Origin of the sequence: Brevundimonas intermedia, from assembly GCF_004614235.1 — a bacterium.
Lineage (GTDB): Bacteria > Pseudomonadota > Alphaproteobacteria > Caulobacterales > Caulobacteraceae > Brevundimonas > Brevundimonas intermedia_A.
Genome location: NZ_SPVH01000002.1, coordinates 609,159 through 719,404, shown reverse-complemented (window position 1 = coordinate 719,404; position 110,246 = coordinate 609,159). Strand labels below are relative to the sequence as shown.

The 110,246-nt window shown below is 67.3% G+C and carries 116 protein-coding genes, 1 tRNA gene and 1 riboswitch (2 of these 118 cut by a window edge); of the genes, 62 read left to right on the top strand and 55 right to left on the bottom strand.

What is annotated here, in order from left to right:
* Nucleotides 1-193, top strand: the 3' portion of a protein-coding gene (locus tag EGY25_RS05395) for an alpha/beta fold hydrolase (protein ID WP_135194007.1). 842 nt of this gene lie to the left of the window's left edge; only the last 193 of its 1,035 coding nucleotides appear in the window; the start codon falls outside the window, past its left edge; the stop codon is at nt 191-193.
* 4 nt (nt 194-197) lie between these two features.
* Here the strand turns inward: EGY25_RS05395 and EGY25_RS05390 are convergent, their stop codons facing one another.
* The 3 genes from EGY25_RS05390 to EGY25_RS05380 all read right to left on the bottom strand — a co-directional run bounded on the left by EGY25_RS05390 (nt 198) and on the right by EGY25_RS05380 (nt 2,060).
* Nucleotides 198-650 carry a hypothetical protein gene (locus EGY25_RS05390; RefSeq protein ID WP_245159352.1) on the bottom strand — a complete coding sequence of 151 codons (453 nt, stop codon included), beginning with the start codon at nt 648-650 and terminating at the stop codon, nt 198-200.
* A 190-nt stretch (nt 651-840) separates the two neighbouring features.
* Nucleotides 841-1,626 carry a histidinol-phosphatase gene (hisN, locus tag EGY25_RS05385; protein ID WP_135194005.1) on the bottom strand — a complete coding sequence of 262 codons (786 nt, stop codon included), beginning with the start codon at nt 1,624-1,626 and terminating at the stop codon, nt 841-843.
* 47 nt (nt 1,627-1,673) lie between these two features.
* Nucleotides 1,674-2,060: a helix-turn-helix domain-containing protein gene (locus tag EGY25_RS05380; RefSeq protein ID WP_135194125.1), complete on the bottom strand. Its 387-nt coding sequence runs from the start codon at nt 2,058-2,060 to the stop codon at nt 1,674-1,676.
* Between the two features lie 179 nt (nt 2,061-2,239).
* On the opposite strand from EGY25_RS05380, the gene EGY25_RS05375 reads away from it, so the two are divergent.
* Entirely contained in the window at nt 2,240-2,494 is a 255-nt protein-coding gene (locus EGY25_RS05375; protein WP_055754335.1) for a GlsB/YeaQ/YmgE family stress response membrane protein, read from the top strand.
* A 142-nt stretch (nt 2,495-2,636) separates the two neighbouring features.
* Here the strand turns inward: EGY25_RS05375 and EGY25_RS05370 are convergent, their stop codons facing one another.
* Nucleotides 2,637-3,134: a hypothetical protein gene (locus EGY25_RS05370; RefSeq protein WP_135194004.1), complete on the bottom strand. Its 498-nt coding sequence runs from the start codon at nt 3,132-3,134 to the stop codon at nt 2,637-2,639.
* A gap of 185 nt (nt 3,135-3,319) precedes the next feature.
* Between EGY25_RS05370 and EGY25_RS05365 the strand changes: the two genes are divergently transcribed.
* Nucleotides 3,320-4,945, top strand: coding sequence for a GNAT family N-acetyltransferase (locus EGY25_RS05365; protein ID WP_245159351.1), 1,626 nt, complete (start codon nt 3,320-3,322; stop codon nt 4,943-4,945).
* Here EGY25_RS05365 and hemW read toward each other — a convergent pair.
* A complete protein-coding gene (gene hemW / locus EGY25_RS05360; protein ID WP_135194002.1) occupies nt 4,942-6,102 on the bottom strand; it encodes a radical SAM family heme chaperone HemW in 1,161 nt (386 codons plus the stop codon). The genes EGY25_RS05365 and hemW overlap by 4 nt on opposite strands.
* Nucleotides 6,095-6,697 carry an RdgB/HAM1 family non-canonical purine NTP pyrophosphatase gene (gene rdgB / locus EGY25_RS05355; protein ID WP_135194001.1) on the bottom strand — a complete coding sequence of 201 codons (603 nt, stop codon included), beginning with the start codon at nt 6,695-6,697 and terminating at the stop codon, nt 6,095-6,097. Before rdgB ends, hemW begins: the two co-directional genes overlap by 8 nt.
* A 582-nt stretch (nt 6,698-7,279) precedes the next feature.
* Here rdgB and EGY25_RS05350 point away from each other — a divergent pair.
* From EGY25_RS05350 to EGY25_RS05340, 3 genes are read left to right on the top strand one after another with little or no spacing between them, the layout of a single operon-like run.
* Complete coding sequence (locus tag EGY25_RS05350) at nt 7,280-7,789, top strand: DUF2975 domain-containing protein (RefSeq protein ID WP_245159350.1); 510 nt, start codon at nt 7,280-7,282, stop codon at nt 7,787-7,789.
* Nucleotides 7,790-7,813: 24 nt separating this feature from the next.
* Nucleotides 7,814-8,053 carry a helix-turn-helix domain-containing protein gene (locus tag EGY25_RS05345; RefSeq protein ID WP_135193999.1) on the top strand — a complete coding sequence of 80 codons (240 nt, stop codon included), beginning with the start codon at nt 7,814-7,816 and terminating at the stop codon, nt 8,051-8,053.
* On the top strand, nt 8,050-8,631 hold the full coding sequence (locus tag EGY25_RS05340; protein ID WP_135193998.1) for a Smr/MutS family protein: 582 nt from the start codon (nt 8,050-8,052) through the stop codon (nt 8,629-8,631). The genes EGY25_RS05345 and EGY25_RS05340 overlap by 4 nt, the downstream gene beginning before the upstream one ends.
* Before the next feature lie 65 nt (nt 8,632-8,696).
* Here EGY25_RS05340 and EGY25_RS05335 read toward each other — a convergent pair whose 3' ends face one another.
* Together EGY25_RS05335 and EGY25_RS05330 are read right to left on the bottom strand one after the other, a co-directional pair.
* Nucleotides 8,697-9,338, bottom strand: coding sequence for a TetR/AcrR family transcriptional regulator (locus tag EGY25_RS05335; RefSeq protein ID WP_135193997.1), 642 nt, complete (start codon nt 9,336-9,338; stop codon nt 8,697-8,699).
* A 192-nt stretch (nt 9,339-9,530) separates the two neighbouring features.
* Nucleotides 9,531-11,369, bottom strand: coding sequence for a cation:proton antiporter (locus tag EGY25_RS05330; RefSeq protein WP_135193996.1), 1,839 nt, complete (start codon nt 11,367-11,369; stop codon nt 9,531-9,533).
* A gap of 156 nt (nt 11,370-11,525) precedes the next feature.
* On the opposite strand from EGY25_RS05330, the gene EGY25_RS05325 reads away from it, so the two are divergent.
* A complete protein-coding gene (locus EGY25_RS05325; protein WP_135193995.1) occupies nt 11,526-13,649 on the top strand; it encodes a M13 family metallopeptidase in 2,124 nt (707 codons plus the stop codon).
* Nucleotides 13,650-14,016: 367 nt separating this feature from the next.
* Here EGY25_RS05325 and hisS read toward each other — a convergent pair whose 3' ends face one another.
* A complete protein-coding gene (hisS, locus tag EGY25_RS05320; RefSeq protein ID WP_135193994.1) occupies nt 14,017-15,507 on the bottom strand; it encodes a histidine--tRNA ligase in 1,491 nt (496 codons plus the stop codon).
* A gap of 162 nt (nt 15,508-15,669) precedes the next feature.
* Here hisS and EGY25_RS05315 point away from each other — a divergent pair, with 162 nt between their 5' ends.
* Both EGY25_RS05315 and EGY25_RS05310 read left to right on the top strand, forming a co-directional pair.
* Nucleotides 15,670-15,876, top strand: coding sequence for a hypothetical protein (locus tag EGY25_RS05315; RefSeq protein ID WP_135193993.1), 207 nt, complete (start codon nt 15,670-15,672; stop codon nt 15,874-15,876).
* Complete coding sequence (locus tag EGY25_RS05310) at nt 15,876-16,457, top strand: ClpP family protease (RefSeq protein ID WP_135193992.1); 582 nt, start codon at nt 15,876-15,878, stop codon at nt 16,455-16,457. Before EGY25_RS05315 ends, EGY25_RS05310 begins: the two co-directional genes overlap by 1 nt.
* Nucleotides 16,458-16,470: 13 nt before the next feature.
* Here the strand turns inward: EGY25_RS05310 and hslV are convergent, their stop codons facing one another.
* Entirely contained in the window at nt 16,471-17,085 is a 615-nt protein-coding gene (gene hslV / locus EGY25_RS05305; protein ID WP_432417367.1) for an ATP-dependent protease subunit HslV, read from the bottom strand.
* Nucleotides 17,086-17,164: 79 nt separating this feature from the next.
* Here hslV and EGY25_RS05300 point away from each other — a divergent pair, with 79 nt between their 5' ends.
* The 3 genes from EGY25_RS05300 to EGY25_RS05290 all read left to right on the top strand — a co-directional run bounded on the left by EGY25_RS05300 (nt 17,165) and on the right by EGY25_RS05290 (nt 18,859).
* The gene (locus EGY25_RS05300) at nt 17,165-17,566 is read left to right on the top strand and encodes a BLUF domain-containing protein (RefSeq protein ID WP_135193990.1); all 402 of its coding nucleotides are present in this window, start codon (nt 17,165-17,167) and stop codon (nt 17,564-17,566) included.
* 99 nt (nt 17,567-17,665) lie between these two features.
* Nucleotides 17,666-18,076 (top strand): BLUF domain-containing protein, encoded by a 411-nt coding sequence (locus tag EGY25_RS05295; protein WP_135193989.1) that lies wholly within the window; start codon nt 17,666-17,668, stop codon nt 18,074-18,076.
* A 45-nt stretch (nt 18,077-18,121) separates the two neighbouring features.
* The gene (locus EGY25_RS05290) at nt 18,122-18,859 is read left to right on the top strand and encodes a HesA/MoeB/ThiF family protein (RefSeq protein WP_135193988.1); all 738 of its coding nucleotides are present in this window, start codon (nt 18,122-18,124) and stop codon (nt 18,857-18,859) included.
* Nucleotides 18,860-18,862: 3 nt separating this feature from the next.
* Here the strand turns inward: EGY25_RS05290 and EGY25_RS05285 are convergent, their stop codons facing one another.
* Nucleotides 18,863-19,114, bottom strand: a complete 252-nt coding sequence (locus EGY25_RS05285; protein ID WP_135193987.1) for a hypothetical protein — start codon at nt 19,112-19,114, stop codon at nt 18,863-18,865.
* Nucleotides 19,115-19,235: 121 nt separating this feature from the next.
* Here EGY25_RS05285 and EGY25_RS05280 point away from each other — a divergent pair, with 121 nt between their 5' ends.
* Nucleotides 19,236-20,444, top strand: a complete 1,209-nt coding sequence (locus EGY25_RS05280; RefSeq protein ID WP_135193986.1) for a DUF6880 family protein — start codon at nt 19,236-19,238, stop codon at nt 20,442-20,444.
* On the opposite strand, the gene EGY25_RS05275 is transcribed toward EGY25_RS05280, so the two are convergent.
* On the bottom strand, nt 20,441-21,427 hold the full coding sequence (locus tag EGY25_RS05275; protein WP_135193985.1) for a 2-hydroxyacid dehydrogenase: 987 nt from the start codon (nt 21,425-21,427) through the stop codon (nt 20,441-20,443). The genes EGY25_RS05280 and EGY25_RS05275 overlap by 4 nt on opposite strands.
* Before the next feature lie 68 nt (nt 21,428-21,495).
* Between EGY25_RS05275 and EGY25_RS05270 the strand changes: the two genes are divergently transcribed.
* From EGY25_RS05270 to EGY25_RS05255, 4 genes are all read left to right on the top strand, one after another.
* A complete protein-coding gene (locus tag EGY25_RS05270; protein WP_245159349.1) occupies nt 21,496-22,068 on the top strand; it encodes an SH3 domain-containing protein in 573 nt (190 codons plus the stop codon).
* Nucleotides 22,069-22,137: 69 nt separating this feature from the next.
* A complete protein-coding gene (gene fabA, locus EGY25_RS05265; RefSeq protein WP_135193984.1) occupies nt 22,138-22,671 on the top strand; it encodes a 3-hydroxyacyl-[acyl-carrier-protein] dehydratase FabA in 534 nt (177 codons plus the stop codon).
* A 64-nt stretch (nt 22,672-22,735) separates the two neighbouring features.
* Nucleotides 22,736-23,953 carry a beta-ketoacyl-ACP synthase I gene (gene fabB / locus EGY25_RS05260; protein ID WP_135193983.1) on the top strand — a complete coding sequence of 406 codons (1,218 nt, stop codon included), beginning with the start codon at nt 22,736-22,738 and terminating at the stop codon, nt 23,951-23,953.
* Between the two features lie 392 nt (nt 23,954-24,345).
* Nucleotides 24,346-25,389: an aspartate-semialdehyde dehydrogenase gene (locus EGY25_RS05255; RefSeq protein WP_135193982.1), complete on the top strand. Its 1,044-nt coding sequence runs from the start codon at nt 24,346-24,348 to the stop codon at nt 25,387-25,389.
* Nucleotides 25,390-25,407: 18 nt separating this feature from the next.
* Here EGY25_RS05255 and truA read toward each other — a convergent pair whose 3' ends face one another.
* Genes truA through EGY25_RS05210 form a run of 9 tightly spaced genes read right to left on the bottom strand, consistent with a single transcriptional unit; the run spans nt 25,408 to nt 32,462 of the window.
* Nucleotides 25,408-26,151, bottom strand: a complete 744-nt coding sequence (gene truA / locus EGY25_RS05250; RefSeq protein WP_135193981.1) for a tRNA pseudouridine(38-40) synthase TruA — start codon at nt 26,149-26,151, stop codon at nt 25,408-25,410.
* Nucleotides 26,151-27,074: a methionyl-tRNA formyltransferase gene (fmt, locus tag EGY25_RS05245; RefSeq protein ID WP_135193980.1), complete on the bottom strand. Its 924-nt coding sequence runs from the start codon at nt 27,072-27,074 to the stop codon at nt 26,151-26,153. The genes truA and fmt overlap by 1 nt, the downstream gene beginning before the upstream one ends.
* Nucleotides 27,075-27,092: 18 nt before the next feature.
* Nucleotides 27,093-27,371: a hypothetical protein gene (locus EGY25_RS05240; protein ID WP_245159348.1), complete on the bottom strand. Its 279-nt coding sequence runs from the start codon at nt 27,369-27,371 to the stop codon at nt 27,093-27,095.
* Entirely contained in the window at nt 27,371-27,949 is a 579-nt protein-coding gene (gene def / locus EGY25_RS05235) for a peptide deformylase (protein WP_135193979.1), read from the bottom strand. Before def ends, EGY25_RS05240 begins: the two co-directional genes overlap by 1 nt.
* A 60-nt stretch (nt 27,950-28,009) precedes the next feature.
* The gene (locus tag EGY25_RS05230; protein ID WP_135193978.1) at nt 28,010-28,411 is read right to left on the bottom strand and encodes an acyl-CoA thioesterase; all 402 of its coding nucleotides are present in this window, start codon (nt 28,409-28,411) and stop codon (nt 28,010-28,012) included.
* 32 nt (nt 28,412-28,443) lie between these two features.
* The gene (locus tag EGY25_RS05225; protein WP_135193977.1) at nt 28,444-29,016 is read right to left on the bottom strand and encodes a hypothetical protein; all 573 of its coding nucleotides are present in this window, start codon (nt 29,014-29,016) and stop codon (nt 28,444-28,446) included.
* Nucleotides 29,017-29,020: 4 nt separating this feature from the next.
* Nucleotides 29,021-30,154, bottom strand: coding sequence for a polysaccharide biosynthesis/export family protein (locus EGY25_RS05220; protein WP_135193976.1), 1,134 nt, complete (start codon nt 30,152-30,154; stop codon nt 29,021-29,023).
* A 30-nt stretch (nt 30,155-30,184) separates the two neighbouring features.
* A complete protein-coding gene (locus EGY25_RS05215; protein WP_135193975.1) occupies nt 30,185-31,468 on the bottom strand; it encodes a glycosyltransferase family 4 protein in 1,284 nt (427 codons plus the stop codon).
* 1 nt (nt 31,469) lies between these two features.
* Nucleotides 31,470-32,462, bottom strand: a complete 993-nt coding sequence (locus EGY25_RS05210; RefSeq protein WP_135193974.1) for a KpsF/GutQ family sugar-phosphate isomerase — start codon at nt 32,460-32,462, stop codon at nt 31,470-31,472.
* Nucleotides 32,463-32,661: 199 nt separating this feature from the next.
* Between EGY25_RS05210 and otsB the strand changes: the two genes are divergently transcribed.
* From otsB to EGY25_RS05195, 3 genes are read left to right on the top strand one after another with little or no spacing between them, the layout of a single operon-like run.
* A complete protein-coding gene (otsB, locus tag EGY25_RS05205; protein WP_135193973.1) occupies nt 32,662-33,390 on the top strand; it encodes a trehalose-phosphatase in 729 nt (242 codons plus the stop codon).
* Nucleotides 33,391-33,394: 4 nt separating this feature from the next.
* Entirely contained in the window at nt 33,395-35,179 is a 1,785-nt protein-coding gene (locus EGY25_RS05200) for a glycoside hydrolase family 15 protein (protein WP_135193972.1), read from the top strand.
* A 42-nt stretch (nt 35,180-35,221) separates the two neighbouring features.
* Nucleotides 35,222-36,634 carry an alpha,alpha-trehalose-phosphate synthase (UDP-forming) gene (locus EGY25_RS05195; RefSeq protein WP_135193971.1) on the top strand — a complete coding sequence of 471 codons (1,413 nt, stop codon included), beginning with the start codon at nt 35,222-35,224 and terminating at the stop codon, nt 36,632-36,634.
* A 3-nt stretch (nt 36,635-36,637) separates the two neighbouring features.
* Here the strand turns inward: EGY25_RS05195 and EGY25_RS05190 are convergent, their stop codons facing one another.
* The 6 genes from EGY25_RS05190 to EGY25_RS05165 form a co-directional block, all read right to left on the bottom strand.
* Nucleotides 36,638-37,612, bottom strand: coding sequence for an esterase-like activity of phytase family protein (locus EGY25_RS05190; RefSeq protein WP_135193970.1), 975 nt, complete (start codon nt 37,610-37,612; stop codon nt 36,638-36,640).
* Entirely contained in the window at nt 37,609-39,492 is a 1,884-nt protein-coding gene (gene cobT / locus EGY25_RS05185; RefSeq protein WP_135193969.1) for a cobaltochelatase subunit CobT, read from the bottom strand. The genes EGY25_RS05190 and cobT overlap by 4 nt, the downstream gene beginning before the upstream one ends.
* Nucleotides 39,493-39,533: 41 nt before the next feature.
* Nucleotides 39,534-40,793, bottom strand: coding sequence for a DUF418 domain-containing protein (locus tag EGY25_RS05180; RefSeq protein WP_135193968.1), 1,260 nt, complete (start codon nt 40,791-40,793; stop codon nt 39,534-39,536).
* Between the two features lie 46 nt (nt 40,794-40,839).
* Nucleotides 40,840-41,397: a phthalate transporter gene (locus tag EGY25_RS05175; protein WP_135193967.1), complete on the bottom strand. Its 558-nt coding sequence runs from the start codon at nt 41,395-41,397 to the stop codon at nt 40,840-40,842.
* On the bottom strand, nt 41,394-42,275 hold the full coding sequence (locus EGY25_RS05170) for a 3-hydroxybutyryl-CoA dehydrogenase (protein WP_135193966.1): 882 nt from the start codon (nt 42,273-42,275) through the stop codon (nt 41,394-41,396). The genes EGY25_RS05175 and EGY25_RS05170 overlap by 4 nt, the downstream gene beginning before the upstream one ends.
* Before the next feature lie 104 nt (nt 42,276-42,379).
* The gene (locus EGY25_RS05165) at nt 42,380-42,685 is read right to left on the bottom strand and encodes a YggT family protein (protein WP_135193965.1); all 306 of its coding nucleotides are present in this window, start codon (nt 42,683-42,685) and stop codon (nt 42,380-42,382) included.
* A 162-nt stretch (nt 42,686-42,847) separates the two neighbouring features.
* Here EGY25_RS05165 and EGY25_RS05160 point away from each other — a divergent pair.
* Nucleotides 42,848-42,923 (top strand) — tRNA-Ala (locus tag EGY25_RS05160).
* An 18-nt stretch (nt 42,924-42,941) separates the two neighbouring features.
* Here the strand turns inward: EGY25_RS05160 and uraH are convergent.
* The 3 genes from uraH to EGY25_RS05145 all read right to left on the bottom strand — a co-directional run bounded on the left by uraH (nt 42,942) and on the right by EGY25_RS05145 (nt 44,387).
* Nucleotides 42,942-43,340, bottom strand: a complete 399-nt coding sequence (gene uraH, locus EGY25_RS05155; RefSeq protein WP_135193964.1) for a hydroxyisourate hydrolase — start codon at nt 43,338-43,340, stop codon at nt 42,942-42,944.
* A gap of 61 nt (nt 43,341-43,401) precedes the next feature.
* Nucleotides 43,402-44,013, bottom strand: coding sequence for a lipocalin family protein (locus tag EGY25_RS05150; RefSeq protein ID WP_432417363.1), 612 nt, complete (start codon nt 44,011-44,013; stop codon nt 43,402-43,404).
* On the bottom strand, nt 44,010-44,387 hold the full coding sequence (locus EGY25_RS05145) for a hypothetical protein (protein WP_135193963.1): 378 nt from the start codon (nt 44,385-44,387) through the stop codon (nt 44,010-44,012). Before EGY25_RS05145 ends, EGY25_RS05150 begins: the two co-directional genes overlap by 4 nt.
* Before the next feature lie 140 nt (nt 44,388-44,527).
* On the opposite strand from EGY25_RS05145, the gene EGY25_RS05140 reads away from it, so the two are divergent.
* Entirely contained in the window at nt 44,528-45,319 is a 792-nt protein-coding gene (locus EGY25_RS05140; RefSeq protein ID WP_135193962.1) for an SDR family oxidoreductase, read from the top strand.
* Nucleotides 45,320-45,368: 49 nt separating this feature from the next.
* Nucleotides 45,369-45,719, top strand: coding sequence for a hypothetical protein (locus EGY25_RS05135; RefSeq protein WP_135193961.1), 351 nt, complete (start codon nt 45,369-45,371; stop codon nt 45,717-45,719).
* 1 nt (nt 45,720) lies between these two features.
* Here EGY25_RS05135 and EGY25_RS05130 read toward each other — a convergent pair whose 3' ends face one another.
* From EGY25_RS05130 to fsa, 4 genes are read right to left on the bottom strand one after another with little or no spacing between them, the layout of a single operon-like run.
* A complete protein-coding gene (locus EGY25_RS05130; protein WP_135193960.1) occupies nt 45,721-46,668 on the bottom strand; it encodes an NAD(P)-dependent oxidoreductase in 948 nt (315 codons plus the stop codon).
* Between the two features lie 9 nt (nt 46,669-46,677).
* Nucleotides 46,678-47,607 (bottom strand): tyrosine recombinase XerC, encoded by a 930-nt coding sequence (locus tag EGY25_RS05125; protein ID WP_135193959.1) that lies wholly within the window; start codon nt 47,605-47,607, stop codon nt 46,678-46,680.
* Nucleotides 47,589-48,302, bottom strand: coding sequence for a DUF484 family protein (locus EGY25_RS05120; protein ID WP_135193958.1), 714 nt, complete (start codon nt 48,300-48,302; stop codon nt 47,589-47,591). The genes EGY25_RS05125 and EGY25_RS05120 overlap by 19 nt, the downstream gene beginning before the upstream one ends.
* 37 nt (nt 48,303-48,339) lie before the next feature.
* A complete protein-coding gene (fsa, locus tag EGY25_RS05115; protein ID WP_135193957.1) occupies nt 48,340-48,993 on the bottom strand; it encodes a fructose-6-phosphate aldolase in 654 nt (217 codons plus the stop codon).
* 180 nt (nt 48,994-49,173) lie between these two features.
* Between fsa and EGY25_RS05110 the strand changes: the two genes are divergently transcribed.
* Entirely contained in the window at nt 49,174-51,354 is a 2,181-nt protein-coding gene (locus tag EGY25_RS05110) for a primosomal protein N' (RefSeq protein ID WP_245159347.1), read from the top strand.
* Nucleotides 51,355-51,358: 4 nt separating this feature from the next.
* Here the strand turns inward: EGY25_RS05110 and EGY25_RS05105 are convergent, their stop codons facing one another.
* Nucleotides 51,359-51,757, bottom strand: coding sequence for a Tat pathway signal protein (locus tag EGY25_RS05105; RefSeq protein WP_135193955.1), 399 nt, complete (start codon nt 51,755-51,757; stop codon nt 51,359-51,361).
* Between the two features lie 35 nt (nt 51,758-51,792).
* The gene (locus EGY25_RS05100) at nt 51,793-53,277 is read right to left on the bottom strand and encodes a methyl-accepting chemotaxis protein (RefSeq protein WP_135193954.1); all 1,485 of its coding nucleotides are present in this window, start codon (nt 53,275-53,277) and stop codon (nt 51,793-51,795) included.
* Between the two features lie 188 nt (nt 53,278-53,465).
* On the opposite strand from EGY25_RS05100, the gene ahcY reads away from it, so the two are divergent.
* The 3 genes from ahcY to EGY25_RS05085 all read left to right on the top strand — a co-directional run bounded on the left by ahcY (nt 53,466) and on the right by EGY25_RS05085 (nt 56,936).
* The gene (gene ahcY, locus EGY25_RS05095) at nt 53,466-54,857 is read left to right on the top strand and encodes an adenosylhomocysteinase (RefSeq protein ID WP_135193953.1); all 1,392 of its coding nucleotides are present in this window, start codon (nt 53,466-53,468) and stop codon (nt 54,855-54,857) included.
* Between the two features lie 24 nt (nt 54,858-54,881).
* Nucleotides 54,882-56,090: an NAD(P)/FAD-dependent oxidoreductase gene (locus tag EGY25_RS05090; RefSeq protein WP_135193952.1), complete on the top strand. Its 1,209-nt coding sequence runs from the start codon at nt 54,882-54,884 to the stop codon at nt 56,088-56,090.
* A 465-nt stretch (nt 56,091-56,555) separates the two neighbouring features.
* Nucleotides 56,556-56,936: a zf-TFIIB domain-containing protein gene (locus tag EGY25_RS05085; RefSeq protein ID WP_135193951.1), complete on the top strand. Its 381-nt coding sequence runs from the start codon at nt 56,556-56,558 to the stop codon at nt 56,934-56,936.
* Between the two features lie 15 nt (nt 56,937-56,951).
* Here the strand turns inward: EGY25_RS05085 and EGY25_RS05080 are convergent, their stop codons facing one another.
* Nucleotides 56,952-58,670, bottom strand: coding sequence for a hypothetical protein (locus EGY25_RS05080; protein WP_135193950.1), 1,719 nt, complete (start codon nt 58,668-58,670; stop codon nt 56,952-56,954).
* A gap of 230 nt (nt 58,671-58,900) precedes the next feature.
* Between EGY25_RS05080 and EGY25_RS05075 the strand changes: the two genes are divergently transcribed.
* The 5 genes from EGY25_RS05075 (at nt 58,901) to EGY25_RS05055 (ending at nt 62,404) form a co-directional block, all read left to right on the top strand.
* Nucleotides 58,901-59,605, top strand: coding sequence for a response regulator transcription factor (locus EGY25_RS05075; RefSeq protein ID WP_135193949.1), 705 nt, complete (start codon nt 58,901-58,903; stop codon nt 59,603-59,605).
* On the top strand, nt 59,574-61,187 hold the full coding sequence (locus EGY25_RS05070) for an ATP-binding protein (RefSeq protein WP_135193948.1): 1,614 nt from the start codon (nt 59,574-59,576) through the stop codon (nt 61,185-61,187). The genes EGY25_RS05075 and EGY25_RS05070 overlap by 32 nt, the downstream gene beginning before the upstream one ends.
* A gap of 2 nt (nt 61,188-61,189) precedes the next feature.
* A complete protein-coding gene (locus EGY25_RS05065) occupies nt 61,190-61,633 on the top strand; it encodes an HPr kinase/phosphorylase (RefSeq protein ID WP_348521830.1) in 444 nt (147 codons plus the stop codon).
* A 97-nt stretch (nt 61,634-61,730) separates the two neighbouring features.
* Nucleotides 61,731-62,135: a PTS sugar transporter subunit IIA gene (locus EGY25_RS05060; protein ID WP_135193946.1), complete on the top strand. Its 405-nt coding sequence runs from the start codon at nt 61,731-61,733 to the stop codon at nt 62,133-62,135.
* Entirely contained in the window at nt 62,132-62,404 is a 273-nt protein-coding gene (locus tag EGY25_RS05055) for an HPr family phosphocarrier protein (RefSeq protein WP_017506134.1), read from the top strand. Before EGY25_RS05060 ends, EGY25_RS05055 begins: the two co-directional genes overlap by 4 nt.
* Nucleotides 62,405-62,484: 80 nt before the next feature.
* Here EGY25_RS05055 and EGY25_RS05050 read toward each other — a convergent pair whose 3' ends face one another.
* Nucleotides 62,485-63,936, bottom strand: coding sequence for a hypothetical protein (locus EGY25_RS05050; protein WP_209307976.1), 1,452 nt, complete (start codon nt 63,934-63,936; stop codon nt 62,485-62,487).
* A gap of 233 nt (nt 63,937-64,169) precedes the next feature.
* The gene (locus EGY25_RS05045) at nt 64,170-65,279 is read right to left on the bottom strand and encodes a phytase (RefSeq protein ID WP_135193945.1); all 1,110 of its coding nucleotides are present in this window, start codon (nt 65,277-65,279) and stop codon (nt 64,170-64,172) included.
* A 261-nt stretch (nt 65,280-65,540) separates the two neighbouring features.
* Between EGY25_RS05045 and EGY25_RS05040 the strand changes: the two genes are divergently transcribed.
* A complete protein-coding gene (locus tag EGY25_RS05040; protein ID WP_135193944.1) occupies nt 65,541-67,793 on the top strand; it encodes a TonB-dependent receptor plug domain-containing protein in 2,253 nt (750 codons plus the stop codon).
* A gap of 195 nt (nt 67,794-67,988) precedes the next feature.
* On the top strand, nt 67,989-69,389 hold the full coding sequence (lpdA, locus tag EGY25_RS05035) for a dihydrolipoyl dehydrogenase (RefSeq protein WP_135193943.1): 1,401 nt from the start codon (nt 67,989-67,991) through the stop codon (nt 69,387-69,389).
* A 92-nt stretch (nt 69,390-69,481) separates the two neighbouring features.
* Here the strand turns inward: lpdA and EGY25_RS05030 are convergent, their stop codons facing one another.
* Nucleotides 69,482-71,302 carry a methyl-accepting chemotaxis protein gene (locus EGY25_RS05030; protein WP_135193942.1) on the bottom strand — a complete coding sequence of 607 codons (1,821 nt, stop codon included), beginning with the start codon at nt 71,300-71,302 and terminating at the stop codon, nt 69,482-69,484.
* A gap of 97 nt (nt 71,303-71,399) precedes the next feature.
* On the bottom strand, nt 71,400-74,081 hold the full coding sequence (mutS, locus tag EGY25_RS05025) for a DNA mismatch repair protein MutS (protein WP_135193941.1): 2,682 nt from the start codon (nt 74,079-74,081) through the stop codon (nt 71,400-71,402).
* Nucleotides 74,082-74,156: 75 nt separating this feature from the next.
* Nucleotides 74,157-74,342, top strand: a riboswitch (cobalamin riboswitch).
* 147 nt (nt 74,343-74,489) lie between these two features.
* On the opposite strand from mutS, the gene EGY25_RS05020 reads away from it, so the two are divergent.
* Entirely contained in the window at nt 74,490-76,316 is a 1,827-nt protein-coding gene (locus tag EGY25_RS05020) for a TonB-dependent receptor plug domain-containing protein (RefSeq protein WP_135193940.1), read from the top strand.
* On the opposite strand, the gene EGY25_RS05015 is transcribed toward EGY25_RS05020, so the two are convergent.
* From EGY25_RS05015 to EGY25_RS05005, 3 genes are all read right to left on the bottom strand, one after another.
* Entirely contained in the window at nt 76,300-77,220 is a 921-nt protein-coding gene (locus EGY25_RS05015) for an aldo/keto reductase (protein WP_209307975.1), read from the bottom strand. The two genes, EGY25_RS05020 and EGY25_RS05015, sit on opposite strands and share 17 nt — an antisense overlap.
* Before the next feature lie 94 nt (nt 77,221-77,314).
* Nucleotides 77,315-77,950, bottom strand: coding sequence for a maleylacetoacetate isomerase (gene maiA / locus EGY25_RS05010; protein WP_135193938.1), 636 nt, complete (start codon nt 77,948-77,950; stop codon nt 77,315-77,317).
* Entirely contained in the window at nt 77,947-78,615 is a 669-nt protein-coding gene (locus EGY25_RS05005; protein ID WP_135193937.1) for a fumarylacetoacetate hydrolase family protein, read from the bottom strand. Before EGY25_RS05005 ends, maiA begins: the two co-directional genes overlap by 4 nt.
* Before the next feature lie 136 nt (nt 78,616-78,751).
* On the opposite strand from EGY25_RS05005, the gene EGY25_RS05000 reads away from it, so the two are divergent.
* The 7 genes from EGY25_RS05000 (at nt 78,752) to EGY25_RS04970 (ending at nt 82,965) form a co-directional block, all read left to right on the top strand.
* Nucleotides 78,752-79,096 carry a DUF883 family protein gene (locus tag EGY25_RS05000; protein ID WP_135193936.1) on the top strand — a complete coding sequence of 115 codons (345 nt, stop codon included), beginning with the start codon at nt 78,752-78,754 and terminating at the stop codon, nt 79,094-79,096.
* The gene (locus EGY25_RS04995; protein ID WP_135193935.1) at nt 79,096-79,506 is read left to right on the top strand and encodes a hypothetical protein; all 411 of its coding nucleotides are present in this window, start codon (nt 79,096-79,098) and stop codon (nt 79,504-79,506) included. The genes EGY25_RS05000 and EGY25_RS04995 overlap by 1 nt, the downstream gene beginning before the upstream one ends.
* 106 nt (nt 79,507-79,612) lie before the next feature.
* The gene (locus EGY25_RS04990; protein WP_087121113.1) at nt 79,613-79,795 is read left to right on the top strand and encodes a DUF1328 domain-containing protein; all 183 of its coding nucleotides are present in this window, start codon (nt 79,613-79,615) and stop codon (nt 79,793-79,795) included.
* A 136-nt stretch (nt 79,796-79,931) separates the two neighbouring features.
* Nucleotides 79,932-80,555 (top strand): hypothetical protein, encoded by a 624-nt coding sequence (locus EGY25_RS04985; RefSeq protein WP_209307974.1) that lies wholly within the window; start codon nt 79,932-79,934, stop codon nt 80,553-80,555.
* 2 nt (nt 80,556-80,557) lie between these two features.
* Entirely contained in the window at nt 80,558-80,860 is a 303-nt protein-coding gene (locus tag EGY25_RS04980) for a winged helix-turn-helix domain-containing protein (RefSeq protein WP_135193933.1), read from the top strand.
* 21 nt (nt 80,861-80,881) lie between these two features.
* Nucleotides 80,882-81,661: a tyrosine-protein phosphatase gene (locus tag EGY25_RS04975; protein ID WP_135193932.1), complete on the top strand. Its 780-nt coding sequence runs from the start codon at nt 80,882-80,884 to the stop codon at nt 81,659-81,661.
* Nucleotides 81,658-82,965, top strand: a complete 1,308-nt coding sequence (locus EGY25_RS04970) for an anthranilate synthase component I family protein (protein ID WP_135193931.1) — start codon at nt 81,658-81,660, stop codon at nt 82,963-82,965. Before EGY25_RS04975 ends, EGY25_RS04970 begins: the two co-directional genes overlap by 4 nt.
* A 2-nt stretch (nt 82,966-82,967) precedes the next feature.
* On the opposite strand, the gene EGY25_RS04965 is transcribed toward EGY25_RS04970, so the two are convergent.
* Genes EGY25_RS04965 through EGY25_RS04955 form a run of 3 tightly spaced genes read right to left on the bottom strand, consistent with a single transcriptional unit; the run spans nt 82,968 to nt 84,467 of the window.
* Entirely contained in the window at nt 82,968-83,513 is a 546-nt protein-coding gene (locus EGY25_RS04965; protein WP_209307973.1) for a TadE/TadG family type IV pilus assembly protein, read from the bottom strand.
* Nucleotides 83,514-83,520: 7 nt separating this feature from the next.
* The gene (locus EGY25_RS04960) at nt 83,521-84,027 is read right to left on the bottom strand and encodes a TadE/TadG family type IV pilus assembly protein (RefSeq protein ID WP_245159346.1); all 507 of its coding nucleotides are present in this window, start codon (nt 84,025-84,027) and stop codon (nt 83,521-83,523) included.
* 38 nt (nt 84,028-84,065) lie between these two features.
* Nucleotides 84,066-84,467, bottom strand: coding sequence for a pilus assembly protein N-terminal domain-containing protein (locus EGY25_RS04955; protein ID WP_135193928.1), 402 nt, complete (start codon nt 84,465-84,467; stop codon nt 84,066-84,068).
* A 237-nt stretch (nt 84,468-84,704) separates the two neighbouring features.
* Between EGY25_RS04955 and EGY25_RS04950 the strand changes: the two genes are divergently transcribed.
* The 9 genes from EGY25_RS04950 to EGY25_RS04910 all read left to right on the top strand — a co-directional run bounded on the left by EGY25_RS04950 (nt 84,705) and on the right by EGY25_RS04910 (nt 94,058).
* Nucleotides 84,705-84,872 (top strand): Flp family type IVb pilin, encoded by a 168-nt coding sequence (locus EGY25_RS04950; RefSeq protein ID WP_135193927.1) that lies wholly within the window; start codon nt 84,705-84,707, stop codon nt 84,870-84,872.
* 106 nt (nt 84,873-84,978) lie between these two features.
* Nucleotides 84,979-85,497, top strand: coding sequence for an A24 family peptidase (locus tag EGY25_RS04945; RefSeq protein WP_135193926.1), 519 nt, complete (start codon nt 84,979-84,981; stop codon nt 85,495-85,497).
* Nucleotides 85,498-85,615: 118 nt separating this feature from the next.
* A complete protein-coding gene (gene cpaB / locus EGY25_RS04940) occupies nt 85,616-86,536 on the top strand; it encodes a Flp pilus assembly protein CpaB (RefSeq protein WP_135193925.1) in 921 nt (306 codons plus the stop codon).
* A gap of 11 nt (nt 86,537-86,547) precedes the next feature.
* Entirely contained in the window at nt 86,548-88,185 is a 1,638-nt protein-coding gene (locus EGY25_RS04935; protein WP_135193924.1) for a type II and III secretion system protein family protein, read from the top strand.
* A gap of 5 nt (nt 88,186-88,190) precedes the next feature.
* The gene (locus EGY25_RS04930; protein WP_135193923.1) at nt 88,191-88,868 is read left to right on the top strand and encodes a CpaD family pilus assembly protein; all 678 of its coding nucleotides are present in this window, start codon (nt 88,191-88,193) and stop codon (nt 88,866-88,868) included.
* 4 nt (nt 88,869-88,872) lie between these two features.
* Complete coding sequence (locus tag EGY25_RS04925) at nt 88,873-90,426, top strand: AAA family ATPase (protein ID WP_135193922.1); 1,554 nt, start codon at nt 88,873-88,875, stop codon at nt 90,424-90,426.
* Nucleotides 90,427-90,429: 3 nt separating this feature from the next.
* Complete coding sequence (locus EGY25_RS04920; RefSeq protein WP_245159345.1) at nt 90,430-92,085, top strand: CpaF family protein; 1,656 nt, start codon at nt 90,430-90,432, stop codon at nt 92,083-92,085.
* Between the two features lie 4 nt (nt 92,086-92,089).
* The gene (locus tag EGY25_RS04915; RefSeq protein ID WP_135193921.1) at nt 92,090-93,067 is read left to right on the top strand and encodes a type II secretion system F family protein; all 978 of its coding nucleotides are present in this window, start codon (nt 92,090-92,092) and stop codon (nt 93,065-93,067) included.
* Nucleotides 93,068-93,077: 10 nt separating this feature from the next.
* A complete protein-coding gene (locus EGY25_RS04910; protein ID WP_135193920.1) occupies nt 93,078-94,058 on the top strand; it encodes a type II secretion system F family protein in 981 nt (326 codons plus the stop codon).
* Here the strand turns inward: EGY25_RS04910 and EGY25_RS04905 are convergent.
* Together EGY25_RS04905 and EGY25_RS04900 are read right to left on the bottom strand one after the other, a co-directional pair.
* The gene (locus tag EGY25_RS04905; protein ID WP_135193919.1) at nt 94,055-94,489 is read right to left on the bottom strand and encodes an SRPBCC domain-containing protein; all 435 of its coding nucleotides are present in this window, start codon (nt 94,487-94,489) and stop codon (nt 94,055-94,057) included. The two genes, EGY25_RS04910 and EGY25_RS04905, sit on opposite strands and share 4 nt — an antisense overlap.
* A gap of 64 nt (nt 94,490-94,553) precedes the next feature.
* On the bottom strand, nt 94,554-94,907 hold the full coding sequence (locus EGY25_RS04900; protein ID WP_135193918.1) for a hypothetical protein: 354 nt from the start codon (nt 94,905-94,907) through the stop codon (nt 94,554-94,556).
* Between the two features lie 90 nt (nt 94,908-94,997).
* Here EGY25_RS04900 and EGY25_RS04895 point away from each other — a divergent pair, with 90 nt between their 5' ends.
* Together EGY25_RS04895 and EGY25_RS16645 are read left to right on the top strand one after the other, a co-directional pair.
* Nucleotides 94,998-96,299 carry an amidohydrolase gene (locus EGY25_RS04895; RefSeq protein WP_135193917.1) on the top strand — a complete coding sequence of 434 codons (1,302 nt, stop codon included), beginning with the start codon at nt 94,998-95,000 and terminating at the stop codon, nt 96,297-96,299.
* A 106-nt stretch (nt 96,300-96,405) separates the two neighbouring features.
* Nucleotides 96,406-97,014, top strand: a complete 609-nt coding sequence (locus EGY25_RS16645; RefSeq protein WP_209307972.1) for a hypothetical protein — start codon at nt 96,406-96,408, stop codon at nt 97,012-97,014.
* A gap of 97 nt (nt 97,015-97,111) precedes the next feature.
* Here the strand turns inward: EGY25_RS16645 and dapE are convergent, their stop codons facing one another.
* Nucleotides 97,112-98,299: a succinyl-diaminopimelate desuccinylase gene (gene dapE / locus EGY25_RS04890; RefSeq protein ID WP_135193916.1), complete on the bottom strand. Its 1,188-nt coding sequence runs from the start codon at nt 98,297-98,299 to the stop codon at nt 97,112-97,114.
* A 42-nt stretch (nt 98,300-98,341) separates the two neighbouring features.
* Here dapE and EGY25_RS04885 point away from each other — a divergent pair, with 42 nt between their 5' ends.
* Together EGY25_RS04885 and EGY25_RS04880 are read left to right on the top strand one after the other, a co-directional pair.
* On the top strand, nt 98,342-98,818 hold the full coding sequence (locus tag EGY25_RS04885; RefSeq protein ID WP_135193915.1) for a cupin domain-containing protein: 477 nt from the start codon (nt 98,342-98,344) through the stop codon (nt 98,816-98,818).
* A complete protein-coding gene (locus EGY25_RS04880) occupies nt 98,815-100,107 on the top strand; it encodes an MFS transporter (RefSeq protein WP_245159344.1) in 1,293 nt (430 codons plus the stop codon). Before EGY25_RS04885 ends, EGY25_RS04880 begins: the two co-directional genes overlap by 4 nt.
* 80 nt (nt 100,108-100,187) lie before the next feature.
* Here the strand turns inward: EGY25_RS04880 and EGY25_RS04875 are convergent, their stop codons facing one another.
* Nucleotides 100,188-101,213, bottom strand: coding sequence for a 2'-deoxycytidine 5'-triphosphate deaminase (locus EGY25_RS04875; protein WP_135193914.1), 1,026 nt, complete (start codon nt 101,211-101,213; stop codon nt 100,188-100,190).
* 81 nt (nt 101,214-101,294) lie between these two features.
* On the opposite strand from EGY25_RS04875, the gene apaG reads away from it, so the two are divergent.
* Nucleotides 101,295-101,702, top strand: a complete 408-nt coding sequence (gene apaG, locus EGY25_RS04870) for a Co2+/Mg2+ efflux protein ApaG (RefSeq protein ID WP_135193913.1) — start codon at nt 101,295-101,297, stop codon at nt 101,700-101,702.
* Nucleotides 101,703-102,117: 415 nt separating this feature from the next.
* Here the strand turns inward: apaG and gcrA are convergent, their stop codons facing one another.
* Nucleotides 102,118-102,651 carry a cell cycle sigma 70 cofactor GcrA gene (gene gcrA / locus EGY25_RS04865; RefSeq protein ID WP_135193912.1) on the bottom strand — a complete coding sequence of 178 codons (534 nt, stop codon included), beginning with the start codon at nt 102,649-102,651 and terminating at the stop codon, nt 102,118-102,120.
* Between the two features lie 339 nt (nt 102,652-102,990).
* Between gcrA and EGY25_RS04860 the strand changes: the two genes are divergently transcribed.
* From EGY25_RS04860 to argF, 5 genes are all read left to right on the top strand, one after another.
* Nucleotides 102,991-103,821 carry an ABC transporter permease gene (locus tag EGY25_RS04860; RefSeq protein WP_135193911.1) on the top strand — a complete coding sequence of 277 codons (831 nt, stop codon included), beginning with the start codon at nt 102,991-102,993 and terminating at the stop codon, nt 103,819-103,821.
* A gap of 40 nt (nt 103,822-103,861) precedes the next feature.
* On the top strand, nt 103,862-104,854 hold the full coding sequence (locus EGY25_RS04855) for a M28 family metallopeptidase (RefSeq protein WP_135193910.1): 993 nt from the start codon (nt 103,862-103,864) through the stop codon (nt 104,852-104,854).
* The gene (locus EGY25_RS04850) at nt 104,854-105,375 is read left to right on the top strand and encodes a YcxB family protein (protein WP_135193909.1); all 522 of its coding nucleotides are present in this window, start codon (nt 104,854-104,856) and stop codon (nt 105,373-105,375) included. The genes EGY25_RS04855 and EGY25_RS04850 overlap by 1 nt, the downstream gene beginning before the upstream one ends.
* 90 nt (nt 105,376-105,465) lie before the next feature.
* Entirely contained in the window at nt 105,466-106,659 is a 1,194-nt protein-coding gene (locus tag EGY25_RS04845; protein WP_280643907.1) for an aspartate aminotransferase family protein, read from the top strand.
* 152 nt (nt 106,660-106,811) lie between these two features.
* Entirely contained in the window at nt 106,812-107,726 is a 915-nt protein-coding gene (gene argF, locus EGY25_RS04840; protein ID WP_135193908.1) for an ornithine carbamoyltransferase, read from the top strand.
* 7 nt (nt 107,727-107,733) lie between these two features.
* Here the strand turns inward: argF and EGY25_RS04835 are convergent, their stop codons facing one another.
* The 3 genes from EGY25_RS04835 to EGY25_RS04825 form a co-directional block, all read right to left on the bottom strand.
* Complete coding sequence (locus EGY25_RS04835; RefSeq protein ID WP_135193907.1) at nt 107,734-108,525, bottom strand: hypothetical protein; 792 nt, start codon at nt 108,523-108,525, stop codon at nt 107,734-107,736.
* A 200-nt stretch (nt 108,526-108,725) separates the two neighbouring features.
* Nucleotides 108,726-109,223: a pyridoxamine 5'-phosphate oxidase family protein gene (locus EGY25_RS04830; RefSeq protein ID WP_135193906.1), complete on the bottom strand. Its 498-nt coding sequence runs from the start codon at nt 109,221-109,223 to the stop codon at nt 108,726-108,728.
* A gap of 60 nt (nt 109,224-109,283) precedes the next feature.
* On the bottom strand, nt 109,284-109,502 hold the full coding sequence (locus tag EGY25_RS04825) for a hypothetical protein (protein ID WP_135193905.1): 219 nt from the start codon (nt 109,500-109,502) through the stop codon (nt 109,284-109,286).
* 216 nt (nt 109,503-109,718) lie between these two features.
* Between EGY25_RS04825 and EGY25_RS04820 the strand changes: the two genes are divergently transcribed.
* Nucleotides 109,719-110,246, top strand: the start of a protein-coding gene (locus EGY25_RS04820) for a hypothetical protein (protein WP_245159343.1). 2,322 nt of this gene lie beyond the right edge of the window; the window shows 528 of its 2,850 coding nt (coding positions 1-528); it begins with the start codon at nt 109,719-109,721; the stop codon falls past the right edge of the window.

Sequence of the window (110,246 nt, the reverse complement as noted above, 5' to 3'; positions counted from 1 at the left end):
CTGGGCCGCCAAACGCATCCCGCGCGGCCGCTACGTCGAGGTGACGGGCGCCAAGCACGAGGTCATCATGGAGGCCGACGACCTGCGCGCCGTCTTCCTGAACGAGTTCGACGCCATGGCCGACATGGTCGCCCCGACGGCGGATGCGGTCGTTGATCCGTCGGCCAGGACGGTGGATGTGACGGCGAGCTAACGTCTCAGGCCGTGGTTTCGGTGCGCCAGCGCCGATCGATCGTCTGGGTTATGCCGCACAACTGAAGAAAGGCCACCGCAACGCCATCGCCTGTCTCGGACTTCACCAGCAGTGGCAGGACCAGCCATTCGCGCGGGAAGCGCATCACCATCACGTCGTCGCTGGCGCGCAGATGGGGGCAGTATTTCATCGAGCGATCGACGCAGCGGCGATGCAGGGGCGCGATAGAGCCGGCGTCGATCATCACCCGGTCGTCGGCGATGTCGGCGCGAACCTGACCGCCGCGCGCCCTGAGCTGGCCGGCGCATCGCCGCGCAGCGATCTGGGTCCAGCGATCGTTCTCTTTGGTCGGTTCGCCGCACATCGGGCACAGCATGCGCGCGATCGTGAGACGCTGTCGGACGAGGTGGTTCTTCGAATACTGCGGCTTACCGCTGCCGGGATCGCTGGCCTGCATCAGGGCAAGGCGTCCGCCGACTGTCCGGCATGGCGCAGCGCCTATGATCGCTTCGCCGCTCCAGCTCATGACCCAGGGCACGTCGACGCCGACAACCAGTTTCGATGGCCCAGGCATCAAAATCGTTCCCTAACTGAGAGCACCCTGACGCCGTCTCGCGACCTGCGTCAATATGCGCCAGTCGAGGTGCTCAGACCGCTGCGCGTCTCAGGGTCACCAGGGCCTGATCGATCAGGCGGGCGTCGCCGACGGCGAGGATCTGGCCGTTGTCGTCCGGCGCCGCGCCGCGCCAGTTGACGACCTTGCCGCCGGCGGCCTCAATGACGGGGACCAGGGCGGACCAGTCCCAAGTTTTCAGGCTGGTCTCGGCGACCAGGTCCATCTTGCCGGCCGCCACCATCGCATAGGCATAGGCGTCGCAGCCCAGGCGGGCCAGGCGGGCGGTGGCGCGGACCTGGGTCCAGGCGCCCAGTTCGGCGCCGTTGAAGATGTCGGGGTCGGTGGTCGAGATGACGGCGTCGGTCAGTTTCTCGCAGGCCCGCACCGCCAGCGGCGTCTCGGTCTCGCCGCGCAACAGCCGCGCGCCTGACGGGCCGCCGATGAAGATCTCGTCCAGATAGGGCTGGGCGATGACGCCGACCGTGGGGCGCGCCTCCTGGCGTAGGGCGATCAGGGTGGTCCACAGCGGCAGGCCCGAGATGAAGGCGCGGGTGCCGTCGATGGGGTCCAGCACCCAGACGTGTTCGGCGTCGGGTCGGTCCTGACCGTATTCCTCGCCGATGACGCCATGGTCGGGATAACGGGCGGCGATCAGGCGGCGGATGGCGGCCTCGGCCTGTTTGTCGGCCTCGGTGACCGGATCGAAACCGGCGGCGCCGCCCTTGTCCTCATGCCCGATGTCCGAGCGAAAGAAGGGCAGGGTGACGCGCGCGGCTTCGTGCGCCAGTTCGATGGCGAAGGCTTCATATTCGGTCATGAGGCTCCCTTACCGTGCTTTCGCCGGCTTGGGCGCCCCTGCTCGTCTTAGGCTGGGGCTACATCCGTGTGGAGGGACTTGGCTAGGTCCAGCAGGCGACGGCGGGGCCGTTCGTCCAGTTGATAATAGGCCTGGATCAGGTCCAGGGTCTCCTTGCGCGAGAAGACCTCGCCGCCCTTGGGCGGTGCCGCGTCGTTCTCCATCGCTTCGGCGAGACCGTCGTAGAAATAGGCGACGGGCGTTTCCAGAGCCTCGGACAACTGCCACAGGCGGGCGGCCGAGATGCGGTTGGCGCCGCATTCGTATTTCTGGATCTGCTGAAAGCGGATGCCGACCTGGACGGCCAGCTGCTGCTGGGTCAAGCCCATCAAACGCCGGCGCCGACGCAGGCGGCGGCCCAAATGCAGGTCGATGTCGGCGGCCATGGCCGTTATCCTCGTCTCAACGTCTGTCCCGATGCGGGACGACACACGTCGATGGGGGCAATCGTCGTGCCGGATCGCGTCCAAGGCGAGTTCGGCGATATTGCGGCGAACGTGAAGAGACGACGCAACCGTATGGCCCGAGCTGCATTTACTGGTGCAGCTTGGCTTTTAAAGGAAGGAACCACAGCATGGGTTTGGGAATCATTGGTTGGCTCGTCATCGGCATCGTCGCCGGCTGGTTGGCTGAAAAGGTCATGGGTCGTAATCACGGCCTGCTGACGAATCTGATCGTCGGCGTCATCGGCGCTCTGCTCGGTGGCTTCATCTCCAACAACATCTTCGGCACGCCGGTCGGCGGCTTCAACTTCGTCACCCTGATCGTGGCGTTCCTTGGCGCCTGCCTGCTGCTGTTCCTGCTGGGACTGGTCAAGCGTCGCGCTTGATCCGGCAATAGGCTGAAGACGAAGAGGGCGGTTCGAAAGAACCGCCCTTTTTGCTGCGCGATGTCGTTGATCGATTGCAGGCAAACGAAAGGGCGGTCGGGAAACCCGACCGCCCTTCATCATTCAACCTTGAAGGGCTGTTTTACTGCGGCTCGGTCGGAGCCGGGGTCGCCGCATCCGGAGCGGGGGTCGCCGGCTCGGTCATCGCCGGGTCGGTCGGTTCCGTGGTCGGCGCGGCCATCGGGTCCGAAGTCGGAGCCGGTGCCGGGGTGGCGGCCGGAGCAGGCGGTGCGCCGGCGATCGGAGCGGCGGCGTCAAACTCGGCCTTGGTGTAGGCGACGACCACGCCGGTGCCTTCCTGGCGAATGCCGCTCAGCGGCACGGCGCGAAGCTGGCCGTCTGCGCCGCGAACGGTGAGCTCTTGCTTGCCTTCGGCATTGGACTGAACGCCTTCCAGCTTGCCCAGTTCGCCGTCAGGACCTGCGACGCTCGAACCGGGGTTGAGCGAGAGCGATTGCTGCGAGGACGCAGCGGCGGCAGGCGCAGCAGCCGGAGCGGGCGTGGTTTCTTGCGCCATAGCCGGCGCGGCGGTCATGAAGGCGGCGGCAGCGCCGGCCAGAAGAACAGTCTTGATGGTCATGGGAGAACGTCCCCGGTTACGCGAGCCCGACGCCCGCACCGCAATATACTCCCCACGTTACGGATTGTTTCACCTGCCCAGAAATGACCTTGGGAGCGCCCCGGTTGGACGATTCTTGGTCTATGTTCGGGCAATCACGATTCGAAAGGCCACGCTTGTCCAGCCGACCCAAGCACGCTTCAGGTTTGATCCGCCGTCTTCTGGGCCTGGCCTATGAGCTGACGCCGCAGATCTTCGCCATCGTGGCGTTCGTGGCCGGGGCCTTGATGCTGGTGACGGCGGTGACGCCCGAGTTCGACGACCGGCTGCGTCGGCTGACCGGGGTCGTGTCTCCGATTCTGATCGACCTGTCCCACTTCGTCGCCAGCATCGCCGGCTTCCTGTTGCTGTTGTTGTCAGCGGGGCTGTGGCGGCGTCGGCGCGGCGCCTATTGGGCGGCTCTGCTGGTGCTGGGGATGGGGGCGGTGTTCTCCATACTGAAGGGGCTGGATTGGCAGCAGGCGATCAATCTCGTGATGGTCGCGGCCCTGCTGGCGCCCTGCCGGTCGGCCTTCAATCGTCGGTCGAGGTTGAGCGAGCCGCTGCGGCCCAGCTGGCTGCTGCTGCTGACGGCGGTGGTGGCGGCCATGCTGTGGCTGGGCTTCTTCGCTTATCGCGACGTGGCCTATAATGACGAACTGTGGTGGCGTTTCCTCAGCGATCGCCAGGCATCGGGCTTCCTGCGCGCGGGGCTGGTGCTGGCGATCCTGACGCTGGTCGTGGCCGGGCGCTCCTTGCTGAGTTCGCCGGGCGCACACAATCACGGCCCGGCCAGCGCCGCCGACATCGAACGCGCGACGGCGGCGCTCAAGGCGGCGGATTCGGCCACGCCCGAGGCCTGGCTGGCCATGCTGGGCGACAAGGCCCTGATGTTCAGCCCGTCGGGGGCGAGCTTTTTGGCCTATCGCGTGCGCGGGCGACGCTGGATCACCATGGGCGAACCGGCAGGCCTGAAGAGCGAGCGTCGTGAACTGCTGTGGTCGTTCGCCGAGATGGCCGACAGCTATGGCGGCGCTGCGGTCTTCTATTCCGTCAGCGAGGATATTCTGGGTGATCTGGCGACGATGGGGCTGGCGGTGCGCAAGGTCGGCGAGACGGCGGTGATCGAGGCCGACAAATTCTCCATCGAGGGCAAGGGCAAGCAGAACCTGCGCACGGCCGTCAATCGCGCCGAACGCGAAGGGTCGTCGTTCGAGGTGCTGCCGCCCGGCTCGGCCGGATCCATCGCCGACGAGCTGCGCGAGATTTCGGACGCCTGGCTGGCCATGCACGAGGGGTCTGAAAAGTCTTTCTCCATGGGTCGGTTCGATGCCGCCTATCTGGACCTGACGCCGCTGGCCGTGGTGCGAGAGGGCGGGCGGATCGTGGCCTTCGCCAATCTTTTGACCTCGCCGGATGAGGCGGCGGTCGATCTGATGCGCCACAGGCCTGACGCGCCGCACGGGGTGATGGACTATCTGTTCATCCGCTGCGCCCAGTGGGCCAAGGCGGAAGGCCTGGCCAGTTTCGACCTGGGGATGGCGCCGCTGGCGGGCCTGGAGGATCGCCGTATCGCCCCTGTCTTCGCGCGTGTCGGCGCCCTGGTATTCGAGGAAGGCGGGGCGCTTTACGGCTTCCAGGGCTTGCGCAGTTACAAGGGCAAGTTCGGGCCGGACTGGCGTTCACGCTTCATCGCCGCCCCCGTGTCCACGCCCCTGCCGCTGGCGCTTCTGGACGTGGCGCTTCTGACCAGCGGTGGCTGGCTGGGGATGCTGGGTCTGAGGAAGGGCTAGGTCAGCAGCGCCTTCAGAACCCCGTCCAGCACCGGACGGCCGCGTGCGGTGGCGATCAGCCGGTCGTCTTGCAGCATCAGGAAGCCGTCGGCGATCAGGTCCGCGACCGGCGCGCGATCCGGCGACAGCTCCAGAGCCGAGAGCAGGCCCACGGGCGCGCCCTCTGTGGTGCGAAGGGCCAGCAGGAACCGTTCCTCGGCCGCATCGGCTGGGCTCTGGGCGTCGCGGTCGGACCAGGGCGTGCCGGCCGATACCCCCACGACATAGTCGGCGATGCGGCGATGGGCGACGGTCGCGGTCCTGACGCCGTCCAGCGTCAGGCGGCCGTGGGCACCGGGGCCGAGACCCAGATAATCGCCGCCGCGCCAGACATGCAGGTTGTGCGATGACCGGGCGGCTGGGCCGCGCGCATGGTTGGACACCTCATAGGCGTCGAAGCCGGCGGCCGAGAGCACGGCCTGGGTGGTTTCATAAAGAGAGGCGGCGCGGTCCTCGTCCGGGGGCGTCAGGGTTCCGCGTGCGAAGGCCCGGCCGAAGGCGGTCGTTGGCTCTATGGTCAGCTGATAGGGCGAGACGTGTTCGAACCCGAGCGCCAGCGACGCCGTCAGTTCTCCGGCCCAGTCTTTGGGCGTCTGGTCCGGGCGGGCGTAGATCAGGTCGATAGACAGGCGGTCGAAGGCCCGACGGGCCAGATCGACCGCGCGCAGAGCCTCGGCCGCAGAATGGTCGCGACCGAGAAAGCGCAGGGCGGCGTCGTCCAGCGCTTGCACCCCCATCGACAGGCGATTGATCCCGGCGTCGGCCAGGGCGGCGAACCGGCCGGCCTCGGCGTCGGTGGGATTGGCCTCCAGCGTGATCTCGATCTCACCGGCGGGCGGGAACAGGTCGCGCGCCGCCGCCACGATGCGGGCGACGGCCTGGGGCGCCATCAGCGACGGCGTGCCCCCGCCGAAGAAGATCGACGCCAGTCGTCGCGGGCCGGTCAGAACCCTCTGGGCGCGCAGATCGGCCAGGATCGCCTCGACCAGCCCGGCCTGTTCCTCGCCTCGCCCCCGGTCGCGCACGACGTTGAAGTCGCAATAGGGGCAGATACGCGCGCAATACGGCCAGTGGACGTAGAGGCCGATGTCGGTCCCTGGATCGAGCGGATCAGTCAATCAGGGCGGCCTTCAACTTGGCGAAGGCGCGGGTGCGGTGGCTGATGGCGTCCTTGGCCTGCGGCTCCATCTCGCCGAAGGTCAGGTCGACGCCGTGGGGAATGAAGAGAGGGTCGTAGCCGAAGCCCCGGTCGCCGCGCGGCGGGAAGGTCAGCTGGCCGTGGACCTCGCCCTCGACCACCACGCAGGGGCCGTCCGGCCAGGCGACGGCCAAGGCGGAGGTGAACCAGGCGGTGCGGTCGGTCGCGCCGATCTCTTCCAGCCGGTCCTCGACCTTCTTCATGGCGACGGCGAAATCCTTGCCCGGTCCGGCCCAGCGCGCGGAGAAGATGCCCGGCGCCCCGTCCAGGGCCGCGACCGACAGGCCGGAGTCGTCGGCCAGCGAAACCTCGCCCGACAGCTGGGCCGCATGGCGGGCCTTCAGCATGGCGTTGCCGGCGAAAGTGGTCTCGGTCTCGTCCGGCTCGGGCAGATTCAACTGGCCTGCGGTGACGATCTCGTAATTTCCGCCCAGCAGCGCCGAGATTTCCGGGACCTTGCCGGGGTTATGAGTCGCGACGACGAGCCGCATCCCCTTGATAAGCTTGAGATTCATCGACGATCACGCCCCTGAAACAGTCTATTGCCAAAGTTTAATATCGTTAAACGATATGTAACGTGCCTTTTCCGTCCGCACGGCCTATCTATTGATCGTCAGGAACGAGGTCGCAACGTTCATGCCTTCCGCGAAAACGGAAACGATCATGCGATTAAAAAATGCAAAGGGCGATAATCGCCCAAACAGGAAAGACGGAGAAATACCATGCACACGATGAACGTCTCGATGTGGCTCGACAAGGTCGGCGCTGCTTTTGTCAGCACCGTTCTGATCGCCGCCCTGCCGACCGCCCTGGTCGTCATTCTGTTCCAAGGCTTCTGATCTAGCCTTTTTCGATCAAGAGAGCTTTGACGACCTGTATGAAGACCGCGATGTATAGAGCCGCGCGCGGGTTCGCCGGACCCCGCGTGGCCATCGCCCCGCCTTCCCCGGCCTGAGATCAGAAAGACCATGCGCCTGCCGACGCCGCCAAATCCGCTGAAGCGAGGCGAGGCAAGCGCCCTGAAGGGGCTGAACGCCCTGCGCATTCCTTTCAAAGTCCCATTCAGGGCCCCGTTCAAAGCGATGGGACCAGGTTCGGTGTCCAGCGTGCTGAAGGTGGTGCTGGACGTCGCCTATATCCTGCTGTGGCTGATCACCGGCTTTCTGCTGCTGCTGGTCATCGCCGCGATCTTCATTCCCCTGGACAATGTGAACATCACCGTGAGCGGGGATTCCGGCGGCAAGCAACTGCCGCTGACGCGCACCCTGCTGCTGTTCGGCCTGGGCGCTGCGACGGCCTATTTCGGCGGCTTCATGCTGATCCTGCGCAGCCTGCGCCGCATCATCCGCACCCTGACCATGGGCGATCCGTTCCAGCCCGACAATGTGCGCCGTCTGCGCCAGATCGGTCTGACGCTGGCGGTCGTGACCGGCGGCGTCTGGGTGGCGCAAGGCTTCGTCGCCAAGCGACTGGCGCCCGGCGTCATGGACCCACAAGGTTTCGGCGAACTGCTGACCCCGATCTTTTCCGTGCTCATCGTCTTCGTGCTGGCGGAGGTGTTCCGCGAGGGCGCGCGCCTGCGCCGCGAATCCGAACTGACGATCTGAGCCGTTTCGAATAGGACTTTCCGCATGGCCATCCGCGTCCAGCTCGACCGCGTCCTAGTGGAACGCCGCATGTCGTTGACCGAACTCGCCGACCGGGTCGGGGTGACGGTGGCGAACCTGTCGATCCTGAAGACGGGCAAGGCGCGCGCGGTGCGGTTCTCGACGCTGGACGCCCTGTGCCGCGAACTGGACTGCCAGCCCGGCGACCTCTTGGCCCATGAACCGGGTCCGGGCGATGTCATTGAGGATGACGGCGAGGCATGAGGCGAAAGGGTCCAAGCCGCGACGAAAACGGACTGACGCCCGAAGACCGTCGCATCTGGACCCGCGTCGCCGGATCGGTGGCGACGCCCAAGACGCGCAAGGCCGCCCGCGTCACCCCCGGCGCCGAAACCCCGCCCGAGATCGTCGTCACACCGGTGGAGCGCGCGCGTCCGCTGGCCAAGTCGTCGCCGAAACGCGTCGCCGCCGCGCCCCCGGTCGAAAAACGCCCTTCGCCCCCACGCCCCAAGCCTGCGCCCGAGGATCTGGAGCCGCGTCGCAAGCAGCGGCTGTCGCGCGAACGCGACCCCATCGAGGCGCGCATCGACCTGCACGGCTTCGGCCGGTTCGAGGCCGAGGATCAGCTTCGCGGCTTTTTGACCTCATGCCAGGCGCGCGGGATGCGGGCGGTGCTGGTCATCACCGGCCAGGGCCGGATGGGCGGCGGGGTCATCCGCTCGGCCTTCGGGGAATGGATGCAATCGCCCGCGCTGCGCGGCGTGGTGTCGGGCTTCACCGTCGCCCACCAGCGGCACGGCGGAAACGGGGCCTTCTACGTCACCCTGAAACGTCGGACCTGACGCAAAGAAAAAGGCCGGACCCGCGCTGGCGGACCCGGCTTTTTCGAAAGCGATTTGTCGTCGGCCTATTTGGCGGTGATGGCGCCGGCCAGGATCACGTCGATCTGCTTGCCCATGTGGTCCGACAGGGCCTGCGCGTCCCATTCGTCATAGGCGGCGCGGCGATAGTTCGACAGATAGGCGTCCCAGATCAGCTCGACCAACAGGCGGCTGTCGGCGTCCTTGGACAGTTCGCCCTTGGCCACGGCCTCCTGCAGGATGCCGCCGATGGCGAGCAGCAGGTTCTTGGTCGCGGCGCGGGCGCGCATCTCGGCGGCCAGCGGCTGGAACCACGACCGGGCGACGATGGCCTGGAACAGGGGCAGTTGATCCAGCGACGAGTGGTAGCCGGCGCTGAGGGCGGTGACGAGACGCTGGCGGACGGGCTCGCCCTTGGGGGCGGCGGCCTCGACCACTTCGGCCAGACGCGTCATGTCCTCGGTCAGGACGGCCTCGAACAGTTCGGCCTTGTCCTGGAAGTTGGCGAAGACGGCGCCGGTGGACATGCCTGCGCCCTTGGCGATGTCGCGGATGGTGGCGGGCTCGTAGCCGCGCTCTGCAAACAGAGAACGGGCGGCGTCGAGAACCTTTTGTCGCGTGCGGATCTTGGCGGCCTGGCGCCGGTTCAGGCGGGGTTCGACGGCGAGTGTTGCGACAGTATCAGTCATAAATCAGGCTTTTACTCTACTTTAAGTCGTGGATGCGGGGGAGCATCCGCCATCGACTTCAGGTGAATATCTCGGCCCGAGGGCGGGACGGATGGGCGCTGCTGCTCCGAAGATGCAGGGATACGGAAGCCGCGCTTGCATCATGGAACCATGACGAAAATGGGTCCGCTTGGCGACCGTAGGTATGAGTCCCTAGTCTTGGCTGGGGGCAGTTTTGGCCGGACGGACCGTGCGACGCAGCGCCCGGCTGGGGCGATTGCGGCGCTCGATCGGGGTCGCCGCCTGGAAGGCCTTGCGGAACTGGTCTCGCCGTTCGTGGATGGAGGCGAGCACCAGACCCATGGGCACACCCAGATCGACCAGGGTGTTTTCGGCCAGCTGCAGGCTGGCCTCGGTCGTCTCCGGCACGGCGTCGGTGACGCCCAGTCCATACAGTCGCATGGCGTGCTGGTCGTCGCGGGCGCGGGCGATCAGGATCAGATCCTCGCGCATGGATCGCGCGGCCGTGACCACCTCGTCCACCTTGGTCGGGGCGTCCATGGTCACGATCAGGGCGCGGGTGGATTGCACGCCGCAGTGCTGGAGCATCTCGCGCCGCCCGGCGTCGCCATAGAAGACGTCGAAGCCGTCGCGCCGGCCGGCCGAGACGATGCCGGGATCGGTGTCCAGGGCGATGAAGGCCTGGTCGTGCTCCTTCAGCATCTCGCCGATCAGCCGCCCGACGCGGCCGAAGCCGACGATGATCACGGCCCCGTCCATCGCCTCGGGCGGAGGAAGGTCGGGCAGGCGCTCGCCATCCGGCGCCGTCTTGCGCGCCAGCCGCTGACCCAGCAGGGCCAGCAGGGGGATGGAGAAGATGCTGACCGTCGCCGACAGGGCCACGGTATTGGTCAGTTGCGGCGGGGCCAGGCCTTCGACCAGGCCGGTGGCGAAGACGACGAAGGCGAACTCGCCCGCCGGGGCCAGGACCAGGGCCGTCTCCAGCGCGGGTCGCGCGCCCAGGCCCCAGAATCGCGCCAGGCTGAAGATGACGCCCGTCTTCACGACCGTCAGCGCCAGGGCCAGGCCGAAGACGCCGACGGGATCGGCGGCGATGGCGTCCAGGTCCAGCCCCAGGCCGACGCCGACGAAGAAGACGCCGAGCAACAGGCCCTTGAACGGTTCGATGGAGACCTCGACCTCGCGCCTGAACTCGGTCTCGGCCAGCAGAACCCCGGCCAGCAGGGCGCCGATGCTCATCGACAGGCCGCTGGCCTGGGCGGCGAGGCCGGCGCCGACCACCACCAGCAGAGAGGCTGCGACGAACAGTTCGCCGCCCTGGTCGACCTTGCGGGCCTTGGCCACCGACCGGAACATCGGCCGCAGCACGACACGGCCCAGCAGGACCATCAGCCCCAGGCCGAGCGCCGCCGGCACCAGGGTGAACAGGGCGCGCCCCAGGACGGCGGTGTCCAGCGCGCCGCCCTGTTGGGCCAGGGCCGCCAGGACGGTGACGGTGATCAGGATGGGGGCGACGGACAGATCCTGGGCCAGCAGGATGGCGAAGGTGGAGCGACCGACGGTCCCCTTCAGCCGGCCGCGCTCGGCCAGGACCGGCATGACCACGGCGGTCGAGGACAGGGCCAGGCCCATGCCCAGCACCACGGCGCTGGCCAGCGTCTGGCCCATCAGCAGGAAACCACAGGCCAGAACGGCGGTGCAGACCACGACCTGCATCAGGCCCAGGCCGAACACCAGCCGGCGCATGGCGCGCAGCCGTTCCCACGACAGCTCCAGCCCGATCATGAACAGAAGAAAGGCGACGCCCAGTTCGGACAGTTGGGCCAACTGACCGGGATCGCTGATGGTCAGCCACGACAGCCAGGGCAGGCTCTGCGCGAACCGGCCCAGCCCGTCCGGCCCCAGAAGCACGCCTGCCGCCAGGAAACCCAGGACGGGGCTGACCTTGAGCCGGTTGACCAAGGGCACGATGACGCCGGCGGCGGCCAGAAAGACCACCAAATCCTTATAGTCCCCGCCCTGACCGTGCATCCGCCCTCCCTTGTATCCGCGTATGTGACCTTGATCCCCAGCCGTGGCGAGAGGCCGCACGGCTTTCATGAACTTTTTTTAAGGCGACACCCCACCGCCCGGGTCTAGGGTCCGGCCCGATCCGTCCGTTTCAGGGGCGTCTTCCAGGAATCCGTGATGAAAAGACTGCTTATCGGGGCCGCTGTCGGCGCCCTTCTTCTGCCCGCCAGCGCCGCCCTGGCGCAGGACGTCGGCCACGACCACGCCTGCATCGACGAGACCTGCTCGATCGTTTCCCTGTTCTCGGGCGAAGAGACGGCGGCGGGCTGGAAAGGCACAGAGGCGCCTCGCTACGGCACCTGGGGCTTCGACATGGCCGGCCGCGACACGGCGGTGAAGCCGGGCGACGACTTCTTCCAGTACGCCAACGGCAAGGCGTTGGAAAAACTGGTGATCCCGTCGGACCGCACCAGCTATGGCTCGTTCGCCCTGCTGCGCGAACTGTCGGACAACCGCATGAAGGAACTGGTGCTGGGCCTGGCGAACCGCACCGACCTGGCGCCTGGTTCGGACGAGGCGAAGGTCGCTGACGCCTATCGCTCCTACATCGACGAGGCGCGCATCGAGCAGTTGGACGCCCAGCCGCTGCAACCCTATCTGGCCGCGATCCGCGCCGCCGACAGCCATGAAAAGATGGCCGTCTATATGGGCCAGACGGTCGGCCGCTTCGGTTCGTCCTTCTTCGGCACCGGCATCACCATCGATTCCAAACAACCGACCCGCTACGTCGTCTCGACGGGCCAGTCGGGCATCGGTCTGCCGAACCGCGACTACTATCTGGACGCCCGTTTCGCCGACAAGAAGGTCCTGTACGAGGCTTATGTCGCGCGTATGCTGGGCATGATCGGCTGGGCCAATCCGACCGAGACCGCCGCCCAGATCGTGGCCCTGGAAAGCAAGATCGCCGAGGCCCACTGGTCGCCGGCCGAGAACCGCAACCGCGACAAGACCTATAACGAGTTCACCATCGCCAAGCTGGCCGAGGACGCGCCGGGCTTCGCCTGGCAGGCCTATTACGACGCCGCCGAACTGGGCGGCGTGCCGCGCCTGATCGTGCGCCAAGACACGGCCATGCCCAAGATCGCGGCCATCTACGCCGAGACCCCGGTCGAGCTGTTGCAGGCCTGGGAAGCCTTCCACACCGCCGACGACATGGCGCCGCTGATGTCCAAGCGCTTCTCGGACGCCCAATGGGAGTTCCGTTCGCGCGACCTGTCGGGTCAGCCCGAACAGCGGACCCGCGAAAAGCGCGCCATCTCCTTCGCCGAAGGGTCGCTGGGCGAGGCTGCGGGCCGGCTCTATGTCGCCCAGTATTTCCCGGCCGAATCCAAGGCCAAGATGGAGGAGCTGGTCGCCAATCTGCGCACGGCCCTGTCGCGCCGGATCGACAACCTGACGTGGATGGGAACCGAGACCAAGGCGGCGGCGCAGGAGAAGCTGCGCAAGTTCACGGTCAAGATCGGCTATCCCGACAAGTGGCGCGACTATTCCGGTCTGGATATCCGCGCGAACGACCTGGTCGGCAACGCCGAACGCCGCGGCCTGTTCGAGTGGAACTATGATCTGGCCCGCCTGAACGAGCCGGTCGACAAGTCGGAGTGGGGCATGACCCCGCAGACCGTCAACGCCTACTACAACTCGGCCAACAACGAGATCGTCTTCCCGGCCGCGATCCTGCAGCCGCCCTTCTTCGATCCAAACGGCGATGCGGCGGTCAACTATGGCGGCATCGGCGGGGTGATCGGCCACGAGATCGGCCACGGCTTCGACGACCAGGGCTCCAAGTCCGACGGCGACGGCGTTCTGCGCAACTGGTGGACGCCCGAGGACAAGGCCAACTTCGAGGCGCTGACGGCGCGTCTGGGCGCGCAATATGCGACCTATGAGCCGATCGCCGGCTACACCATCAACCCCGGCCTGACGATGGGTGAGAACATCGGCGACGCCTCGGGCGTGGCGGTGGGTCTGGAGGCCTATCACCTGTCGCTGAACGGCCAGCCGGCGCCGGTTCTGGATGGGGCGACGGGCGATCAGCGCTTCTTTTACGGCTGGGCCCAGGTCTGGCAGTCGAAATACCGCGACGAAGCCCTGAAGCAGCAGGTCGCCACCGACCCGCACTCGGCGGCCCAGTTCCGGGTCATCGGCCCGCTGCGCAACGTGGACGCCTGGTACGACGCCTTCGACGTCCAGCCTGGCACGAAATACTATCTGACGCCTGAGGAGCGCGTTCGCCTCTGGTAAGGTGACGCTTCTTCGATAAACGGAAAAGGCCGGGGTTCGCCCCGGCCTTTTTCATGTCGACGATCGCCTGTCTAAACCCCGACATCGCATCGACAATTTAGCGAGGTTTTTCAGAGGCCACGCCGGGACCCAGGCACGAAAAAGCCCGCTGCGGGGGATACATCGCAGCGGGCTTTCGCGCTCTTTGCAGAGCGGACGTTTCCTCCCCGAAACGCCTTCGAGTGCTGCGCGCTTGAGCAACGCTTGCCCTCGAGTGAGTTCATTTGACGCATCGGCCCCGTCCGCGTCAACGGCGGGTTTCGCCCGAGTCGAACTTTCTTCGACTTATCGCCGATAACTCATCTTCGCGGCGCCTTATTGTCGAAGCTTATTCGATAATTGATTTGATGGCGGCGACCAGGCCATCGCGGGGGATTTTCATCTGGCCCGGACGTTCGGCCTTCCAGGCGTCGTTGTCAGTGATGGCGGCGGCGGCGGCGCGGCCGGCGTCCAGATCCTTGATAGTGACCTCGCCGGCGGCGATCTCGTCCCCGCCCAGGATGATGACGGCGGGGGCGCCGCGCCGGTCGGCGTATTTCATCTGGGCTTTCATGCCTGCCCGACCGAGGTAGAGCTCGGCGGCGATCCCGGCGGCGCGCAGTTCGGCGACGGCGGTCAGATAATGGGTCATGTCGTCTTCCGAGAAGACGATGACGACCACAGGACCGCGCACGGCGTCTTCGGCGCCGCGACCGGCCGCCCGCAGGGCCGAAGCCAGGCGCGAGACGCCGAAGGAGAAGCCGGTGGCCGGCGTGCTCTGGCCGGTGAAGCGGGCGACCAGGTCGTCATAGCGGCCGCCGCCGCCGATCGAGCCGAAGCGGACCGGCCGGCCCTTGTCGTCCACGGTGTCCAGCAGCAGCTCGGCCTCGAACACGGCGCCGGTGTAATATTCCAGGCCGCGCACGATGGTGGGGTCGAACTTGACCGCTTCCTGGCCGACCGACATGGCGGCCAGCGCCCGGTCGATGGCGGCCAGTTCGTTCAGCGCCGCCTCGCCCGCCGCGCCCAGGTCGCCGGAGCGTGCGACGGCATCAAGGGTCTGCGCCCGCGTCAGGCCGGGCGTGTTGGCCGAGGCCAGGAAGGCCTCGATGGCCGTCGTCACCTTGGTCGGCAGGCTGGCGCCCTTGGTATAGTCGCCGGACTCGTCCAGACGGCCTTCGCCCAACAGCTGGACGACACCCTCCCAGCCCAGGCGGTCGAACTTGTCGATGGCGCGCAGGGCCGTCAGGCGCTGACCGGCCTCGGTCACGCCGCCGGCGTCGAACAGGCCGTCAAACAGTTTGCGGTTCGAGACGCGGATCTGGGCCTGCCCGGCGTCCAGGCCCGCGCTGGCGAGGCCTTCGCAGGCCATGGCGATGATCTCGGCGTCGGCCTCGGGCCGGTCGGAGCCGACGGTGTCGGCGTCGCACTGCCAGAACTCGCGGAATCGGCCGGGGCCGGGCTTCTCATTGCGCCAGACCGGACCATAGGCATAGCGCCGGAAGGGCTTGGGCAGGGTCTCCCACGTCTGGGCCGCGAACCGGGCCAGGGGCGCAGTGTGGTCGTAACGCAGGGCCATCCATTCGCCCGGCTCGTCCGAGCCGGCGTCGTCCTGAAGCGCGAACACGCCTTCGTTGGGGCGGTCGGCGTCGGGCAGGAATTTGCCCAGCGCATCGGCGTATTCGAACGCCGGGGTCTCCAGCGGTTCGAAGCCCCAGCGCTCATAGACCTCGGACACGCGCGCCACGATGCGGCGTTCGGCGGTCAGGTCGCGGCCGCGCTTGTCGGCGAAGCCGCGCGGGTTGCGGGCGAGCGGGCGGGGAGGAGTGGCGTCGGTCATGGCGCGCGCTTAAGCCAAGGCAAGGGCCACCGCAAATTGCATGGGCGGCGAGAGCGATATGGGGGGATCAACGAATGTCGGACGATGGACACAGGCGATTGTTACGCAAAGACAAATCGCAATGCGGCGGAACCGGGGCACGGTTTTTCCGTTGTTGAGGCCATGACGCCGCACGCCCTTCTCGTACCCCGCACCTGCAACACGTCGGACCGACGCACGATCCGCTGGTGGGAGTGCGAACTGGTCGATACGGACGGGTCGCGACGCATCCGCGATCAGGCCTTCTTCTCCATCGGCGAGGCGAAATCCTGGGCGTCGGCGCAGGGGTATCCGGTCAGCGACGACGTCGCGTCGTCCCCGGAGGCCTGATGTCCAACAGGCCCCCGAGCGGCATTTTGACGGCCGAAGCTTTCGACACCCCGCGCATCCTGCTGGCCGGCGCCGTCGATTATGCGATGTACGACCGATTTCGCGATCAGCTGGCCGACGCGCCCAAGACCGGTCTGACGGTGATCGAGCTGTCGACCCTGGGCGGCGATCCCGAGGTGGCGCGGATGATGGGCGAGGACGTGCGATTTCAGAGCGACATCAATCCGTCGCGGCGGCTGGTCTTCCTGGGCAAGGCGGCGATCTATTCCGCCGGAGCCACCTTCATGAGCTTCTTCGCCGTGGAGAACCGCTATCTGACACGAGGCGCCCGGGTGATGATCCATGAGCGCAAGATGGACAAGCAACTGCACGTCACCGGGCCGCTGACCACCTGCATCGCCTCGGTCCGGGCGATGCTGAACGAGCTCGAACACTCCATCGCCATTCAGAACGAGGGGTTCGAGAATCTGGTGCGGGGATCCTCCGTCACCATGGAAGACGTGCTGAAACGCGCGCCGGCGAACTGGTACATCGAGGCCCAGGAGGCCAAGGCGCTGGGCCTGATCGCGGAAGTGATCTGAACCGGCGGCCGGGTCAGGCCTGAAGCGTCTCCACCGTCAGATTGCCGTTGGTGTAGACGCAGATCTCTGCGGCGATCTTCATGGCCTTGCGGGCGACCTGTTCGGCGTCCAGCTCGGTTTCCTCGATCAGGGCGCGGGCCGCCGACAGGGCGTAGTTGCCGCCTGAACCGACGGCGGCGACGCCGTATTCCGGCTCCAGCACGTCGCCGACGCCGGTCACGGTGAAGATGGACGACTTGTCCGCCACCAGCAGCATGGCCTCCAGCCGACGCAGATAGCGGTCGGTGCGCCAATCCTTGGCCAGATCCACGCAGGCGCGGGCCAGCTGGTCGGGATACTGCTCCAGCTTGGCCTCAAGCCGTTCGATAAGGGTGAAGGCGTCGGCCGTGGCCCCGGCGAAGCCCGCCAGCACCTTGCCGCCGGCCAGCACCCGCACCTTACGCGCCGCACCCTTGACGATGGTCGGCCCCATCGAGACCTGCCCGTCGCCGGCGATGACGGTGCGGCCGTTCTTGCGCACCGCCAGAATGGTGGTGCCGTGCCAGTCGGGGAAATTCGAAGCGCTCTGTGTCATCCCCGTCAGATGGCGCGCCGGGCGGCAGGCATCAAGTCCAGGGTCGATCAGGATAACGGCGTCTTATTTTGACCCCAATACTGGCTAGAAGGCGCGGACTGTATCAATGATCGGCGATATCTGGGGATAAGTTGTGCTTTATCGCATCGTTTTCGTGAGCGAAATGATCGGTGCGTCAGGTCGTGACGTGCAGTCGGTCGCCGAAATCCTCGGCGTCTCGGAGCGCAACAACCTTCGCGACGAGATCAGCAGCGCGATGATGTTCCATGACGGCGAAGCGGCCCAGGTGGCGGAAGGCGCGCGGGCCGACCTGGACCGGCTGCTGACGCGCCTGTCGAACGATCCGCGTCATCGCAACCTCCGCATTCTGGAAGATCGTCCTGTGATGCAGCGCCGGATGCGGGACTCAGCCCGACTGTGCGCCCTCAACGACGCCCAGGCCCAGGATATTCTGTACGGGCGTCGATTGAGCGATCTGTCCAGCACGGGGCTGGAAAAGCTGCTGTCGTGCGAACACGTCAAGATGGCCGCCTGACCCGCCTCTGACCCGCCCCGAGGCGGCGCCTTCTGTTAACCCTCATCGCCTAGCTGTCGCGATGTCGGGCCTTGGCCCTGAGTTGCGTACAGAGTGGTTATGGCGTTGTTCCGCATTGTCTATGTGAGCGAGGCGACCGGGTCGGTCGGTTCCGGCCTGATGCCCCTGATCGACATCATCGGCGTGTCCGAACAGAACAATCGTCGCGACCATCTGACGGGCGTGCTGATGCGTCACGACGGACGGTTCCTGCAGGTTCTGGAAGGCGCGCGCGCCGATCTGAACCGCGTCATGGCGCGGCTGAGCCGGGATCGCCGCCACGAGAATCTGCGGATCGTGTCCGACCAGTCGGTCCCGGAGCGTCTGTTCCCGAACTGGGCCATGGCGCGGCTGGAGACGACGCCCGAGGCCGAAGCGTTCATGGCCTCGGACCTGATGCAGCACGACGCGGCGGCCCATGCGGATCGCGTGCTGGCGGGGCTGGTCGAGGGAATGGCCGACGCCGTTTGACGCGGCGCCTCTCGCGCCTTGTCGTCGGCAGGGTTAGAGAGGGCGGTGATTTTTTCCGAAGACGAAGTCGAACGCTATGCGCGCCACCTCGTCCTGTCCGAGGTGGGCGGGCCGGGGCAGCAGGCGCTGAAACGCGCGCGGGTGCTGATCGTCGGCGCGGGCGGCGTCGGTTCGCCGGCGGCGCTTTATCTGGCGGCGGCGGGGGTCGGGACGCTGGGCCTGATCGACGACGATGTCGTGGGCCTGTCCAACCTTCAGCGGCAGATCGCCTTTTCCACGGCGGAGATCGGCCGGCCCAAGGTCGAGGCTGCGGCCCAACGGCTGGGTGGTCTCAATCCTCACGTGGCGGTCGAGACCTTCGTCGAGCGGCTGACGCTCGACAATGCAGCGGCGCGGGTCGCCGCGTTCGACATCGTGCTGGACGGCACCGACGACTTCCAGACCCGGCTGTGGGTCAATGCGGCCTGCGTCGCGTCGGGCAAGCCGCTGGTGTCGGGGGCCTTGGGCCGCTGGAGCGGTCAGGTCGGTGTGTTTGCGGGCCGGCCCTGCTATCAATGCCTGACGCCGGAGATTCCGCCGGACGCCGAGACCTGTTCGCGCGTGGGTGTCGTGGGGGCGCTGGCGGGCGTGATCGGGTCGATGGCGGCGCTGGAGACGATCAAGCTGATCACGGGGGCGGGCGAGGCCCTGACCGGACGGCTGCTGCTCTATGACGGTCTGGCGGGCGCGGCGCGCACCGTGCGGGTGGGGGCAGACCCCCATTGCCCCGTCTGCGGTGGCTGAGCCTCAGGCGGCCGTGGCGAAGCGGATGTCGGCCAGGTCCAGATCGGCCAGAGGTGCGGCGAAGCCCAGGGCGGGATTGCTGAGCACCGTCACCAGCCGTTCGCCGCAATATAGATACAGGGTCTCGAACCCGACCCAGTTGCGGGCGATCTCCTCCAGCGCCTGATTGGCCGCCGTGTCGTCGGCGGCGTCGAGGACGCAGATGTCCCGCACCGGAACGCCGGGCAGGTTGACGATGCAATAGTAGGAGTCCAACGCAACACTTCCTCGAATACGCCGCCGGAAACGAAGCCCGCTCGCGACGGTTCCTCCCCTGCCAGCGGTTTTCGACAGCCGTGTGAGTCCGATCCGACAGACTTGTGAAAAAGGAGGCCCGATGGCCCGACGTCCCGCCTCGCCCAAACGCCTGAACGCCGCCAATCTGAGCGGGTTGGGGGCGGATCGCCTGGGCGAACTGCTGATGCAGGCGGCCGACGCGGACGCCATTCTGAAGCGCAGGCTCAGGTTGGTGCTGGCGGCCGAGGCCGGGCCGGACCTGCTGGCGCTGGAACTGGACAAGCGTCTGTCGACCATCGCCGCCAGCCGGGCGCGGGTGTCGTGGAGGAAGCGCCCCGACCTGCTGCGGGATCTGGACATCCTGCGCGGGGCTATCGTCGATGATCTGGCCGTGGCGGCGCCTAGGGAGGGGCTGGAGCGGCTGATCGCCTGGTTCGACCTGTTTCGCGGTCTGGCGACGCGGGTCAAGGATCAGAAGGGCGAGTTGGCGGCCGCGTTCGAGACGGCGGCGCCGGACTTGTGGCGGATCGCCGGGGCTGCGGTTCAGGCAGACGAGAAGGCCGTCGCGCCTCTGGCCCAGGCGGTGGAGCGTCAGCCGCTGGAATACGCCCGCTGGATCGGGGCAGGCGGCGAGGAACTGACGCCGGACATGGCCAGGCGGCTGCTGGACACTCTGGACAAGACATCGAGCGCGCGCGGGATGCGGACGGCGATGCGGCGGCTGGCGGACCGGGCGGGCGATCTCGATCTGTGGCTGTCGCTGACGACGCCGGAGGAGCGGGGCTCTCCGGATTTTGCGGCGGTGATGGCCAAGCGGTTGCTGGTCGCCGACCGGATTCCCGAGGCGCGTCAGGCGCTGGAGGCGGCGCTGGCGCCCTCGGCGGGCAATCGGCGCTGGACGTTCGGGCGTTCGCCGCAAGCCGGCCCGCCCACCCTGACGCCGGCTTGGGAGGCGACCTCGATCGACCTGCTGGAAGCCGAGGGCCGCAAGGACGAGGCGCAAGAGCTTCGCTGGGCGATGTTCGAACGCGACCTGTCGGCGCCGGTGCTGAGGGCCTATCTGGCGCGCCTGCCGGATTTCGACGACGTGGAGGCGCTGGACCGCGCCCTGGCGCACGCTGCGACCTATGCCGATTTCGAGACGGCTCTGGGCTTCTTGATGGACTGGCCCGCACACCGCGAGGCGGCGGCCCTGGTCGAGCGCCGCATCCGCGAGGTTCGCACGCCGCTGCTGTTGAGGGCGGACTGGGCGGCGCGGCTGGCGCAGAAATACCCCGATGCGGCCGAGCGGTTGCTGGCTGCGGGCTAAAGCATCGCGGGGATGACGCGGTCGGGCGGGCGGTGGCCGTTCTGGTAGGTCATGACGTTGGCGATGACCCGGTCGCCCATGTCCTGGCGCGCCTCAAGCGTCGCTGAGCCCAGGTGGGGCAGAAGCACGACGTTCGGCTGGCCCAGCAGGCCGGGGTGGATGTCCGGCTCGTTCTCGAACACGTCCAGGCCGACGCCGGACAGGGCGCGCATGGCCACCGCCTGAGCCAGCGCCGCCTCGTCGATCAGTTCGCCGCGCGCGGTGTTGATCAGTATGGCGTGGGGCTGAAGCCGGGCCAGCCGCTCCGCCGACAGCAGGTGATGGGTGTCCCTGGTCGCCGGACAGTTCAGCGAGACGATGTCCATCCGCGCCAGCATCTGGTCCAGGTCGTCCCAATAGGTCGCGCCCAGTTCTTCCTCGATCAGGGCCGGGACGGGTTTGCGGTTATGATAATGGACCTGGAGCCCGAAGGCCTTGGCGCGCCGGGCCAGGGCTTGGCCGATCCGGCCCATGCCGACAATGCCCAGCCGCTTGCCCCACAGTTTGCGGCCGCACATCCAGGTCGGGGTCCAGCCCTCGAACCGCCCCTCGGCGACCACCTGGGCGCCCTCGACGATACGGCGGCTGACGGCCAGGATCAGGCTCATGGCCAGGTCGGCGGTGTCCTCGGTCAGGACACCGGGGGTGTTGGTGACGATGATGCCGCGCGCCACGGCCGCGTCGATGTCGATATGGTCCACGCCGGCGCCGAAGTTGGCGATCATCTTCAACTGCTCGCCCGCGCCGTTGATCAGTTCGGCGTCGATGACGTCGGTGATGGTGGGGACCAGAACCTCGGCGCGCTGGACGGCGGCCTGGAGCGCAGCGCGGTCCATCGGCTGGTCCTTCAGGTTCAGCTCGGCGTCGAACAGCTCGCGCATCCGCGTTTCCACCGCGTCGGGCAGGCGTCTGGTTAATACGACCTTAAGCTTGCGGGCGGACATTGCGGGCCTTGGTTTGCGGGCGGCGATTCAGACGGATCGAAAGCCCGCGCGACGGGTCGTTCCATTCAGTGTCTAGCAAAGCCGCCGCCATCTTCCAAAGCCTGCGACGCCGCCTCGCCGTCGTTCTGGCGATTCTCGGTCTCGGGGTGATGGCGAGCGCGGGCGCGACCATGCCCGACGGCCGCCCGACCCCGACCGGGCTGGAGGTGCCGCGCTGGATTTCTCTGAAGTCCTCGCACGTGCGCGCGCGTCAGGGACCGGGGCTGGATTATCCGATCCTGTGGGAATACCGCGCCGCCGGCCTGCCGGTTCAGGTGATCGCCGAGACGACCGAATGGCGCAAGATCTGCGACCCGGACGGCGCCGTCGCCTGGATACACCGCACCGTGTCGTCAGGCCGCCGCTATGTCTTCAACACCACCGCACAGGAAGTACCGATCCGGTCGGGCCGATCCGAGACGGCCTCGGTGCGGGCGCGCCTGTCACCGCGCGCCCTGGTGCTGCTGGACGAATGCGAAGAGGGCTGGTGCAAGGTCCGGGCGCGGCGGCTGGAGGGCTGGGTGGCGCAACGGGCGGTGTTCGGAACCCAGGAACGGGCGCTGTGCAACGCCAATCGGCCGGCGGGCACGGGGCGCAACTGACCGCACGCTGTTGAGCGAAGCGGCGCGGTCGTGTAACCCGCGCGCAACGTATCAAGAAACGGAAACGCCTTGACCCAGTCCCAATACCCTTCGTCCTTCGATCATGAGGCCCTGCTGGCCTCGGGCCGCGGCGAACTGTTCGGTCCCGGCAACGCCCAGCTGCCCGCCCCGCCGATGCTGATGTTCGACCGGATCACCCAGATTTCGGCCGACGGCGGCGAACACGGCAAGGGCTATGTCGAGGCCGAACTCGACATCAATCCCGAGCTCTGGTTCTTCCAGTGCCACTTCATCGGCGACCCGGTCATGCCGGGCTGCCTGGGCCTGGACGCCATGTGGCAGCTGGTCGGCTTCTACCTCGGCTGGATCGGCGGACCCGGCAAGGGCCGCGCCCTGGGCGTCGGCGAGGTCAAGTTCACCGGCCAGGTCACGCCCGACATCAAGAAGGTGGTCTACAAGATCAACCTGAAGCGCGTCATCAACCGCAAACTGGTCATGGGCATCGCCGACGGCGTGCTGGAGGCCGACGGTCAGGTCATCTACACCTGCAACGACATGCGGGTCGGCCTGTTCGGCGCGAAGGATGAGGCGGCGGGCGCTTAAGCCCCTATATAACCGCGAACAAGGCGGAAGACCCTCGGGTCGAGAAGCATCAGAAGGAAACACCATGCGTCGTGTCGTCGTCACTGGCCTGGGCATCGTCTCCTCCATCGGTCACGGCGCCGAAGAGGTCACCCAGTCCCTGCGCGAAGCCCGTTCGGGCGTCGTCCATGCCCCCGATCACGCCAAATACGGCTTCCGCAGCCAGGTCTGGGCGCCGCCCAAGATCGGCCCGTGGGAGGAACTGGTGGACCGTCGCGCGGCCCGCTTCCTGGCCAACGGCACGGCCTGGGGGCACATCGCCTTCGAAGAGGCCCTGAAGTCGTCGGGCATGACGGCCGACGAGATCAAGGATGACCGCATCGGTCTGATCGTCGGCGAGGGCGGTCCCTCGACCCAGGTCATCCTGCAGGCCGCCGCCACCACGGTCGAGCGCGGCTCGCCCAAGCGGATCGGCCCGTTCGCGGTGCCCAAGGCCATGGCGTCCGGCCCCTCGGCGGTGCTGTCGACCTGGTTCCAGATGCGCGGCGTCAACTATTCGATCAGCTCGGCCTGCGCGACCTCCGCCCACTGCATCGGCGCCGGGGTCGAACAGATCCAGTGGGGCAAGCAGGACGTGGTCTTCGCCGGCGGCTGCGAGGACATCGACTGGTCCATGTCGAACATGTTCGACGCCATGGGCGCCATGTCCTCGGACTTCAACGACAATCCGTCGGTCGCCTCGCGCGCCTATGACGTCAACCGCGACGGCTTCGTCATCGCTGGCGGCGCCGGCATCGTGGTGCTGGAAGACTACGAGCGGGCCAAGGCGCGCGGCGCGACCATCTATGCCGAAGTCACCGGCTATGGCGCCAATTCCGACGGCCATGACATGGTCGCCCCCTCGGGCGAAGGCGCCCAGCGCTGCATGAAGATCGCGCTGGAGCAGGCCGGCAATCCCCGGATCGACTATCTGAACCCGCACGGCACCTCGACCCCGGTCGGCGATTCCAAGGAGATGGAGGCCGTGCGCGCCGTCTTCGGCGACCAGATGCCGATGATCTCCTCGACCAAGTCGCTGACGGGCCACTCGCTGGGCGCGGCGGGGGCGCAGGAAGCCATCTACTGCCTGCTGATGATGCAGAACGGCTTTGCGGCCGAGAGCGCCCACATCGAAAATCTCGATCCGGCCTTCGAGGGCATGCCGATCCTGCGCAAGCGGCACGAGGGCGAACTGACCCACGTCATGTCCAACAGCTTCGGCTTCGGCGGCACCAACGGCACGCTGATCCTGTCGAAGGTCTGATTCTCCACTGATGACCCGTCATCCCAGGGCTTGTCCCTGGGATCCAGACTCTCGGTGTTCGACGGCGGCGCACCCTGCTAACGCACCGGGAGTCTGGATCCTCGCCACAAGGGCGAGGATGACGAAACTTGCGCCGTGGGAACCCAATAGCTCCCTCTGTGCTCGATCATTCCCAACTTGGCTGTTTACACGAACGATTCTCGTCCTTAGAGAGCGTCGCCGTGACCCAACGCCTGACCAAAGCGATGACCTCGAAAACCACCTGCCTCGGCGGGGTGGTTTCGGGTGTGCGCAAGGTCTGAAGCGCCGAACCCCGATCCCAAGCCCCGCCGATGCGCGGGGCGGTCGATCCGGCTGAACCCCGCGCCTCCATCCTTCAAGGAGACGCCTGAATGTCCTTTTCCCCGTCCAATCCCCCCCATGTGGGCATCGTCGGCGCCACTGGCCTCGTCGGCGAGATGATGCGTGGCCTGCTGGCCGAGCGGAACTTCCCGCTGGCCTCGCTGCGCCTGTTCGCCTCGGCCCGGTCGGCCGGCAAGACCGTCCGTTTCGGCGAGACCGACATCGTGGTCGAGGATGCGGCGAGCGCGGACTACGCCGGGCTGGACATCGTCTTCTTCTCGGCCGGCGGCGACACGTCCAAGGCCCTGGCGCCCAAGGTGGCGGCGGCCGGGGCGGTGGTGATCGACAACTCCTCGGCCTGGCGCTCCGATCCGCAAGTGCCGCTGGTGGTCGCCGAGGTGAACCCCCACGCCCTGTCGAACCTGCCCAAGGGCATCATCGCCAACCCCAACTGCACCACCATGGCCGCTATGCCGGTGCTGAAGCCCCTGCACGATGCGGCGGGCCTGAAGCGTCTGACGGTCTCGACCTATCAGGCCGTTTCGGGCGGCGGGGTCGAGGGCATTCGCGTGCTGGAGGACCAGTCGCGTGCGGCCGTGGGGCAGGGCGCGGCCCTGGCCCGCGACGGCGGGGCCGTGGACTTCGGCGCGCCGGAGAAGTGGGTCGTGCCGATCGCCGCGAACGTGGTGGCCCTGAACTACACGCTCGGCGAGGACGGCTATACCGACGAGGAGCTGAAGCTGCGCGACGAGAGCCGCAAGATCCTGGAAATCCCCGGCCTGCCGGTGTCCGGCACCTGCGTGCGGGTGCCGGTCTTCACCGGCCACTCCCTGTCGATCAATGTCGAGTTCGAGCGGGCGCTGTCGGCGGCACAGGCGCTGGAGTTGCTGGCCCAGGCGCCGGGCGTGGTCGTCACCGCCGTGCCGAACCCGCTGGAAGCTGCGGGCCAGGACCCGGTCTTCGTCGGCCGGGTGCGTCCCGATCCGACGGTCGAGCACGGCCTGGCCCTGTTCGTCTCGAACGACAATCTGCGGAAGGGCGCGGCCCTGAACGCGGTGCAGATCGCCGAGGTTCTGGTTCAGCAGCGCGGCTGACCGGCCGGCAGGCGGGGTTCAGTCGTAGCGCACGCCGCTGAGATAGAGCCCCGCCGAGGGGGCGACGGGGCCGCATCGGGCGCGGTCTTTCGCCTCCAGCGCCGCCTTGACGTCATGGGCGGTCCAGCGGCCCAGACCCACCTCGACCAGGGTGCCGGTCATCGACCGGACCTGGCGGTGCAGGAAGCTGCGGGCCTGGAAGACCAGATGCACCTCCTCGCCGAAGCGGGAGACGCGGGCCACGTCCAGGGTCTTGATCGGCGACTTGGACTGGCAGCCCACGTCGCGGAAGGTGGTGAAGTCGTGCAGCCCGACCAGCACCTGGGCCGCCTGGTGCATGGCCTCGGCGTCCAGGGTCTTCTTGACGTGCCAGACGCGGTCCCGCTCCAAAACGGGTTGAGGCCGGCGGTTCAGGATCCGGTACAGGTAGCCGCGTCCGGTCGCAGAGAAGCGGGCGTGCCACTCCGGGTCGGGCGCGTATTCGGCCGACAGGACGCAGACGTCCTGTTTGATCAGATGGGCGTTGATGGCGTTCAGGACCGTATCGACCGGCCAGTCGCGCTCCAGATCGGCGTGGATGACCTGGGCCGTCGCATGGACGCCGGTGTCGGTGCGACCGGCGGCGGCGATGCGGATCCGCTCGCCCGAAAAGGCCAGGATGGCGGCTTCGATCGCGCCCTGGACCGTCGGCTGGTCCGCCTGGGCCTGGAAGCCGTTGTAGGCCGTGCCGTCGTATTCGATGGTCAGCTTGTAGCGCGGCATCAGCCGAGCACGGTCCCGGCCGGTAACGCAAAGCCGCGCAGCATCTCGTCGGCCGATTGCGCCGCCTTGCCCTCGCGCTGGACGCGGATCAAACGCACGGCGCCGGTCCCGCAGGCCACGGTCAGGGCGTCGTCCAGCGTCGCGCCGGGCGCGCCCGATCCGTCCGCCAAGGCCGACAGTAGGGCTTTCACGCGCACAGGCCCCGTCTCTGACGGCGCTTCGAACCAGGCGCCGGGGAAGGGCGACAGGCCGCGGATGTGGGCGTCCACCTCGGCGGCGGGGCGGGTCCAGTCGATGCGGGCTTCGGCGGGGGTGATCTTTTTGGCGTAGGTGGGCTCTCCGACCTGTTCCGACGGGGTGACGCTGCCGCGCTCGATGGCGGCCAGCGCGCGGGGCCACAGGCCGGCGCCGACATGGGACATGCGCTCGGACAGGATGGCGGCCGTGTCGTCGGCGCGGATGTCCATCAGTTCGGTCAGCAGGATGGGGCCTTCGTCCAGGCCGACGCCCATCTGCATGATCTGGACGCCGGTCTGGGCGTCGCCGGCCATGATGGCGCGCTGGATCGGCGCCGCGCCACGCCAACGGGGCAGCAGCGAGCCATGAAGGTTGAAACAGCCCAGGCGGGGCGCATCCAGAACCTCGGCCTTGAGGATCTGGCCGTAGGCGACGACGCAGGCGGCGTCGAGGTCCAGGCTCTGGAAGGCGGCGATGGCGTCCGGGCTCTTCATCGATTCGGGCGTGAAGACGGGCAGGCCCATGGTCTCGGCGAAGGCGTGAACCGGCGACGGCGTCAGCTTCTGGCCCCGGCCCTTGGGGCGCGGTGGCTGCGAATAGACGGCGACGATCTCGTGACCCGAGGCGATCAGCTCGGCCAGAGACGGCACGGCGAAGTCGGGAGTTCCCATGAAGGCAAGGCGCATGGGCACGCCTTTAGAGGTTTACTGCCAGCGGGTGAAGACGCCGCCGCCCTCATCCCATTCGCCGCCCGCGTCCAAGGCGTCGTCGAAGTCGAGCAGCTTGTCCAACAGCAGTCCCGCAACCACACCCAGCAGGGCCACGCCCGCCAGGGTCGCGACCCCGGCGACGCCGATCTTCTGGCTGCGGGTCAGGCGACGACGGCCCTCGGAATCGATGATCAGCGAGCGGCCACGGGGAATGGACGGCGCGATGCGGCGCGCGGCGCGTTCGATACGTTCGGGGCGGACGATCTTGGTCATCAGGCGGCGATCCTGTCGCGGGCGGCCTTCTTGACCTTGGTCACGGCGCGATCCCGCTTGAGACGCGACAGATGGTCGATGAAGAGCACGCCGTTAAGGTGGTCCATCTCGTGCTGGATGCAGACGGCGTAGAGGCCCTCGGCCTCTTCCTCCACCGACTGACCGTCACGGTTCAGATAGCGAATGCGGACGCGGGCCGGGCGTTCCACCTTGTCGAAATACTCGGGGATCGACAGGCAGCCCTCTTCGTAGGTGTAAAGCTCGTCCGAGGTCCACAGGATCTCCGGGTTGGCGAAGAAGCGCGGGTTCTTGCGTGCTTCGAACGCTTCGGGGGTGTCTTCTTCCTCGGTCTCGGGGATCGTGCCGTCACGATCGCCCAGGTCCATGACGATGACCCGGTCCAGGGCGCCGATCTGAACGGCGGCCAGACCGATGCCGGGCGCGTCGTACATGGTCTCCAGCATGTCGTCCATCAGGGCGCGGACGGCGTCGTCCACGGCCGCGACGGGCTTGGAAACCTGCTTCAGGATCGCCAGGTCGGCAGGGATGTCGATGGTGAGGATGCGTCGGATGGCCATGGCCGGGACGTAAGCCCGCCCCGGCGTCAGGTCAAGATTTGCGCCTATTCCTTGCCAGCCTCATTCCTTGCCGGGAAGCGCGCGCGGTTTGCGATGCTCGTCGATGGCGACATAGGTGAACACGCCCTGGGTCACGCAGACGGACGCGGCCTGGGGCTGGCCCCGCGCGCGCTTCCAGGCCTCGACGTGGACTCGGATGGAGGTGCGGCCCGAGCCGATGACATGGGCGTAGATGCTGACCTCGTCGCCGACCGAAACGGGCTGGTGAAAGACCATGCCGTCCAGCGCCACGGTGGCGCAGCGTCCGCAGGCCAGTTCGAACGCCGGCGTCGCGCCCGCCACGTCCATCTGCGCCAGCAGCCAGCCGCCGAAGATGTCGCCCTCGGGATTGGTGTCCGCCGGCATGGCGATGATGCGGCCGACGGGCTGGAACTCGGGCGGTTTTTCGGGGGCGTCGGACATAATGGAGCCTGCTGTTCGGGGAGGCGGGCTCTCTAGCGCGGCTTTTGCGGCTTGTCGCCTTTGAGAGATCTTGTTCGCGCCGGCACAGAGAGCGTGAGGCGGGAGGTTCGCACGGCCTGGGCGTCACGCAAGGCCCGCCAAGCGGCGCCCAGTTCTATGGCGGTGAGAAGGTGGGCCTGGGTCAGGGTTTCTCGCCGGGCGTTTCGCAACGCTGCGACATCGCCCAGAAGACGGGCGGCGGCGCGAAGGTCTTGGCGCTCCGAGCGGGCGCCCAGATCCTGAAGCCGCGCGAACCGCCAGCCCTGCTCCGGCGGGTATTCAAGCGCGAGCGCGAACCTTTCGGATGGCCCAAGGTCGGCGGACAGAAACGTCCAGTCCTCGCTATCGGGCTCGCGCCGGTAGTGACCGGGCTGCGTCGGCAGGCCGGCGCCGGCGTAGATGGCGAGCGCGCCGGCCTCGATCTCGTCCAGCGCCAGGCTGAGGGCGTCGGGCTCGTCGGGTTCGAGATCGGCGGGGCGCTCGAACGGGTCGACGTGGTCGTCAGCAGGCGCGGCGGCGGGCTTGCGTGAGAGCAGACCCGAAAGCAGCGCCCGCCGTCTGGCCATGACGTCAGTTGTTGAGCGTGCTGGTTACGGATACGTCATAGATGACGCGGGTGAAGCTCTGGACGACCTCGAAGAATTTGCGCACCTCTGCGGCGCCCGCCATCGGTACATAGATAACGTCTTCCGGCATGACTTGCATGTTGGTGGCGGCGAAGACGTTGGCGGCGTCGTTGAAGTCCAGTTCATAAACCACCGGCACGCCGCGCGGGGTGGCGGGCTGGTTGATGCCCAGGGCCTGGGCCACCTCGGGGCGTTCGAAGCGGAAGATCAGGACTCGACGGGCGTTGGCCGTATTTGCGTTCAGGCCGCCGACCTTGGACATGGCGCCGGTCAGGGTCATGGGGCCGGCCGGCATGTCGACCTGGGCCACGGCGTTCAGGCCGCCGAAGGTCGAGAAGCGGCGTGGTTTGTAGACTACGTTGACAATATCGCCGCGCTGCAGCCGAACGTTCTCTCCAAACTGTGTCGTGACAGCAGTCAGAGGCGCCGAGTAGGTTTCACTATCTCGTTGAACATTGATGATGAGATCGTCCGTAGCCCGCGCGGATCCGCCGGCCGCCGCCACAACGTCCAAAACGCGATTGCTTTCGACGCCCAACGGCACGCGTCCCGGCCGAACAACGTCTCCAAGGACGTTCACCGTGTTTGACGCGTTACCCGAGATCGTCACGAGCACTTGAGGATTGGCGACCTTGCCTCGGAGGGCCCGGCGGATTGCTTCTGCCGCTTGCGGGGGCGTCAAGCCTTGGACGCGAACCGATCCTGCGTAGGGGACTGAAACAGAACCGCTGCGATCAACCGACGCGGGCGGCAGGGCTTGAGCCCCACCCCCCAATTGCGCCCCACCGAACAGCGAGCCTGACGGATCGTAGATCGAAACAGCCAAGGTGTCGCCTTCGCCAATTATATCTGCGGGCAGGTCGCTGGAGCCGGCGGCGAGAGTGCCAAAAAATTGGGGGGGGACCTGCTTGATCCGCTCGGTGACTTCGTACGTGAGGGGCACGAGGGCGTAGCTGCCCAAGGCAGATGCGGTGGTGGCGCCGGCGTTGACCGAGGCGCCCGACGGTCCGTCGCGCGGCAATGTGGAGCAGCCGCCCAGGATGGCGATGATGGCAAGCGGCAGAATGGTGCGCGTCATGAAGCTGGATGGCCCTTGTTCGCGGATTGATTACAAGCCTTTGGGCGCGCTCGCCAGAGGCGAAGCAGCTTCCAGACCGATGGCGTCGGCGACGATGCGGAAATGCCTTGGCCAGTCGGGCGTCGAATAGGCGGATGTGGACTTCGGCGGCGCAAGCGTGGCGCGCTCGATGGCGATCAACCAGCCCAGGCCGTCAAGCGGATCGATAAGTTCGGCGCCTGGCGTCAGTTCGCGATGTGGTGCGATGTCAGATGCGATCAGCGAAAGGCCCATGGCGCACGCTTCGACCGCAGGCAGATCGAACCCTTCGACGCAAGAGGGCGCTAGTATTGCGCGAGCGCCGCGCATCAGCCGAGCCAGAACGGCGTCGGATAGGTTGGATGCCTGATGGACCACACCCTGCAGATTGGGCGAGCGTTGCAGATGATCCAGCACAGCCTCGTTTTCCCAACCGTACCGCCCAACCAGCACCAGCGAGGGCGTGCGGGCGCCCAAACGTTCTTCCAACCGCCGCCATAGCGTCAACAGCAATGCGAGGTTCTTGCGCGCCTCTATGGTGCCGACGTGGACGAAATAGGGCCGTGCCGCCGTGATCCCATCGCCCGCGACGAAGGCCGGCTCCAGGCCCAGGTGGGCGACATGAATGAATGGCTGTGGCAGATTTTCGCGCTGGGCGAAGGCCCGTAGCTCGTCGCCAGTATAGGCCGAGTTGACGATGATGCGGCTGGCGTGACGCAGGGTGTTGGTGACGCGAGCGTGATGTTTCTCACCGTCGCCGGGGCGACAGAATTCAGGGTGGGTTATGGGGATGAGGTCGTGGATCAGGACGACCCTTTCGATCCCTGCGGCCTCAAGCGCCTGAAGTGCCGTCGGCTCATGCAGGGTGGTGTGTCCGACGTTCAGATAGAGGTCGGCTTGTGGTAGGGGGGTGTGATGGCGAGAACGGAAGAATTGCTTCAGCACCCTGGCCTTGTCAGCGGGTTTTTCCTGCGCGGGCGCCGGCGGGGCGCCCAGCACTGAGGCGGCGGGCCTGGTCGCAGCCGTCAGCGCCGCCAGCATTCGTTGTTCGTGCGCCAAGTCGGCGGGTGCGCTGACCGCACCGTTCCACTTTGCTCTCAGATCGGCGACGAACCGCTGGAACCAGTCGATATCGACCGCAATGAGGCGGTTCTTGCGACCACGCACCGGAATGGTCGTCACGTTTGGCGAGGCCAGCAGCCATTCGGCATAGGCCAGACAGACCCGGTCCACGCCGGTCGGGGCGGAGCGATCGGCCCGGCTCATCAGCCGGCTGGCGTCATAGAGAATACGCATTTCAGGCGACGTAACCGGCCTGCATCAGTTCGGCGACATGGACGATGGCCGTGGGCTTTCCGTCCTCGATCACGAACAGGTTGGCGATCTTGTTGGCGGTCAGCAAGTCCACGACGTCGCTCATGCGGGCGTCGGGATCGACGGTGATCGGGTTGGCGCCCATGATGTCGGCCGCTGTCAGATGGGTGGTGTCGCGCTGGAAGGCGCGGCGAAGGTCGCCGTCGGTGACGATCCCGGCCAGGGTTCCGTCGTCGTTCAGCACGGCGACGGCGCCCTTGCGGCCCTCGGTGACGGCCGACACCACGTCTCCAAAGCTGGCGTTCAGCGGGACGCTGGCCGGAGCGGCGGCGTTGTCGCCCATCCATTCACGCACGCTCTGCAGGCTCATGCCCAAGGCGCCGCCCGGATGGTGCAGGCCGAAGTCCATCGCCGTGAACTCCCGACGATCCATCAGCACCATGGCCAGGGCATCGCCCAGGGCCAGGGCCATCAGGGTCGAGGTCGTCGGCGCCAGGCCGTTGGGACAGGCCTCCGCCACCTTGGGCATGGTCAGGCAGACGGCGGCGTTGCGGCCAAGGAAGCTGGCGGGGCGTTGGGTGATGGCGATGACGGGAATGCCGTTGCGCTGGCAATAGATCAGCGGATCGCGCAGTTCGCGGCTCTCGCCCGAGTTCGACAGCGCCAGCAGGGTCACGTCCGGGCGCAGCATGCCCAGGTCGCCGTGGCTCATTTCGGCCGGGTGGACGAAGAAGGCGTTGGTGCCGGTCGAGGCCAGGGTCGCGGCGATCTTGTTGCCGATATGGCCCGACTTGCCCATGCCGGTGACGACGACATAGCCCGGCCGGCTCATGATGACATCGACCGCGCGGGCGATGGAGACATCGATCGACCGCTCCAGCGCCTCCAGCGCCTCGATGTTCAGCCGGACGACCTCGCGCGCGCGATCTGTCATGGCGGCGATGTCTTCGGGGGTCGAGTGAGCGATCTCGGTCATGGTGTTCTGGCCCGCAACCGGGCTCTCCTTCTTCGAGGCGCGCGATCTGCCGTAATCCAACGCCGCGCGCAACGCGTCCTTTCAGACGACTTTGTCGGTTTCGGGTCAACCTTTGCCGCATTGGCGCGTTAGGGTGGTCGGGGAAGTCAAACAAAGAGTCTGATCGTCAATGCCGTCTCATGCCGGAGCCGCTTCGCTATTGCTCCCGACACCGCCTATCGTCGCCGACGGGATCGCCCTGTTTCTGGACATGGACGGGGTGCTGGCGCCGATGGCCCCGACGCCGGATGCGGTCGTGCCGACGGCGCGTCGGACAGCGGCGCTGAAGGCGGTCGAGGCGCGACTGTCGGGTCGGGTCGCCATCGTCAGCGGGCGCACCATCGCCGAGATCGACCGCATCTCCGACAATGCCCTGATGTCCGGTTCGGGCGTGCATGGTCTGGAGCGGAGGCTGAAGGACGGCTCGATCCAGCGCAAGACGGCGGACGCTGGGGTCGCCGAGGCCATGGAGGCCTTCGAGGCCTTCGCCGCCGACCGACCCGGCGTCATCGTCGAGGACAAGGGCGTATCGGTCGGCCTGCATTACCGCCAGGCGCCAGACGAGGCGGGCGCGGCCAAGGCGCTGGCTGCAGAGTTGCAATCCGAGACCGGCCTGACGCTTCAACCCGGCCATATGGTGCTGGAACTGAAGACGCCGGGAGCCGACAAGGGCACGGCTGTGACCGCCTTCATGCAGGAGGCGCCGTTCAAGGGCGCGGTTCCGGTGATGCTGGGCGACGACCTGACCGACGAATACGGGTTCGAGGCGGCGGCGGCCCTTGGCGGCTATGGCGTGCTGGTCGGGCCCGAGCGCGAGACGGCGGCGCGTTACCGCCTGGACGATGTCGACGCCGTACTGACCTGGCTTGAAGCCGTAGCGAAGGCCTGAACCGATGAAGCCCAATCTCGATCTTTTCCCCATCGGCAACTGCGGCGTCAGCGCCCTGATCGACCGTCAGGGCCGCTTCGTCTGGGCCTGCGCGCCACGTGTGGACGGCGACCCGGTGTTTTCCGCCCTGATGGACGGCGAGGAACCCGAGCACGGTTTCTGGGCCATCGAGATGGAGGGGATGACATCGATCGAGCAGGCCTATGTCCGCAATACCCCGGTGCTGCGCACGGTGATGACGGCCGAGGACGGTTCGAGCGCCGAGATCATCGACTTCGCTCCGCGCCATCCCAAACATTCGCGCACCTATCGCCCGCTGGCCTTCGCGCGGATGGTGCGGCCGCTGTCCGGCACGCCGCGCATTCGCGTGCGATTGAGGCCCTCGACGGACTGGGGGGCGCGCCCGGCGCCGCATACCTCCGGCTCCAACCACGTCCGCTATATGTGCGCCGACGTGACCTTCCGCCTGACGACGGATTGCCCGGTGTCGCACGTGCTGGAGGAACGGGTGTTCCGGCTGGAGCGGCCGCACGCCTTCTTCCTCGGCCCGGACGAAGGTTACGACCAGGATGTCGGTCACGGGGTCCAAGGCGCGCTGGACCGGACGGTGGCCTATTGGCAGGATTGGGTGCGCAAACTCTATCTGCCGCTGGACTATCAGGAGGCGGTGATCCGGGCGGCGATCACGCTCAAGCTTTGCGCCTATGAAGAGACCGGCGCCATTGTCGCGGCCATGACGACCTCGGTGCCCGAGTTCAAGGAAAGCGGGCGCAACTGGGACTATCGCTACTGCTGGATCCGCGACGCCTACTATACGGTGCGGGCGCTGAACCGGCTGGGCGCCGTGGACATCCTTGAGAACTACCTCGTCTATCTGAGGAATCTGGTCGACGATTCCGCCGGCGGTCACGTCCAGCCGGTCTATGGCGTGGGTCTGGAGCCGGGCATCGGCGAAAGCATCGTCGATTCCGTCGAGGGCTATCGCGGCATGAAGCCGGTGCGGATCGGCAATCAGGCGCACGAGCATCTGCAACATGACGTGTACGGACAGATTGTCCTGCCGCTGGTCCAGGCCTTCTATGACGCGCGCCTGCTGCGCCCCGGCACGCTCGAAGACTTCCGTGCGCTGGAGACCATCGGCGAACGGGCCTTCGCCATGCACGACAAGACCGACGCCGGCCTGTGGGAGTTCCGCACCATCGCGCGGGTCCACACCTATTCCTCCGTCATGTGCTGGGCCGCCTGCGACCGCCTGGCCAAGGCGGCGGACCATCTGGGCCTGCCGGATCGGGGCGAGTTCTGGCGCGAGCGGGCGCGGATCATCCGCGAGCGGATCGAGGCCGAAGCCTACCTGCCCGACGAAGGCCGGTTCGCCGCCAGCTTCGGCGGACGCGAGCTGGACGCCTCCCTGCTGCAGATGACCGATCTCGGCTTCCTGGAGGCGCACGATCCGCGTCAGGTCGCCACCTTCGACGCCATCGAGCGCGATCTGAAGAAGGGGCCGTTCCTGTTCCGCTACGTCGAGCCGGACGATTTCGGCGAGCCCGAGACGGCGTTCAACTTCTGCACCTTCTGGTTCATCGAGGCCCTGCACCAGAACGGCCGGATCGAGGAGGCGCGCACCATCTTCCAGGAAATGCTGGACCGCCGCACGGCCGCAGGCCTGTTGAGCGAGGACATCTCGATCGACGATGGCGAGCTGTGGGGCAACTATCCGCAGACCTATTCGCTTGTCGGGATCATCAATTGCGCCGTGCTGTTGAGCCGTTCGTGGACCGATGTGCGTTAATATCCGGACCCCGGGGCTGGGGTCGCCGTTCGAAGTGAAGTCATGAGCCGCCTTATCGTCGTTTCCAACCGGGTCTCCGCCCCGACCGACCCCGCCGCAGGGTCTGCCGGCGGCCTGGCCATGGCCCTGTCCGCTGCGTTGAGAAAATACGACGGGCTGTGGTTCGGCTGGTCCGGCGAGACGATCGAACACTACACCGGCGAGGTGAAGATCGAGGACCGGGCCGGCGTCACCGTGGGCCTGGTCGATCTGGAAGCGCAGGACGTCGACGAATACTACAACGGCTACGCCAACAAGACGTTGTGGCCGCTGTTCCACCACCGCATCGATCTGGCGCAGTACGAGCGGTCGTATGGCGAGGGTTATGAGCGGGTGAACCGCCGCTTCGCCGAGGTGCTGGCCCCGTTGATCCAGCCCGACGACATGATCTGGATCCACGACTATCACATGATCCCGATGGCGCGGGACCTGCGCCGCCTGGGAATCAGAAACCGGATCGGCTTCTTCCTGCACACGCCTTGGCCGGCGCGTCAGCTGCTGGTGACCCTGCCGCACCATCGGCGGCTGGTGGAATCCATGTTCGACTTCGACCTGATCGGGTTCCACACCCAGGAGTGGAGCGACCTGTTCACCGACTATGTGGTCTCGGAGGCCCAAGGCGAACTGGACGGGACCGGCGGGCTGGAGTGTTTCGGACGCAAGGTCCAGACCGGCGTCTTCCCCATCGGCATCGATGTGGACGGCTTCCTGGCGGCGCGGAACTCGACCCTGGGGGCGCGGACCTATGACCGGATGGCGGCGTCGTCGGCCTTCCGGTCGATGATGGTGGGCGTCGATCGGCTGGACTATTCCAAAGGGCTGGAGGAGCGGCTGCTCGGCTATGAGCAGTTCCTTCAGGACAACGCCTCGATGCGGGGCGAGGTCTTCCTGTTGCAGGTCACGCCGATCTCGCGCGACGACGTGGATAGCTATCAGGATATTCGTGCGCGGCTTGACGCCCTGGCAGGGCGGATCAACGGCGCGTTCGGCGACATGGACTGGCAGCCGATCCGCTACCTGAACCGCACCTATCGCCGGGATCAGCTGGCCGGCATCTATCGCGCGGCGCGGGTGGGCTTGGTCACGCCGCTGCGCGACGGCATGAACCTGGTGGCCAAGGAATATGTCTGCGCCCAGAACCCCGAAGATCCGGGCGTGCTGATCCTGTCGCGGTTCGCCGGGGCGGCCGAGCAGATGGGCGAGGCCCTGCTGGTCAATCCCTACAGCCGCGAGGAGCTTTCAGACGCCATCCAGAAGGCGCTGACCATGCCTTTGGCCGAGCGTATTCGGAAATGGGAAGCCTTGATGGAAGTGGTGCGCGCCACCGATGTGGGCATCTGGCGCGACGACTTCGTGCGCGCGCTGCGCGCCGACGACACGACGGCCCAATCGACCCAGTGGGCCGGCGCCGCCTGACGGTCAGTCCAGATCGAAGGCCAGCATCAGGGTGCGTTGGGCCGGATTGAAGTTGTCGTCGGACAGGATGTAGAGGCGCGTCTTGCCTTGACGGATCTCGGCGGCGATGCCTTCGAAATTGTCGGTGGTGCCGGGCAGTTTCAGCTCGATCAGGATCGGCCCCAGGGTTCCGTCCGGGGCCATTCGCCGAACGCGTGCGCGCATGTCGATGGGCGCGCGATACAGCCGCTGGACCACGAACCACCCGGCGCCGGATGGATCACGATCCAGGCCGGTGATGCGGTAATCGCTGTCGGGAATGGGCGTCTCGGGCGGGGCGGTCACGACCGTGCACCGGGCCGATGAGCAGTCCCAGACGCCGCCGGCCTCGCCCGAGACGCGCCAGCCGTTGGGCGCGACGGCCAGGCCTTCCATCCCGTCGTTTTCGGTGAAGGCGAAGTCGGGCGCCCGCATCGGCGTCGGCTGGGCCTTCAGGGCCGACAGCGGGCCGTAGTTCCAGATCCGGTGACGCCGTTCGAAAGTGACCAGCAGGTCGCCGGAGGGCGTGACGAGCAAGCCTTCGGCATCGCCGTCCTGCTTGTCGGAAATCGCCCGACCGTCTTCCAGCGTCAGGCGGCGCGAGCGGAAATGATCCAAGCCGATCAGTCGCCCGGCGGCGTCCAGACGAATGTCCCCGCGCACCAGATCGCCCGCATCCGACACGGTGACGAAGCCGCCGTCGCCGGTCAGCTTAAGGTCCGACAGGCTGTGCAGGGGCGACGTCGGGGCGGCGATGAGTTGCAGCCCCCCGGCGAAACTCACGCCGTCCGCCAACTGCGCCCCGCCGGGCAGGCCGAGGCTGACGCTTCTCAGTTCCGCGACAGCCGGCGTCCAGCCGTCCGACGACAGCGGATAGGGCCGCGGCGCGCCGAGCGAGGCGGCGCAGGCCGTCAGCGACAGCGCGATCCAGACGGAGGCGAGACGACCGAAACGGCTCATGCCGCCAGCTTCTTTCGTGTCCGTCGCGTGGGACCTGCCGCGCCTTCATTTTCGAACAGTTCGGCCAGCTTCTCGGTCATGGCGCCCGCCAGCTGTTCGACGTCCACAATGGTCAGGGCCTTGCGATACCAGCGGGTCACGTCGTGGCCGATGCCGATGGCCAGCAGTTCGACCGGCGAACGATCCTCGATCTCGGCGATGACCTGGCGCAGATGCTTGTCCAGATACAGCGCCGCGTTGGCCGACTGGGTCGAGTCGTCCACGGGCGAGCCGTCGGAGATGACCATCAGGATGCGGCGCTGTTCGGTGCGGGCCAGCAGGCGATTGTGCGCCCATTGCAGGGCCTCGCCGTCGATGTTTTCCTTCAGCAGGCCCTCGCGCATCATCAGGCCCAGGTTCTTCTTGGCCCGGCGCCAGGGCGCATCGGCGGCCTTGTAGATGATGTGGCGCAGGTCGTTCAGGCGTCCCGGATTGGCGGGCTTGCCGGCGCTGATCCAGGCCTCGCGGCTCTGGCCGCCCTTCCAGGCGCGGGTGGTGAAGCCCAGGATCTCGACCTTGACGCCGCAGCGTTCCAGGGTGCGCGCCAGGATGTCGGCGCAGACCGCCGCCACCATGATCGGCCGCCCGCGCATCGAGCCGGAGTTGTCCAGCAGCAGGGTCACGACCGTATCGCGGAACGGGCTCTCGCTCTCGGCCTTGAACGACAGGGGGGCGGTGGGGTCGGTGACGATCCGCGTCAGACGGGCGGTGTCCAGCATTCCCTCTTCCAGATCGAAGACCCAGGATCGGTTCTGCTGGGCCAGCAGGCGGCGTTGCAGCTTGTTGGCCAGGCGGGACACGACGCTGGACAGGATGGCCAGCTGACCGTCCAGCAGGGCGCGCAGTCGGTCCAGCTCCACCGGGTCGCACAGGTCGGCGGCGTCCACCACCTCGTCGAAGGCGGTGGTGAAGACGCGGTAGAAGTCGACCGCGCGGCCGTTGTTGGCCGTCTGCTGGCGGTTCGGCTGCTGGCCTTCCTGCAGTTCGGGGCCGTCGTCTGAGCCTTCGCCGTCGGGATCGGCGGGCGCGCCCTCGGGACGGCTCTCGCGTTCTTCTTCCGAGGACTGATCGTCGGCGTCGCCCTCCATCGACTGGGAGCCCTCGCCGCCGTCTTCTTGCTCTTCCTCGTCCTGATCGTCGTCGGCCGCAGGGTCTTGAGGATCGGGTTCCTCGTCGCCGGGATCCTCGGATGAGTCCTCGCCGCGCCCGTCACCGGGGTCGAGGTCCAGGGCGTGCAGCACCTCACGCATCTTCAGCGCAAAGCCTTCCTGGTCGCCCGCCGTGCCGGCCAGGGCGTCCAGCTTGGCGCCCGCCTTGGCCTCGATATTGGCGCGGACCAGATCGAGCATGGCCTTGGCGCCGTCGGGGGCGGGCCGTCCGGTCAGCCGCTCGCGCACCAGAAGCGCCACGGCCTCGGACACCGGCACGCGGTCGGCGTCGCTGATGCGCAGGGCGCCGGTCTTTTCCAACCGGGTGATCAGGGCGGCGCCCAGGTTGTCGCGCACCCCGGCCAAATGTTCCGAGCCGAACGCCTCGACCCGCGCCTGCTCGACCGCGTCGAACACCTCGGCCGCCTTGACGTCCGCCGGCCGCATCTTCGCGTTCACCGCCACGTCGTGATTGGCAAGCCGCAGCGCCAGCCGGTCGGCCTGGCCGCGCAACGATGCGCTCTCGGGCCCCGACGGATCGCGCGGGGGATGGGGCAGGGTCAAGACGCCGTTCGACAGCTTGGGGCCGTCGGATCCGAACGTCACCTCAAGCTCGGGCTGTTCGGCCAGCGCCCGAGCGGCATGACCCAGCGCGCGTTTGAAGGTTTCGGCGGGAGTATCCTGGGCGGCCATGGCCCTCAGTTAATCCCTTCGCGTCTGCGATAAAAGCGCCGTCAGCCGGGTTTCTGAATCGGCACCCGACGACCATAGGTCAGACAGCGCCAAACCCACTCCAGCGGCCCCATGCTGAACCGGGACAACCACAGCGGCGACCAGACCAGTTGCAGCGCCCAGACGCCCAGGACCAGGCCCCACATCTGCACATAGTCCACCTGCCCGAACAGCCGCGGCCCCCAGGGCATGTAGAAGATCGTCGTCATGATCAGGGTCTGGGTCAGATAGTTGGTGAAGGCCATCTGGCCCACGGGCCGCAGCGCCGCCGTGATCCACGCCAGGCCTCGCTTAGTCAGGCCCCGCGTCGTCGCCAGGACGATAAGGCTGACATAGGCCAGGGTGACGAAGATCGGGAATGAGGCGACCGCCCCCGCCAGGCCGCGCGTCGGGTCTGTGTTCGGCGCCGCCATGGCCTCGGTCCATTCCAGCACGCCCAGCAGGGCCAGCACCGCCCCGCCCACGGCGATCAGCGCCCCATAGACCCATGTCGGCGCCCGGCCGCTGAAGAACCCCGACTTGAACAGTCCCATGCCCAGCATCATGAGGGCCACGGTCGAGAAGACGAACATGGTCAGGCTGGCCCCTTGCAGGAACATCCAGCTCTGAAGGTTCTGGCCCATCGCCCCGACCCATCCGCTGCGATAGGCGGCGATGGCGTCCGCGACCATGGCGGCGGTGTACTGCGGCCCGCCCTGGCTCATCGCCTCGGTGAAGGCCGGCGGCCCGGCGACCATCAGCCAGGTGGCCAGGGCCTGCATCGCGCCCAGCGCCAGGGTGACGCCCAGGCCGACCCCGATCAGCGTCCCGGCCCTCATCGACCGCATCAGCATCACGAACAGGCCGGACCAGGCGTAGAGCAGCAGCACGTCGCCGTACCAGAAGGCCAGGCCGTGGATCAGGGCGATGATCGCCAGCCAGAACAGGCGCCGCCGCAGCAACCGCCCGCGCGCCGGATCGCCGCGCTCGCCCCCGACCAGAAAGATCGAGGCGCCGAACAGCATGGAGAACAGGGTGATGAACTTCTGGTGGAAGAAGACGTCCATCGTCCAGCGCGCCACCGCATTGGCGCCCGTCACCGCGAACGGGCTCAGGCTCGCGTCTTCATAGACCATGAAGGGCAGGGCGAAGGAGACGACGTTGACCGCCAGGATGCCCAGCACCGCCAGGCCGCGCATGACGTCCAGGCTGGCGATGCGCGAGGTCGCGACGACCGGCGACAGCATCGGCGCGGCGTCGGCTTCGTTATCGTCCATAGTCATGTGCGGATCCCCCAATCCCCAGATGTCGGCCTTGAGCGCGGCGGCCTCAGCGCTTGGGCATCAGGCCCAGTCTGTCCTTGACCGCCGGCCGGGCCTCGAAGGCGATGAAGGCGGCGCATAGTCCGGCCCACAGGGCGTAGCTGACGCCCACGATCATGGCGATGGGCAGGCCGCCGACGCCGAAGATCAGCAGGGTCGTCTCGGTGGCGCCCAGGGCCTGCATGAAGTCGCCGGCCTCGATCCAGCCCATGACGCTCATGCCCAGGGCGACGACGATCTGAACCAGGGCCGCCGCCAGGCCGCCGTACATCATGAAGCGCCAGACGACGCCCAGCCGCGTGCCGGGACGTCCGTCGCGCTTGCGCTCGTTCAGGATGCGATACAGCGCCAGCGGCACGGTGATCAGGCCGATCACCATCACCACCAGCCGCCAGTCCATGTCACGTCCCGGCATGAAGGCATGAGGCCGCCAGAACGGCAGGGTCAGCCACAGCGGCGGCCATGCCGCGCCGGCCAGGCAGGCCAGGATCGGATACAGAGGCGCGGGCCGTGCGGCGATGGTCGCCTGGCCCGGCAGATCGGAATAGCTTTCGAACCGGCTCATCGCGTCGGCGCCGGCGTGTCGCCGGAATAGTCGTAGAAGCCGCGTCCGCTCTTTCTGCCCAGCCAGCCGGCCTCGACATATTTCACCAGCAGCGGGCAGGGGCGGTATTTGCTGTCGGCCAGGCCGTCGTACAGCACGTTCATGATCGCCAGGACGACGTCCAGACCCATGAAGTCCGCCAGTTCAAGCGGCCCCATCGGATGGTTGGCCCCCAGGCGCAGCGCCTTGTCGATCGAGGCGACGTTGCCGACGCCTTCGTACAGGGCGAAGATCGCCTCGTTCATCATCGGCACCAGGATGCGGTTGACGATGAAGGCGGGGAAGTCCTCGGCGTCCGTGGTCGTCTTGCCCAGGCTTTCGGCGAAGGCGACGGCGGCGGAATGGGTCTCGGCCGAGGTGGCGATGCCGCGCACGATCTCGACCAGTTTCATGATCGGCGCCGGCTTCATGAAGTGCAGGCCGACGAACCGGTCCGGCCGGTCGGTCGAAGACGCCAGGCGGGTGATCGAGATCGAGGAGGTGTTGGACGCCAGAAGGGTGTTCGGCCCCAGGTGCGGCAAGACCTGGGCGTAGATGGCCTTCTTGACCGCCTCGTCTTCCAGCGCGGCCTCGATGACCAGGTCGGCGTCGGCGACGGCGTCGGCCATCACCTGCGCCGTGACGATGCGGGCCAGCGCCGCGTCGGCGGCGGTCTGATCGACCAGGCCGCGCGCCACATGGCGCGACAGGCTGGCCGCGATCTCGCCCTGCGCCAGCGGCAGCCGGTCGGCGACGACGTCATAGAGCCGGACCGAATAGCCCCCGAGCGCCACCGCCTGGGCGATGCCTGCGCCCATCTGTCCGGCGCCCAGAATGGCGACTGTGGTGATCGTGGTCATGAACCGTGGTCGAAAGTGGTCGGGCGGGCACCTTTAGGAAGGACGGCGCGCGGCGCAAGAGCGGATCGGCCTCCCGACGTCAGATTTCCGCCCGCCGTGTCGCCTCAGCCCAGCAACTGGACCAGGGCCGGCGCCGCCGTGCGGTTGAACAACACGCTGATGAACTGCAGCAGCAGGATTACCACGATGGGCGAGATGTCGATGCCGCCCAGGTTCGGAATGATGCGGCGGAACGGCTCCAGCAGCGGCGCGGTGACCCGGTCCAGGAAGGTCCCGACCGAATAGACGAAGCGGTTGCGGTAGTTGACGACGTCGAACGCCACCAGCCAGCTCAATATGGCTTGGGCGATGATGAACCAGATCATCAGACTGATGATGGCGTTGATCAACCAGACGAGCGCGTAGCCCATGAACCGTAACTCCTGCTTGGATCGGCGCTTCTAGCGTGTTCGCACCCGGTCCGACAACGGCCGTTTCCGAGCTGCGCGGATTGCGCGCACAAGCCCGTTGACACCACGCCCGCCCGCCTTCTATGTCCGCGTCACCTGTGAACCCGATCCCACGCTGGAAACGGGGCCGTAGCTCAGTTGGTAGAGCGCGTCGTTCGCAATGACGAGGTCAGGGGTTCGACTCCCCTCGGCTCCACCAGGCGTCCTGAAACTCAGCCTAGTTGCCGCGGTAGGTGCTGTAGCCGTAGGGGCTGACGACGACGGGGACGTGGTAGTGGATGCTGGGGTCGCGGACCTGGAACACCACGTCGATCTCGGGGAAGAAGGGCTGGGCGTCCGTGTCGCCATAGTGCGACATGTCGAACGTCAGCTTGTAGGTGGCGGCCTGGGTCGTGACCTGATCGCCGAATGACCGCACCCGGCCGTTCTCGTCGGTGCGGGCGGTCGCCAGTTGTCGCCAACCGCCGTCGTCTTGCTTGATCGCTAGGGTGACGGGCACGTCGCGCCCGCCCACGCCCCGCGCGAGATCGAGCACGTGGGTCGAGATCGTCTCGGCCGAAGCCGATGCGGCTGAGAGGAGGGTGGCGGACAGGGCGGCGAGGGCTGCGATACGCATGGGCTGGTCCTTGGAGAGTTCGATGTTCTACGCGGCCGGCGTCAGGCCGGATGCGGGGCGATCAATGCTGGGTAGGCCTGATCAGGGTCAGGTCATAGCCGAGGGCGCGAGTGCGGGTCAGGATGGCGTCGCGGGCCTGGGCTGAGGGCTGGGCCGTGCGGCTGAGCAGCCAGAGATAGCGGCCGGACGGTTCGCCGACGATGGACCAGGAATAGTCGTCGGCGTGATCCAGCACCCAATAGTCGCCAATGTAGAAGGGGCCGAAGAAGGAGACCTTCAGCCTGGCGTTGTCGCTGCCCTCGACCACCTTGGCCTTGCCTTGCGAGGTCTTGACCGGGCCGGTGGTCGCGCCTTGGCGGCAGGTGTTCAGCACGCCCACCAGACCGTCGTCGCGCACCGTATATTGGGTGGTCACGCCCTCGCAGCCGCGTTCGAACCCGTTTTCGTAGCGTCCGATCTCGTGCCAGAGGCCGGCGTAGCGGTTCAGGTCCACAGCCTTGGCCGGCTGGGGCACGGCGGCGTTGCCGATGGGGCCGCGTTGCAGGGTGGCGCAGGAGCCCAGCGCCAGGGCGGCGCCCGCGAGAAGGGCGATGGAAATCGTGCGTGCGTTCGACATGGCGGCTGAAACGAGGTTCCCGGCCCCCGGTTCCTGCGGCCGCGTCGGCAGGGTCACCGCACCGCGATATAGCCCCGCTCGATGATGCGGCGCAGAGCCTCGTAGGCTTCGGCGAGTTCGTCGTAGGCGGTGCGGGCGGCGGTCAGGCGGGCGACCTGATCAGGCGTCACGGCCGAGCCGGAGTGGGCCAGACGCAGCGATTCCGCCACCCATTTGGCGCGGGCCGTGGCGGTCATGACCGCCAGCTTCTGAAGAGACGAGGCGTCGACGCCGGTCAGGGCGTGGCCGATCACCTCCTTGTTGGCGATGTAGGCGGCGTAGTCGATCTGCTCCAACTGGCCGCGCAGGCGGCGCTGTTCCTGGGGATCGGCATCCTGCGGCTCGAAATGATCGCTGTGTCGGCGGATGCTCGACGTCATTTTGGTCGACATGGGCGAGCCCTCCCCGGCCTGTCCTGCGGCTGATGGCGGCCGCTTCGGCATGAAGGTGCGCCGCGTCGGTTAACGCCGCGTTGCGTCGGACGGGCAGGCGTCCGATATCCGGGGCTGAAAATCGAAGCCGGAGATCGACCATGGACCTGAAACTGGACGGCAAGCGCGCCCTGATCTGTGGCGGATCCTCCGGCCTGGGCCGCGCCGTGGCGACGGCGCTGGTCGCCGAGGGCGCGCGTGTCGCCCTGTTGTCGCGCGATGCCGAAAAGCTTCAGGCGGTGGCGGATGTGCTGAATGCGGCCGGGCCGGGCAAGGCGGTCGTGGTGACGGCGGACCTGGCGGATCACGCGGCGCTGCTGAAGGCGGCGGACCTGGCCGAAGAGCTGCTGGGCGGTCATATCGAGATCCTGCTGAACAACACGGGCGGGCCGCCGCCGTCGGGGGTGTCGGGGCTGGAGCCGGCGGTGTGGCGCGATCATTTCGAATCGATGGTGCTGTCGATCTTCCGCCTGACGGACCGGGTGTTGCCGCGCATGCGCGCGGCCGGCTGGGGGCGGATCCTGAACGTCGCCTCGATCACGGTGGTGGAGCCGTCGGCGGCGCTGGGCGTGTCCAACACCCTGCGGGCCTCGGTCGCCGCCTGGGCCAAGACGCTGGCGAACGAGGTCGGGCCGGACGGGGTGACGGTCAACACCCTGTTGCCGGGCCGGATCGACACCCCTCGCATCGAACGGCTGGACCAGGCGGCGGCCGAACGCACCGGGGTCACGCCGCAGCAGGCGCGGGCCGAATCCGTCAAGTCCATCCCCGTCGGCCGCATCGGCACGACCGAGGAGTTCGGCGCCACCGCCGCCTTCCTGGCCAGCCCGCTGGCGGCCTATGTCACAGGCTCGCTGATCCGGCTGGACGGCGGGGCGATCAAGGCGATCTAGTCAATCCGGGGTTGCGGGTGTAGCCTCGGGCCGGAATGGGAGGAATGCGATGCTGACCCTGCTGATGCTGGCCTTGTCGAACGCCCCGATCGTCCAGTCGGCGCCCGTCGCCGACCAGGCCATCGTCCGGAGCGCGCCTGGCGTGAACCGGGCGGCCATGCCTTGCCCCGACCCTCTGATGCAGGCCGAGCAGCGAACGGGCGATCGCGCGGGGACGTTGCTTGATCGCTCTCTCGATGACGGCCAGGCGCGGCGTTATCTGCTGCTGGATCGGCGCGACCGGAACAACTGCCACTTGCCGATCAGCTATGCGATCCCCGATCAACCGCGCGCCCTGGGCCGGGTGTTCGGCCCGTCGGTCTCCACCTCGACTAGCCGTCCTTCGCGGCCAGGGTTCTGAACTAGTCCGGCACAGGCGTGACCGGCGGCCTGTCCGCCAGGACGGCTTCCAGGTTGGCCATCATCAGCTCGGCCATGGCGTTGCGGGTCTCGACCGTGGCCGAGGCGATGTGGGGCGTCAGGACGCAGCGGTCGCTGTCGATCAGGGCTTGGGGCACGTTCGGCTCGTCGGCGAACACATCCAGGCCCGCGCCGCCCAGCCGGCCCGAGGTCAGGGCGGCGACCAGGGCGTCCTGATCCACCACCTCGCCGCGCGCGACATTGATCAGAACGCCGGTCGGACCCAGTGCCCCCAGCACCTGTGCCGAGACCAAGCCGCGCGTGGCGGCGCCGCCCGGCACGATGACGATCAGCACATCGACCTCGGCCGCCAGATCGACCAGGTTCGGCACATGCCGCCAGGGCGCATCCTTGACCGGATTGCGGGTGTGATAGGCGAGGCTTCCGGCGAGCGGCTCAAGCCGTCGGGCGATAGCCTGGCCGATCCGGCCCAGGCCCAGCAGGCCGTAGCGCAAGCCCGTGGCGCTGCGCGACAGCGGCGGCGGTCCGTCCGAGGCCCAGCATCCGGCGCGAACATAGGCGTCCATGCCCGGCAGGCGACGCAAGGTCCCCAGGGCCAGCAGCAGGGCCAGGTCGGCGACGTCCTCGTTCAGGACATCGGGCGTATGGGTGACGATCACGCCGCGCGACCGGGCGTGGGCGACGTCGGTCATGTCATAGCCGACGGCGTGGACCGAGACGATCTTCAGCGCGGGCAGGGCGTCGATCAGACGGGCGTCCACGGTCGCGGCGCCCGAGGCGGCGACGCCGACGATCCGCTCGGCGACCTCGGGCGAAGGCAGGCCGTCGGGGCCGGGGCGATGCAGGGTCCAACCGAGGTCGGGCGCGCGCTGGGTCAGCATCTTGTCGGCGAGGGCGGGCAGGCCGATGGCCAGGATGTCGATACTCATCCGGCCGTTCTAGGCGCGGGGATGGGCGGCCGCATAGGCGGTCAAAAGTCTATCCGCATCGACGCCGGTGTATTTCTGGGTCGTGGACAGGCTGGCATGGCCCAGCAGTTCCTGGATCGAACGCAGGTCGGCCCCGGCGCCCAGCAGATGGGTCGCGAAACTGTGGCGCAGGGCGTGGGGGGTGGTGCGTTCGGGCAGGCCCAGCCGCCCGCGCAGCCGCTGGACCGAGGCCTGCACGTGACGGGGGCTGAGCGGGCCGCCGCGTCGGGCGCGGAACAGGGCGTCGGACGGCTGAAGCGGGAAGGGCAGCAGGGCCAGATAGGCGTCCACCGCCGCGCGCACGGCGGGCAGGATGGGGGCGATCCGGGTCTTGGAGCCCTTGCCGACGATGCGCAGGGTCTCGCCCAGCGGCGCATCGGCCCGGGTCAGGGACATGGCCTCGGAAATCCGCAGGCCGCAGCCGTAGAGCAGGGTCAGGACCGCCCGGTCGCGCGCGGCCTCCCACGGTTCGGCGTCGGGATCGGCGTCGGGTTCAGCCAACAGGCCCCGCGCCTGATCCTCGCTCACCGGCCTGGGCAGGGACGGCTTTACCTTCGGCCCGCGCACCAGGGCCAGTTGCGGGGCGGGCGTGTCCAGGCGCCGGTCGAGGAAGGCGTGAAAGCCGCGAATGGCCGACAGGCTCTGGCTCAACGACCGCGCCGCCAGCGGGTGGTCGCCTGATCTGCGCTCGGCCATGTGGGCGCGGACCTCGGCGGCGGTGATCGTGCCCATGTCCTTTAGCGACAGGGTCTCGCCGCGATGGCGTTCGAGGAAGGCGACATAGAGCCGGCCGATATGGCCATAGGCCTCCAACGTGCGCGGCGACAGCCGACGCTCGTGCGCCAGATGGTCAAGCCAGGCGCGCAGGGCGTCGGAGGCGGTCAGTTCAGAACCGGCCATCGCTCGGCCATCCGCTCGACCACCCGCGCCAGGAAGGCGGCCAGTTCACAGCCCATGTTCGGGGTGAAGCCTTCCGGCTCGGGCGAGCCGAAGGCGCAGATGCAGGGGCGCGGCGGTCCGCCGGGCGTCAGGTGCGGGGCCATGCGGACCAGGGCGATGGACTTCACCTGATCCTCGGTCGCGCCGAAGAAGTTCAGGCCCTGGATCATCGGACCCAGCCAGGTCAGGCCATGTTCGCCCAGCAGGTTGTCCACGTCGCCCTCTTCCAGTGCGCGCCAGCCGAAGGGCACCCCGCCGGGTTTTTCCAGGGCGATGGCGGCGCCGGCCAGGCCGAACCGCCCCTGCGCCGCCGCATCCAGCCGCCGAGCCAGGTCGGAATGGTTGCGCGCCTCCATCAGGTCCAGGGTCGCGACGTGCGTCTGGGTCTGGGCGGCGAAGTTGGCGCGGGCGATCAGTTCGATCTCGCGCCGGGCGCCGGTCTCGCGCTCGACCACGGCCTCCAGCCGCGTCAGGGCGGCGGCGCCGAACTCGACCACGTTGCGGCCGTGAGGACGCAGGCCGATCTCTTCCAGCAGGGAGCGGTCGTCCAGCAGGGTCTGGGGATGGGTCTGAAGCCAGCCGCGCACGTCGGGCCAATGCAGGCCGTCGCCGATATGGGGCGTTGCGTCCGATTCCGACGTTTCGAAAAGGTCCAATGAGCCGCTCAAACAGACCTCTCCAGGAAACGCGATGCTAAAGGATCGACTGACCGGTCTTGGCCCAGTCTGCCACGAAGGCATCAAGACCCTTGTCGGTTAACGGGTGGTTCACCAGGGCCTTGAAGGTGTCGGCGCCGAAGGTGGCGGCGTCGGATCCGGCGACGGCGGCGGCGGCCACGTGGTTCACGTTGCGCAGGGACGCGGCCAGGATCTGGGTGTCGAAACCGTGGACGTCATACAGGACGCGGATTTCTTCCAGCAGGCCGATGCCGTCGGCGCCGTTGTCTTCCAGACGGCCGACGAAGGGCGAGACGAAGGTGGCGCCCGCCTTGGCGGCCAGCAGGGCCTGGGCGGCCGAGAAGCACAGGGTGACGTTGGTCTTGATCCCCTTGTCGGCGAAGACGCGGCAGGCGCGCAGCCCGTCCCAGGTCAGGGGCAGTTTCACGACCACGTTCGGGGCGATGGCGGCCAGCTTGTCGCCCTCCTTGACCATGGTCTCGAAATCGAGCGAGACGGCCTCTGCGGAAATCGGACCCTCGACCAGGGCGCAGATTTCGGCGATGACCTCGGCGATGTTCCGACCCGACTTGGCGATCAGCGACGGATTGGTGGTGACGCCGTCCACCATTCCGGTGGGGACCATGTCCCTGATGACGGCGACGTCGGCGGTATCGAGAAAGAGTTTCATGGGCAGGGCTTTTAGCGCCACCGAAGAGCGGATGCGACTCCCTTTCTCCTCCCCATCGCTCGCGATGGGGAGGTGGCGCGGCGCGTCTTTGCGCCGTGACGGAGGGGCTCTGGCCGCACGACAGGCGCCTGTGATGTGGCAAAAGCCCCTCCACCCCTTCGGGGTCCCCCTCCCCATTGCATGGGGAGGAGAAGGCGAGTGAAAGTCGCCTCGGTCCTCATTCCCCTGCCGGTGCCCGAAGCCTTTGATTATGAGGTTCCCGAGGCGCTGACCCTGGCGCGTGGTGATCAGGTCGCGGTGCCGCTGGGGCCGCGGCTGATGCGGGGCATCGTCTCGGAGGTGTTCGAGACGACCGGATCGAACCGGCGGCTGAAGGCGGTGGACAGTCTGCTGGACGATCCGGCCCTGCCGTCGCGCGTCGTGGATTTCGTCGAATGGGCCGGGCGCTGGACCCTGTCCCCACCCGGCGAGATGGCGGCGACCGCGCTGAAGGGCCTGCGGGCACCGCGTCCCCGGCCGGAACGCCGGGTGCGGCGGGTGGGCGAGCGGGCGCCGTCGCGGGCCACGCCGGCGAGGACGGGCGTGCTGGAGGCCTTGGGCGAGCGGTCCATGGCGGGCGCCGATCTGGCGCGCGCAGCGGGCGTGTCGTCGGGCGTGATCAAGGGTTTGATCGACGAAGGCGTGCTGGAGATCATCGAGATCGCGGCCGAGGCGGCGTTCGACCGACCCGATCCCGACCATGCGCCCGCCTCGCTGAACGGCGATCAGGCGGCGGCGGCGACGGCCCTGGCGGCCGGGGTGACGGGCGGCGGTTTTCGTCCCTTCCTGCTGGACGGAGTGACGGGGTCGGGCAAGACCGAGGCCTATCTGGAGGCGATCGCGCGGGTGCTGCGGGCCGATCCGGCGGCGCAGATCCTGATCCTGCTGCCCGAGATCGCCCTGACCCAGGCCCTGATCGAGCGGATCACGGCCCGGTTCGGCGCGGCGCCGGCCGAATGGCATTCCGGCGTCGCGCCGCCGCGCCGTCGCCAGGTGTGGGAGGCGGTGGTCGCCGGGCGCTGCAATATCGTGGTGGGGGCGCGGTCGGCCCTGTTCCTGCCCTTCGTGAACTTGCGCCTTATCGTGGTGGACGAGGAGCACGACGGCTCGTTCAAGCAGGAGGAGGGGCTGGTCTATCACGGTCGCGACCTGGCGGTGGCGCGCGCGCGGATCGAGGGGGCGGCGGTGGTCCTGGCCTCGGCGACGCCGTCGCTGGAGACGCTGTGGAACGCCCAGAGCGGGCGCTACGACTGGCTGAAGCTGGGCGCGCGGCACGGGACGGCGGTCCTGCCGGACATCGCCCTGCTGGACCTGCGTCAGAATACGCCCGATCCCCAGACCTGGCTGTCGCAGCCTCTGCGGCTGGCCATCGGCGAGACCCTGTTGCGGGGCGAGCAGACTCTGCTGTTCTTGAACCGGAGGGGGTATGCGCCGGTCGTCCTGTGCCGGGCCTGCGGGCATCGGCTGACGGCGCCGGACACGGACAGCTGGCTGGTCGAGCATCGCTATACCGGGCGTCTGGTCTGTCACCTGACCGGCTTTTCCATGGCGCGACCCAAGCTGTGCCCGTCGTGCGGGGCCGAGGATTCGCTGGTCTCGGTCGGGCCGGGGGTGGAGCGGGTCGAGGAGGAGGTGCGTCAGCTCTTCCCCGAGGCGCGGACGGCGGTGTTCAGCTCTGACACCGCGCCCGACGCCAGGTCGGCGCGCGCCCTGATCCAGCGGATGACGGACGGCGAGATCGACATCCTTGTCGCCACCCAGGCCGCCGCCAAGGGCCACAACTTCCCGCGCCTGACGCTGGTGGGGGTGGTGGACGCGGACCTGGGGCTACGCGGCGGAGACCTGCGCGCGGCCGAGCGGACCTATCAGCTGCTGGCCCAGGCGACGGGACGGGCGGGGCGGGCCGATCGGCCGGGACGGGCCATCTTGCAGACCTGGACGCCAGAGCATCCGGTGCTAATGGCGCTGGCGGCGGGCGACCGGGACGCCTTCGTCGAGGCGGAGATGGCCGAGCGCGAGGCGGCGTCCCTGCCGCCCTATGGCCGGTTGGCGGCGATCATCCTGTCCAGCGAGAATGCGGCTGCGGTGGAGAAGACGGCCAACGATCTGGCCCAGGCCATTCCCAACGCCGAACGGCTGGAGGTCTATGGCCCCGCCGACGCGCCGCTTGCCCTGGTGCGGGGACGACGGCGCAAGCGGCTGCTGGTGCGGGCGGACCGGGACGTGAACATCCAGGCTTTCCTGCGGGCCTGGCTGGCGCGTGTGAAGGTGCCGGCCTCGGTCCGCCTGACGGTGGACGTGGACCCCTATTCTTTCTTGTAAGCGCTTAGACCGCCATCACCGTGCCCAGCAGCACGCGGGCGCCGGGCCGGCCCAGGGTGGCGTTGGTCGCCGCCTGAAGCTCGGACGACAACTGATCGATATTGGGCACGGCGCCGGGGCGGATGCCGTTGGCGAAGCGCTGGGCGGCGGTGTTGTAGGCGGCGCGCAGGCGCGGCGCCGACTGCTGGGCGCGGGTGCGAAGGGCGGCGTCGGGCACGTCCACCCCCGTCTCGATGGTCAGGACCCCGCGACGGCCGCTGGCCTGGATGATCGAGGCGGTGATGACCGGCAGGCGGAAATAGGTGTCGGCGGACGGCGCGGCGCCGCCGCTCGACGCGCGGGCAGAGGTCGAGGCGGCGGCCGTCGCGACGACGGCGAGACCGAGAAGGGCGCGGCGTTCCATGAGATCGACCCTAGTCCCGACGGCTTAAGAAACCCTCACGCCGCGCGGCGCTGCGGGGAGCGGCCGTCATCGATCGAGGCCTCGAACCGGAAGCCCGCGATCTGACGCGCCAGGGTCTCGGCTTCTCCGGCCAGTTGGCGGCTGGCGGCGGTGGCCTGTTCGGTCATGGCGGCGTTCTGCTGGGTGATCTCGTCCAATTGGACCAGGGCCTGGCGAACCTCGGACAGTCGGTCGGCCTGATGTCGCGAGGCCGAGGCCATGTCGCCGGCGAGGTCGTCCACCGCCGCGACCCGTTCGCCGATCCGGTCCAGCGCCTGACCCGCACGTTCGACCAGGTCCACACCCCGCGCGACCTGGGCGGCCGAGGTGGCGATCAGGGTGCGGATCTCGCCGGAGGCTTCGGCGGAGCGTTGGGCCAGGGCGCGGACTTCGGAGGCGACGACGGCGAAGCCGCGACCGGCCTCGCCTGCACGGGCCGCCTCGACCCCCGCGTTCAGGGCCAGCAGATTGGTCTGGAAGGCGATCTCGTCGATCAGGGAGGTGAAGCGGGCGATCTCGACCGACGACTCCTGAATGGCGGTCATGGCTTGGGTCGTCTCGCCGACCACGGCGCCCCCGTTCTCGACGTCGCGGCGCACGGCGGCGACGGCCTGGGCCGTGTTCTGCGCGCCCTTGGCGGTCTGTTCGACGCCGGCGGCGATCTCTTCGGTGGTGGCTGCGGTGCGCTCCAGCCCGGCGGCCTGGCGTTCGGTGCGGTTGGCCAGGTCGTCTGACGCGCTGGCCAGTTCGTCCGAGCCGGTCCGCACCGCCTCGGCGCTCTCGGCGATGGCGCCGAAGGCGCTCCGCAGGCTGGCGGCGGCGCTGTTGAAGTCGTCCTTCAGCGTGCGATATTCCTGGGGAAATTCGGTCTGGATGGCGATGCTGAGGTCGCCGCTCGCCAGGGTTTTCAGGGCCTGTCCCAAGGCCGCCACCACTTCGGCCTGACGCGCGTCGGCCTCGGCCTTGGCCGCGGCGGCGTTGTCCCGTTCTTGCTGAAGCGCGTCCAAATAGATCGAGAGGGCCAGGTCCATGTCCAGCAGGGCGCGCTGGGTCAATTCGGCAAGGCCCTCGCCGGTTTCGCGGTCGTGGGCGGCGCCGGCGAACCGTTTGCGGGGCCGCGTCGCCACGGCCTTCATCACCTCGGCCAGCAGCACGCCGTAGCCCCCGATATACCAGCGCGGCTCCAGGCCGATGCGGGCGTGGGTCTGACCGATGACGGTGACGGCGCGAGCATAGTCGGCGTCTGCGCGTCCTTCCACGATCGCATCCCAGTGGTCCACCTGGGCGGACTTGGCGCGGCCGATATGGGTCTCGTCACGAAAGAAGCGCCGGGTCTCGGGCGTGGCGCGGATGCGGTCGTAGAAGGCGTCGAGGGCGGCAGGCACGGCGTGGCGAATGGCGCCCTGGATCGCCTTGTAGGCGGACGACGGGCTGGACAGGCCGGCGAAGGCCGTCCGCTGCTGGATCGACGTCTCTGACATGCACGCAAGCCTCTTACTGATTGCCGGACGCCCCCGTCACGGTATTGTCCCCATAATCTGTGTGGGTTTTCGAGACGTTAACGCCATCGCGTATCCAGATCGCATAAGGATATCTTTATGTGTTTGTTGATAGTTGGCGTTCGCCGGGCTATGAGGCCCCAAACCTTCCTGCGGCTCGGAGCCCTGACATGACCGACTACATCGTTCGCGACATCACCCTGGCCGACTGGGGCAACAAGGAAATCGAGATCGCCGAAACCGAAATGCCGGGCCTGATGGCTCTGCGCGAGGAGTTCGGCGAGCAGCAGATCCTGAAGGGCGCCCGCATCGCCGGCAGCCTGCACATGACCATCCAGACGGCGGTCCTGATCCAGACGCTGGAAGCGCTGGGCGCCGAAGTGCGCTGGGCCTCGTGCAACATCTTCTCGACCCAGGACCACGCCGCCGCCGCCATCGCCGCGGCCGGCACGCCGGTCTTCGCCACCAAGGGCGAGACGCTGGAAGAATACTGGGACTACGCCCATAAGATCTTCGAATGGGCCGACGGCGGCTATCCGAACCTGATCCTGGACGACGGCGGCGACGCGACCCTGCTGACCGTGCTGGGCCCCAAGGCCGAGAAGGACATCTCGGTCCTGGCCAATCCGCAGAACGAGGAAGAAGAAGCCCTGTTCAAGGTGATGAAACGCTACATCGCTGAGAAGCCCGGCTTCTATTCGGCCATCCGCGACGCCATCGGCGGCGTGTCGGAAGAGACGACGACGGGCGTTCACCGCCTGTATCAGATGGCCGAAAAGGGCGAGCTGCCCTTCCCCGCCATCAACGTCAACGACAGCGTCACCAAGTCCAAGTTCGACAACCTGTACGGCTGCCGTGAATCGCTGGTCGACGCCATCCGTCGCGGCACCGACGTCATGCTGTCGGGCAAGGTCGCGGTGGTCTGCGGCTATGGCGATGTGGGCAAGGGCTCGGCCGCGTCGCTGCGCCAGGGCGGCGCCCGCGTGATCGTGACCGAGATCGACCCGATCTGCGCCCTGCAGGCCGCGATGGAAGGCTATGAGGTCCAGACGCTGGACGACACCGCCGGCCGCGCCGACATCTATGTGACGACGACCGGCAACAAGGACGTCATCACCGTCGATCACATGCGGCAGATGAAGAACAACGCCATCGTCTGCAACATCGGTCATTTCGACTCGGAGATTCAGGTCGCCGGCCTGAAGAACTTCAAGTGGGACGAGATCAAGCCGCAGGTCCACCACGTCGAGTTCCCGGACGGCAAGAAGATCATCCTTCTGTCGGAAGGCCGTCTGGTGAACCTGGGCAATGCGACGGGTCACCCCTCGTTCGTGATGTCGGCGTCCTTCACCAACCAGACCCTAGCCCAGATCGAGCTGTGGACCAACGCCAAGGCCTACGACAACAAGGTCTATACCCTGCCCAAACACCTGGACGAGAAGGTCGCCATGCTGCACCTGGCCAAGCTGGGCGCCAAGCTGACCGTCCTGACCAAGGACCAGGCCGAATACATCAACGTGCCGGTCGAAGGCCCGTTCAAGACGGATCACTATCGTTACTAAGACCCTCGAAACGAGGGGCCTGTCATGACGAGGGCGTCGGTCGACGTCCTCGTCGTGGGGGCAGGCGCGGCCGGGATGATGGCCGCGATCGAAGCGGGACGACGCGGACGCCGGGTTCTGGTCGTCGATCACGCCGACCGGCCGGGCGAGAAGATCCGCATCTCGGGCGGCGGACGCTGCAACTTCACCAATCTGGGCTGCGGGCCGGCGAACTTCCTGGGCGAGAATCCCCGGTTCGCGACCTCGGCCCTGCGCCGTTACACCCAGCACGACTTCGTCAAACGCATCGACAAGGCCGGGATCGCCTGGCACGAAAAGACGCTGGGCCAGCTGTTCTGCGACGACAGCGCCAAGCAGATCGTCCGTATGCTGACGGACGACATGGCGTCGGCGGGCGCAGCCCTGAACATGAAGACCGGCGTGGAGCGGATCGCGCGCTCGGGCGACGGCTGGTCGGCGACCCTGTCGGACGGATCGCTGGTCGCGGCGGCGTCCCTGGTCGTGGCGACGGGCGGCAAGTCGATTCCCAAGATGGGGGCTACCGGCTGGGCCTATGACGTCGCGCGCCAGTTCGACATTCGCGTCACCGAGACGCGGCCGGCCCTGGTGCCGCTGACGTTCGAGGCGGGGCTGCTGGAGACGCTGGTTCCGCTGGCGGGGGTGGCGGTGGACGCCTCGGTCGCCTCGGCGCCCGAAGGGGCGAAAGCGCGCAAGGCCAGCTTCAAGGAAGCGATGCTGTTCACCCATCGCGGCCTGAGCGGACCGGCCATTCTTCAGATCAGCTCCTACTGGCGCGAGGGCGAGGCGGTGGTGGCCAGTATGGCGCCCGGCCGCGACGTGTTCGAGGAGTTGAAGGCTGCCAAGGCGACGAACGGGCGTCAGGCCGTGCATACGGCGCTGGGCCATATCGTACCGCGTCGCCTGGCCGAAAGCCTGTGCGTGCGCGAGGGCGCGTCGGGCAATCTGGCGGACCTGTCGGACAAGGTGCTGAGGCGGCTGGATCAGGCGGTGAACGCCTGGGGCGTCAAGCCGGTCGGGTCGGAGGGGTATCGCACCGCCGAGGTGACCCTGGGCGGGATCGATACGGCCGCGCTGGATCAGCAGACGATGCAGGCCAAGGCCGTTCCCGGCCTGTATTTCGTCGGCGAGGCGGTGGACGTGACCGGCTGGCTGGGCGGCTATAATTTCCAGTGGGCGTGGTCGTCGGGCTGGGCGGCCGGGCAGGTCTGCTAGGTTTTTCAGGGTGCAATCTGTGCACTTTGGCCGGCCGGGGCGACCTAAAAAACAGCGTCTAATTCGTCTAATGTGTCTAGTTCGGCGCTCGATCTGGCGAGGCGCGCGACGATGTCAAAGACCTGGGTCTCCAGTTTAACCGGGTTTGGCCCCATGACAGGCGGATGGTCGCTGGTCGGTTTCAAGGCACGGAAAAGCTGCGCATTTTCGTCGGCAGATAGGATGGAAGGGCGTCGAAAGCACCCTGCGGCCCCGCGACGCATGGCGGCGAGGCAGGGCGGCGCCTAGCTTGAAGGAGCGGAACGGGCCCCTCTGGCGTTGTTGCGGTCTGGCGTTCCCCCTTCCTTGCGCCGGGCTGTACGACGCGATGTCGGACCGCACGGGTGCGTCGATGCGGTGGGGCTTTCTCCCCTCCTGGCCTGTCGTATCGACCACCCGATCCTGATCCTTCGACCGGAGCCCGAAATGCCTCTTCTGATGTGTCCCAACGACAATGCCGCCATGCAGACGCTGGAGCGCAACGGCGTCCAGTTCGACATGTGCCCCGACTGTCGAGGTGTCTGGCTGGATCGCGGCGAGCTGGAAAAACTGATGGCCGCCGCCGTCGAGGAAGGCCGCGCCTCTGCGCCGGTCGCGCCCGCGCCCCAGGCTTATGCCCCGCCGCCTCAACCGCAGCAATACGCCCAACCTCATCCTCAACCCCAGCCGTGGGGTGGTGCGGCGCCGCAGCCCTATCGCGACGACCGCGGCTACAAGAGCGACAAATACCGTGACGGCCGTCATGGCGACGACGACTATCGCTACAAGAAAAAGAAGCGCGACAGCATCTTCGACATCTTCGACTGAGGGGTTTGGTTTGGATCAGGCGGCGAGACCCGCCGCCTGCATCAGGCTCTTCAGGGCGGCGACGCTTTCGGGCGCGGCCGACAGGGCGGTGCGGACGTCGGGGGCGCGCAGCAGCTTGATGGCCTCCGACCGGGCGCGGTCGGCTGCCGGGCCTAATGGCCCGGCCTCGCCTGTCGCCAGTTTCAGCAGGGCCGCCAGCTTCTGAGGCGCCGAGACCTGGGCGCGGACGATCTGGGCGACCAGGTTGGCGTCGGCCTCCAGATTGGTGCCGACCGCGCCGATGGCCTCGGCGATTTGGGTCTGGTCGTGTTCGCCCAGATGGGCGGCACGGACCGCGCGTTGCAGGCGCGCCAGGGTCGCCAGTTTCTGAGAGGCGCTGGGGCCGCCGGGCACGGCCTGACGCATCTCGGTCTCGAAACGCAGCGAACTGATACAGGCGCTGAGCCAGCGGGCGGCGGCGCGCTTGTTGGCCCCGCCGGTCACGTTCTCGCACAGCCGGGTCAGTTGCTCGGCCTCGGCCAGGACGGTGGGGCAGGGGTTGACGTAGGCGCCGACGAAGTCCGCCGTGACCAGGCTCTTGGAGCGTTCGACGAAGGCGGTCTGAACCTCTTCCAGCGTCAGCAGACGACCGGCCGAGGCGGTCAAGGCCATGGCCAGCAGCCGCAGGATGTCGATCTCGCCTACCGGATCGGCGGGACGAAGCCGGCGCGAGCTGGTCAGTTCGCGCGTCACCAGACGCGCCAGGGACGCGGCCAGAAGCGGAAACTCGCCGGCCGCCAGATGCACGCCCAGGCGCGCGGCCGGGCCGTCCACATCGGGCATCATCAAGGCCAGGCGCGGGTCCATGCGCAACAGGCTGTCCATCTCGGCCGGCGCCACCATCCGCACGATGGCCGCCAGATTGGCGCCCTGATCCAGAGACGGGCCGAGGATTTCGGTCAGGTTGGTGCGCACCGCCAGCATCTCGGCGACGATCTGTTCGACCACCACCACGACCAGGGCGCGCGGCGGGCCGTCGGCCGGGGCGGCGTCCATCAGGTCCATCAGCGCGCCCAGCCGCTCGCGTGCGCCGCGTCTGTCCTTCAGGGCGCCGGCGATGACGCCGCCCATGCTGAAGGCGCGATCCGATGAACCGGCCAGACGGTGGGCCAGGTCAGCGATGGAGCGGCCTTCCAGAGCGGGGAAATGCCCGTCGCGGCCGGCCTTGCGCAGGCGCGCCATGCCTTGTTCGACCAGCTTTTGATAATGGCGCACGACGCCGTGCACATCCTGGCCCGTGGCCTGGCTCTCGGGGACGGCGACCTTCTGGATGGCGTGCTGAAGTTCGACGCCCGAGGCTTCCAGCCGTTCGGCGACGTCCGGGCGGTGCAACAGTTCGAAGGCGGTGACGCCCTCGCGCTTCAGCCAGTCCTCCAGCACCCGGCCGATCAGGGCGCGGGCGTGGGGGGAATAGAGCTCGGCCGGGCCGCTGCAGGCCGGGCGGATCGCCGGGTCGGCGACCTTCTTCTTTTTCTCTTCCGGCGCACCTAGGGTCAGGATGGTCAGGGAGCTGAACTCCATCGTGTCGGGGTCCAGCGTCTCCTTGGTGACGCGCGAGGCGATGGCGAGGCGGTCGTTCAGCTGGTCTTCGGCGGTCTCGATGGCGTGTTTGCGGTCTTCGGTGGCGATCAGCAGGGTCCACGCGGACGGCGCGCTCTTGCGGACATAGACTTCGTAATGGATCGGACCAGCCATGGCGCCACCCTGACGCGCAAGGCTTTAAGGCGAGGTTTGCAGAGGCGAATTTGGCGGCGCGTTGAAATGGGCGGGCCGACGAACCATCTTGGGCGTTCGCGCGCTGTTGGAGATTGTGGATCGAATTCCCTTCTGCCCGCCGGGCTCCAGCCCTAATGTGACCGTGATCGAACGGTTACGCTTGTTGCGCGTTGTCGTTCGCGAGAACGCAAGTTCAGGAGAAGACAGACTTGGCCAACATCACCCTGATCGATGACGACGAGAACATCGTGGCGTCCGTGTCGCTGGCGCTGGAAAGCCATGGCCACAAGATCACCGCCTATCACGACGGCGCATCGGGCCTGGCCGCGCTGGAATCGTCGCCGCCCGATCTGGCGATCCTGGACGTGAAGATGCCGCGCATGGACGGGATGGAGGTGCTGCGTCGCCTGCGCCAGACCTCGCAGATTCCGGTCATCATGCTGACGTCCAAGGACGAGGAGATCGACGAGATCCTCGGCTTCAACCTGGGCGCCGACGACTATATGCACAAACCGTTCAGCCAACGGCTGCTGATCGAACGGGTCAAGGCGCTGCTGCGCCGCACCGGCGCCGACGGCGGTGAGCCGGAAACGGCGGCCGAGGTTTCGGGCCGGGCGATCAAGCGCGGCAAGCTGTCGATGGACCCGGCGCGTCACGAGTCCACCTGGGAAGGACGGCCGGTCAAGCTGACGGTGACCGAGTTCCTGCTGCTGCAGGCCCTGGCCCAGCGTCCCGGATTCGTGAAGAGCCGCGACAACCTTATGGACGCCGCCTACGACGATCAGGTCTATGTCGACGACCGCACCATCGACAGCCACGTGAAGCGGATGCGCAAGAAGTTCCGCGCCGTGGACAATGAGTTCGACGCGATCGAGACCCTGTATGGCGTCGGCTACCGCTACCGCGAAAGCTGATCTTCCGGGCGGGCGAGAGCCCGACGAGGAGCCTGTGCGCCGGCCGTTGTTCCGCTTCGGCGGATCGCGGCTGGGCGGCTTCATCCTGGCCCTCAATCTGCTCAGCCTGCTGATCCTGTTTGGCGGGGCCCTGGCCCTGAACGAATGGCGTCAGGGGCTGATCGAGGCGCGCCAGGAATCGCTGAGCGTCCAGGCCGAACTGCTGGCCAACGTGCTGCGCGAGGAGGGCGTGACGCGGGGCGAGCCGACGCCCGAGCTGGACCCGATCCGCGCCTCGCTGTGGCTGACCGACCGGTTCATTCCGGCGGGGCAGCGGGTCCGGCTTTACGACATCAACGGCCTGTTGCTGGTGGACAGCTATCAGGTCACCGAGGCCATCGGCGGACGGCCCTTGCCCGACGCCAACCCGGCCGGCGCGCCGACGCCCGACAGCGCGGCGGCGAGCATCGTGTCCGAACGTCGCGTCGCCCGCGCCGACAGCGAACTGGCCGCCGAGGTCACGGCCGCGCTGGAAGGCACGCCCCAGGCGACCTTGCGCCGCAACGAATCCGGCGACCGGGTCGTGTCCGTCTCCATTCCCGTGCGCCATGTGCGCCAGGTGCTGGGCGTGCTGACGGTCGAATCCGGCGACGTGGACGAGATCCTGAGCGCCCAGCGGCGCGCCCTGGTGCCGTTCGCCCTGGTGGCGCTGGGCGTCAATCTGCTGGCCTCGCTGCTGCTGCATCTGTTCGTGGCGCGGCCCATCATGCGGCTGTCGGCGGCGGCGGATCAGGTCAAGCTGCAACGCGCGCGCGCCATCTCCCTGCCGGACCTTGAGGATCGCAAGGACGAGATCGGTGACCTGGCGCGGTCGCTGGAATCCATGACCGACACGCTGTCGACGCGGATGGACGCCATCGAACGGTTCGCGGCCGACGTGTCGCACGAGATCAAGAACCCCCTGACCTCGATCCGTTCGGCGCTGGAGACCCTGCCGCTGGTCAAGACCGACGCACACCGCGAGAAGCTGACGGCCCTGTTGCAGCAGGATGTGCGGCGGCTGGACCGGCTGATCACCGACATTTCGAATGCGTCGCGGCTGGATGCAGAGCTGTCGCGGGACCGGCCGCGTCCGGTGGACGTGAACCGGCTGCTTGCCGACATCGTCGGCATCTATGAGACGACGGCCAAGCCCGGCGACATCCCGGTGACGTTCTCGGCGCCCGAGCAGGCGCTGCGGGTCATGGGGCGCGACGGGCCGCTGGGGCAGGTGTTCCGCAACCTGATCGACAACGCCCGCTCGTTCAGCCCGGCCGGCGGCGTGGTCAAGGTGACGCTGGAAGAGACGACCGACGACCTGCCGATCCGGGTCCGGGTCGAGGACCACGGGCCGGGCATCCCGGCCGAGAACCTGGAAACGGTGTTCGAGCGTTTCTACACTTCGCGGCCCAAGGGGGCGGCGTTCGGGTCGAACTCGGGCCTGGGCCTGTCCATCGTGCGTCAGATCGCCGAGGCGCACGGCGGCCGCGTCCATGCCGAGAACAAAACCGAAGGCGGCGCCCGGTTCGAGATCGTCTTCCCGGCGGTCGGCCGCAGGGCATGAGGATGGAGCCGCCCGTCCACGCCACCACCGTCGCCATTCGCAGGCGCGGCGCGTGGCAGGGGGTGATGATCCTGGGGCCGTCGGGCGTGGGCAAGAGCGACCTGGCGCTGCGGTTGATCGCACGGGGCTGGCGGCTGGTCAGCGACGACTACACCCAGGTCTGGACCTCGGGCGGGGCGGTTCATGCCTCGGCGCCCGCCTCGATCGCGGGTCGGATCGAGGTTCGCGGGGTCGGAATCGTGTCCGCCGCGACACGCCGCATGGCCCGAGTGGTGCTGGCCGTCGCCTGCGTGCCGGAGGCCGTCGAACGCCTTCCAGAGCCGCAGACACGGCGTTTCGCGGGGGTGGACCTGCCCCTCTTGGCGCTGGACCCCAGACCCGCCTCGGCCGTCGATGTGGTCGCAGTCGCGCTGGACGCTTTGAAACCCCGAAAGACGGGTCTATGACACGCCCCTTGCGGTCCAAAGAGGGCGGCGTCCGGCCTCCCTTGCCGGGCGGGGGAATGCCTGGGACGGTTCAGGGCGGGATGCGAGTGAAGTCCTCATGATCGGTCTGGTGATCGTCACCCACGGCGGGCTGGCGTCCGAATTTCTCTCCGCCATGGAGCATGTGGTCGGGCCGCAGCGCGGCGTCGCGGCCATCTGCATCGGGCCGGAAGACGACATGGAGCGTCGGCGTCGCGACATCGTGGACGCGGCGGCGGCCGTGGACGACGGCGACGGCGTCATCCTGCTGACCGACATGTTCGGCGGCACCCCCTCGAACCTGGCGATTTCGGTGATGGAACAGACCCACGCCGAGGTGATCGCGGGGTTGAACCTGCCCATGCTGATCAAGCTGGCCAGCGTGCGGGGTCGCGAGACGCTGGAGTCGTGCGTGGCCCATGCGCAGGACGCCGGCCGCAAATACATCTCCGTCGCGTCCTGGGTGCTCGCGGGCGAAAAATGACCGTCACCGCGACCCTGAACATCTGCAACACCCGGGGCCTGCACGCCCGCGCCTCGGCCAAGTTCGTCAAACTGGCCTCCAGCTTCGAAAGCGAGATCCACGTCACCCGCGACGGCGTGACGGTGGACGCCCGCTCGATCATGGGCCTGCTGATGCTGGGCGCCGGCATCGGCTGCAGCATCGACGTCTCCGCCGAAGGGCCGGACGCCGAAGAGGCGATGGAAGCCCTGACCGACCTCGTCGCCAGGAAGTTCGACGAGGATCAGTAGATCAGGATCGTCAGGCTCGGGCTTGACCCGAGGCCAGGGTCTTCAGCCGCCTTGCGCAGCCAGTCGGCATATTCACCGTTTTACTCGGCAGAAGCGGGAAGCACGATACGTTCGCCCTCCCGTTCGTAGCCCACGCCGGCTCGATCAAAGAGTGATCCTATGAAGTCGGCGGCATTCGGAGCGCCACTGTCCAAGAAAGCGTCGATATCGTTCGCCAGAGCCGCATCCTGGGACAGGGACGAGAGCCGGGCCAGCCAAGCGCTTCGAAGCAAGACGCCGCTCGCCCTGTTGTCTTCGATCAGCGGCTGGAGAAAGTCGAACCAGTCACCGCCTGTCGCCCTGTGCTGAAGCGCCTCTGCCGCCATCGCCAGAACGGCGCCACACGCGTAGTAGGCGCGATGGTCGCCCCGCTGACCGGCGCCGGCGACGGGTTTGTCTCCGAGGCGCACGCAATCGTCGACCTCCTTCTGAAGCACCTCGCGGGCGTCAAACCTGGGGTCCAGCGCCTGCATGGCCCGCACGGCGAGCAGATCGGCGCCGCCCTCGGTGATCCACGACTCGCGAGATCGTTCGGCGCGAACCGTCTGTCCCAGCCAGAAATGCGCGGCTTCATGAGCGATGAACCAACGGTTTTCGGAGAGCACGTCCTCGCTCGGCGATAGCAGTTCCTGGCCCTCGAACGTCATCACGATCAGGCCGGGCAAAACGCTGCCGCCGTAGTTCGTGGTTCCTCGTGTCGGCCCGTACCAGGTGGACATGATTGTGGGTCGGTCCGTCTGCCCCGGACCGAGCTTTATGGCGTAGTGGTCGATGACGCGCGGTGCGAACGTTTCGACGGAATCGGCGATCCAAACTGGGAGTTCGGGATCCACGACTGTGATGAGGCGATCGGACTCCTTCACTCGCGTCTGCCCGAACAGCACATAGGCGCGGCTATCATGGGTTTCGCCTTCCTCCGTGCGTCGCCCGTTGGCAAGTACAGGGCCGGCCCTGTCTCTCCAGGATATCCGTGCATTCTCGCCCTGTCGGCGACTGTCGGCGATTTCGTCGGCGGTCAGGCCCTCCAGATCGGAGCGAATGATGGGAAAGACATCGAAGGCGCCGGTGAACAGGGCCACCGACCCATCGGTGAACAGCAGAACCGGATAATCTGCTTCGAGGTTGTCGCCACGCGGCGACAGGCTGAGGCTGATTCGCCGAGGCATCGGGCTTCCGTCGCGCATCCTCAGAACGTCGAGGTCTCCGACACGTTCGAGCACCACTCCGGGGGTCATGGCGGCCCAATCCCGGGGCCGCCAAGGCTGGCGCGAGCTGTTGAGATCAGATGAGTTATAGAAGGCCCAGGCTGATGCGTCGCGATCAAGCACGTAGTCGGCCCGCCAGTCCGGTCCGTCTCGCGTAATGGTGACACGAACACCATTGGCCTCGGCAGCCGATGAGGTGGCGGCGGAGACGGGGGCGGCTTGCGCAAATGCGCTGAGACAAAGCGCCACGAAGAAACGAAGCGACACGAACGGCGAAAAAAGGCGCAAGGGACTACTCCGGATGACGCCCCGAACCTTAGCTTGGCTGTAACATTTGTGCGTTACATTTGGTTCATTCTTCAGGCAGATCTCTGGCGCCGTCCGAAGGGTGAAGCATCGGGCCCGTTTCTCGAAATTTCAGCAATGGGTCGCGAGGCGGTTTCAGCCCTTGTGGTGTTGGGATCCGCCGTGAGGCCAATGCCGGTGTCGGTGAGACCTCACCCGGGGGCGCTGGCTGGGCGCTACAGCCCCAACGCCCTGCGGATGTCACGCCAATCGACGTATTTGAAGTTCTGGGTGCCGACGTCGTTGACGTCGTCCTGGATCACGACCAGGCCTTCGGGGAAGGGGCCGACTGCGCCGCTGGCGGCGGCGAGGCCGTCCGTGCCGGTGATGCGGTCCACCGCGCCGTCCACGACCTTGAACCGGCCTTTATATTCCGGCGCCGCGCCGTCGATGCGCCAGACGGGGAAGTTGGAATCGCCCTGGCTGGAGGCGATCAGGTAGCGGCCCGAGGCGTCGGTGATGGTCGTCAGGCCTTCGGCGTCCGCGACCAGGATGTCCTTGGCGATGGGCTGGATCAGGGTGCGGGCCGCGCCCGAGGCCGGGTTCAGGCCGTAGCGCCACAGGCCCACGTTTTCCTCGTTGATATAGAGGGCGTCGGTGGCCTCGTCGGCGGCGCAGCCTTCGGAGATGGTGCCGATCTCGGCGCGGCGCACCTCGCGGGCGGCGGGCTTGCCGTCGGTGCCGACGCTCAGGATGAACTGGCGCAGTTCGCCCTCATGGCCGACCAGGATGGCGTGGACCTCGGCCCCGCGACGCGCGAAGCAGAAGCCGTAGGGTTCGATCACGTCGGTGGCGACGGCGCCCCAATAGCGCACGCCGTTGTCGCCAGTCCCGGCCGGGTCGAAGGTGTAGAGGGAGATGCCGGTCTTGCCCGGTGTTCGGTCGCTGGCGCCCAGCACCACCTGCGGGCGGCCGCCGACCGACAGGCCCTCGACCACATCGACATTGTTCAGCAGGCCCTCGGGCAAGAACTGCAGGATCTGACCGTCGAAGCCATAGATATAGAGGCCGGACTTCTTGTCCGTGCCGGCGACGAAGCCAGGGGTTTGTTTGCCCATCACCGTGACCGGCGCAGCGCTGGCCCAGACGGCGGGATCGTCGGCGGCGTCCTGACCCGCCGTGCCGACCGACGGGGTTTCGAGCACCGCCTGGACCGCCGCGCCGGGGCCGACGAAGCCCTCTCCCTCGCCCTGGAAATCGACTTCCGTCGTGGCGCAGGCCGCGAGCAGGGTGAAGACGGAAGCGGCTGCGGTGAAACGGGCGGCGCGTCGGATCGGCGAAGTCATGGCAGGTTCCCGGATGTGATGTCGTCACGTGATTTCGTCGGGGCCCAGATCAAGGCCGAACCCTCACAGGTCAACGGACTTATGGTGACCGTTTAAATGCGGTTCGGTGACGCATGATCGGTGTCGGGACGGATCGTCGCGCAACTGTCCTGAAATCGCGAAATCGCCGTCGTCGAAACGTCGCTTTGACGTCGCCAGTCCCCGCTATCGGGCCGCCCATCGGCAGAGGTGAAACGTCGCCCGCCGCAGGGGATCATCGAGATGAAAATCAAACTGCTCATGGGGGCCGCATTGGCCCCGCTCGCCTTCGCCCCTCCCGTTCTGGCCGCAGACGAGGTCGCGCCGCAGCAGACCGCCCAGACGCCGGTCACGGCGCTGGAAGAAGTCGTCGTCACCGGCGAGCCGGCCATGCGCAACCGCACCGACGATGTCGTGCCGACCCTGTCCTACGACCTGGACTATTTCCAGCGGTTCGAGCCGCTGACCGCCGGCGACGCCCTGAAGCGCGTGCCTTCGGTCACCTTCCTGTCGGACGTACTGGAATCGGACGGCGTGCGGATGCGCGGTCTGGACTCGGCCTATACGCAGATCCTGATCAACGGCGAGCGCGTCCCCGGCGCCAACCTGGATCGCTCCTTCTTCGTGGACCGCATCCCCGCCGAACTGATCGAGCGGGTCGAAGTCGTCCGCTCGTCCTCGGCCAACCGCTCGGGCGATGCGGTGGCCGGAGCCATCAACATCGTGCTGCGTGACGCCCTGTCGCTGGATGGCGGCTATGTCCGCCTGGGCGCGCTGCACTGGGAAGACAGCGAATACGGCCAGTGGGGCGGAACCTACGGCGCCGTCTGGGGCGGTCAGGTCGGGCCGGGCCGCCTGCTGATCGGCGGCAACATCCAGGATCGCCGCAATCCCAAGCAGAAGTTCTCCGAACGCTATGAAGAGCCGAACGGCGAACTGACCGACACCGAGGCCCAGACCGACACCCGCGACGGCACCGACTATTCGGCCAACCTGTCGTATGAGATGCCGGTCGCCGGCGGAAACCTGGAACTGAGCGGCGTCTTCGTTCGCACCGACCGCGTCCAGGACGAAAGCTCGATCGAATACGACGAGGGCGACGTCAACGACGTGGCCAAGATCAATGCCAACCCGCTCGACATCCGAACCGACAACTGGGCGGTCAACAGCCGTTACGAGCGCGAGATGCTGGGCGGCGAGACGACCTTCAAGCTGGGCTACGCCACAATCGACGACGAACAGTTCGAGCAGGAGGAGGAACTGGACGTCGGCGACGAGGTGATCGAGGGCGAACGCACCCGCACCAACGTCAAGGACGAGGAAATCCAGGCCGCCATCGAGCACAAGATCAAGCTGGGCGGCGAGTTGGAGCTGGAGTTCGGCGTCCAGTATTCGAAGAAGAACCGTGACAGCACGGTCTTCTCGGCCGAGGCCGAAGCCGAGGACGAGCCGGTCTTCCGCGCCCTGCTCGACAGCGAGTACGGCGATTTCGAAGCCGTCGACGGCGGCATCAACTCTATCGAAGAAACCCGGATCGACCCCTACATCATGCTGTCGGGCGAGAACGGCCCGGCCAAGTGGGAGGCCGGCCTGCGTTACGAGACGACCGACTTCTCGATCACGGACGAGACCGTCGCCGCCGCCGACCGCACCAACGACAAGGATTATGGCATCCTGCTGCCGTCCGCGAGCGTGCGCTTCAAGCTGTCGGACAGCGACCGGATCACGGCTTCGGTGGCCCGCACCGTGCGCCGCCCGAACTTCGACTTCCTGTCGCCGGCTCTGCTGGAAGGCGAATACGGCGACAACGACTTCATCGGCAATCCCGACCTGGAGCCGGAAACGGCCTGGGGCGCGGACCTGGGCTTCGAGCGTCGTCTGGGCCGCCGCGGCGTGATCGGCGTCAACGCCTTTTATCGCGACATCACCGACCTGATCGAAATCACCAACACGGGTGAAGAGGCCGAGGACGAACCGGACGCCTTCCGCCTGACGGCCGAGAATGTCGGCGACGGCCAGGTCTGGGGCGTCGAGTTCGACCTGTCCACGCCGCTGGACTTCATCGGCATGGAGCACACGGGCGTCTTCCTGAACTACTCGTGGCTGGACAGTTCGGTCGACGACTTCCTGGGCGAGCGCCGCTTCAACTCGCAGTCCGACTATGTCTTCAACGTCGGCTTCACCCAGGACATCCCGACCTGGGGCGCGGCCTTCGGCGCCACCTATCGCAAACAGGGCGACGCCAAGGGCCGGATCGTCGGCGAAGAGGTCGTCACCTCCTACGGCGGCGATTTGGAAATCTTCATCGAGAAGCAGGTCGCCTCGAACGTGGTGATCCGCTTCACCGGTTCGAACCTGCTGGACTCGTCTAAGGACGAGACGTTCGACAAGTTCAACACCATCGCCGACCAGATCGACCGCGACTACGACGAGTTCGAGATCGAGTCCGAGAACGCCGGCCCGGTGTTCCAGCTGGTGGCGCGGATGGCCTTCTGAGGCTTCGCCTTTCCAGACGACGAAAGGGCCGGACGGCGACGTCCGGCCCTTTTGCGTGGCGGCGCCCCTCCAAAGGTCGCAATCGGAACCCCATATGCCGGCGGGGCGGTTGACCCCGGCGGGGCGTCTGCCTACAGCCCCGAGAGCCTGTATTCGCGGGGCCTCTCCCCCCGCACCGAACGATCAGAGGACACCATGGCCGAAGCTTCCTACGACGTCGTCATCATCGGCGGAGGCCCTGGCGGCTATAACGCCGCGATCCGTGCGGGCCAGCTGGGCCTGAAGGTCGCCTGCGTCGAGATGCGTTCGACGCTCGGCGGCACCTGCCTGAACGTCGGTTGCATGCCGTCGAAGGCCCTGCTGCACGCCTCGGAAATGTGGAACGCCGCCAATACCGAGTTCGCCAAGATCGGCATCGAGGTCCAGCCCAAGCTGAACCTGGGCCAGATGCACAAGTCCAAGGACGAGAGCGTCACCGCCCTGACCAAGGGGATCGAGTTCCTGTTCAAGAAGAACAAGGCCGACTGGATCAAGGGCCGGGGCAAGATCGTGGGCAAGGGCAAGGTCGAGGTGACCGCCGCCGACGGCTCGGTCCAGACGCTGGACGCCAAGAACATCGTCATCGCCACCGGCTCGGAGCCGACCCCGCTGCCGGGCGTCGCGTTCGAGGACGGCAAGGTGATCGATTCCACCGGCGCCCTGTCGCTGCCGGTCGTGCCCAAGAAGCTGATCGTGGTCGGCGCCGGCATCATCGGCCTTGAGCTGGGCTCGGTCTGGCGTCGCCTGGGCGCCGAGGTGACCGTGGTCGAGTTCCTGGACCGGATCACGCCGGGCATGGACACCGAGGTCGCCACCGCCTTCCAGCGCACCCTGACCAAACAGGGAATGACGTTCAAGCTAGGCTCCAAGGTCACGGCCGCCAAGTCGGTCAAGGACGGGGTCGAGCTGACGGTCGAACCGTCGGCGGGCGGCGCGGCCGAAACCTTGAAGGGCGACGTCGTCCTGATCGCCATCGGCCGTCGTCCCTACACCGAAGGCCTGGGCCTGGAGAGCGTCGGCGTGACGCCGGACAAGCGCGGCTTCATCGACCATGATCACTTCAAGGTCGCAGACGGCGTATGGGTGATCGGCGACGTGACCCACGGCCCGATGCTGGCGCACAAGGCGGAAGAAGACGCCGTCGCCGTGATCGACACCATCGCCGGCAAATACGGTCACGTCGACTACGCCCTGGTCCCCAGCGTGGTCTACACCTTCCCCGAAGTGGCCTGGGTCGGCCAGACCGAGGATCAGCTGAAGGCGGCGGGCGTCGCCTACAAGAAGGGCAAATTCCCCTTCACCGCCAACAGCCGCGCCAAGATCAACCACGAGACCGACGGCTTCGCCAAGATTCTGGCCGACGCCGCCACCGATAAGGTCCTGGGCGTCCACATCATGGGTCCGCAAGCCGGTGAAATGATCCACGAGGCCGCCATCACCATGAGCTTCGGCGGCGCCTCGGAAGACATCGCCCGCACCTGCCACGCCCACCCGACCCGTTCGGAAGCCGTGCGCCAGGCGGCCATGGATGTCGAAGGCTGGATGATGCAGGCCTGATCCGGCGCCGCGCCGAAAGGCGCGGGCTCCAGGACAAGAAAAAAGGCCCGGTCGCTCTTCAGCGGCCGGGCCTTTTGCTGTTCAGAAGTGCATCAGGCGGCCCAGGCCGTTTCGCGGCCGTGGGATGATGGGCGGCCTGCGTCGATACGGAAGCGCGACACCAGCTCGGCCAACTGCTCGGCCTCGTGGCTGAGGGCCTGGTTGGCGGCGGTGGTCTGTTCGACCATCGCAGCATTTTGTTGAGTGGTCTGGTCCATCTGGTTCACGGCGACGTTGACCTCGGCCAGTCCCACCGCCTGTTCGCGGGCGGAGGCGGCGATCTCGGCGGCCAGCAGGTTGATGTCCGCGACCTGGCTGATCAGGGCGGTCAGGGCGCCGCCGGTCTGGGACACCAGCCGGGCGCCTTCGCCGACGCTGGCGCTGGAGGCGGCGATCAGCCCCTTGATCTCGCGCGCGGCGTCGGCCGAACGCTGGGCCAGGGCGCGAACCTCGGAGGCGACGACGGCGAAACCGCGACCGGCCTCGCCCGCGCGTGCGGCCTCGACCCCGGCGTTCAGGGCCAGGAGGTTGGTCTGGAAGGCGATCTCGTCGATCACGCCGATGATTTCGCCGATGCGGCCCGAGGTGCTCTCGATCTGACCCATGGCGGCGGTGGTGTCGGCGATGATCCGCTCGCGCTCTTCGGCGCCGCTGCGGGCCTTGGCGGTGATGCCGGCGGCGGACTGGGCGCCCTCGGCGGTCTTCTTCACCGTGACGGTGATCTGATCGAGGGCGGCGGCGGTTTCTTCCAGGGCGGCGGCCTGCTGCTCGGTGCGGCGCGACAGGTCGTTGGTGGCGGTGGTGACCTCGGCCGTGCCGGAGCGCATGGCGCCGACCAGTTCGATGATGTCGCCCATGGTCGCCGTCAGGGTGTCGGCGGCGGCGTTGTAATCGTCCTTCAGCTTCTTGCTGCGCTCGGCGAAGGTGGTGGTGATCCGATAGGTCAGGTCGCCGCGCGCCAAGGCCGCCAGGCCATCGCCCAGGGCCTCGACCACCACGGCGTCTTCGGCGGCCAGGCGTTCGCGTTCGGCCTCGCCGGCGAGGCGGGCGGCGCGGGCGCTTTCACGCATGGTCTCGGCCTCGGTCTCGGTTTCCTTCTGACGCAGCGCGGCGTCGCGGAAGGCGATGACGGCGCGCGAGATCTGGCCGATGTCGTCGCCGCGCGAGATCCAGGGGGCGTCGAAGTCGGTGCGGCCCTGGCGCAGGGCCTCCATCCGGTCGCAGAGGCCCTTCAGCGGCGAGAACATCCGGCGCGACACGACCAGGCAGGCGCCGACCGTCAGCAGGGCCACGACCAGGCCGCAGGCGAACAGGGCGATCATCACATTGTTCACCGAGGCCATGAAGTCGGCCTTGGGAATACCGACATACAGCACGCCGATGGTCTGGCCCGCCGTGGTCTTGATCGGGTCGTAGGCGACGAAATAGGGCTTGCCCAGGATGTCGGCCTGGCCGCGATAGGGCTTGCCCTCCTTGAGAACGGCGTCGAAGACCGGGCCGGGCTTCAGCCGGGTGCCGACGGCGCGCGAGCCGTCGTCCTTGACCACATTGGTGGTGACGCGCAGGTCGCCCAGGAAGACGGTGGCCGTGCCGCCGACCAGGGTCTTCACCCGATCCACGGGGGCGGTGAAGTCGTTCATCGGCGTCGAGCCGACATAGAGCTTGCCGTCGCGCGCGGTGAAACCGTCGCCATAGTCGGCCAGTACGTCCCAGGCGACCCGCATATTGGTTTCCTGCCGCTCGGCCGCTCTCGACTCGGCGTCGCGGGTCAGAAGGACGGCGGCGACCGCCATCACGGCCAGGGTCAGGGCGCCGAGGGCGGCGATGACCATCAGGGCCGTCTTGGCCGAAAGGGAAAGGGCGCTGAGCTTCATTGTCTCGTTCGGTTGGAGCGGCCGGAGAGGGTGAGGCTCAACTCTGGCCGAACGAGGTTAAGATTCTCAACCTATAGGGGGTCTTGCGTAGTTGTGGTCAAGCCAGGCCCTTCAGCCGGTACAGGGCTTCCAGCGCTTCGCGGGGGCTGAGGGCGTCGGGATCGACGTCCTGCATGGCCTTTTCCAGCGGCGAGGGACCGCGCATCGGCTCGGGTTCGGCGACGGCGAACAGGGGCAGGTCGTCCAGCCGGGCGCCGGCGGCCTTTTCACCCTCCAGCCGGTTCAGCACCGATCGGGCGCGGGCGACGACGGCGGCGGGGACGCCGGCCAGTTTGGCGACCTGGACACCGTAAGAGCGGTCGGCCGCGCCGGGCGCCGCCTCGTGCAGGAAGACCAGCTCGCCGTTCCATTCGCGCGCGACCATGGACAGGTTGCAGACGTGGTCCAGCCGCGTCTCCAGCTGGGCCAGCTCATGATAGTGGGTGGCGAACAGGGTGCGCGCCCGGTTGGTCTCGTGCAGCGCCTCGGCCGTGGCCCAGGCGATGGCCAGGCCGTCGTAGGTGGCGGTGCCGCGCCCGATCTCGTCCAGCACGACGAAGCTCTTGGGCGTGGCCTGGGTCAGGATGGCGGCGGTCTCGACCATCTCCATCATGAAGGTGGAGCGCCCGCGCGCCAGGTCGTCGCCGGCGCCCACCCGGCTGAACAGCCGATCCACGACGCCCAGCCGCATCGAGCGGGCGGGCACGAAGGCGCCGGCCTGGGCCAGGATCACAAGCAGGGCGTTCTGGCGCAGGAAGGTCGACTTACCCGCCATGTTCGGCCCGGTGACGATGGCCAAGCGCGATCCGTCCTGGCCCGACCCATCCAGCCGGGCGTTGTTGGGGGTGTAGGGCGACCCTTGCGCCTTCACCGCCGCCTCGACGACGGGGTGGCGACCGGCCTCGACGCAGAAGGTCAGGGTGTCGTCCACCACGGGCCGGGTCGCGCCGACCTCCTGCGCCCATTCGGCCAGGGCGGCGTGGGCGTCGAGCTCGGCCAAGGCCTCGGCGACGGCCTGCAGCGGCTGGGCCAGGCGGGCGGCCTCGCGACGCCAGCCCTCGAAGGTCTCGCCCTCGATGGCCAGGGCGCGGTGACCGGCCTGGCTGATCTTGGCGTCCAGTTCCGACAGTTCGACGGTGGTGAAGCGGACTTGGGCCGCCAGGGTCTGGCGGTGAATGAAGGGGCTTTCGGGGCCGGCGCGGAACAGGGGTTCCGCCGCCTTGGCGCTGGTTTCCAGGAAATAGCCCAGGACGGCGTTGTGCTTGATCTTGAAGGGCACGCCGGACTCGGCGACGGCGCGGGCTTCCAGGTCGGCGACGACGCGGCGGCTGTCGTCGCGCAGGGTGCGGGCGGCGTCCAGTTCGGGGCGATAGTCGGGCCGCACATAGCCGCCGTCGCGCGCCAGGTGCGAGGGCTCGTCCACCAGACCGTCGATCAGATCGGCCTTCAGCCGCGACACGTCCGGCGACAGGGTCAGCCGGTCGAGCGCCGAGGCGATGCGGCGCGGCTGGCCGGTGAGGGGATCGACTTGCCCGACGAAGAGGCCGGCCACGCCCTCGGCGATCGACAGGCCGATGCGCACCGCCGCCAGGTCGCGCGGACCGCCGCGTCCCAGCGCCAGCCGCCCCACGGCGCGGGCGATGTCCGACGACGCCTTCAACGCCTCGCGCAGGTCGCGCCTCAGATCGCGCCGCTCCAGCAGCCATTCGACGGCGTCGAGCTGTTCGTTGATCGCCAGAGGATCGCGCAGCGGGCGGGCGATCCGTTCGGCCAGAGCCCGCGCCCCGCCCGAGGTGACGGTGCGGTCGATACAGGCGAGCAGACTGCCCTCGCGCTCACCGCGCTGGGTGCGGTCGATCTCCAGACTGGTTCGCGTCGCCGGATCGATGGCGAGGAAGCCGCTCTCGCCGAGGCGGCGCGGCGGGGCCAGGGCGGGAACCTTGCCCGCCTGGGTCGTCTCCAGATAGGCGGCGATCAGACCCAGCGCAGAGACCTCGGCCTCCTCGAAGGCGCCGAAGCCATCCAGAGCGGAGACGCCGTACAGCCGCTCCACCCGCACGCGGGCGGCCTGCGGTTCGGCGATGGCGCTGGCTAGCGCCTGGACCACGCCTCCCGAACCGTCCAACGCATCGCGCGTGGCCTCGTCCGAATACATCCGGTCGGTGACCAGAACCTCGGACGGGCGGAAGGCGGCGAGGGCCGCGCCCAGGTCTTCGATGGAACAGGCGACGGAATCTACCGCCCCGGACGACAGTTCGACCACGGCGACCGCCGCCCGACCCTTGCGCACCGCGACCGCAGCCAGGCGATTGGCGCCGCGCGCGTCCAGCAGGCTGTCTTCTGTCAAGGTGCCGGGCGTCACGACCCGCACCACGCCGCGATGGACCACGGATTTGCCGCCGCGCTTCTTGGCCTCGGCGGGGTCTTCCAGCTGTTCGCAGATGGCGACCTTGTGGCCCATGCGGATCAGGCGGGCGAGGTAGCCCTCCATCGCATGGACCGGCACGCCCGCCATCGGGATGTCCTCGCCCTGGTGCTTGCCTCGCTTGGTCAGAGTGATGCCCAGAGCGGCGGCGGCGACCTCGGCGTCCTTGAAGAACAGCTCGTAGAAGTCGCCCATGCGGAAGAACAGGACGGCGTCCGGCTGACCGGCCTTGGCCGTCAGATATTGCGCCATGAACGGCGTCGCGCCCTCCAGCGAAGCGGCGATTTTTGGCGGGTGCGTGACGGGGGCGTTCATGTGACGACAGGGTGACGGATCGCGCCCGGCGGCTCAAGGCCGTTGAACGGCCCTTGCACAGGCTTGTCGCCCCTGCGATAGGCCGCGCCAGGCGGTTTAGGGAACACGGTGAGACACCGTGGCTGTGCCCGCAACTGTAGGCGGCGAGAGCGTCGTCCGTCCGGGGTCTGACGACTTCGGCGCCACTGGGAAACTGGGAAGGCGAGGACGGCGGTTTTTGACCCGCAAGCCAGGAAACCTGGCCGCCTGTGTCGCTCGCTGCTGTCCGGGACCAGACAGAGGCGCGGGGACTTAACCGTCGCAGCGACCCGACCTTGCGCCGTCCAGACCCTCGCGGTCTGGCGGGTCGGCTCGCTTTGACCGGTCTCTCGCGCGCATTCGCGGGACCGAACACGGGGATCTCGCTCAATGAAGCGTTCCATTCTTTTCTCGACGGCTGCGATCGCCGCCGCCTTCGCCGCGCCTGCCTTCGCCGCTGATGATGCGACCCAGCTGGACGACGTCGTCATCACCGCCACCCGCATTCCGGCCATCGTCGCCGACACGCCCGGCGCCCGCGTCATCGACGCCAAGACCATCGAACAGCGCGGCGCGATCTTCGCCGCCGACATCCTGGCCGACGTGCCGGGCCTGTCGGTGACGCGCACGGGGGCGTTCGGCGGCGTGGCCCAGGTCCGCATGCGCGGCGCCACGCCCGGTAAGGCCCTGGTCCTGGTCGATGGCGCGCCCGTCAACGACGCAGCCGAGCCCAACGGCGCCTATGACTTCTCCAGCTTCGAGCTGGCCGACATCGAGCGCATCGAAGTGCTCAGCGGCCCGCAGTCGTCGCTGTGGGGCTCCGACGCCATCGGCGGCGTGATTGCCTTCACGACCAAGGAGATCGACGGCGTGCGCGCCGAGGCCGAGGCCGGCAGTTTCGACACGGTGCGCGGCCGCGTATCGGCCGGGGTCGCCAATGAGACCTACGCCGTCAGCGCCTATGTTTCGCGCTTCGACACCGACGGCATCTCCGCCGCCGACGAGGCGGACGGCAATCCCGAGGCCGACGGCTTCCGCAGCACGACCCTGGGCGCCAAGGGCCGCTACGCCTTCTCGGACCTGGTCAAGGTCGACGGCTCGGTGCGCTGGAATAAAAGCAAGGCCGATCTGGACGGCTTCCCGGCCCCGAACTTCGCGTTGGCCGACACCGACGACACCCAGGAAAGCGAGCAATGGTCGGGCTTTGGCCGGGTCACCGCTCAGGCGTTCGGCCTGAGCCATCAGTTCAGCGTCTCGGCGTCGGATCTGGATCGCAGCTCGGTCAGCGACGGCTTCGGCTCGACCTTCACCGGCGACCGCCAGGCCTATCGCTGGCAGGCCAACGGCTCGACCCAGGACATCGACTATGCCTTCGGCGTCGAGCGCAACGAGGCGTCGGCGGCCCTGTCGTCGGGCCTGTCGCGCGACCTGTCGATCACCTCGGTGTTCGGCGTGGCCCAGTACGATGTCGGCGCGCTGAACCTGACCGGCGGCCTGCGTTACGACGATACCGACGACTTCGGCTCCAAGACGACGGGTCGGGTTTCGGCGGCCTATGATCTGGCGGGCGGCTTCATCCTGTCGGGCGCCTACGGCACGGGCTTCAAGGCGCCGACCGTCAGCCAGGCGGTGTGCGACTTCTGCTTTGCACCGCTGCCCTATCCCGAGCTGAAGCCGGAAACGGCCGACAGCGTCGAGATCGCTCTGGGCTGGGCCTCGGCCGACGGCCGCTTCGACGGTCGTGCGACCCTGTATCGCCTGAACGTCGAGGACCAGATCACCTATACGGCCGGCCGCTACATCAATGTGGCCAAGACCCGTTCGGACGGGTTCGAGCTGGAAGGCCGCGCGCTGCTGGGGGCCGGTTTCGACCTGACGCTGGCCTATGCCTGGACCGACGCCGAGGACCGCACGACGGGCGCCCGCCTGTTGCGCGTGCCGGAGCACGCCGGTTCGGCGACCCTGGGCTGGACGGGCGACCGCGTCTCGGGCGCGCTGACGGTGCGGGCGGAAGGCGATCAGGACGACAGCGGCGGCTTCTCGACCGTGGCGCGCGACGGTTTCGTCACCGCGAACCTGAACGCGGCCTATGAACTGACCGACCAGGTTACATTGACGGCGCGGATCGAGAACTTGGCCGACGAACACTATCAGCAGGTGTTCGGTTACGGAGAGCCGGGACGGTCCGGCTATGTCGGGATCAGGCTGCGCTACTGATCCGGGCGCGGGCGCCGGCGGTGAAGGCCGCCGGCGCTTCCAGCGCCAATGACCCCCAGTCCAGATTGGGGCAGGGGGCGTGGGCGGCGGCCAGGATGGCGCGCAGTTCGGCGGCCGAGGCGACGCTGGCCACGACCTTGTCCACCCCTTTGAGCGCCAGGGCATAACCCAGGGCCGCTTGCATCGGGTCGCAACGCTGCTCGGCTAAACGCCGGCGCGTGCGCGACAGGGCCTGGGCGTGGCTGGCCAGTTCGGCCGGAAGATCGTCGCCGCCCGCGAACAGCAGGCCGCCGGCGAAGACCGAAGACAGATGAACGGATGCGCCCGTGTCGGCGATGGCCTCCAGCACGCCGTCCTGGGCCGCGCGCTGGTCCAGCAGGCTGCACGGCACCTGGACTACGTCCGCTTCGAGGCGGCGCGCCAGCAGGGCGGGGCCGTCTTCCAATGTGGCGCAGAAACCGATGCGGCGATAAAGGCCGCGATCCTTGAGGCTGCGGGCGCGATCCCACAGGGCGCGACCCTCGGCGCCGGCTAAATCAGCGGCGTTGGAAATCAGCAAAACGTCGCCGCGGGGCAGGCCCATCCGCTCCAGCGAGCGCCGGGCGCGGGCCTCGACCCGGTCCAGACCTTCGCTCAACGGCACGGTTCGCACCGTGACCTGGAAGGGCGAGGGGAAGGGCCAGGCCTGACCCAGCAGACGCTCGCCGTCGCCCTCGGGCCGGGTGGCGATCAGTTTGACGCCGGCGTCGGCCCCCGTCTGAAGCAGGAAACGCATGGCGTCTTCGCGGGCGCCGGACGGCGCGCTCATGAAGGCGCCGGGCGCGCGCTCGGGCTCTGTCACCACGGCGAGAGCCAAGCGATGGATGGGCGACGACGCCGAAGGTGTGGCGGGGGAATACGACACGCCCGCACAATGACGCCCAATGCTTAAGGGACGCTGAGCGAGAGCTTAAGCGAACCCTACTTATCCACCGCTGATATGCGCAATCCGGCGAAAATCAGGCGTCCGCGTCGGGCTGGCGATCCGGGTGGGCCGAGGCGAAGGCGGGGTGGGCCTGGGCGGTCGCCTCGATGGCCAGAAGGCGGGGCCAGGGCGACAGGTCCATGTTGAAGCGCCGCGCCGAATAGAGCTGTGGAATCAAATAGCAATCCGCCAGCGTCGGCGCGTCGCCGAAACACCAGGCGCCGCCATGGCGGACGATCAGGGCCTCAAGCGCATCGAACCCAGGCGCAATCCACCCGGCGGCCCAGGCGTCGACGGTCGCCTGATCGGCGTCGAAATTCGACCGCAAGGCCTTCAGCACCCGCAGGTTGTTCAATGGATGAATGTCGCAGCCGATCAGGGCGGCCATGGCGCGCACGGCGGCGCGTTCGTTGGCGGCTGTCGGCAACAGGGCCGGATCTGGGTGGGTTTCCTCCAGCCATTCCAGGATGGCCGGGCTCTGGGTGACGATCAGGTCGCCGTCCTGAAGGGCGGGCACCATGCCCTGCGGATTCAGCGCCAGATAGTCGGCCGTCTTCTGCTCGCCCTTGCGCAGGTCGTGGGCGGAGAGGTCGTAGCCCAGCCCCTTCAGGTTCAGGGCGATGCGGACGCGGTAGCTGGCGCCCGAACGCCAATAGCCGTGCAGGATCATGGCTGAATCTCGAAGCTGAGCGTCTCCAGGCCCTCGACGGTGACGACCACGCGGTTGCCGGGGCTGACCGGGCCGACGCCGGACGGGGTGCCGGTGAAGATGAGGTCGCCGGGCTGCAGGCTCCACAGGGCCTGCGCCGCCGCGACGATGCGGTCGGGGTTCAGGATCATGTCGTCCAGCGCGCCCGCCTGCTTGACCTCGCCGTTGACGCTCAGGCCGATGGCGCCGGCGGGATGGGGCAGGGCGCCCAGGGTGATGGGTCCGCACGGCGCCGACTGGTCGAACCCCTTGGCGGCGTCCCAGGGACGTCCCGCCTTCTTGGCCTCGGCCTGGAGATCGCGGCGCGTCAGGTCGCAGCCGACGGCCCAGCCGACGATGGCGACCCCGCCGTCCGCATCCGGCCCTATGGCCGCGACCAGTTCGGCCTCGTAATGCAGGTTCGCCGTCGCCGACGGATAGGCGGGGTTCGCCCCGTCCGACACCACGGCGTCGCCGGGCTTGGCGAAGAAGAAGGGCGTCTGCTTGTCGGGGTCCGACCCCATCTCGCGCGCATGGGCGGCGTAGTTCTGGCCCACGCACAGGATCCGGCGGACGGGAAACCGCTGGTCCGATCCGACGATCGGCAGCGAAGGGGCGGGGCGGGGCGGGAACAGCCATTGGGTCATGCGACCGTTCTAGTGCGACCAAAAGCCTGTGGCGAGGGCGCAGGCGGGCGCCCATCTGTTGGAACCTCGTCGAACATGTGGCGTTGCGACACGGGGTTCTCTATTCTACCGCCAAGCTTTCAACGGAGCGCGCATCATGGCCACCACCAAGGCCCGAGAAGACATCAAGGCCGACCTTAAGACCCTCAAGGAGGATCTGAAGACCGGCGCCCGCGAAGAAACCCAGCGCCTGCGCGAAAAGGCGGCCGAGGCCGAAGCCAAGTTGCGCGCCAAGAGCGACGAAGTGCGCGACCAGGCCCGTGGCTACTACGACGAAGCCCGCGTGAAGGGCCGCGAATATTACGATGACGCCGCCGAACGCTTCGACGAGGCGCAACGCTATGTCGTCGAGCGCGTGCAGGAGCGTCCGCTTCAGTCCACCGCCGTGGCTCTGGGCGTCGGCGTCATCCTGGGCCTGCTGCTGGCCGGCCGCCGCCGCTGATGTTCAAGGGCATCGTCAAAAAGCTGGTGGCGACGGCTGTCGTCGCCGCCAGCGTGTTTCTGGCCGTCGTCTTTCTTGGCGTGTCCATCTTCTACGCGCTCAGCCTGACGTTGACGCCGCTGGGTGCGGCGGCCGTGACCTTCGGTCTGTTCGCCCTGGTCGCCCTGATCGTGGCGGTCGTCTTCCTGAAGGGCGACAAGCACGACGAGAGCGATGAAGAAGACGAACCGGAAGGTCTGCTGGCCAAGGTGATCCATATCGTGCGCGAGCGCCCGATCGTGGGCGCTGTCGGCGGCCTGGGCGCGGCCTTCCTGCTGCTGCGCAATCCGGCCCTGGCCGCGATCGTCGCCAGCATGGTCGCCGAGCGCAAGATGGACCAGGGCGGCTATTCGCGCCGTCGTCGTCGATAAGGCGACCGAAGGACGGAACGGCCAAGCCGCGACGACGTTGATGTATCGGACCGACGAACGGCTCTCGGGTCGCCGACGGCAACATCAACTCAGGAGAGCCAAACCCATGATGCGTTGGGCAATTATCTTCCTGGTCGTGGCCTTGGTCGCGGCCGTCCTCGGCTTCGGCGGCATTGCGAACTTCTCGTTCGAGATCGCAAAATTCGTCGCTGTCGTCGCCATCATCCTGTTCGTCATCGCCCTTGTGGCCGGCGGACTTCGCGGACGCGGCGGCACGCCCCGACTCTAACGGGCGAGACACTTAGATTGAGGGGCGAGACTTCGGTCTCGCCCTTTTTCTATGGTCGAAACCATTTCTGAGAAAGAACTTTACATTACAAAGTTTGTGGGTGATGCTTCCTTATCGAGTTGAGGAGGAGAGACCCATGACCCGCGAGACCCAGGCCATTCAGGACGACATCGCCTATATGCGCAGCCTTGCGCACGAGGGGCGCCACGCGCCCCTGTTGGCGGGACCGATCCTAATCACCGCCGCCATCGTGTTCGGCGGCGCCAGTCTGGGCCAGTGGGCCCTCCAAACCGACGTTCTGAACATCAGTCCTTGGGCGCAGCTTTGGTTGTGGATCGGCTCAGGCGTCGTCTTCGCGGTCGCGCTGACGATGCTGATCGGGCGCATGAAGGGCAAGCCGGGCATCAACTCGGCCGGCAACAAGGCGGTGGGCGCCGCCTGGTCGGGCGTCGGTTACGGCATCTTCGTCACCTGGCTGGCGCTGGTGGCCTTGTCGTTCAAGACCGACAACTGGTCGTGGATGGCGGTGATGCCGACGACCGTGCTGGTGGCCTATGGCTCGGCGTGGATGATCGGGGCGGCGATGACGAAGACGCGCTGGATGTCGTTCACGGCCCTGGCGGCCTATGCCGGCGCGGTGGCCGTGGCCTGGTTCATCGACAGCCCGGCGATCTATCTGGTGTTCACTGTGGTCCTGATGGCCGTCGCCCTTGTTCCCGGGATCATCCTGATGCGTCAGGAACCGTCGGAGATCGTCTGAGCATGGCCGATGATTTCGACATCAGCCGGATCGACGACGTGATCCATGGACGTATCCGGCTGGGGATCATGGCCTATCTGTCGGGTGCGGGGACGGCGGATTTCACCAGTCTGAAGGCTCGGCTGCAGACCACGGACGGAAATCTGTCGGTCCATCTGCGCAAGCTCGAAGAGGCCGGTTTCGTCGCCGTGACCAAGAGTTTCAAGGGCCGAAAGCCCCTGACCGAGGCCAGCCTGACCGACCAGGGACGCGACGCCTTCGTCGCCTATCTCGATGCGATGGCGGGCCTGCTGCCAGAGCGGTGAAATCAAGCTAGAAGCGGGTTCATGACCACCCGTCTTCACGCCTTCGAGGCCATCGACAACTTCCGCGACTATGGCGACTACGCCACGGCGGCCGGGCGGCGCGTGCAGCCCGGCCGTCTGTTGCGCTCCGCCCACCACGCGCGGGCGACCGAGGCGGATCTGGAGCGGTTACGGCTGTTGGACGTCGGGGCGGTGGTCGATCTGCGCCGGCCGGGCGAGCGTCGCGATCAGCCGTCGCGCCGGCCGGAGGAATTCTCCGGTCTGGTGATCGAGGGCGGCGTGGACGACGGCGCCGAGGCGCCGCACATCGCCTTCCTGAAGACTGCGGATCTGACGCCCGAGTCGGGTCGGCGGTTCATGGCCAAGACCTATCGGACCCTGCCGTTCGACGCGTCGCATCTGGATGTGTTCAGCCGCTACTTCCAGGCGCTGGCGGATCAGGATCGGGCGGTGGTGATCCACTGTGCGGCGGGCAAGGATCGGACGGGGTTTCTCGCCGCCCTGACCCATCATCTGCTGGGCGTGTCGCGCGACGACATGATCGAGGACTATCTGCTGACCAATACGGCCGTCGATCTGGCCGCGCGAGCGCCGGGCATCGCCAGGAAACTGCACGAGATGACCGGCCGTCTGGCGTCCGACGACGCCGTCGTGGCCTTTCTGGGCGTCGAGGCCGCCTATCTGGAGGCGGCGTTCGCCGAGGTCGAGGCGCAGCATGGATCTGTGGACGCCTATCTGCGCGACGCCCTAGGCGTCGATACGGCCCGGCGCGACCGGATCGTGGAGCGACTGTCGGCGTGAGCGAGGTTCTGAGCCACGTCGTCACGCGCGATGCGCCGTGGGCGGAACCCGTCGAGGTCGCAGCGGGTCTGGGCGGCGGCGACGGCATGCTGGCCCTGGTCTCGGACGGCGGGCCGGGCGGGCGCTGGTCGCACGTCGCCACGGCGCCGGACCGCGTTCAGGTCGGCCCGGTCGATGACGCCGCGCCGTTCCAGGCGCTGAGAGATCCCGCGTTCGACGCGGGCGTGGTGGGCCTGGCCGCCTATGACGCAGGCGCGCGACCGGCGACGGGGCGGCGCGAGACGACATGGCCCGACCTGATGCTGGCCCGCTATCCGGCCATGCTGACCTTCGACCATCATCGCCGCACCGTGCGTGCAGTGGGGCGAGGGGCGACGGCGGAGCTGGCGGATGTGGCCGCAGAGGTCGCCCTCGGCTGGTTGGCGAACGCCGCCGTCGTCGCGCCGCCGTCGGCGCCGGCAGAGACCTTCGAGGCCGAGGCGCCGCCGGGCGCCTATCGCGCCGCCGTGTCGGACGTGGTGGAGCGGATCGCGGCGGGCGAGCTGTTCCAGGCCAATATCGCGCAGGCCTGGGCGGGGGCGTTGAAGCCGACCGCCGATCCGTTCGACGTCTTTCTGCGACTTCAGCAGGATCGCGCTTCGCCGTTCGGGGCCTATTGGCGGATCGGGAATCGGGCGCTGGTGTCCAACTCGCCCGAGCTATTTCTCGCCTTCGATGCCGCCAGCCGCCGCATCGAGGCCCGGCCGATAAAGGGCACCCGCCCCCGCGCCGCCGATCCGGTTGAGGACGCGGCCTTGGCGGACGAGCTGAAATCCAGCGCCAAGGACCGGGCCGAGAACCTGATGATCGTCGATCTGATGCGCAACGATCTGGCGCGGGTGTCACAGCCGGGGTCGGTCCGCGTCGAGACCCTGTTCGAGATCGAGAACCATCCGACCGTGCATCACCTGGTCTCGACGGTGACGGCTCAGGCCGACCGGGGCATCGGCCCCGCCGACCTGCTGGAGGCGACCTTCCCGCCGGGCTCGATCACCGGCGCGCCCAAGCATCAGGCCATGAAGGTCATCGCGGCGCACGAACCGCCGCGCGGGCCGTGGTGCGGATCGCTGTTCCTCATCGGGGACGGCGGCACATTGACCGCGTCGGTCCTGATCCGCACGGCCAGCTTTGAACGCGCTGGCGACGTCTGGCGCTTCCGCACCTTGGCCGGCGCGGGCATCGTCGCCGACAGCGATCCGTCAGCCGAGGAGGCCGAGACCGACGCCAAGATTTCAGCGCTGCGCCAGGCGCTGATCGGTCCTTAGGCTCAGCAGCCCGTGCAGGCGATGATTTCAGCCGTCCGGGGTCGCAGATAGGCCATGCGTTTGAATGTGGGGGCTATTCTGATGGCTTCGGGCAACATGTTGCTGAACGGCGACCTGTAGTCGTATTCCGCCTCTGCGACGATGACGGACTCTCCGATAGCCAGCATGTCCGAAGGAACCTCCGCGTCCGTGACGGTCAGTTTGCCGGTCAGACCTTTTCCAACGCTCCAGTCGATATTGTATTTCGTGGAGGTGACGCGCGACACGCTGCTGACCCGTTGCCTGAGCTCGACCTTCGGAAAGGGGCTGATGATCACCTCGCCGACATCCAGAAGGTCTAGTACCTGCTGCTTGGTGAGGGCGTCCGTCTGGGTCACCAGATCGGCCACCACGGAAGCTACGTGGCCCGTGCGCTTCTGCGCCATATAAGCCTGACAGAATTCGACCATGCCGAAATAGAGCAGGATCAGAATGGGGGCGATGAAGGCGAACTCCACCGCCGCGACGCCGCGCGTGTCGCAGCCCCACGCCTTCAGGAGCGCGCGCAACTCTCGCCTACGCATTCCACGGCTCATTGCGGAAGGCTGTGGCGGAGTTGAGCAGGACCTTGCCGGTTCCGGCGCGCGTGGCGCCTTGGTTCAGGAACGGCGTGATCAGGGGATATTCGTACCAGACCCGGACCAGAACCAGGTTTCCGGGCTGACCGCCATCATAGGTCGTCTTTTCTGGATCCAGAACGCCGGCTGTAGTCGGGTCTTCTCGATCTGGGTCCACGAACTGCGGGATAACGCGAACATCGACCGTCGCGCGTTTGATGCAATCGCCTTCGAAGACGCTCATCCGGCTGCAAAGCTCAGTCTTGAACCGCACCTTGTCGAAGCCTTTGGCGTCGGCTTCCCCAGTGCGGACCAGGCGCCCGGTGCCCGTCGTGGCCGTTTCCAGGATCGAGTCGATCACGAAGACCATGCCCAGTTCCAGAATGGCGAAGATCAGCAGGAAGAACGGGACGGCGACCATGGCGAACTCGACGGCCGCGACGCCTTCGCGCCGCGAACGTCTCATCCGCGCCTTGATCAAATCCCGAGGGCGCACCATCCCGATCAGGGAGCGGTGGAGCCGGTCGCAGGCGCGACCCGGATGCTGGGGGTGCACGAGGCGCCACAGGCCATTTCGGTCGCCTGGGCGCCGCGCCAAACACGGACGGAGCCGGTCGAGCCGCCCGTGACCACGACCTCGCGCTGGAACAGGGTGCGTCCCGCCCCGTCGACCGCCACCACCTCGGTGACGCCGTAACCCTTGCCGACGATGAACAGGGTGTTGGCGTCCACCATGGAGACGTCGGCGATCTGGGGGTTGCCGACGATGACGGAGGCGGCGGCCCCGCGCAGCTGAACGCGCGCGGACCGGTCGATCTCGACGTTGAGCGCGCCGTTCTGGGCCTGGGCCGCCATGGGGGCGACAAGGAGGGCGGCGGCGAGAAGGGCGGCGGGGAGGCGAGACATCGGCGGCTCTGAATAAGGGCGCGTGCAGACGCGGACGCACGCATGATGCGCGCTTGATCCTCAACAAAGGCTGAAGCGTCAGGATGAGAATTTTCTTTGGTGAATCCGCGCGTAACCAAACCTCGTGACTCAGATTTAACGGGGGTCAGGCATTTTGATCCTGCGTTTGGGGGTCAAGCGGGCTACCGGCTCCCCCCGCCAAGTTGCTCGCTAGACCATTTGAAAAAGGAACTACCCATGACCAAGTTCATCTCGCGCTTCGCCAAAGACGAATCGGGCGCCACCGCCATCGAATACGGCCTGATCGCTGCCCTGATCGCCGTCGCGCTGATCACCATCCTCGGAACCCTGGGCACCAATCTTGAAGCCACCTTTAAAGAAGTTTCCGACAAGCTCGCTGAATAGTCTGCCTTAGGCTTGCGATCTAGAGAATGGGGCCGGAGCCGGAAAGCTCCGGCCCTTTTCGTCTGCGGAAACCCAACCTTAAGCCCTGACAGAGAAGATAGCTGTCATGGATATTCTGCTGCTCATCGTGCTTGGCGTCTTTCCAGCGCTCGTCATCGTCGGCGGTCTACACGACCTGATCACGATGAAAATCCCGAACTGGATATCGCTGGCGCTGGTCGGCGCCTTCTTCCCTGTCGCGCTGATGATCGGCGCGGCGCCGATGGATGTGGCGCTGCATGTCGGCGTGGGCGTGGCCGCGCTTCTGGTCGGCATGGGCATGTTCGCCGCCGGTTGGGTGGGCGGCGGCGACGCCAAGCTGCTGGCGGCCAGTTGTCTATGGATGGGCGTGAGCGGGGTCTTGCCCTTCCTGATCTGGACTGGCCTGACCGGGGGCGCCTTCTGCCTGCTGCTGATGACCGCACGCCGGTACTTCCCGATGGTCGCGCCGTCGGTGTCCCAAGGGTGGGTGGTCAATCTGATGCAGCCCAAGGGCGACATCCCCTATGGCGTCGCCATCGCCATCGGCGCCTTGCTGGCCCTGCCTGAAAGCGGCCTGTTCCTGGCCTTTGCGTCCGGCCGTTAAGGCTAGGCTGACCGCCGTTCGCGGCGCTTAGGAAGCGTTAACCCGCAGGGCTCATGATCGTTAACGGCAGGCGTCGGGGGTTCGATCCGAGACATTGCGCCTGCTGGAGACAGCCTTGATGAAGCCCGCCCGCATCGTCGTCATCTGCATCGCCGCCGTATCGGCCATTGGTCTGGCCCTGGTGGTCCGCGCCATGGGGTCGTCGTCCAACGAACCTGCCGCGCCCGCCGCAGCCGCCCAGGTCGAGACGCGCCCGATGGCCAAGGTGCTGGTCGCCGCCAAGGATCTGGAGCCCGGCAAGCGTCTGGTCGAGGGCGATCTGGCCTGGAAGGACTGGCCGGCGGACGAGGTCAATCCCGTCTTCATCACAGACGGCGCTACGCCCGTGCCCGCCAAGCCGGCCGCCGAAACCACGACAGAGAAGGCCTCCAACGCGGTCGAGAGCGTCGCCAAGGCCGCGACCGATATGGCGGGACCTGGAGCCAAGTCCGACTATATCGGCTCGGTCGTGCGCGAACCCATCCTGGCCGGAGAGCCGATCGTGGCGCGCAAGATCGTTCGCGCTGGCGACAGCGGCTATATGGCCGCCTACCTTGAACCCGGCATGCGCGCTATGGCCATCGGCGTGACCGTGGAGTCCGCCGCGGGCGGCTTCATCCTGCCTGGCGACCGTGTCGATGTGGTTCTGACCGCCGAAACCAATCGCAACGGCGCCGTCGAGGGCGCGACCAGCTCCAAGTTCGCGTCGGGCGTCGTCCTCCAGAACATAAAGGTCTTGGCCATCGACCAGTCGACCCGCGCGGGCGACGACGAACAGGCCGTGGTGGGGGCTACCGCCACCCTGGAGGTCCAGCCTCAGGACGCGGTGCTGCTGGCCCAGGCCAAGTCCGAGGGCGAACTGTCGCTGTCCCTGCGCTCCTATGCCGACACCGCCGGCCCCTCCGGCGCCACGCGTCGCCGCGTTGCGGCGGCCGCCGCCCAACCAAAAGCCGTGCGAATCTATCGCGGCGGCGCGCCCGAAGTGGTCGCCGTCCCATGAAAGCCGTTCCGATGCGCCGATCCGCGATGCAGAAGACCGCCGCTGTCGCCTGCGCCCTTCTGGCCAGCCTGACCGCCGCGCCCGTCGGCGTGGCCCAGACGCGGGCCGCCGTGTCGATGGGCGCTGCGCCGCAAATGATCAATCTGCCGCGCGGCACGTCTTTCGCCGTCGATCTGCCCGCCGATGCGCGCGACGTGATCGTCTCCAATCCGCAGGTGGCCGAGGCCATGCTGCACTCGCCGCGCCGCATCACCGTGATCGGCATTATGCCGGGCGAGACCGACGCGGTCTTCCTGGACGCCGCAGGCCGCACGATCCTGAGCCTGCGGGTTCGCGTCGATGCTGGCACAAGCGCGCTTCAGGATACGTTGAGCCGCGTCGCTCCGGGTGGACAGATCCATGCAGAAGCCGTCAACGACAGCGTCATCCTGACCGGCTTTGCAGATAGCCCCGCTCAGGCAGCCCAGGCCGCCCGTGTCGCGGCGGCCTTCGTCTCTGCGCCTGAGAAGGTGATCAACATGATCAGCGTCGTCGGCTCGGATCAGGTGACGCTTAGGGTGCGCGTGGTCGAGGTGCAGCGCAGCGCGCTGAAACAGCTCGGCTTCAGCTCCGACATCCTAAAGGGCGCGGGAATCCATTCGTACGGCTTCAGCCGGCCCAATACTTATGGTGTCAACGGTGCGCCGGCCGGAGGATCGGGGCTGTGCTATGGTCAGAACGGCGGGCGAACGACGAACTTTTCAAATTCCAACTCTAGTTCCAGCCAGACGGGCTCTACTGCGACTGCAACGAGCGGGGATCAATGGTCCAGCGTTCCTCGTTCGGAAACCGTCACCGTGAGGGATGTGAACGGTAATCTTGTTCAACTTCCTGGGACAGCCGTCGCGCAGGCATCGGCTATTGCAGGAACGACCAATGCTATTTCCAACGCCATCTCCAATATAGCGACAACCGCCTTCCAGACGATGACCGGCACGAATGCGAGCGGATGTCTTGAGGCCTTCGAACGCGTGGGATTGGCCCGCACACTGGCCGAGCCAAACCTGACGTCGGTGAACGGCGAATCCGCCAACTTCCTGGCGGGGGGCGAGTTCCCTCTGCCGACGGGGCGCGACCGCGACGGCAATATCACCGTGACCTACAAGCCCTACGGCGTCGGGCTGGCCTTCCGTCCCGTCGTAATGTCGGGTGGCCGCATCTCCTTGCAGGTCAAGGTTGAGGTGTCGGAACTGACGGCGCAGGGCGGCTTCACCATCGGTGCGGGCACGCCCTCTTCGATCACCCTGCCGGGCCTGACCGTGCGTCGCAGCGAGAATACGGTCGAACTGCCCTCAGGCGGATCGATGATGATTGCAGGCCTGCTTCAGGAAACGACGCGCCAGACGGTCGACTCTCTGCCGGGCGTCACCAATCTGCCGGTGCTGGGCTCGCTGTTCCGCTCGCGTGACTATCTGATGGGCGAGACCGAACTGGTGGTGATCGTCGAGCCCTATATCGTCAGCCCGACCTCGCCTGACCGGATGCAGACGCCGGCCGACGGCCTGCGGATCGCCAGCGACAGCCAGACGATTCTCTTCGGTCAACTGAACCAAGTCTATGGCCTGCCCAATGCGCCCCCGGCCGGTTCGGTCGGCTATGTGATCGAGTGAGCGACATGATCCGCACCCCGATTATCGTCCTTCTGACCACGACGGCCCTGGCGCTCGGCGCCTGCGTCGGCGGACCAGCCAGCCTGGGCGGTGAGCCGCCGTTGACGCCGACGTCGCGCTATCAGCTTCAGGTCGAGCCGGACCTGGACCGGATCGCCCTGGCGGTTCATGAGACCGGCCTGTCGTCCGCTCAGGGTGACGCGATTCAAGCCCTGGTCGCCCGTTATCGCAGCGTAGACGCCGTGCCCCTGGTGATCGAGGCGCCGGCTGGAAACGACCCCGTCGCCTTGCAGCGGGCTTATGACGTCAAGTCCGCACTGGCGGCCTGGGGCGTGTCGCCGGACCGCATCATGCTTGTCAGCTACGCGGCGCCCGATCCGCGCGCGCCGGTCGTCGTCGGCTATCAGACGGTTCGCGCCGTCGTGCCGCGCTGCGGAACGACTTGGGGCAACCTGGGCCGTTCGGGCGACAACCAGTCGGCCTCCAACTTCGGGTGCGCGGTGTCAGCCAACCTGGCCGCCCAGATCGCCGACCCGCGCGACATTCAGACGCCGCGCGCCATTACTCCGGCCGACGCGGGGCGCCGGACCGTCGTGCTGGACAACTATCGCACGGGCAAGCAGACGGCGGCTGCGGCTGAAACGCTGGTCACGGAGACCGCCGTCTCCCGTGCGGTGAACTAGACCCATGAGCACCGCCCCCGTCCCCCGCGAGTTCGATACCTTCGACGACGCCTTCGACGTCGATATGGATTTCTCCGAGCCCATGGCCGAGGTTTCGGCGGAGCGGACGCGTGCGCCGCTTGTGTTCACGGCCGCCGCGCCCGTTCAACCCTCGCCTGTCGTCGCCGCGCCCGCCTATGTCCCCGAGGCCCCGGTCTTCAACCCTGTCGGCGACGTGGTGGCCCAGACGCAGGCCAGCCTGATCGAGACCGGGCTGGACGCCGTCGGTCTGGGTTCCACCGGCCTGGCCCCGTCCAGCTCCATCGGCGAAGTGTCGGTGCCGCGCATCGCCATCCACGTCTTCGCCGAGCGCCAGGATACGCTCGCGGCCGCCGAACGCGCGGCCCAGGATCGTCGCCTGTCGCGTGCGACCACCCAGATCCGCGTCGGGGGCGTGGCCGCTGCGGTCGAGACCTATCATCACGAACCGACGCCGCCGCTGATCATCGTCGAGTGCCTGAAGGATCCCCAGACCCTGCTCTGGGAAGTCGATCAACTGGCCGAGGTCTGCGACGCGGGCACCAAGGTGATCGTCGTCGGGGCCACCAACGACATCATCCTGTTCCGCGAGCTGATGCGTCGCGGGGTCAGCGAATATCTGGTCGCGCCGTTGCAGCCGCTGCAGCTGATCGCGGCCATCGGCGGCCTGTTCAACGATCCGGCCCAGCCCTTCGTCGGCCGCACCATCGCCTTCGTCGGCGCGCGGGGCGGGGCGGGGGCCTCGGCAGTGGCGCACAACACCGCCTATGCGATCTCCGAGCGGATCGGCGCCAACACCGTCATCGTCGATTACGACCTGCCGTTCGGCACGGCCGGCCTGGACTTCAACCAGGACCCGCTGAGTGGCGTCGCCGACGCCCTGGGCCAGCCCGACCGGCTGGATGCGACGCTGCTGGACCGGATGATGGTCCGCTGCACCGACAAGCTGAGTCTGTTCGCCGCGCCCGCCAGCTTGGACACGGACTGGGACATCTCGACCGAGGCGTTCGAGGAGGTGACGAACCAGATCCGCGCCACGGCGCCGTTCGTGGTGCTGGACCTGCCGCACCTGTGGTCGCCGTGGATGCGCCGCACCCTGATCAGCGCCGACGAGGTGGTGGTGGTGGCCACGCCGGATCTCGCCAGCCTTCGCAACGCCAAGAACATGATCGACCTGATCCGTCAGGGCCGCCCCAACGATGCGCCGCCGCGCCTGGTGCTGAACCAGGTCGGCGTGCCGGGCCGCCCCGAGATTCCGGCCAAGGACTTCGGCGCCGCCCTGGGGGTTCATCCCAGCCTGATCATCCCATTCGACGCCAAGACCTTCGGCGCCGCCGCCAACAACGGCCAGATGATCCTGGACGCCGGGGCTAAGACCAAGGCGGCCGAGGCCTTCCAGACCCTTGCCCAGATCGTGTCGCGTCGCGAACTGCCCATGGTCGCAGGACCCAAGGGCAAGCCGGCCAAGACCGACAAGGCGTCCAAGCCGTCGGCAGCGCAGTCCAAGTCCCTGTTCGCCAACATGTTCAAGAAGCGCTGACGCGTGTTCGGCAAGCGCACAGGTCAGCCCGGCGTCACGACGGCGCCGATGCGTCCGGCGCCTGCGCCGGCCGGCGAGCCTGTGTCCGTCTTCAAGGTCGATGCGGCCGCGCCCCCGCCGGGGATGGCCGCCCAAGCTCAGGCTAAGGCCGAGGCCTACGCCTTCGCCGACGAGGATCTGGAGCCGGCGGCGGAAGCCTTCGGTCGCGCCTCGGCGCCGACGCAGCCCGCGCCCGCCGACCGTCTCGACGCCCTGGCCTCGCGGCCCAAAGCCAAGCCGGAGGCGCCGCGCCCGGCCGGCAATGTCGCCGGAACGGGCCCCAAGGCCACGGCCGGCCTGGAACAGCTGAAGAAGGCCCAGGCGGTCGCCGAGATCGTCCGTGAACAGAGCGACTACTATCACGCCACGAAGACGACGATCTTCAACGCCTTGATGAACACCATCGACCTGGCCCAGCTGGCGCATCTGGACCAGAAGGCGGCGTCCGAAGAGATCCGCGACATCGTCGCCGAACTGGTCGCGATCAAGAACGTCTCCATGTCGGTCGCCGAGCAGGAGCATCTGGTTCAGGACATCGTCAACGACGTCCTCGGCTACGGGCCGCTGGAGCCTCTGCTGGCCCGCGACGACATCGCCGACATCATGGTCAACGGCGCAGGCCGGGTGTTCATCGAAGTGAACGGCAAGGTCCAACTGACCAACGTCCGCTTCCGCGACAACACCCAGCTGATGAACATCTGTCAGCGGATCGTGAGCCAGGTCGGCCGCCGCGTCGATGAATCTAGCCCCATCTGCGACGCCCGTCTGCCTGACGGTTCGCGCGTCAACGTCATCGCGCCGCCGCTGGCGATCGACGGCCCGACGCTGACGATCCGGAAGTTCAAGAAGGACAAGCTGACGATGAAGAATCTGGTGGAGTACGCCTCCATCAGTCCCGAGGGCGCGCGCGTCCTGGGCGTCATCGGCGCCTCGCGATGCAATCTGGTCATCTCGGGCGGTACGGGCTCTGGCAAGACGACCCTGCTGAACACCCTGACGGCCTTCATCGACCCGACCGAGCGCGTCATCACCTGCGAGGACGCCGCCGAACTGCAACTGCAGCAGCCGCACGTGGTGCGTCTGGAAACCCGCCCGCCGAATCTGGAAGGGCAGGGCACGATCACCATGCGTGATCTGGTCAAGAACTGCCTGCGGATGCGTCCCGAGCGGATTATCGTCGGCGAGGTGCGCGGCCCCGAGGCCTTCGACCTGTTGCAGGCCATGAACACCGGCCACGACGGCTCCATGGGCACGCTGCACGCCAACAGTCCTCGCGAAGCCATCAGCCGTATGGAATCCATGATCACCATGGGCGGATACGGCCTGCCCTCGCGCACGATCCGCGAGATGATCGTCGGTTCTGTCGATGTCATCATCCAGGCCGCGCGCCTGCGTGACGGCTCGCGTCGCATCACCCACATCACCGAGGTCGTCGGCCTGGAAGGCGACGTGATCGTCACCCAGGACCTGTTCGTCTACGACATCACCGGCGAGGACGAGAACGGCAAGATCATCGGCCGTCACCGTTCGACCGGCATCGCCCGTCCCCGCTTCTGGGACCGCGCCCGCTACTATGGGCTGGAGCGCGAGCTGGCCGACGCCCTGGACGCGGCGGAGTAGGACGATGCTGCCCATCCTCGCCGCCGTTCTGGCCTTCATCACCATCGGCGGCCTGGGCTGGGTCTTCGTCGGAGGCGACGATTCGTCGGCCCAGGCGGTCAAGCGCGCCCAGAGCCTGGGCGAGGCCAAGAAGAACCCCGCGATCGCGCGCAAGGCGGCCGCCGCCAATACGCCCGAGGCGCGGCGCAAACAAATCCTGGTCCAGCTTCAGGAAGCGGATCGCCGCGAGCGCAAGGCGCGCACCACCCTGGCGTCGCGCCTGAAACAGGCGGGTCTGAGCCTGAATGTGCGCACCTTCTACATCATCTCCGCCGCGGTCGGTGTGGTGGCGGCGCTGGTCGCCTTCGTGCTGGGCCTGCCTGTTCTCGCGTTGCTGGGCCTGGCCCTGGTGTTCGGCCTAGGCCTGCCGCGCTGGGTCGTCGGCTTCCTGGCCAAGGGCCGGATGAAGAAGTTCTCGCTGGAGTTTCCCAATGCCGTCGACGTGATCGTGCGCGGCATCAAGTCGGGCCTGCCGGTCCACGAATGTTTCAAGATCATCGGCCGCGAAAGCCCGGCGCCGCTGGGGCCTGAGTTCCAGAAACTGGTCGAGGGTCTGGGCGTCGGCCTGACGCTGGAGCAGGCGCTGGAGAAGATGTTCGAGCGGATGCCGACGCCGGAGCTGCGCTTCTTCACCATCGTCATCGCCATTCAGCAGAAGACCGGCGGCAACTTGGCCGAGGCCCTGGGGAATCTGTCGGCCGTGCTGCGCGCGCGCCGCATGATGGGCGAGAAGATCAAGGCCCTGTCGTCCGAAGCCCTCGCCTCGGCGGGCATCATCGCCTCCCTGCCGCCGGCGGTCATGATCATGGTGATGATGACGACGCCGTCCTACATGATGCCCCTGTTCACCGACTTCCGCGGCAACTTCCTGCTGCTGATGGCCGCGGTTCTGATGTCCACCGGCGTCTTCGTGATGAAGCGCATGATCTCGTTCAAGTTCTGAGGCGCGGATCATGGAAGCCTTCATCCGTTTCATCACCGACCCGCAGAACCTGCTCAGCATCGGCGTGGGCGTGCTGGTCTTCGCGACCGTCCTGACCCTGCTGTCCTCGATGACCGGCGGGGTGAAGCTGGACAAGCGGATGAAGGCCGTCGCCGAGCGCCGCGACGAACTGAAGCGCCGCTCGCGCGCCAATATGGCTGCAGGCCAGGGCGCGCTGCGTCACACCGACGATGGGTTCAAGAAGCGGATCGTCGATCGGCTGAACCTGACCAAGCTGCTGGAAGACCCCAAGGTCGCCGGCCAGATGGCCCAGGCCGGCTATCGCGGGCCACGTCCGCTGACGACCTTCTACTTCTTCCGCTTCGCCTCGCCCTTCGTCTTCATGATCGTGGCGGCCTTCTACATGTTCGTGATCAAGATCGTGGACTGGCCCACGATGAACAAGCTGACGCTGGTCATGGCGGCGGCGGTCGCGGGCTTCTATGCGCCCAACCTCTATCTGAAGAACCGCATCACCAAGCGTCGCACCTCGATCATGCAGGCCTTTCCCGATGCGCTGGACCTGCTGCTGATCTGCGTCGAGGCGGGCATGTCCATCGAGGCGGCGATCACCAAGGTCAGCCAAGAGATGGGGCCGTCGTCGGTCGACTTGGCCGAGGAGTTGTCGCTGCTGTCGGCCGAGCTCAGCTATCTGCCCGAACGTCGCATGGCCTATGAGAACCTGGGCAAGCGGACCAACCATCCGGGCGTGAAATCAGTGGCAACCGCCATGACCCAGGCCGAGACCTATGGCACGCCGCTGGCGACCGCCCTGCGCGTCATGGCCAAGGAAAACCGCGACCTGCGCCTGTCGGCCGCCGAGAAGAAGGCCTCGGCCCTGCCGGCTCAGCTGACCGTGCCGATGATCCTGTTCTTCCTGCCGGTGCTGTTCATCGTCATCCTGGGACCGGCGATCCTGAACGTCATGGACATGATGAAAGAGGGCGGCTAGCCCGCCTCCGCCGCCGCCTTCAGACCCTCGCCCGCGCGCTCCAGCGCCGCCTTGATCGCGGGACGGTGCTTGTCGTGGAACAGCTCGCCGCGTAGGCCCGAGAGGCGGATGCCGACCGTCAGGATGCAGTTGCCGGGGGCCAACTCCTCAATCTGGATGTAGCGCAGGCTCTGGAACAGGAAGCCGCGTCGTTCCGCCCAGACCAGACGCATGCGCGGCTGCCATTCGACGACCTGGGCCAAGGCCTGGCGCTCGGGCATGTCGGGCCAGGCCTCGGTCATCGTCAGCCGCCCACCATAGGCGATGGCGCCTTCGACATCGGTGTCGACCGGGTTCCAGGCGCTCCATCCGGACAGGTCGGCGATCAGATCCCAGATCCGGTCCGAGGTCGCCTGAACGCCGACGCGTTTTTCGATACGAGTGTCATCCATGGTTTCGCTCTGGCACGGCTCGTCGCCGGAAGGAAGGCGCCGCGTCCTCGCCGCGCCGCCGTCCTCAGTCCGGTTCGACCAGCTTCAGCCGCCGCCCGTCGTCCAGCCCCAGCCGCGTCTTGACCTCGAACAGGTCCGCGCCGGCGGGAATGATCAGCAGCTTCTTGGGCTGGGCCGTGTTGACCGCGACCACCCCGCCCTTGGGGCAGATGTCGAAACAGTCGGCCCCGGTGACGATCAGCCCGCCCTTGCGCCCCTGCTTACCCTTTTTGAGGTGCAGATATTTGCGCAGCGCCTTCTTCAGCGTCAGGTCGCCGCCGGGGCCGAAGCCGCCGTCCAGCTTCTTGGAGCATTTGCGGCACACCAGGACCACGTCCCGCCATTCCGTCTTCGCGGTCTTGAAGTCCTTCTCGGCCATGCCGACAGAAATCGCCGTTCGCGACGGCTTGCACAAGCGCTCGCGGCGCCGTCACGTGCGACAGGTAAGAAAATTTCACGGGACCTTCACATGCGCCGACTGTTCGCCGCCTCCACACTGGCGCTGTTGCTCGCAGCCGGCGCTGCTCAGGCTCAGGTCGATACGGCAAGCGTGGACGCCGCCGTTCAGCGCGTGATGCCCGAGGTGACCGCCTGGCGTCGCGACTTTCACCAGCATCCCGAACTGGGCTTCGCCGAGACCCGTTCGGCGGGCGTGATCGCCGACCATCTGCGGTCGCTGGGGCTGGAGGTCCGCACCGGGGTCGGCAAGACCGGCGTCATCGGCATCCTGCGCGGCGCCCGGCCCGGCCGGGTCGTGGCCCTGCGCGCCGACATGGACGCCCTGCCGGTGCAGGAGGCGACGGGCCTGGACTTCGCCTCCACCTCCACCGGGACCTATATGGGCAATACGGTTCCCGTGGCCCACGCCTGCGGCCACGACATGCACATGGCCATGTTGATGGGCGCGGCCGAGGTGCTGGCCGGGATGAAGGACCGGATCGCCGGCACGGTGGTCTTCGTCTTCCAGCCGGCGGAGGAGGGCGCGCCTCCGGGAGAGCCCAAGGGCGGCGCCGCCCTGATGATCGCCGAAGGCGCCCTGAACGATCCCAAGCCCGAGGCCATCTTCGGCCTGCACGTCGTGCCCGGCCGTCCGGGCAGCGTCTTCTATCGGCCCGAGGGCTTTATGGCCGCGTCGGACCGGGTCGATATCGTGCTGAAGGGCAAACAGACCCACGGCGCCTGGCCCTGGCGCGGCGTGGACGTGATCGCGGTGGCCGGCCAGGTGATCGAGACGGTCAACACCCTGACCGCCCGCACGGTCGATCCGACCACCACTCCGACCGTCTTCACCATCGCCACGATCAACGCCGGCGTCCGCTACAATATCATCCCCGACAGCGCGACCCTGTCAGGCACCCTTCGCACCTTCGACATAGCCCAGCGCGACGCCCTGGTCGCCCGCGCCGAGACCGCCATCGACCACGTCGCCGCCGCCTACGGCGCCACCGCCGAGTTCGGCGTCAAACAGAACGCCGCCCTGGTCTTCAACGACCCCGGCTTGTCCGCCTGGCTGGCCCCGGTCCTGACCGAGGCGGCGGGCGAGGGCAACGTCAACCCCGCCACGCCCCCCACCACGGTGGCCGAGGACTTCAGCTATTTCCAGCAGGCCATCCCCGGCGTCTTCTACCACCTGGGCGCCAGTCCAGACGGCGTGGACCCCGCGACCTCCGCGCCCAATCATTCGCCGGAGTTTTCGCCGAACGAGAAGGTCTTGCCGCTGGGGGTGAAGACGCATGTGCTGACGGCGCTGCGGTTTCTGGAGCGGAGCTAGCGAGGACGATGGCAGGCGTGAGGCAATGTCGAAAACCGACCCTTAGTGGAAGTTCAATCATCGATTCTAACGCGCCAGATTCTGTTAGCTCCGTCGGAGGATTTGAATGCGGTTGTTAACCGCACTGGCGGCCATCAGCGTCGCGGGCTGCGGTCAGGGGCAACTTACATGCTCTCCAACACAGAATGTCCGGGTTACGGTGAATGGCCAGGGCTTCGCCATTCCCGTCGATCTAAACCCCTCATTCAGCGGACCGGTAGCAGACCACTTGGCACTTCCAAGTTCTATTCATCGGGACGATCAGGGTCGCTGGGCCTACTGTCAAAAAGCGAGTGATCAGCCAGTCGTAGGCGACAGCTTTTCGTTCTCCCCCGGCGCAGCGTTGCCGGATGCCTATTTCATCATCGTTGGTCGAGAGCGTCGATTTGAGCGGCGGAAACCCGACCAATATCCGCTTCACAATGAGAGCGGATTTGAAGTGACCATAACCAAAGGTCCGAAGTTAATCTTCAGTCCGGCGGGCGGTGTTCGCCCTACCGCCGTCGATGGGCATTGTATGACTTGGTTTCCTGGATCGTCTGAGTATTGCAGAGTGGCGTTCACGACACTCTGCGGCGTGCCTGTGAGCGTTGATATCATCGGGGAGCAATCGCTAAGCGAGTGGCCCGCGATCCTTGCTCGGGTAGACGCCTACGTCCTAAAACTGGAGACATAGGCGACAGTTTTCACCTTCTCCGACCATCCGAAGGTCCGGTTTGGGGCGGACCAAGCGAAGCCAGATTTTGCGAGATCTGACCACCGACAGACAAACCCTAAAGCCTCTCGAACACCGTCTCGATCACCTGCCGATACACCGCCGTCAGGGTCTCCAGCTCCGCTGTCGGAACCCGTTCGTCGATCTGGTGCATGGTCTGGCCGACCAGGCCCAGTTCCAGCACAGGGCACAGGGTGCGGATGAAGCGGGCGTCGGAGGTGCCGCCGGTGGTCGAGGCCTCGGGGCGGCGGCCGACGACGGCCTCGACCGCGTCCTGCACCGCCGCGACGAAGGCGCCCGGCTCGGTCAGGAAGGCCTCGCCCGAGCACAGGTGCTCCAGCGTGATCTGAAGTCCGGTCTCGGCCTGCATGGCGCCGGCCTCGCGGTTCAGCCAGTCGATCAGGGCGTCCCCCGTATGGCTGGGGTTGAAGCGGATGTTCAGCCGCGCCCTAGCCTCGGCTGGGATGATGTTGGTCGCCGGATTGCCGATGTCGATGGTGGTGATTTCGAGGTTCGACGGGGGGAAGTTCTCGTAGCCGTCGTCCAGCACGTGGTCATTCAGGCGGGCCATCAGGCGCGCGATCACCGGCGCGGGGTTGGCCGCGCGTTCCGGATAGGCGACGTGGCCCTGTTTGCCGTGGACGGTGATCCAGGTGTTCAGCGAGCCGCGCCGGCCGACCTTGATCATGTCGCCCAGCTGTTGCGACGACGACGGTTCGCCGACCACGCAGGCGTCGATGATCTCGCCCTCGGCCGCCAGGGCCTCGACCACCCGTTTGGTGCCGTGAAGCGCCGGGCCTTCCTCGTCGCCGGTGATCAGGAAGGAGAGGGAGCCCTCGGGCTCTCCATCCGCCAGCACCTGGGACACGGCGGCGACCCAGGCGGCGATCCCGCCCTTCATGTCCACCGCGCCCCGGCCGTACAGGACGCCGTCCCTGACCTCGGCGGTGAAGGGTTGCGACGACCACTGCTCCGACGGGCCGGTCGGGACCACGTCCGTATGGCCGGCGAAACACAGGTTGGGCGAGGCGGTCCCGCGCCGCGCATACAGGTTCTCGATCCGCGTATGGACCCCTTCGCCCCCCGGCCCCTCGAAGGCCAGTCGGCGGCAGGTGAAGCCCAGCGCCGTCAGATGGCGTTCCAGCACGTCCATCGCCCCCTCGTCGGCGGGGGTGACGGACGGAATGCGGATCAGGTCGCGGGTCAGTTCGACAGGATCGATTACGGGAGTTGATGCGCGGCTCATGCGGCTATGCTTTAGGGAAAACGCGCCAAGGCGAGAAGGCCCATGCCCAAGATCGACATCGACAGCGCGCCGAGAGGCGACGGCACGACCTATCCCGAAGAGTTCGCAGGCCCGTGCAAGCCGCGTCGCCGCTGGAAGCTGGGCGATGCGGCGGGGCTGAGCCAGTTCGGCGTCAACCTGCTGCGCCTGCCCGACGGCGCCTGGTCCAGCCAGAGACATTGGCACGCGTCCGAGGACGAGTTCGTCATGGTGGTCGAGGGCGAGGTGGTGCTGATCGAGGACGACGGCGAGACCGTCCTGCGCGCCGGCGACTGCGCCGGGTTCAAGGCGGGCGTGCCCAATGGTCACAGAATAGAGAACCGATCCAGCCGCGAGGCGGTCCTGCTTGAGGTCGGGACGCGCAGCCCGACCGTCACCCCTTGCGACTATCCCGACATCGACATGGTGCTCCACGCGGGCGTCGATGGCTATTTCCACCGCGACGGCTCGCCCTATCCGAAACAGTCCAGACGCACGTGACCACAGAAACCATAGATACCGGCCCCGCCGCCCCGCCCGTTCCGCCTTCGCCTCCAGAGGGTCCATCCAGTCCGTGGGGCATCCGCGATTTCCGCCTGCTGTGGTTCGGGCGGGTGGTCGCCGTGCTGGCGATCCAGATCCAGTCCTCGGCCCTGTTGTGGCAGGTGTATGAGATCGCGCGGCGCGACCATCCGATCGAGGAGGCCAGCCTGTATCTGGGGCTGGTCGGCCTGTGTCAGTTCCTGCCGCTTCTGGCCTTTACCCTGCCGGCCGGGGCCATGGCCGACCGGCGCGATCGCAAGCGCACGGTATGGATATCGATCCTGGTCGAGGCGGCCTGTGCGGCGTCCTTCCTCGGGATGGCGCTGCATGGAAATCCGCCGCTGTGGGGGCTGCTGGCGGTCGCCGCCCTGTTCGGCGCGGCGCGGGCGTTTCTGGCGCCGGCCAGCCAGGCCTTCCTGCCGATGGTGGTGGGACGCAAGGCTCTGCCGCCGGCCATCGCCGCCCAGTCCATCGCGTTTCAGACGGGAGCCATCGCGGGTCCGGCCCTGGGCGGAGTGATCGTGGGGGTCAATGTGCCGCTGGCCTATGCGGTGTCGCTGGGCATGTTCTTGCTGGCGGTCGCGGCCTTCATCCTGATCCGCACCAGCGGCAAGCCCGCGCCCCAGGCCAATCCCCTGTCGCCCATCGAATCCGTCAAGGAGGGGCTGGCCTATGTCTACAAGACCAAGATCGTGCTGGGCGCCATTTCGCTGGATCTGGTCGTGGTGCTGCTGGCGGGGGTGGCCCTGCTGACGCCGATCTTCGCGCGCGACATCCTGCATGTGGGGCCGCAAGGGTTCGGCCTGTTGCGGGCGTCGTTCGGGGTGGGGGCGATGGCGGTCGCCATCTATCTGAGCCGTTATCCCATCGTGCGGCACGGCGGCCGTTGGATGTTCGCGGCGGTGGCGGTGTTCGGCCTGTGTACGATCACCTTCGGCCTCTCCAAGATCGTCTGGATCAGCGCCCTGGCCCTGCTGATCGGCGGCGGCGCGGACATGATCAGCGTCAACATCCGCCAGACACTGATCCAGCTGGCCACGCCCGATCACATGCGCGGGCGGGTGTCGTCGGTGTCCATGCTGTTCATCGGCGCGTCGAACGAGCTGGGCGAGGCCTATTCGGGCGTCATGGTCCGGCTGCTGGGCGCGGTCGGGGCGGCGGTGTTCGGCGGCTTCGGCGCTCTGGCGGCCACGGGCGCCTGGTCGGCGATGTTCCCCGGGCTGAGGAAGGCGGACAGGCTTAGCTGAGTGACGAGTGACGAGTGACGAGTGACGAGAGAGGCGGGGAGGGCTCGCCACTCGCCACTAACCACTCGCCACTCCCTTAATCACCACACCCTGAAATGCTTCGACAGCTTCAGCCCCTGGTTCTGATAGTGGCTGCCGCTTTCGCCATACAGGCGGCTGGGGCGTTCGGTCAGGGGTTCGTAGACCAGGCGGGCGACGATCTGGCCGTGTTCCAGCAGGAAGGGGGTGTCGTGGGTGCGGACCTCCAGCACGCCCTTGGATCCCGCGCCATGCGCCTCGTCCGTGCCGAAGCCGGGGTCGAAGAAGCCGGCGTAGTGGACGCGGAACTCGCCCACCGACGGGTCGATGGGGGTCATTTCGGCGGCCTGATCGACCGGAATCTCGACATCGTCGGACGAGGCCAGGATGTAGAACTCGCCCGGATCCAGCAGCAGTTCGCCGCGCCGCAGCGTCAGCGGCTCCCAGAAGTCGCGCGGGTCGTGGCCGTCGATATGGTCCAGATCGACCACCCCCGCATGGCGCCTCCCCCGGAAGCCGACGATGTCGCCGCCTTGCAGATCGACGCCGACCGAGCGCGTCTCCAGCTTGGGCGGATCGCCGGCCTTCAGCCGCAGCTGGTTCAGCCGGGTGCCGGGACGGACCAGGATGGAGAAGGTCTGGGGCGCGACCTCCATATAGAGGGGGCCGTCATAGCCTTCGGCCACGTCGTCGAAACGGGCGCCCTGATCGGTCAACAGCCGCACGAAGACATCGACCCGGCCAGTCGAGCTTTTCGGATTGGCTCGCGCGATCAGGCCCTTGGGCAGTTTCAGCCGCTCCTGCAGCCGCACGATATAGACGCAGCCCTTTTCCAGAACGACGCCGGCGGGGGTGATCTCGATGGCGTGCATCTCGACGTCGGCGATCCGCGCCTCGACCTTGCGCTTGCCGGGCAGGAAGGAGGCGCGGACGCGCCAGGCTTGGTCCGACAGGCGCAGGTCCAGGCTGGCCGGTTGGACCTGGTCGTGATCGAATTCTGTGTCCGACGTGATGGCGCCCGTGGCGATCAGCGTCTCGATGGACTGGGCGGGCAGGATGCCGGGACGGGGCGCTTGGAAGGAGCTCATGGCGTCTGTCTCACACGGTTTTCACGACTTGTCTCCAAGTCGCGCTTGCAGCCCGCGCGCGGCGGGGCGAGCATATAGCCCATGCATGACGGACCTGCCTATACCGCCGAATCGAACGGCATCCTGATCCGGGTCCGGCCCAACTATCTGGCGGGCCAGTCCGATCCCGACGAAGGCCGCTGGGTCTGGGCCTATCAGATCGAGATCGTGAACCTGTCGGGATCGACGGTGCAGCTGATGGCGCGCCGCTGGACCATCACCGACGGCCACGGTCATGTCGAAGAGGTGCGCGGCCCCGGCGTGGTGGGCGAACAGCCGGTGATCGAGCCGGGCGCCAGCTACGCCTACGCCTCGGGCTGCCCGCTGCCGACCGACAGCGGGTCGATGGTCGGCGCCTATTATATGACGGATGCGGAGGGCTGCAGTTTCGAGGCGGAGATTCCGGCGTTTTCGCTGGATACGCCGGATGCGCGGCGGGTGTTGAACTGACGAAATCCTCCTCCGAGAAGCGTAGCGAAACGGGGGAGGGGGACCGCGAAGCGGTGGAGGGGGCGAACGCAGACTCCACGCCAGGCGCCGATCGTCGGTCTGGCGCAGTCTGATGTTGAACTTTGAAGATCGAATCCGGTTTCGCCCCCTCCACCCCGCTTCGCGCGGTCCCCCTCCCCCGCTGCGCTGGGGAGGATCGAGAAGGCGGATGGGGCTGCGTCAACCCGGATGAACCGCAGCCCCGCCCCTGAAGTCTCGCCGGCCGCTTGCGCGAACCGGCGAGGGGGAAGTCGGCTCCATAAGGAGCATCTCTTTGTGGCGCTATGTTCGCGACGCGGTCGCTCACGGCTTGAGCGCATTCGTGCGCTCCTGCGCGAAGCGCCGCGCTCAAGTAGCGCGAAGCGCGATAGCGCCCTTAAATGTACCGACGTAGGCTGCGGGCCAGGTCGGAACCGCTTTCCTTGGAGCCGCGGCGAACTTGCGGCTGGTAGGCGACGCGGGCGTGTTCGACGCAATAGACGCCTTCCGAGGAGCGGCGACCGCAGAAGCTGAACTCGCGCGACGACGGGTCGCCGATCGGCCATTTGCACATGTGGGCGCCCAGGGTCATCACCGTCGCGGTGCCCGGCAGGTCCGGGATCGGGGCGGGGACGGGCGCGGCTGGCTGGACCGGCTTGGGCTGGACGGCCTCAAGACGGCGCGGGGCCGAGGGCTGGGCCGGGGCGGCCGGCGCGGGGCGCGGACGGGCGGTGCGGAAGGTCGCGGCGACGGTGCGCGCCGGCTGCGACGGGGCGGCCCGGCCCGACAGGCCCAGGCGGTGCACCTTGCCGATCACGGCGTTGCGGGTGACTCCGCCGCCCAGTTGTTTTGCGATCTGGCTCGCGGACTGGCCCTCAAGCCAGAGCTTCTTCAGCGCGCCTACGCGGTCGTCAGTCCAGCCTGCGGTCATGCCACCCTCCAGCGAGTTTGGATTCAATATCTAGGTCCAGGCTCCCCCTCCGGGGTCTTGACCTACAACTAATCGTAAACCAGCCGTTAAGAGACGCAAGATGTGCGAATCAACCGTCCACAGAAACCAGATATTGAATCATCGTTAAGGTTAAGCCGGCGAGCTCCGAAAGTGAGGGAGGGGTGAGCAGAGTGAGCAAGGCGTGAGCGAAGGCGGCGGCTGCCGCCGGTAGGCCACGCTCACCCCTTGCTCACTTCCCGCTCACTTTTCACTCAGAGCCCGCTTCGCCATCGCCGCCCGCCCTTGCGAAGCGCGGCCGTCGAGCGCATCTGGCGGGCCATGACCGAGACCCCCGACCTGATCTCCACCCGCCCCGCCGGTTTGCCGCAGCCGCGTCGCTATCCGGGGGTCAACTGGATCGGGGTGCAGACGCTGTATCTGCGCGAGGTGCGGCGCTTCTGGAAGGTGGGCGCCCAGACGGTGGCGGCGCCGGTGGTGACGACGCTGCTCTATATGCTGGTGTTCGTGGTGGCGCTTCAGAACGCGCGGCCGCCGCTGCACGGCACGCCGTTTGCGTTGTTCGTCGCGCCCGGCCTGATCATGATGGCCATGCTGAACAACGCCTTCGCCAACGCCTCGTCCAGCCTGATCCAGGCCAAGATCATGGGCACGGCCACCGACTTCCTGACCCCGCCGCTCAGCCCGCTGGAGCTGACGCTGGGCTTCACCCTGGGCGCCGCGACGCGGGGCCTGGCGGTCGGTCTGGTGACGGCGATCTGCGTCCTGCCGTTCGCGCCGCTGGGCATCGCCAATATCTTCGCCATCGTCTGGTTCGCCCTGGCCGCCTGTTTCGTCATGGGCATGACCGGCGTGCTGGCGGGGCTGTGGAGCGAGAAGTTCGACCATCTGTCTGCGGTCCAGAACTTCATCGTCATGCCCATGACCTTCCTGTCGGGCACCTTCTATCTGGTCGAGAACCTGCCCGAGCCGTTCCGCTCGCTCAGCCGCTACAATCCCTTCTTCTATCTGATTGACGGCTTCCGCTATGGCTTCATCGGCCATGCCGAGAGCAATCTGATGATCGGGGTCGTCGGTTCGGCCGTGCTGATGGTCGTCATGGGCGTCGTCTGCTGGCTGGTGTTCCGCTCGGGGTGGCGCCTTAAGAGCTAGATCGCTACCTTTTGCGGATCGCTCCCCCGAGAGGTCCGCCATGCTGTTCCGTTCGCTCGTCGCCGCCACGGCGCTGTTCGCCGCCGTCCCTGCGTTTGCCCAGGAGGCGACGCCCCAGGCCGGCGATCGCCCCGACATCGGCGCCGGCGCCGCCCAGTTCGTCAAGCCCACCAACGCCGAACGGACCCAGGTCCTGGTCGGCATGCTGACCACGCTGGGCTTCACGCCCGAGATCCAGGTCTTCGCCGGCGGCAACGAGGCCACCGGCCCGATGGAAGGCGCGAACGTCGTCGTCACGGTCGGCGAGGGCGCCAAGGACATCGTCCTGACTGCCCACTATGACGCGGTGAAGCTGCGCGACGGAACCCTGTCGCAGGGCATCGTCGACAATGTCGGCTCGGTCATGGCGATGATGGAGGCGGCCAAGACGCTGGAGATGGGGCTGGAGGGCCAGCCGGTCGCCCACCGTTTCGTCTTCGTCTTCACCGACCAGGAAGAGCTGGGCCTGCTGGGCGCCAAGGCCTTCCTCGAAAAGCACGGCAAGGACAGGATCTCCGCCGTCATCAACGCCGACGTCGCCGCCTATGGCCAGACGGTGATGTATGGCGAGAACAACGGCGACCAGTCGGACTTCGTGCTGGAGACGCTGCGCAGCCTGTGCGCCGAGCGCGGCTTCGACTGCATGCCCTATCCGGTCTATCCGCCCAGCGACGACCGCGCCTTCTCGGCCGCGGGCGTGCCGGTGGTGTCGATGGGCACCCAAGACGCGGTCGGCGCCCACCAGATGTGGCTGGCCTTCAACGGCGGTGAGAACAATGGCCTGAAGGAAGGCTTCGTGCCGCCCGTCTTCCAGCGCATCCATTCGGCCGAGGACAGGCTGTCGTATCTGAAGGGCGTGGACGTGGCCCGTTTCGGCCTGTTCATCGCCGACCTGGGTCTGGCCCTGGACAAGCGTCTGGTCGAGATCCAGGCCAAGGACGCCGCCGTCGCCGCCGAGACCGCCCCTGTCGCACCGCCGCCCAGCGCAGATTGATGATAGTCGTTGAGGCGGTCAGGCCCACAGCGCGTGAGTTACGTCCGATCACATCGGGCTGGGGCGCCATACATTGGCTCAACGTGCTGCCGCTGTATGTGGGATTTCTTGGATTTCTGATCTTCGGCCTAGTCGCGATGGGGCCGGATGGCGATGCCTATCCGCCTGGGCTGTTGTTCGTCTTCTTCGTCGGCACGACTGTCGCCTGGTGGGCGTCCTATCGACTGGCGGTCTGGGGAAACGCCAAGGCGCTCAGAATGGCACCAGCGGGCAGCATGGACTGGCGGTGGACGATTTCCGAGGGTGGGCTCAGGTTCGAAAGCGCGCTTCAAACGGTGTGGACGGACTGGAAGGCGATCAAGTCTGTCCAGGAAGAGAAAGATCGATTTGTATTCCTGCTGCTTCCGACCCAGAGTCCTGTCCTGTCAAAGCGCTTGCTGACCGAGGAACAAGCCTCAACGCTGAGAACCCTCGTCGATGATCTCGACCGCAGGGGCGTCCTCGGCGCCGGTGTTGACTAACACCGTCACTAATCCGACAACGCCTGTCCGTATCAATCCGGCTCCGTCGCGCTCGCGGCGGGGCCGTATCGCTTTTGGAGGTCTTGGTCCGTGTCCACTGAACATCTGATGGGTGTCTACAATCGCGCGCCGCTGGAAGTGGAACGCGGCCGAGGCGCGCGTCTGTGGGCGACCGACGGGACCGAATATCTCGACTGCGTCGCCGGCATCTCGACCAACGGCCTGGGCCACGCCCACCCCGAGCTGGTCCAGGCGGTCAAGGATCAGGCCGAGAAGCTGTGGCACGTCTCCAACATCTTCCGCATTCCAGGCCAGGAAGCCCTGGCCGACGCCCTGTGCGAGTCGAGCTTCGCCGACGTAGTCTTCTTCACCAACTCGGGTACGGAAGCGGTCGAGTGCGCGCTGAAGACGGCGCGCAAATATCACTCCGCCAACGGCGCGCCCGAGCGGATTGACATCTACGGCTTCGACGGCTCGTTCCACGGCCGCACCTATGGGGCGATAAACGCCGCCGCCAACCCCAGCTACACCGAGGGCTTCGGCCCGCCGATGCAGGGCTTCCACCAGTTGAAGTGGGGCGACCACGACGCCATCAAGGCCGCCATCGCCAACCCCACGACCGCCGCCATCATCGTCGAGCCGGTGCAGGGCGAGGGTGGTTGCCGCGCCATGCCGGACCAGTGCCTGCGTGGGCTGCGCGAGCTGTGCGACGAACACGGCGTCCTGATCATCTTCGACGAGGTCCAGTGCGGCATGGGCCGGACGGGCAAGCTGTGGGCCCACGAATGGGCCGGCATGGCGCCCGACATCATGGCAGTGGCCAAGGCCCTGGGCGGCGGCTTCCCCATCGGCGCCTGCCTGGCCTCGGCCAAGGCGGCCTCGGGCATGACGGTCGGCGTCCACGGCTCGACCTTCGGCGGCAACCCCCTGGCCATGGCTGTCGGTCAAAAGGCGCTGAGCCTGATCAACAGCCCCGAAATCCTGAATAACGTCAACGAGATCGCCGGCTACCTGAAGCAGCAGTTCGTGGGCCTGCAGGAACGGTTCCCCGACGTGATCGCCGATGTGCGCGGCAAGGGACTGTTGATCGGCATCAAGCTGGTGCCGAACAATCGCGAGTTCATGGCCCTGGCGCGCGATACGCAGCAGCTGCTGATCGCCGGCGGCGGCGACAACTGCGTGCGCCTGTTGCCGCCGCTCAACCTGACGCTGGAAGAAGCCCGCGAGGCCATCGCCCGGTTCGAAGGCGCCTGCGAAGTCGCCCGCGAAAAGCTGGCGGCGTGATTGATATCTCTCCCTCCCCCGATGGGGGAGGGCGGTCGGCGCCGAGCGCCGACCGGGTGGGGGCGACCTAATTCAATCCGTTTCTCAGGGCCGGCCCCACCCGGTCCCTGCGGGACCACCCTCCCCGGAGCGGGAGGGAGAAGGGCGGCTCAATGGTCCGGCACTTCCTCGACATCCACCGGCTCGAAGCGGCCGAACTGCGCGCCATTCTGGACGACGCCCACGCTCGCAAGGCCGCGCGCAAGGGCTGGACCCAGGGGCGGCCCGACGCCGATGCGCCGGGCGAGGACCGCGTCCTGGCCATGATCTTCGAGAAGAACTCGACCCGCACCCGCTTCAGCTTCGACGCCGCCATCCGCCAACTGGGCGGATCGTCGATCATCGCCACCGCCGCCGACATGCAGCTGGGGCGCGGCGAGCCGGTGGAGGACACCGCCCGCGTCCTGTCGCGCATGGTGGACGCCGTCATGATCCGCGCTAACGACCACGAGGATGTCGAACGGTTCGCCCGCGTCTCGACCGTGCCTGTGATCAACGGCCTGACCGACCGCAGCCATCCGTGCCAGATCCTGGCCGATCTTCAGACCATCGAGGAACATTCCGGCCCCATCGCCGGCAAGACGATCGCCTGGATCGGCGACGGCAACAATGTCTGCCACAGCTTCATGCATGCGGCGCCCAAGTTCGGCTTCCACCTGAACGTCGCCTGCCCGGCGGAATATCATCCCGACCTGCGCGACCTGGCCAAGGGCGCGAACGCCGTCACCCTGACCAGCGACCCGCGCGAGGCGGTCAAAGGCGCCGACGTGGTGGTCACCGACACTTGGGTCTCGATGGGCGATCAGGACTATGAGGCGCGTCTGGCGGCCTTTGAATCCTATTCGGTGGACGAGGCCCTGATGGCCCTGGCCGATCCCGACGCCGTCTTCCTGCACTGCCTGCCCGCCCACCGCGGCGAGGAAGTCACCGACGCCGTCATCGACGGACCGCGCTCCCTGGTCTGGGACGAGGCCGAAAACCGCATCCACGCCCAGAAGGCCGTCCTGGCCTGGTGCTTCGCTGGCTGACCGTCCGTTAGTCCTCGCCGCCGATGGGTGGTGAGGCTGTCCAGGGTCCCAGGGCGAGTACGCCGTCGTATCCGCCGTCATCCAACGGGGCCAGGATTACGCCGCGCGCCTCCGCGTCGTACCTTTCGATGGAGGGATTGACGCCGCACTCGTCGCGCGAACAGTTCCAGGCGAACCCGCCCTGCTGCGCGATCTTCAGGCTCAAGGTCTCGCGGTTCGGCAGGTGTCCGGCGGCCGGAACGCCCAGATCAGGGTAGTCCGCAAAGGCCGTTTTTCGGGCGTGGATATTGCCGGCCAGTCCGATGATCCGCGCGTCCGGGCGCTTCTGTCGGGCCTGACCCAGAAGATAGCCCATGTTGAGTTCGTACCAGGCCTGATCCAGGCCTTCGCCGCGCGTCAAGCTGCTCGGTTGAAAGAGGTGCAGACCGATGTCGCGCCCCGCCGCCTTCAGCTCACGCACCCTGTTCAGCAAAGCCAGCAAGGCTTGGCTTGTTCGCCCATCCTGCACAGCGCGGTTCAGCAGGGACGACCCCTCCAGTGTCGCCAGTGCGCTGGCCTCGTCAGGAGCGGCGATGAAGGCGTTCAGCGTCGGCTGCAGCGTGTCTTCCAGCTCCAGCGCCACGATGACGGGTCCCTTTTCGGTCGCTGCGCAGGCGATCTCGCCCACCGCCTGCGGCGCTTCCGTCGTGCCGTGCAACTCCCCGATCACGATGATACGCTCCGCTCGATCAAGCAGGGCTGAGGTTCCTGACGGCGGCGAACAGGCCGCGATAGCGGCGGCGGCGAAAAGTCCCAGCATTGATTTCCCCTCTGGTGTTCGAAGTTGCATTCGAAGCAACCTGGAGGGCTAAATTATGGTCGCGCCTCCCAACATTTTGGGAAAGCGGTCGGTCTCGATCTTTTGTAAAAGATAATGACGCGCGCCAGACCCTGTCTGGCGCGCGTCATTAGGTGAGGTGAGGCGGCTTTTTCACTTGGAGAGCACGCGACATGGCCTAGTTACAGCTTCACGTCCGACACGCCGCCGACGTCGGGCGTCGACTTGGTCAGATTGGCCTTGAGGACTTCGTAGCCGAAGCCCAGCGCGCCCTTGTCGGACACCCAGACGCGGCCGTCGTTGGCGTCGAAACGGACCAGGGTCAGGTGCGGGTCGTCCTTGCCGTCCGGATACCAGGCGGCGACGACGGGGTTCCAGTATTTGTCGATCCGGGTGCGATCCTGGTCGATGGCGAGGCGGCCGTGGATGCAGGCCTGAACCTTGCCGTCCTTGGCCTGGTAGCAGAACATGCCGTCCTGCCCGCCGCCGGCCACGTCACGGGCGAAGTCGGTGTCGTCGCGGGTGAAGAACCATATGGTTCCGGTCTCGTCCTCGCCATAGCCGGTCATGGGCTGATGGTGATAGCCGGGCTTGTCCAGGCCCAACATCCCGGTGTTGGACTCCTTCAGGCTTTTCCAGAATTCCTTTTCCGCCTCGGCGGCGGTCAGCTTGTCGGTCATGCAGCATCTCCTTGAGTGAGCTGCAGGATCAACAGACCGGCCGGGTTCGGGTTCCTAAAGCTAAGCTCCGGGAATCCATGGTGCGCGTTCGGCGCCGAATAGCGTCGCCAGATGGATCAGCAGCAGCATGGCGATGGCTGCGGACCCGACCATCAGAAACCGCCAGGGCATCATGCGCGGCCCCTTGAGCGGGTCGGGCGGACGCGCCCCGCGCCAGCCGGTGAAGACCATGACGGCGAGGGTAAGGGCCAGGAAAATGAGGGTTGTCGTCAAGCTCATGCGCCGCACGTGGCGAAGCGCGCGCCGCTTGGCAAGCGAACCCTTGCCGGGAGGTTAATCTTCACACCGCGTTAACCGAGATGATTCACTAATCCCGGCGTCTGGAGGGGTGTCCACAGGATTGGGAGACCGCCGCTAGATATTGCGGTTAACCATCAGTTTACACCCTCGATATTGACGGTATAGCCTGCGTCGTATGGGTCGGGAGCCGAATCAGTGAGCGCTGCAGCGCCTTGGAGCGTTAAGGGAATCGATCCCAAGGCCCGTGAGGTCGCAAAGGACCTTGCGCGTCGTTCCGGCATGACGCTGGGCGAATGGCTCAACTCCATGATCATGGAGGACGAGGAGGAGGGCTACGCCACCCTGCCGCGTCGCTCCCAAGCGTCCGAATACGAACGCCGCAACCGCAGCCGCCGTCTCGACGACGCCTATGATGTCGCCGAGGACAACGGGCATCGGATCAGCGCCTCCATCGATGTGATCGCCGCGCGGCTGGAAGCCGCCGAACGTCGCTCGACCGTCGCCATTCAGGGCGTGGACCAGGCGGTTTCCGGCCTGATGCGCCGGCTCGACGGCCAGGAAGCCGAGGCCCAGGGCGCCGCGCGCCGCATCGACGACATCGCCGAGGAACTGCGCGAGGGCCACCGCCGCCTGCGCGCCTTCGAACGCGACACCGGCCCGCTCACTCAAGAAGCGTTCGGCAAGGTCGAGGCCTCGCTGGGCGCCCTGACCGGCCGTCTCTAC

Bases quoted from the DNA above. Each gene is read 5' to 3' on its own strand.
- EGY25_RS05135 (WP_135193961.1), top strand. From the start codon at position 45,369: ATGCTGACCCTGCTGATGCTGGCCTTGTCGAACGCCCCGATCGTCCAG.
- EGY25_RS05090 (WP_135193952.1), top strand. From the start codon at position 54,882: ATGACGAGGGCGTCGGTCGACGTCCTCGTCGTGGGGGCAGGCGCGGCC.
- EGY25_RS05315 (WP_135193993.1), top strand. From the start codon at position 15,670: ATGACGCCGCACGCCCTTCTCGTACCCCGCACCTGCAACACGTCGGAC.
- EGY25_RS04830 (WP_135193906.1), bottom strand. From the start codon at position 109,223: ATGACCGACAAGCTGACCGCCGCCGAGGCGGAAAAGGAATTCTGGAAA.
- EGY25_RS05045 (WP_135193945.1), bottom strand. From the start codon at position 65,279: ATGACTTCGCCGATCCGACGCGCCGCCCGTTTCACCGCAGCCGCTTCC.
- EGY25_RS04855 (WP_135193910.1), top strand. From the start codon at position 103,862: ATGCTGTTCCGTTCGCTCGTCGCCGCCACGGCGCTGTTCGCCGCCGTC.
- EGY25_RS04860 (WP_135193911.1), top strand. From the start codon at position 102,991: ATGACCGAGACCCCCGACCTGATCTCCACCCGCCCCGCCGGTTTGCCG.
- rdgB (WP_135194001.1), bottom strand. From the start codon at position 6,697: ATGAATCTCAAGCTTATCAAGGGGATGCGGCTCGTCGTCGCGACTCAT.
- EGY25_RS04835 (WP_135193907.1), bottom strand. From the start codon at position 108,525: ATGCTGGGACTTTTCGCCGCCGCCGCTATCGCGGCCTGTTCGCCGCCG.
- EGY25_RS05375 (WP_055754335.1), top strand. From the start codon at position 2,240: ATGGGTTTGGGAATCATTGGTTGGCTCGTCATCGGCATCGTCGCCGGC.
- ahcY (WP_135193953.1), top strand. From the start codon at position 53,466: ATGACCGACTACATCGTTCGCGACATCACCCTGGCCGACTGGGGCAAC.
- EGY25_RS05210 (WP_135193974.1), bottom strand. From the start codon at position 32,462: ATGACCGAGATCGCTCACTCGACCCCCGAAGACATCGCCGCCATGACA.
- EGY25_RS05005 (WP_135193937.1), bottom strand. From the start codon at position 78,615: ATGACCCAATGGCTGTTCCCGCCCCGCCCCGCCCCTTCGCTGCCGATC.
- EGY25_RS05230 (WP_135193978.1), bottom strand. From the start codon at position 28,411: ATGTCCGACGCCCCCGAAAAACCGCCCGAGTTCCAGCCCGTCGGCCGC.
- EGY25_RS04910 (WP_135193920.1), top strand. From the start codon at position 93,078: ATGGAAGCCTTCATCCGTTTCATCACCGACCCGCAGAACCTGCTCAGC.
- EGY25_RS05170 (WP_135193966.1), bottom strand. From the start codon at position 42,275: ATGACCACGATCACCACAGTCGCCATTCTGGGCGCCGGACAGATGGGC.
- EGY25_RS04975 (WP_135193932.1), top strand. From the start codon at position 80,882: ATGACCACCCGTCTTCACGCCTTCGAGGCCATCGACAACTTCCGCGAC.
- EGY25_RS05240 (WP_245159348.1), bottom strand. From the start codon at position 27,371: ATGACCAAGATCGTCCGCCCCGAACGTATCGAACGCGCCGCGCGCCGC.
- EGY25_RS04885 (WP_135193915.1), top strand. From the start codon at position 98,342: ATGCCCAAGATCGACATCGACAGCGCGCCGAGAGGCGACGGCACGACC.
- fmt (WP_135193980.1), bottom strand. From the start codon at position 27,074: ATGCGCCTTGCCTTCATGGGAACTCCCGACTTCGCCGTGCCGTCTCTG.
- EGY25_RS05065 (WP_348521830.1), top strand. From the start codon at position 61,190: ATGGAGCCGCCCGTCCACGCCACCACCGTCGCCATTCGCAGGCGCGGC.
- EGY25_RS05200 (WP_135193972.1), top strand. From the start codon at position 33,395: ATGAAGCCCAATCTCGATCTTTTCCCCATCGGCAACTGCGGCGTCAGC.
- truA (WP_135193981.1), bottom strand. From the start codon at position 26,151: ATGCCGCGCTACAAGCTGACCATCGAATACGACGGCACGGCCTACAAC.
- cobT (WP_135193969.1), bottom strand. From the start codon at position 39,492: ATGGCCGCCCAGGATACTCCCGCCGAAACCTTCAAACGCGCGCTGGGT.
- EGY25_RS05175 (WP_135193967.1), bottom strand. From the start codon at position 41,397: ATGAGCCGGTTCGAAAGCTATTCCGATCTGCCGGGCCAGGCGACCATC.
- EGY25_RS05000 (WP_135193936.1), top strand. From the start codon at position 78,752: ATGGCCACCACCAAGGCCCGAGAAGACATCAAGGCCGACCTTAAGACC.
- EGY25_RS05165 (WP_135193965.1), bottom strand. From the start codon at position 42,685: ATGGGCTACGCGCTCGTCTGGTTGATCAACGCCATCATCAGTCTGATG.
- EGY25_RS05060 (WP_135193946.1), top strand. From the start codon at position 61,731: ATGATCGGTCTGGTGATCGTCACCCACGGCGGGCTGGCGTCCGAATTT.
- EGY25_RS04945 (WP_135193926.1), top strand. From the start codon at position 84,979: ATGGATATTCTGCTGCTCATCGTGCTTGGCGTCTTTCCAGCGCTCGTC.
- EGY25_RS04930 (WP_135193923.1), top strand. From the start codon at position 88,191: ATGATCCGCACCCCGATTATCGTCCTTCTGACCACGACGGCCCTGGCG.
- EGY25_RS05310 (WP_135193992.1), top strand. From the start codon at position 15,876: ATGTCCAACAGGCCCCCGAGCGGCATTTTGACGGCCGAAGCTTTCGAC.
- hisN (WP_135194005.1), bottom strand. From the start codon at position 1,626: ATGACCGAATATGAAGCCTTCGCCATCGAACTGGCGCACGAAGCCGCG.
- EGY25_RS04915 (WP_135193921.1), top strand. From the start codon at position 92,090: ATGCTGCCCATCCTCGCCGCCGTTCTGGCCTTCATCACCATCGGCGGC.
- EGY25_RS05275 (WP_135193985.1), bottom strand. From the start codon at position 21,427: ATGTCCGCCCGCAAGCTTAAGGTCGTATTAACCAGACGCCTGCCCGAC.
- maiA (WP_135193938.1), bottom strand. From the start codon at position 77,950: ATGATCCTGCACGGCTATTGGCGTTCGGGCGCCAGCTACCGCGTCCGC.
- EGY25_RS04875 (WP_135193914.1), bottom strand. From the start codon at position 101,213: ATGAGCTCCTTCCAAGCGCCCCGTCCCGGCATCCTGCCCGCCCAGTCC.
- EGY25_RS05040 (WP_135193944.1), top strand. From the start codon at position 65,541: ATGAAAATCAAACTGCTCATGGGGGCCGCATTGGCCCCGCTCGCCTTC.
- cpaB (WP_135193925.1), top strand. From the start codon at position 85,616: ATGAAGCCCGCCCGCATCGTCGTCATCTGCATCGCCGCCGTATCGGCC.
- EGY25_RS04950 (WP_135193927.1), top strand. From the start codon at position 84,705: ATGACCAAGTTCATCTCGCGCTTCGCCAAAGACGAATCGGGCGCCACC.
- EGY25_RS05100 (WP_135193954.1), bottom strand. From the start codon at position 53,277: ATGTCAGAGACGTCGATCCAGCAGCGGACGGCCTTCGCCGGCCTGTCC.
- argF (WP_135193908.1), top strand. From the start codon at position 106,812: ATGGTCCGGCACTTCCTCGACATCCACCGGCTCGAAGCGGCCGAACTG.
- EGY25_RS04825 (WP_135193905.1), bottom strand. From the start codon at position 109,502: ATGAGCTTGACGACAACCCTCATTTTCCTGGCCCTTACCCTCGCCGTC.
- EGY25_RS05220 (WP_135193976.1), bottom strand. From the start codon at position 30,154: ATGACGCGCACCATTCTGCCGCTTGCCATCATCGCCATCCTGGGCGGC.
- fabB (WP_135193983.1), top strand. From the start codon at position 22,736: ATGCGTCGTGTCGTCGTCACTGGCCTGGGCATCGTCTCCTCCATCGGT.
- def (WP_135193979.1), bottom strand. From the start codon at position 27,949: ATGGCCATCCGACGCATCCTCACCATCGACATCCCTGCCGACCTGGCG.
- EGY25_RS05055 (WP_017506134.1), top strand. From the start codon at position 62,132: ATGACCGTCACCGCGACCCTGAACATCTGCAACACCCGGGGCCTGCAC.
- EGY25_RS05125 (WP_135193959.1), bottom strand. From the start codon at position 47,607: ATGGCCGGTTCTGAACTGACCGCCTCCGACGCCCTGCGCGCCTGGCTT.
- fsa (WP_135193957.1), bottom strand. From the start codon at position 48,993: ATGAAACTCTTTCTCGATACCGCCGACGTCGCCGTCATCAGGGACATG.
- EGY25_RS05330 (WP_135193996.1), bottom strand. From the start codon at position 11,369: ATGCACGGTCAGGGCGGGGACTATAAGGATTTGGTGGTCTTTCTGGCC.
- EGY25_RS04990 (WP_087121113.1), top strand. From the start codon at position 79,613: ATGATGCGTTGGGCAATTATCTTCCTGGTCGTGGCCTTGGTCGCGGCC.
- EGY25_RS05370 (WP_135194004.1), bottom strand. From the start codon at position 3,134: ATGACCATCAAGACTGTTCTTCTGGCCGGCGCTGCCGCCGCCTTCATG.
- EGY25_RS05225 (WP_135193977.1), bottom strand. From the start codon at position 29,016: ATGGCCAGACGGCGGGCGCTGCTTTCGGGTCTGCTCTCACGCAAGCCC.
- EGY25_RS05190 (WP_135193970.1), bottom strand. From the start codon at position 37,612: ATGAGCCGTTTCGGTCGTCTCGCCTCCGTCTGGATCGCGCTGTCGCTG.
- EGY25_RS05195 (WP_135193971.1), top strand. From the start codon at position 35,222: ATGAGCCGCCTTATCGTCGTTTCCAACCGGGTCTCCGCCCCGACCGAC.
- EGY25_RS05335 (WP_135193997.1), bottom strand. From the start codon at position 9,338: ATGACTGATACTGTCGCAACACTCGCCGTCGAACCCCGCCTGAACCGG.
- EGY25_RS05070 (WP_135193948.1), top strand. From the start codon at position 59,574: ATGGCGTCGGCTACCGCTACCGCGAAAGCTGATCTTCCGGGCGGGCGA.
- EGY25_RS05085 (WP_135193951.1), top strand. From the start codon at position 56,556: ATGCCTCTTCTGATGTGTCCCAACGACAATGCCGCCATGCAGACGCTG.
- hisS (WP_135193994.1), bottom strand. From the start codon at position 15,507: ATGACCGACGCCACTCCTCCCCGCCCGCTCGCCCGCAACCCGCGCGGC.
- EGY25_RS05140 (WP_135193962.1), top strand. From the start codon at position 44,528: ATGGACCTGAAACTGGACGGCAAGCGCGCCCTGATCTGTGGCGGATCC.
- EGY25_RS04850 (WP_135193909.1), top strand. From the start codon at position 104,854: ATGATAGTCGTTGAGGCGGTCAGGCCCACAGCGCGTGAGTTACGTCCG.
- EGY25_RS04995 (WP_135193935.1), top strand. From the start codon at position 79,096: ATGTTCAAGGGCATCGTCAAAAAGCTGGTGGCGACGGCTGTCGTCGCC.
- EGY25_RS04900 (WP_135193918.1), bottom strand. From the start codon at position 94,907: ATGGCCGAGAAGGACTTCAAGACCGCGAAGACGGAATGGCGGGACGTG.
- EGY25_RS05345 (WP_135193999.1), top strand. From the start codon at position 7,814: ATGGCCATCCGCGTCCAGCTCGACCGCGTCCTAGTGGAACGCCGCATG.
- EGY25_RS04955 (WP_135193928.1), bottom strand. From the start codon at position 84,467: ATGTCTCGCCTCCCCGCCGCCCTTCTCGCCGCCGCCCTCCTTGTCGCC.
- EGY25_RS05130 (WP_135193960.1), bottom strand. From the start codon at position 46,668: ATGAGTATCGACATCCTGGCCATCGGCCTGCCCGCCCTCGCCGACAAG.
- EGY25_RS04905 (WP_135193919.1), bottom strand. From the start codon at position 94,489: ATGGATGACACTCGTATCGAAAAACGCGTCGGCGTTCAGGCGACCTCG.
- EGY25_RS05255 (WP_135193982.1), top strand. From the start codon at position 24,346: ATGTCCTTTTCCCCGTCCAATCCCCCCCATGTGGGCATCGTCGGCGCC.
- EGY25_RS05325 (WP_135193995.1), top strand. From the start codon at position 11,526: ATGAAAAGACTGCTTATCGGGGCCGCTGTCGGCGCCCTTCTTCTGCCC.
- EGY25_RS04895 (WP_135193917.1), top strand. From the start codon at position 94,998: ATGCGCCGACTGTTCGCCGCCTCCACACTGGCGCTGTTGCTCGCAGCC.
- EGY25_RS05145 (WP_135193963.1), bottom strand. From the start codon at position 44,387: ATGTCGACCAAAATGACGTCGAGCATCCGCCGACACAGCGATCATTTC.
- EGY25_RS16645 (WP_209307972.1), top strand. From the start codon at position 96,406: ATGCGGTTGTTAACCGCACTGGCGGCCATCAGCGTCGCGGGCTGCGGT.
- EGY25_RS05390 (WP_245159352.1), bottom strand. From the start codon at position 650: ATGCAGGCCAGCGATCCCGGCAGCGGTAAGCCGCAGTATTCGAAGAAC.
- EGY25_RS05215 (WP_135193975.1), bottom strand. From the start codon at position 31,468: ATGCGTATTCTCTATGACGCCAGCCGGCTGATGAGCCGGGCCGATCGC.
- dapE (WP_135193916.1), bottom strand. From the start codon at position 98,299: ATGAGCCGCGCATCAACTCCCGTAATCGATCCTGTCGAACTGACCCGC.
- EGY25_RS05105 (WP_135193955.1), bottom strand. From the start codon at position 51,757: ATGGAACGCCGCGCCCTTCTCGGTCTCGCCGTCGTCGCGACGGCCGCC.
- EGY25_RS04980 (WP_135193933.1), top strand. From the start codon at position 80,558: ATGGCCGATGATTTCGACATCAGCCGGATCGACGACGTGATCCATGGA.
- EGY25_RS05110 (WP_245159347.1), top strand. From the start codon at position 49,174: ATGGGGAGGAGAAGGCGAGTGAAAGTCGCCTCGGTCCTCATTCCCCTG.
- EGY25_RS05295 (WP_135193989.1), top strand. From the start codon at position 17,666: ATGGCGTTGTTCCGCATTGTCTATGTGAGCGAGGCGACCGGGTCGGTC.
- uraH (WP_135193964.1), bottom strand. From the start codon at position 43,340: ATGCGTATCGCAGCCCTCGCCGCCCTGTCCGCCACCCTCCTCTCAGCC.
- EGY25_RS04985 (WP_209307974.1), top strand. From the start codon at position 79,932: ATGACCCGCGAGACCCAGGCCATTCAGGACGACATCGCCTATATGCGC.
- mutS (WP_135193941.1), bottom strand. From the start codon at position 74,081: ATGAACGCCCCCGTCACGCACCCGCCAAAAATCGCCGCTTCGCTGGAG.
- EGY25_RS05340 (WP_135193998.1), top strand. From the start codon at position 8,050: ATGAGGCGAAAGGGTCCAAGCCGCGACGAAAACGGACTGACGCCCGAA.
- EGY25_RS04925 (WP_135193922.1), top strand. From the start codon at position 88,873: ATGAGCACCGCCCCCGTCCCCCGCGAGTTCGATACCTTCGACGACGCC.
- lpdA (WP_135193943.1), top strand. From the start codon at position 67,989: ATGGCCGAAGCTTCCTACGACGTCGTCATCATCGGCGGAGGCCCTGGC.
- EGY25_RS05180 (WP_135193968.1), bottom strand. From the start codon at position 40,793: ATGACTATGGACGATAACGAAGCCGACGCCGCGCCGATGCTGTCGCCG.
- EGY25_RS05280 (WP_135193986.1), top strand. From the start codon at position 19,236: ATGGCCCGACGTCCCGCCTCGCCCAAACGCCTGAACGCCGCCAATCTG.
- EGY25_RS05030 (WP_135193942.1), bottom strand. From the start codon at position 71,302: ATGAAGCTCAGCGCCCTTTCCCTTTCGGCCAAGACGGCCCTGATGGTC.
- apaG (WP_135193913.1), top strand. From the start codon at position 101,295: ATGCATGACGGACCTGCCTATACCGCCGAATCGAACGGCATCCTGATC.
- gcrA (WP_135193912.1), bottom strand. From the start codon at position 102,651: ATGACCGCAGGCTGGACTGACGACCGCGTAGGCGCGCTGAAGAAGCTC.
- EGY25_RS05020 (WP_135193940.1), top strand. From the start codon at position 74,490: ATGAAGCGTTCCATTCTTTTCTCGACGGCTGCGATCGCCGCCGCCTTC.
- EGY25_RS05080 (WP_135193950.1), bottom strand. From the start codon at position 58,670: ATGGCTGGTCCGATCCATTACGAAGTCTATGTCCGCAAGAGCGCGCCG.
- EGY25_RS04935 (WP_135193924.1), top strand. From the start codon at position 86,548: ATGCGCCGATCCGCGATGCAGAAGACCGCCGCTGTCGCCTGCGCCCTT.
- EGY25_RS04960 (WP_245159346.1), bottom strand. From the start codon at position 84,027: ATGAGACGTTCGCGGCGCGAAGGCGTCGCGGCCGTCGAGTTCGCCATG.